Origin of the sequence: Nocardia flavorosea, from assembly GCF_015477805.1 — a bacterium.
Taxonomy (GTDB): Bacteria; Actinomycetota; Actinomycetes; order Mycobacteriales; family Mycobacteriaceae; genus Nocardia; species Nocardia flavorosea_A.
Map to the genome: position 1 here is coordinate 803,019 of NZ_JADLQL010000001.1, position 115,343 is coordinate 918,361.

At 69.4% G+C, this 115,343-nt stretch carries 92 protein-coding genes and 1 tRNA gene (2 of these 93 cut by a window edge); 57 read left to right on the forward strand and 36 right to left on the reverse strand.

What is annotated here, in order from left to right; all coding sequences use genetic code 11:
- From IU448_RS03665 to IU448_RS03675, 3 genes are all read left to right on the forward strand, one after another.
- Positions 1 to 766, forward strand: the end of a protein-coding gene (locus tag IU448_RS03665) for a hydroxysqualene dehydroxylase (RefSeq protein WP_195054041.1). 1,028 nt of this gene lie to the left of the window's left edge; 766 of the gene's 1,794 nt are visible here — the last part of the coding sequence; the start codon falls outside the window, past its left edge; its stop codon occupies positions 764 to 766.
- Positions 767 to 1,074: 308 nt separating this feature from the next.
- Positions 1,075 to 1,626: a hypothetical protein gene (locus IU448_RS03670; protein WP_195054042.1), complete on the forward strand. Its 552-nt coding sequence runs from the start codon at positions 1,075 to 1,077 to the stop codon at positions 1,624 to 1,626.
- A gap of 255 nt (positions 1,627 to 1,881) precedes the next feature.
- The gene (locus IU448_RS03675; protein ID WP_195054043.1) at positions 1,882 to 2,865 is read left to right on the forward strand and encodes a hypothetical protein; all 984 of its coding nucleotides are present in this window, start codon (positions 1,882 to 1,884) and stop codon (positions 2,863 to 2,865) included.
- A gap of 19 nt (positions 2,866 to 2,884) precedes the next feature.
- Here the strand turns inward: IU448_RS03675 and IU448_RS03680 are convergent, their stop codons facing one another.
- Complete coding sequence (locus IU448_RS03680) at positions 2,885 to 4,297, reverse strand: MDR family MFS transporter (protein ID WP_195054044.1); 1,413 nt, start codon at positions 4,295 to 4,297, stop codon at positions 2,885 to 2,887.
- Positions 4,298 to 4,521: 224 nt separating this feature from the next.
- On the opposite strand from IU448_RS03680, the gene IU448_RS03685 reads away from it, so the two are divergent.
- Together IU448_RS03685 and IU448_RS03690 are read left to right on the forward strand one after the other, a co-directional pair.
- The gene (locus IU448_RS03685) at positions 4,522 to 5,040 is read left to right on the forward strand and encodes a DUF3558 family protein (RefSeq protein ID WP_195054045.1); all 519 of its coding nucleotides are present in this window, start codon (positions 4,522 to 4,524) and stop codon (positions 5,038 to 5,040) included.
- Between the two features lie 162 nt (positions 5,041 to 5,202).
- Entirely contained in the window at positions 5,203 to 6,420 is a 1,218-nt protein-coding gene (locus IU448_RS03690; RefSeq protein WP_195054046.1) for a PucR family transcriptional regulator, read from the forward strand.
- 2 nt (positions 6,421 to 6,422) lie between these two features.
- On the opposite strand, the gene IU448_RS03695 is transcribed toward IU448_RS03690, so the two are convergent.
- Positions 6,423 to 6,887 carry a hypothetical protein gene (locus tag IU448_RS03695; protein WP_195054047.1) on the reverse strand — a complete coding sequence of 155 codons (465 nt, stop codon included), beginning with the start codon at positions 6,885 to 6,887 and terminating at the stop codon, positions 6,423 to 6,425.
- A gap of 238 nt (positions 6,888 to 7,125) precedes the next feature.
- Between IU448_RS03695 and IU448_RS03700 the strand changes: the two genes are divergently transcribed.
- Positions 7,126 to 7,902, forward strand: coding sequence for a M50 family metallopeptidase (locus IU448_RS03700; RefSeq protein WP_195054048.1), 777 nt, complete (start codon positions 7,126 to 7,128; stop codon positions 7,900 to 7,902).
- Between the two features lie 11 nt (positions 7,903 to 7,913).
- On the opposite strand, the gene IU448_RS03705 is transcribed toward IU448_RS03700, so the two are convergent.
- The gene (locus IU448_RS03705) at positions 7,914 to 8,690 is read right to left on the reverse strand and encodes a siderophore-interacting protein (protein WP_195054049.1); all 777 of its coding nucleotides are present in this window, start codon (positions 8,688 to 8,690) and stop codon (positions 7,914 to 7,916) included.
- A 149-nt stretch (positions 8,691 to 8,839) separates the two neighbouring features.
- On the opposite strand from IU448_RS03705, the gene IU448_RS03710 reads away from it, so the two are divergent.
- A complete protein-coding gene (locus IU448_RS03710; protein WP_195054050.1) occupies positions 8,840 to 10,081 on the forward strand; it encodes a phthiocerol/phthiodiolone dimycocerosyl transferase family protein in 1,242 nt (413 codons plus the stop codon).
- A gap of 28 nt (positions 10,082 to 10,109) precedes the next feature.
- Here the strand turns inward: IU448_RS03710 and IU448_RS03715 are convergent, their stop codons facing one another.
- Both IU448_RS03715 and IU448_RS03720 read right to left on the reverse strand, forming a co-directional pair.
- Positions 10,110 to 11,444: a metallophosphoesterase gene (locus IU448_RS03715; protein WP_195054051.1), complete on the reverse strand. Its 1,335-nt coding sequence runs from the start codon at positions 11,442 to 11,444 to the stop codon at positions 10,110 to 10,112.
- A gap of 233 nt (positions 11,445 to 11,677) precedes the next feature.
- Positions 11,678 to 13,783: an AMP-binding protein gene (locus tag IU448_RS03720; protein WP_195054052.1), complete on the reverse strand. Its 2,106-nt coding sequence runs from the start codon at positions 13,781 to 13,783 to the stop codon at positions 11,678 to 11,680.
- 326 nt (positions 13,784 to 14,109) lie between these two features.
- On the opposite strand from IU448_RS03720, the gene IU448_RS03725 reads away from it, so the two are divergent.
- Positions 14,110 to 14,337 carry a hypothetical protein gene (locus tag IU448_RS03725; protein ID WP_195054053.1) on the forward strand — a complete coding sequence of 76 codons (228 nt, stop codon included), beginning with the start codon at positions 14,110 to 14,112 and terminating at the stop codon, positions 14,335 to 14,337.
- A gap of 70 nt (positions 14,338 to 14,407) precedes the next feature.
- A complete protein-coding gene (locus tag IU448_RS03730; protein ID WP_195054054.1) occupies positions 14,408 to 15,328 on the forward strand; it encodes an LLM class F420-dependent oxidoreductase in 921 nt (306 codons plus the stop codon).
- A 40-nt stretch (positions 15,329 to 15,368) separates the two neighbouring features.
- On the opposite strand, the gene IU448_RS03735 is transcribed toward IU448_RS03730, so the two are convergent.
- From IU448_RS03735 to IU448_RS03745, 3 genes are all read right to left on the reverse strand, one after another.
- Positions 15,369 to 16,871 (reverse strand): three-helix bundle dimerization domain-containing protein, encoded by a 1,503-nt coding sequence (locus IU448_RS03735; RefSeq protein WP_280457010.1) that lies wholly within the window; start codon positions 16,869 to 16,871, stop codon positions 15,369 to 15,371.
- A 76-nt stretch (positions 16,872 to 16,947) separates the two neighbouring features.
- Positions 16,948 to 18,528, reverse strand: coding sequence for a phytoene desaturase family protein (locus IU448_RS03740; RefSeq protein WP_195054055.1), 1,581 nt, complete (start codon positions 18,526 to 18,528; stop codon positions 16,948 to 16,950).
- A gap of 239 nt (positions 18,529 to 18,767) precedes the next feature.
- Entirely contained in the window at positions 18,768 to 20,312 is a 1,545-nt protein-coding gene (locus IU448_RS03745) for an AIM24 family protein (RefSeq protein ID WP_195054056.1), read from the reverse strand.
- A 284-nt stretch (positions 20,313 to 20,596) separates the two neighbouring features.
- Between IU448_RS03745 and IU448_RS03750 the strand changes: the two genes are divergently transcribed.
- Positions 20,597 to 20,947: a hypothetical protein gene (locus tag IU448_RS03750; RefSeq protein ID WP_195054057.1), complete on the forward strand. Its 351-nt coding sequence runs from the start codon at positions 20,597 to 20,599 to the stop codon at positions 20,945 to 20,947.
- Between the two features lie 113 nt (positions 20,948 to 21,060).
- Here IU448_RS03750 and IU448_RS03755 read toward each other — a convergent pair whose 3' ends face one another.
- The 3 genes from IU448_RS03755 to IU448_RS03765 all read right to left on the reverse strand — a co-directional run bounded on the left by IU448_RS03755 (position 21,061) and on the right by IU448_RS03765 (position 23,731).
- The gene (locus IU448_RS03755; RefSeq protein WP_195054058.1) at positions 21,061 to 22,251 is read right to left on the reverse strand and encodes a cation:proton antiporter; all 1,191 of its coding nucleotides are present in this window, start codon (positions 22,249 to 22,251) and stop codon (positions 21,061 to 21,063) included.
- Positions 22,252 to 22,261: 10 nt separating this feature from the next.
- Positions 22,262 to 22,744 (reverse strand): cation:proton antiporter regulatory subunit, encoded by a 483-nt coding sequence (locus tag IU448_RS03760; RefSeq protein WP_195054059.1) that lies wholly within the window; start codon positions 22,742 to 22,744, stop codon positions 22,262 to 22,264.
- A gap of 111 nt (positions 22,745 to 22,855) precedes the next feature.
- A complete protein-coding gene (locus IU448_RS03765) occupies positions 22,856 to 23,731 on the reverse strand; it encodes a bifunctional 5,10-methylenetetrahydrofolate dehydrogenase/5,10-methenyltetrahydrofolate cyclohydrolase (protein WP_195054060.1) in 876 nt (291 codons plus the stop codon).
- 257 nt (positions 23,732 to 23,988) lie between these two features.
- Between IU448_RS03765 and IU448_RS03770 the strand changes: the two genes are divergently transcribed.
- On the forward strand, positions 23,989 to 24,864 hold the full coding sequence (locus IU448_RS03770) for a YdcF family protein (protein ID WP_280457013.1): 876 nt from the start codon (positions 23,989 to 23,991) through the stop codon (positions 24,862 to 24,864).
- On the opposite strand, the gene galT is transcribed toward IU448_RS03770, so the two are convergent.
- Entirely contained in the window at positions 24,865 to 25,986 is a 1,122-nt protein-coding gene (gene galT / locus IU448_RS03775; protein WP_195054062.1) for a galactose-1-phosphate uridylyltransferase, read from the reverse strand.
- A gap of 146 nt (positions 25,987 to 26,132) precedes the next feature.
- Here galT and IU448_RS03780 point away from each other — a divergent pair, with 146 nt between their 5' ends.
- Positions 26,133 to 26,762 carry an NUDIX domain-containing protein gene (locus IU448_RS03780; RefSeq protein ID WP_195054063.1) on the forward strand — a complete coding sequence of 210 codons (630 nt, stop codon included), beginning with the start codon at positions 26,133 to 26,135 and terminating at the stop codon, positions 26,760 to 26,762.
- Positions 26,763 to 26,956: 194 nt separating this feature from the next.
- On the opposite strand, the gene IU448_RS03785 is transcribed toward IU448_RS03780, so the two are convergent.
- A complete protein-coding gene (locus IU448_RS03785; protein ID WP_280457015.1) occupies positions 26,957 to 27,778 on the reverse strand; it encodes an SDR family NAD(P)-dependent oxidoreductase in 822 nt (273 codons plus the stop codon).
- 118 nt (positions 27,779 to 27,896) lie between these two features.
- Here IU448_RS03785 and IU448_RS03790 point away from each other — a divergent pair, with 118 nt between their 5' ends.
- Together IU448_RS03790 and IU448_RS03795 are read left to right on the forward strand one after the other, a co-directional pair.
- On the forward strand, positions 27,897 to 28,496 hold the full coding sequence (locus IU448_RS03790) for a TetR/AcrR family transcriptional regulator (protein ID WP_195054065.1): 600 nt from the start codon (positions 27,897 to 27,899) through the stop codon (positions 28,494 to 28,496).
- Positions 28,497 to 28,570: 74 nt separating this feature from the next.
- Entirely contained in the window at positions 28,571 to 29,386 is an 816-nt protein-coding gene (locus IU448_RS03795; RefSeq protein WP_195054066.1) for a putative protein N(5)-glutamine methyltransferase, read from the forward strand.
- On the opposite strand, the gene IU448_RS03800 is transcribed toward IU448_RS03795, so the two are convergent.
- Positions 29,370 to 30,197 carry an SDR family oxidoreductase gene (locus IU448_RS03800; protein ID WP_195054067.1) on the reverse strand — a complete coding sequence of 276 codons (828 nt, stop codon included), beginning with the start codon at positions 30,195 to 30,197 and terminating at the stop codon, positions 29,370 to 29,372. The two genes, IU448_RS03795 and IU448_RS03800, sit on opposite strands and share 17 nt — an antisense overlap.
- A gap of 60 nt (positions 30,198 to 30,257) precedes the next feature.
- Positions 30,258 to 31,829 carry a succinic semialdehyde dehydrogenase gene (locus IU448_RS03805; protein ID WP_195054068.1) on the reverse strand — a complete coding sequence of 524 codons (1,572 nt, stop codon included), beginning with the start codon at positions 31,827 to 31,829 and terminating at the stop codon, positions 30,258 to 30,260.
- A 181-nt stretch (positions 31,830 to 32,010) separates the two neighbouring features.
- Between IU448_RS03805 and IU448_RS03810 the strand changes: the two genes are divergently transcribed.
- Positions 32,011 to 32,793, forward strand: coding sequence for a TetR/AcrR family transcriptional regulator (locus IU448_RS03810; protein ID WP_195054069.1), 783 nt, complete (start codon positions 32,011 to 32,013; stop codon positions 32,791 to 32,793).
- Here IU448_RS03810 and recD read toward each other — a convergent pair.
- From recD to recC, 3 genes are read right to left on the reverse strand one after another with little or no spacing between them, the layout of a single operon-like run.
- Entirely contained in the window at positions 32,781 to 34,697 is a 1,917-nt protein-coding gene (recD, locus tag IU448_RS03815) for an exodeoxyribonuclease V subunit alpha (protein WP_195054070.1), read from the reverse strand. The two genes, IU448_RS03810 and recD, sit on opposite strands and share 13 nt — an antisense overlap.
- Entirely contained in the window at positions 34,694 to 38,053 is a 3,360-nt protein-coding gene (locus IU448_RS03820) for a UvrD-helicase domain-containing protein (protein ID WP_195055012.1), read from the reverse strand. The genes recD and IU448_RS03820 overlap by 4 nt, the downstream gene beginning before the upstream one ends.
- A 32-nt stretch (positions 38,054 to 38,085) precedes the next feature.
- Entirely contained in the window at positions 38,086 to 41,583 is a 3,498-nt protein-coding gene (gene recC / locus IU448_RS03825; protein ID WP_195054071.1) for an exodeoxyribonuclease V subunit gamma, read from the reverse strand.
- 326 nt (positions 41,584 to 41,909) lie between these two features.
- On the opposite strand from recC, the gene IU448_RS03830 reads away from it, so the two are divergent.
- Both IU448_RS03830 and IU448_RS03835 read left to right on the forward strand, forming a co-directional pair.
- The gene (locus IU448_RS03830; protein WP_195054072.1) at positions 41,910 to 42,122 is read left to right on the forward strand and encodes a hypothetical protein; all 213 of its coding nucleotides are present in this window, start codon (positions 41,910 to 41,912) and stop codon (positions 42,120 to 42,122) included.
- 51 nt (positions 42,123 to 42,173) lie between these two features.
- On the forward strand, positions 42,174 to 43,052 hold the full coding sequence (locus tag IU448_RS03835) for a serine hydrolase (protein ID WP_280457020.1): 879 nt from the start codon (positions 42,174 to 42,176) through the stop codon (positions 43,050 to 43,052).
- 84 nt (positions 43,053 to 43,136) lie between these two features.
- Here IU448_RS03835 and IU448_RS03840 read toward each other — a convergent pair whose 3' ends face one another.
- Positions 43,137 to 44,621: a cytochrome P450 gene (locus tag IU448_RS03840; RefSeq protein WP_195054073.1), complete on the reverse strand. Its 1,485-nt coding sequence runs from the start codon at positions 44,619 to 44,621 to the stop codon at positions 43,137 to 43,139.
- 250 nt (positions 44,622 to 44,871) lie between these two features.
- Here IU448_RS03840 and IU448_RS03845 point away from each other — a divergent pair, with 250 nt between their 5' ends.
- From IU448_RS03845 to IU448_RS03865, 5 genes are all read left to right on the forward strand, one after another.
- The gene (locus IU448_RS03845) at positions 44,872 to 46,341 is read left to right on the forward strand and encodes an NAD(P)/FAD-dependent oxidoreductase (protein WP_195054074.1); all 1,470 of its coding nucleotides are present in this window, start codon (positions 44,872 to 44,874) and stop codon (positions 46,339 to 46,341) included.
- 76 nt (positions 46,342 to 46,417) lie between these two features.
- Complete coding sequence (locus IU448_RS03850; protein ID WP_195054075.1) at positions 46,418 to 47,779, forward strand: hypothetical protein; 1,362 nt, start codon at positions 46,418 to 46,420, stop codon at positions 47,777 to 47,779.
- Between the two features lie 214 nt (positions 47,780 to 47,993).
- Entirely contained in the window at positions 47,994 to 48,866 is an 873-nt protein-coding gene (locus tag IU448_RS03855; protein ID WP_195054076.1) for a DUF456 domain-containing protein, read from the forward strand.
- 426 nt (positions 48,867 to 49,292) lie between these two features.
- Entirely contained in the window at positions 49,293 to 50,399 is a 1,107-nt protein-coding gene (locus IU448_RS03860; RefSeq protein WP_324188499.1) for a lycopene cyclase family protein, read from the forward strand.
- Entirely contained in the window at positions 50,399 to 51,325 is a 927-nt protein-coding gene (locus tag IU448_RS03865; protein WP_195054077.1) for a Ku protein, read from the forward strand. Before IU448_RS03860 ends, IU448_RS03865 begins: the two co-directional genes overlap by 1 nt.
- 6 nt (positions 51,326 to 51,331) lie before the next feature.
- Here IU448_RS03865 and IU448_RS03870 read toward each other — a convergent pair whose 3' ends face one another.
- Positions 51,332 to 51,829, reverse strand: coding sequence for a GNAT family N-acetyltransferase (locus IU448_RS03870; protein WP_280457025.1), 498 nt, complete (start codon positions 51,827 to 51,829; stop codon positions 51,332 to 51,334).
- 175 nt (positions 51,830 to 52,004) lie between these two features.
- Between IU448_RS03870 and IU448_RS03875 the strand changes: the two genes are divergently transcribed.
- Positions 52,005 to 52,910, forward strand: a complete 906-nt coding sequence (locus IU448_RS03875) for a universal stress protein (protein ID WP_195054078.1) — start codon at positions 52,005 to 52,007, stop codon at positions 52,908 to 52,910.
- 22 nt (positions 52,911 to 52,932) lie between these two features.
- Here IU448_RS03875 and IU448_RS03880 read toward each other — a convergent pair whose 3' ends face one another.
- Positions 52,933 to 53,844, reverse strand: a complete 912-nt coding sequence (locus IU448_RS03880; RefSeq protein WP_195054079.1) for an LLM class F420-dependent oxidoreductase — start codon at positions 53,842 to 53,844, stop codon at positions 52,933 to 52,935.
- A gap of 188 nt (positions 53,845 to 54,032) precedes the next feature.
- Between IU448_RS03880 and IU448_RS03885 the strand changes: the two genes are divergently transcribed.
- The 7 genes from IU448_RS03885 (at position 54,033) to IU448_RS03915 (ending at position 59,391) form a co-directional block, all read left to right on the forward strand.
- On the forward strand, positions 54,033 to 54,923 hold the full coding sequence (locus IU448_RS03885) for an alpha/beta fold hydrolase (protein ID WP_195054080.1): 891 nt from the start codon (positions 54,033 to 54,035) through the stop codon (positions 54,921 to 54,923).
- A gap of 466 nt (positions 54,924 to 55,389) precedes the next feature.
- A complete protein-coding gene (locus tag IU448_RS03890) occupies positions 55,390 to 55,725 on the forward strand; it encodes a histone-like nucleoid-structuring protein Lsr2 (protein WP_195054081.1) in 336 nt (111 codons plus the stop codon).
- 239 nt (positions 55,726 to 55,964) lie between these two features.
- A complete protein-coding gene (locus IU448_RS03895; RefSeq protein WP_195054082.1) occupies positions 55,965 to 57,032 on the forward strand; it encodes an alpha/beta hydrolase in 1,068 nt (355 codons plus the stop codon).
- A 93-nt stretch (positions 57,033 to 57,125) separates the two neighbouring features.
- Positions 57,126 to 58,181, forward strand: a complete 1,056-nt coding sequence (locus IU448_RS03900) for a fused (3R)-hydroxyacyl-ACP dehydratase subunits HadA/HadB (RefSeq protein WP_195054083.1) — start codon at positions 57,126 to 57,128, stop codon at positions 58,179 to 58,181.
- Between the two features lie 75 nt (positions 58,182 to 58,256).
- A complete protein-coding gene (locus IU448_RS03905; RefSeq protein ID WP_195054084.1) occupies positions 58,257 to 58,706 on the forward strand; it encodes an SgcJ/EcaC family oxidoreductase in 450 nt (149 codons plus the stop codon).
- Between the two features lie 63 nt (positions 58,707 to 58,769).
- Positions 58,770 to 59,072, forward strand: a complete 303-nt coding sequence (locus IU448_RS03910) for a hypothetical protein (RefSeq protein WP_195054085.1) — start codon at positions 58,770 to 58,772, stop codon at positions 59,070 to 59,072.
- The gene (locus IU448_RS03915; protein WP_195054086.1) at positions 59,062 to 59,391 is read left to right on the forward strand and encodes a hypothetical protein; all 330 of its coding nucleotides are present in this window, start codon (positions 59,062 to 59,064) and stop codon (positions 59,389 to 59,391) included. The genes IU448_RS03910 and IU448_RS03915 overlap by 11 nt, the downstream gene beginning before the upstream one ends.
- Positions 59,392 to 59,594: 203 nt before the next feature.
- On the opposite strand, the gene IU448_RS03920 is transcribed toward IU448_RS03915, so the two are convergent.
- Entirely contained in the window at positions 59,595 to 60,011 is a 417-nt protein-coding gene (locus IU448_RS03920) for a hypothetical protein (RefSeq protein ID WP_195055144.1), read from the reverse strand.
- 347 nt (positions 60,012 to 60,358) lie between these two features.
- Here IU448_RS03920 and IU448_RS03925 point away from each other — a divergent pair, with 347 nt between their 5' ends.
- Positions 60,359 to 62,140 carry a thiamine pyrophosphate-requiring protein gene (locus IU448_RS03925; protein WP_195054087.1) on the forward strand — a complete coding sequence of 594 codons (1,782 nt, stop codon included), beginning with the start codon at positions 60,359 to 60,361 and terminating at the stop codon, positions 62,138 to 62,140.
- A 107-nt stretch (positions 62,141 to 62,247) separates the two neighbouring features.
- Here the strand turns inward: IU448_RS03925 and IU448_RS03930 are convergent, their stop codons facing one another.
- Positions 62,248 to 63,354 (reverse strand): hypothetical protein, encoded by a 1,107-nt coding sequence (locus tag IU448_RS03930; protein ID WP_195054088.1) that lies wholly within the window; start codon positions 63,352 to 63,354, stop codon positions 62,248 to 62,250.
- A 248-nt stretch (positions 63,355 to 63,602) separates the two neighbouring features.
- Between IU448_RS03930 and IU448_RS03935 the strand changes: the two genes are divergently transcribed.
- Both IU448_RS03935 and IU448_RS03940 read left to right on the forward strand, forming a co-directional pair.
- The gene (locus IU448_RS03935) at positions 63,603 to 64,442 is read left to right on the forward strand and encodes a glucose 1-dehydrogenase (protein ID WP_195054089.1); all 840 of its coding nucleotides are present in this window, start codon (positions 63,603 to 63,605) and stop codon (positions 64,440 to 64,442) included.
- 381 nt (positions 64,443 to 64,823) lie between these two features.
- Positions 64,824 to 66,182, forward strand: coding sequence for a cytochrome P450 (locus tag IU448_RS03940; protein ID WP_195054090.1), 1,359 nt, complete (start codon positions 64,824 to 64,826; stop codon positions 66,180 to 66,182).
- A 346-nt stretch (positions 66,183 to 66,528) separates the two neighbouring features.
- Here IU448_RS03940 and IU448_RS03945 read toward each other — a convergent pair whose 3' ends face one another.
- The 5 genes from IU448_RS03945 to IU448_RS03965 all read right to left on the reverse strand — a co-directional run bounded on the left by IU448_RS03945 (position 66,529) and on the right by IU448_RS03965 (position 72,742).
- Positions 66,529 to 68,061 (reverse strand): FAD-dependent oxidoreductase, encoded by a 1,533-nt coding sequence (locus IU448_RS03945; protein ID WP_195054091.1) that lies wholly within the window; start codon positions 68,059 to 68,061, stop codon positions 66,529 to 66,531.
- 64 nt (positions 68,062 to 68,125) lie between these two features.
- Positions 68,126 to 69,022 (reverse strand): glycosyltransferase family 2 protein, encoded by an 897-nt coding sequence (locus tag IU448_RS03950; RefSeq protein ID WP_195054092.1) that lies wholly within the window; start codon positions 69,020 to 69,022, stop codon positions 68,126 to 68,128.
- Positions 69,023 to 69,026: 4 nt separating this feature from the next.
- Positions 69,027 to 70,001 carry a glycosyltransferase family 2 protein gene (locus tag IU448_RS03955; RefSeq protein WP_195054093.1) on the reverse strand — a complete coding sequence of 325 codons (975 nt, stop codon included), beginning with the start codon at positions 69,999 to 70,001 and terminating at the stop codon, positions 69,027 to 69,029.
- Entirely contained in the window at positions 69,998 to 70,885 is an 888-nt protein-coding gene (locus IU448_RS03960) for a polysaccharide pyruvyl transferase family protein (RefSeq protein WP_195054094.1), read from the reverse strand. The genes IU448_RS03955 and IU448_RS03960 overlap by 4 nt, the downstream gene beginning before the upstream one ends.
- Positions 70,886 to 71,350: 465 nt before the next feature.
- Positions 71,351 to 72,742 (reverse strand): aldehyde dehydrogenase family protein, encoded by a 1,392-nt coding sequence (locus IU448_RS03965; RefSeq protein ID WP_195054095.1) that lies wholly within the window; start codon positions 72,740 to 72,742, stop codon positions 71,351 to 71,353.
- A gap of 117 nt (positions 72,743 to 72,859) precedes the next feature.
- Here IU448_RS03965 and IU448_RS03970 point away from each other — a divergent pair, with 117 nt between their 5' ends.
- The 11 genes from IU448_RS03970 (at position 72,860) to IU448_RS04020 (ending at position 85,531) form a co-directional block, all read left to right on the forward strand.
- The gene (locus tag IU448_RS03970; RefSeq protein WP_195054096.1) at positions 72,860 to 73,831 is read left to right on the forward strand and encodes a glycosyltransferase; all 972 of its coding nucleotides are present in this window, start codon (positions 72,860 to 72,862) and stop codon (positions 73,829 to 73,831) included.
- A 44-nt stretch (positions 73,832 to 73,875) separates the two neighbouring features.
- Entirely contained in the window at positions 73,876 to 75,096 is a 1,221-nt protein-coding gene (locus IU448_RS03975) for a glycosyltransferase (protein WP_195054097.1), read from the forward strand.
- Positions 75,097 to 75,181: 85 nt separating this feature from the next.
- Positions 75,182 to 76,174, forward strand: a complete 993-nt coding sequence (locus IU448_RS03980) for a UDP-glucuronic acid decarboxylase family protein (protein ID WP_195054098.1) — start codon at positions 75,182 to 75,184, stop codon at positions 76,172 to 76,174.
- Between the two features lie 171 nt (positions 76,175 to 76,345).
- Positions 76,346 to 77,968, forward strand: coding sequence for a carbamoyltransferase (locus IU448_RS03985; protein WP_195054099.1), 1,623 nt, complete (start codon positions 76,346 to 76,348; stop codon positions 77,966 to 77,968).
- Positions 77,965 to 79,464 (forward strand): HAD-IIIA family hydrolase, encoded by a 1,500-nt coding sequence (locus IU448_RS29515; protein ID WP_195054100.1) that lies wholly within the window; start codon positions 77,965 to 77,967, stop codon positions 79,462 to 79,464. Before IU448_RS03985 ends, IU448_RS29515 begins: the two co-directional genes overlap by 4 nt.
- A 130-nt stretch (positions 79,465 to 79,594) precedes the next feature.
- Entirely contained in the window at positions 79,595 to 80,638 is a 1,044-nt protein-coding gene (locus tag IU448_RS03995; RefSeq protein ID WP_195054101.1) for a glycosyltransferase family 9 protein, read from the forward strand.
- On the forward strand, positions 80,635 to 81,198 hold the full coding sequence (locus IU448_RS04000) for a D-sedoheptulose-7-phosphate isomerase (RefSeq protein WP_195054102.1): 564 nt from the start codon (positions 80,635 to 80,637) through the stop codon (positions 81,196 to 81,198). The genes IU448_RS03995 and IU448_RS04000 overlap by 4 nt, the downstream gene beginning before the upstream one ends.
- The gene (gene rfaE2 / locus IU448_RS04005) at positions 81,195 to 82,571 is read left to right on the forward strand and encodes a D-glycero-beta-D-manno-heptose 1-phosphate adenylyltransferase (RefSeq protein ID WP_195054103.1); all 1,377 of its coding nucleotides are present in this window, start codon (positions 81,195 to 81,197) and stop codon (positions 82,569 to 82,571) included. Before IU448_RS04000 ends, rfaE2 begins: the two co-directional genes overlap by 4 nt.
- 20 nt (positions 82,572 to 82,591) lie before the next feature.
- Positions 82,592 to 83,281, forward strand: coding sequence for an SDR family oxidoreductase (locus IU448_RS04010; RefSeq protein WP_195054104.1), 690 nt, complete (start codon positions 82,592 to 82,594; stop codon positions 83,279 to 83,281).
- The gene (locus IU448_RS04015) at positions 83,272 to 84,222 is read left to right on the forward strand and encodes a glycosyltransferase family 9 protein (protein WP_195054105.1); all 951 of its coding nucleotides are present in this window, start codon (positions 83,272 to 83,274) and stop codon (positions 84,220 to 84,222) included. The genes IU448_RS04010 and IU448_RS04015 overlap by 10 nt, the downstream gene beginning before the upstream one ends.
- Positions 84,215 to 85,531, forward strand: coding sequence for a UDP-glucose dehydrogenase family protein (locus tag IU448_RS04020; protein WP_195054106.1), 1,317 nt, complete (start codon positions 84,215 to 84,217; stop codon positions 85,529 to 85,531). The genes IU448_RS04015 and IU448_RS04020 overlap by 8 nt, the downstream gene beginning before the upstream one ends.
- A gap of 549 nt (positions 85,532 to 86,080) precedes the next feature.
- Here the strand turns inward: IU448_RS04020 and IU448_RS04025 are convergent.
- Positions 86,081 to 88,120 carry a catalase gene (locus IU448_RS04025; protein ID WP_228812225.1) on the reverse strand — a complete coding sequence of 680 codons (2,040 nt, stop codon included), beginning with the start codon at positions 88,118 to 88,120 and terminating at the stop codon, positions 86,081 to 86,083.
- Between the two features lie 258 nt (positions 88,121 to 88,378).
- On the opposite strand from IU448_RS04025, the gene IU448_RS04030 reads away from it, so the two are divergent.
- From IU448_RS04030 to IU448_RS04040, 3 genes are all read left to right on the forward strand, one after another.
- Positions 88,379 to 88,540, forward strand: a complete 162-nt coding sequence (locus IU448_RS04030) for a hypothetical protein (protein ID WP_195054108.1) — start codon at positions 88,379 to 88,381, stop codon at positions 88,538 to 88,540.
- Positions 88,541 to 88,630: 90 nt separating this feature from the next.
- Complete coding sequence (locus tag IU448_RS04035) at positions 88,631 to 89,350, forward strand: PAS and ANTAR domain-containing protein (RefSeq protein WP_195054109.1); 720 nt, start codon at positions 88,631 to 88,633, stop codon at positions 89,348 to 89,350.
- Positions 89,351 to 89,391: 41 nt separating this feature from the next.
- Positions 89,392 to 91,380, forward strand: coding sequence for an erythromycin esterase family protein (locus IU448_RS04040; protein WP_195054110.1), 1,989 nt, complete (start codon positions 89,392 to 89,394; stop codon positions 91,378 to 91,380).
- 39 nt (positions 91,381 to 91,419) lie between these two features.
- Here the strand turns inward: IU448_RS04040 and IU448_RS04045 are convergent, their stop codons facing one another.
- From IU448_RS04045 to IU448_RS04055, 3 genes are all read right to left on the reverse strand, one after another.
- Complete coding sequence (locus IU448_RS04045; protein ID WP_195054111.1) at positions 91,420 to 93,465, reverse strand: CocE/NonD family hydrolase; 2,046 nt, start codon at positions 93,463 to 93,465, stop codon at positions 91,420 to 91,422.
- A 2-nt stretch (positions 93,466 to 93,467) separates the two neighbouring features.
- Complete coding sequence (locus IU448_RS29520; protein WP_324188500.1) at positions 93,468 to 94,736, reverse strand: hypothetical protein; 1,269 nt, start codon at positions 94,734 to 94,736, stop codon at positions 93,468 to 93,470.
- Positions 94,737 to 94,882: 146 nt separating this feature from the next.
- Positions 94,883 to 95,068 (reverse strand): DUF2795 domain-containing protein, encoded by a 186-nt coding sequence (locus IU448_RS04055; RefSeq protein ID WP_195054113.1) that lies wholly within the window; start codon positions 95,066 to 95,068, stop codon positions 94,883 to 94,885.
- Positions 95,069 to 95,360: 292 nt separating this feature from the next.
- Here IU448_RS04055 and IU448_RS04060 point away from each other — a divergent pair, with 292 nt between their 5' ends.
- From IU448_RS04060 to IU448_RS04070, 3 genes are all read left to right on the forward strand, one after another.
- The gene (locus IU448_RS04060) at positions 95,361 to 95,900 is read left to right on the forward strand and encodes an STAS domain-containing protein (RefSeq protein WP_195054114.1); all 540 of its coding nucleotides are present in this window, start codon (positions 95,361 to 95,363) and stop codon (positions 95,898 to 95,900) included.
- Positions 95,901 to 96,096: 196 nt separating this feature from the next.
- Positions 96,097 to 98,556, forward strand: coding sequence for an ATP-dependent helicase HrpB (hrpB, locus tag IU448_RS04065; RefSeq protein WP_195054115.1), 2,460 nt, complete (start codon positions 96,097 to 96,099; stop codon positions 98,554 to 98,556).
- Between the two features lie 314 nt (positions 98,557 to 98,870).
- Complete coding sequence (locus IU448_RS04070; RefSeq protein ID WP_195054116.1) at positions 98,871 to 99,818, forward strand: peptidase; 948 nt, start codon at positions 98,871 to 98,873, stop codon at positions 99,816 to 99,818.
- A 230-nt stretch (positions 99,819 to 100,048) separates the two neighbouring features.
- Here the strand turns inward: IU448_RS04070 and IU448_RS04075 are convergent, their stop codons facing one another.
- The 4 genes from IU448_RS04075 to IU448_RS04090 form a co-directional block, all read right to left on the reverse strand.
- Positions 100,049 to 100,681, reverse strand: coding sequence for a hypothetical protein (locus tag IU448_RS04075; RefSeq protein ID WP_228812014.1), 633 nt, complete (start codon positions 100,679 to 100,681; stop codon positions 100,049 to 100,051).
- Between the two features lie 286 nt (positions 100,682 to 100,967).
- The gene (locus IU448_RS04080) at positions 100,968 to 101,345 is read right to left on the reverse strand and encodes a DUF5313 family protein (RefSeq protein ID WP_195054117.1); all 378 of its coding nucleotides are present in this window, start codon (positions 101,343 to 101,345) and stop codon (positions 100,968 to 100,970) included.
- A 59-nt stretch (positions 101,346 to 101,404) separates the two neighbouring features.
- Positions 101,405 to 101,875 (reverse strand): MarR family winged helix-turn-helix transcriptional regulator, encoded by a 471-nt coding sequence (locus tag IU448_RS04085; RefSeq protein WP_195054118.1) that lies wholly within the window; start codon positions 101,873 to 101,875, stop codon positions 101,405 to 101,407.
- Between the two features lie 407 nt (positions 101,876 to 102,282).
- Positions 102,283 to 102,359 (reverse strand) — tRNA-Pro (locus tag IU448_RS04090).
- Between the two features lie 373 nt (positions 102,360 to 102,732).
- Here IU448_RS04090 and IU448_RS04095 point away from each other — a divergent pair.
- The 7 genes in view from IU448_RS04095 to IU448_RS04130 are tightly spaced (at most 17 nt apart) and all read left to right on the forward strand, a layout consistent with a single transcriptional unit that may run on beyond the window.
- Positions 102,733 to 103,017, forward strand: a complete 285-nt coding sequence (locus IU448_RS04095; RefSeq protein WP_195054119.1) for an acyl carrier protein — start codon at positions 102,733 to 102,735, stop codon at positions 103,015 to 103,017.
- Positions 103,014 to 104,144, forward strand: a complete 1,131-nt coding sequence (locus tag IU448_RS04100) for an acyl-CoA dehydrogenase family protein (RefSeq protein ID WP_195054120.1) — start codon at positions 103,014 to 103,016, stop codon at positions 104,142 to 104,144. The genes IU448_RS04095 and IU448_RS04100 overlap by 4 nt, the downstream gene beginning before the upstream one ends.
- Before the next feature lie 11 nt (positions 104,145 to 104,155).
- Positions 104,156 to 105,157: a 3-oxoacyl-ACP synthase gene (locus IU448_RS04105; RefSeq protein ID WP_228812016.1), complete on the forward strand. Its 1,002-nt coding sequence runs from the start codon at positions 104,156 to 104,158 to the stop codon at positions 105,155 to 105,157.
- Positions 105,154 to 108,006 carry an HAD-IIIC family phosphatase gene (locus IU448_RS28740; protein WP_228812017.1) on the forward strand — a complete coding sequence of 951 codons (2,853 nt, stop codon included), beginning with the start codon at positions 105,154 to 105,156 and terminating at the stop codon, positions 108,004 to 108,006. Before IU448_RS04105 ends, IU448_RS28740 begins: the two co-directional genes overlap by 4 nt.
- 17 nt (positions 108,007 to 108,023) lie before the next feature.
- Positions 108,024 to 112,373, forward strand: a complete 4,350-nt coding sequence (locus tag IU448_RS29525; protein ID WP_195054121.1) for a condensation domain-containing protein — start codon at positions 108,024 to 108,026, stop codon at positions 112,371 to 112,373.
- On the forward strand, positions 112,370 to 113,224 hold the full coding sequence (locus IU448_RS29530; protein ID WP_280459307.1) for a 3-hydroxyacyl-CoA dehydrogenase family protein: 855 nt from the start codon (positions 112,370 to 112,372) through the stop codon (positions 113,222 to 113,224). Before IU448_RS29525 ends, IU448_RS29530 begins: the two co-directional genes overlap by 4 nt.
- Positions 113,211 to 115,343, forward strand: partial view of a non-ribosomal peptide synthetase gene (locus IU448_RS04130; protein WP_195054122.1) — the start only. Its footprint extends 2,847 nt past the window's final position; only the first 2,133 of its 4,980 coding nucleotides appear in the window; the start codon lies at positions 113,211 to 113,213; the stop codon falls past the right edge of the window. Before IU448_RS29530 ends, IU448_RS04130 begins: the two co-directional genes overlap by 14 nt.

Sequence of the window (115,343 nt, forward strand, 5' to 3'; positions counted from 1 at the left end):
CGTCTGTGCCATGCCGGTGGAGAAAACGGTGCCGTTGCTGAACAACCGGATCCTCGAGGCCGATCCGCACCTGGCCGGGATGCGGGAACTGCTCACCGATTGGATGGTCGGTATCCAGTTCTATCTGCGCCGCGCCACCGAGATCCCCGAGGGGCATATCGCCGCCCTGGGTTCACCCTGGGCACTCACCGCGCTGCGCCAGGCGCCGATGTGGGTCGGCGATTTCGCCGGTCGGTACGGCGACGGTTCGGTGCGGGAATGCTTCTCGGTGGATATCTCCGATTGGGATACCCCGGGGATCGTGCACCGCCGGCCGGCCAGACAGTGCACCGCGGCGGAGATCGCGGCCGAAGTATGGGCGCAACTGAAAATATGGCTGAATACGGGGACCGGCTGGTTGCGCGACGAGGATATCCACTCCTGGCATCTGGATCCGGGGATCACCTGGTCCGGCGGCGTCACCCACAACGAGACACCCCTGCTGGTCAATACCGTCGGTTCCTACGATCATCGCCCGCACGCGCATTGCGCGATCCCGAATCTGTTCTTCGGCGGTGACCATGTACGCAGCCATATCGACCTCGCGACCATGGAGAGCGCCAACGAATCGGGCCGCAGCGCCGCCAATGCGATCATCGACGCCGCCGGTGATCCTGCCCCGCATGCCCCCGTGTTCCCGTTGGTCGCGCTGCCGGCGTTCGAGGCGGCCAAGCAACTCGACGCCGACCGGTTCCGGGCGGGGCTACCTCATATCCTGGATATCTGACCTCCCGATCGGCGAGCGCACCGGCGGGAACGGGCGCGGCCACAGCACAGCCGGTGTCACGCCGGAGCCGACCTCCACCGCGCGTCGTCCGGGACACGCCGGTATAAGAAAGCGCACGAACGGCAGTGAATACGCACGGTTCGCCCCACGCTCGTGAAACGGCCCCGCATCCGTGCGGCGTGTCGGAGTCAATCGACGCGAAAGCATTGTCTGTCGTAACCGGTTCCTCGAGAATGGGTTTCGGGCCGAGATCCGGCCGTTGGGGACCGCCGGCGTAGCCACGCCGGCAGAACGAGTGGGGAAACACCATGAGAATCAAGCACTTCGCCGCGACCGCGCTGATCTCCATCGCAGCGTTGGGGGCGGCCACGGGCACCGCACACGCCGATCCGCAGACTGCCGAGGTGGCCGTCCGCGGCGCCGAGCATGGGGTGGGCTACGTGGTCGCGCCGAACGAGACGGGTACAGCGGTAGTCGCGACGCTGGACAGCGGCAGTTTCCGGCTCACCGCGGACGGGGCCGCGGTGAGCCTGGCCGACGCGTCGGGGCATACGCTCACCGCCGTGCCGCTCGGGCTCGCCGCCGGCGCAACCACCGCACCACTGGCGGCGGCGATCTCCGCGGACGGCCGGACCCTCACCCTCACCCCGGATGCCGCCTCACCGGCGGGCAAGCATATCGCCCAGCTGGTCGCCGATCCGGAAACCGAAGCCCGCAAGATGCACAACGCCGGAATCGGCGCGCTCATCGGCGGCGGTATCGGCGCGGTACTCGGTTTCTTCCTCGGCGGCGTCGGCGCCTTGATCACCATCCCGATCGGTGCGGGTATCGGTGCGTTGATCGGCTATTCCACTCCGTAACAGCGGGGCTCGGCCGTGCTCCGTCCTCGCGACAGTGCACGGCCGAGCCGGCCCGGCACGAACGTTGCGCCGATTCCGTTGCCGCCGAAGCGATATGGGCACCGCATCCGTTCGTGCACCATCGCGTCGCGGAGCTGTTTCTGTCATACCCCCGCAGTAAAATGGTGCAGGTAGGACACAGTCGGAGAGTAAGCCGCGATCGGCCGACCGATCGCGGCGGATACGCTCCGGCGCAACGGAACCGGGGGTTCTGTGATGAGTGAATTCGGACAACAACCACTGCTGCCGCCGCGTCAGCACGGCACATCGTGGCGTGAATCGGAGTATCGGACCATCGTGTCGCAACTCCGAGCCGGTAAGAATCTGCCCGAGATAGCCGATGAGCTCGGCCGCACCCCGTCCGCGGTGCGGGCCGCGCTGCGCAATTTCATACCCCCGCAGGAAAGAGTCCGCGCCGCCGAACGCGCCGGCTGGATTCGGGATCGGCTGGCCACCGAGCCGGAGTGGGATTGGTGGGCGGTCGTTGTGGACAACCACCGCCACGGCCCGTCCGCGCTGTGGTTCACCGACCACGAGCATCTCGCCCGGCAGGCGTGGCGCGAGCGTACGCCGATGCCGGTTCTGGCCCAGCGGCTCGGCACCGCGGAGATCGAGGTGGCCGGATTCCTGCGGGCCCTGGGGCTGGCCGAAAGCCTGGCCGAGGTGGCCGACCGGCTCGGCGCCACGCCGGGGCAGGCGCTGGCCAAACGAGTGAACGCGGCCCGGGACCAGGATCTCTCCGGCGGCTGGGTACTGGTCGTCGACGGTGCGGCAGGCACCGTGCAGCATCGGAGTGCGCCGATACGGCGGCATGTTTCGGTGCACGAGAGCCGCGCGGCCGCCGAGGACGGTCGCGATCGGGTGCTGCACCGCCACCGCCGGACCGTCGGCGACAGTTCCGCGCCGGTGTGGTGGACCATCGCCCACCGCGGGATCGGCGATGCGGCCGGCCGCACCTACTGCGGGGTGTACAACCCGCAGGCGGCGCCCAGCGGTGTCCGTGCCGATGCTCTCGGAGTCGGCGACCGAATCCGCATCGCCGGATCGGATGGCCGGCCGGTGGACGCGATCGTCGAATCGCTGACCCGGCGCGGCGAGGTGGTACTCGCAGATCTCGGCCCGGTCGGCGACTCCCGGGTTCACCAGGTGATCGAATTCGAGGCCGGGGAACGGGTGGAGGTGCTCGGCCGCGAGGCGTAGCCGCCGCGACGCCGGGCCGCTACCGGCCGGATCCGGAGCGGCCCGGCATGAGGGCGCCCGCACCGACGATGGCCACCGTCATCACCAGCACCGCCACGAATACCAGGTGCACGCCCTCGGCCAGCGCCGCGGGCGTCGGTACGGCCGCGTCACCGACCCGTGAGTTGACCAGTGCCCCGAACACGGCCACGCCGACCGCGCTGCCGATCGACCTGGCGAACATATTCGCCGACGTCACCACGCCGCGTTCGTTCCAGGAGGTGGCGGTCTGCGCGGCGATCAGAGTCGGACTGGCCACCAGGCCCATCCCGAGGCCGATCAGGAAACAGGTGGCCGCGATCTGCCCGATCGACGATCCGGCGTCGATGAACAGCGTGGCGGACGCGCCGATGGTGGCGAGAACACCGCCGAGGACGGCAGTGAAGCGGAAACCGATCCGCAGGTACACCCGGCCGGATTGGGAGGCCGAGATCGGCCATCCCAGAGTGAGCGCGCCCACGGTCAGCCCACCGACCAGGGCACTCGCGCCCAGCACCCCCTGGGTGAAGGTCGGGACGTAGGAAGTCAGGCCGAGCAGAAGCGCGCCGACCAGTAGCGAGATCGCCGAACTCGCCAGCACCACTCGCCGGGTGAAAAGCCACAACGGCAGGATCGGATTCGCGGCCCGGCGCTCCACGAGGACGAACACCACCAGCGCGGCCACGCCGCCGGCGAAGATCCCGATACCGGCCGGCGAACCCCACGCCCACGACCGGCCGCCTTCGAGCAGGCCCAGGATCACCGCTCCCGCGCCGGTGGTCAGCAGGATCGCGCCGGGATAGTCGAGGCGGGTCCGCTGCCGGGGCACGGTTTCGGTGAAATGGCGGGCCAGCATCCAGGCCGCCCAGGCCGATAGCGGCAGATTGATCAGGAATATCCAGCGCCAGCCGAGGTAGTCGGCGAATACCCCGCCGAGCAGGGGCCCGGCCACCGAGGACAGGGCCCAGACTCCGGCGATATATCCCTGGGCTTTCGCGCGTTCGGCGAGGGTGTAGATATCGCCGGCGATGGTCATGGTCATCGGCTGGATGGCGCCCGCGCCGATGCCCTGGATTCCCCGGAAAACGATGAGCCACATCATGTTCCCGGCAAGCCCGCACAGCAGCGAACCGAGCGCGAATACCGCGATACCGAACAGGATCACCGGTTTGCGGCCCACCATATCCGCGACCTTGCCGTAGATGGGCACGGTGACCGCCTGCGCGAGCAGGTAGATGGAGAACAGCCAGGGGAACTGAGCGAAACCGCCGAGGCTCGAGGTGATGGAGAGCACCGCGGTCGCGATGATCGTCGAATCGAGCGCGATCAGCCCGGTGGCAAGCATCAGGGAGCCGAGTATCGCGCCGCGGTCGGAGCGAAGCCCAACGCCGGCCTTTGCGGTATCCGCCACCACCGGCGTACTCCTCTCCTCGGACAACAGACAGGCCAACACGGCCGTCCGGTCACGCTATTCCCGCACCGCCCGGCCCGGCGCCGGGATTTCCACATAGTGGAAGAGTTGCTGCCGCGATACCGGCGGAAACCGGCTTGTGCCGCGACGCAACAGCGTCGCGGCACCCCTGTGAGGGCCCACAGATACCCTGTGCCGCAGCACAACCCGCGGCTAGCATCCGCGGAATGACGAAATCGACAGCCGTCCCGGGCAGCCTCGTTCGCCACCGGCTGCTGTGGTGCGTTCTCGCCGCCGCGCTCGGGACCGGAGCCTGCGGACCGGCGGATGTCACGGATCCGGCCGCGGTATGGGACCCCTGTGACCTGCCCGCCGATCTGATCGCCGAGGCCGGGTTCCCGGCCGGATCGCAACGCCGGGATGTCGCCGCGGAGCCGGGCTGGGCGGGGTGTGGCTGGAGCAGCGGCGAGGCCGTGGTGCGGGTGCTGTTCACCACCGCCGGGTCCCCGGCGGACGTAGGCGGCGCCGGTGCCACCCACACCGAGATCACCGTGGCGGACCGAGCCGGGCAGCGAGTGCAGCCGGCAGCCGCCGATCCCGCGGTGACTTGCACGGTGGTATTGCCCACCGAGGACGGCGGCCTTATCCGGGTCCGGCTGGACAGCGCCGGCCCCGGAACCGGCGGCGAAGTATGCGGCCGGGCCGAGCGGGTGACCAGCGTCCTCGAGCCCGCGCTACCGGCCTGATCAGCGGATTCGACCATAGCCCGAACCACTGTGACCAGTCACAATACGATCGACGCACCCCTTCACGGTCGTCCAGTCCAGTTCGCAAAGCGGTTCCCGGCTCGACAGGCGCTCGTTACTGTGTAGCCGCAGTCTCACCATCCGGGGGTAGAAGGAGTCAGCATGACCGTCGACACGACCAGAACGAAGCTGACGCTGTCGGGACAGCCCATGTCCGCGCCACTACAGGATGTCCGCAAGCTGTCGCGCCGGATGGTGGGTCATTTCGTGGAGAACGTGGTGCCGTGCGGAACCCTGCCCGGCGACGCCATCTACGGCGATGTCACCGCGATCACCCGCACCTGCCTGGAACTCGCCGTCAGCATGCTCGACGGGCAGGACATCCCGGAGAAGACCCGGAGACTGGAGAACGCCGCCGCCGGCTGGGCGCGCGAAGGGGTGCCGATCGACACCATCCACCACGCCGTCCACGAAGGGTTCCGGCTCGGCCTGGACCTGGTCGTATCCCAGGCGACGGTGACCGACTACTCCGCTCTGGTCGACGGGGCCAAACTCGTCGTCGAAATGCTCGACAAGATGACCGTCTGCATCTCGATGGCCTATATGCGAGAACTGCGCTCGGTGGTCAGCGAACACCATACGGCCGTGCATACGCTCACCTCGGCACTACTGGGCGGGCACAGCACCTCCACCATGGCCCGCGAATGCGGTATCGAGATCGCCCCCGCATATGTCGTTCTGGCGGTGGCGATTCCGGCTCATTCCGACGAAACCGTTCCCGCGCTCGACGGCAAAGTGGTGGCGCGGCGCAAACTGCGCCGGGTCCAGGCGGAACTCGCGACCCGCTGCACCGACGCGGCGTTGTCGCTGCTGAGCGTGGACGGTGGCACCGTCCTGTTGCCGGCCGAAACGCTGAGTGCCGAACAGCTCGACGAGTTGATCCCGCACCTGTCGCGGGCGGCGCAGGTGCCGATCAGTGCCGCGATGGTGGAATCGCCTACCGCCGATATCCCCGCCGCCGCGGACCAGGCCCATGAGCTGCTGGATATGGTGCAGCGGCTCGAATGCGTGCCCGGGCTCTACCGGTTCGACGATATGGCATTGGAATACCAGCTCACCCGTCCCGGGCCGGGCCGGGAGTACCTCGGTTCACTGCTCGATCCGCTCGACGATCACCCGGAGTTGCTCGAAACGCTGCAGCGCCATATCTCCAACAACCTCAATCGCCAGCGCACGGCCCGGCTCATGCATATTCACACCAACACCATCGACTACCGGCTCAAACGCGTGGCGCAGCTGACCGGTTTCGACCCGACCCAGCCGTCGGGTCTGTGGTATCTGCGCTCCGCGCTCGTCGCGCGCAGCTACCGGGCGAGGTGATATCAGGCCGGTTCCCGGCCGCTGCGTACCTGTGCCACATAGGCGCGCGATACCGCGGCGGTCAGCGTATCCAGCACATCCACCACGAACGACCCGTCGATGCCGCCGGAGGCCGGGTCGGGTCGTTGCGACAGCGGTGAATCACGGAGGCCCAGTCCGCTTTTGACCCCTTCGTGCAAGGCGTGCTGGATCATCTCGAGCGGCACCTCCTCGCGGGCCCACCGGGCGGCCGCCACCTCCAGCCGGGCCAGCACCTGCCGGCCCGACGGATCGGAATCGTCCAGCAGCGCCAGCGCCAGCCCCAATCCGACCCGGAAGGCCGTCCCGAAATCCGCCGACGGCCGCGACGCGCTCACCACGCCCGTGCCGCGCACAGACCAGATCCGCAGCAATTCGGGGAGCTCCGGCACATCGAAGACTTCGGCGGAGTCCTCCGGTTCGGGGTCGTATTGCCCACTCGTGCACATTCGTGCTCCCTCCGCCAGCGACCGACTACCGATATGGACAAACGTATAGTTATCCATGGTTCTGCGTACGACTCAACGCCCCGAGTTCGGTCCACCTCGGAATACATCCCGCCAAAGATAGTGAAACGTCCCATCAACACATACCTGGGTATCGCGCGACCGCACGACCCGGTCGCGCCGGGGTGGCCGTGTTCCCGGTGACGCGCGCCGTAGCGCCCTCCCCGGATATGGTGCGGCAGTGGATACCGGTGATCTGATAGACCGCAGCAGTTCCATCGCGGAGCGGCTCACGACGACCCAGGCGGCTCCGCCGTCCTGGTTGGTACTGGCGACCGCGATAGCGGCCCTGATCCTCGTCGGGTACGGGCCACTGTGGCGGGTGACCCGCAACGTGGTCACCATCGCACACGAGGGCGGTCACGCTGTGGTCGCCCTGTTGAGCGGTCGCCGGCTCAATGCGATCACCCTGCATTCCGATACCTCCGGGCTCACCGTCTCCAGCGGCAAGCCCTACGGCTTCGGCATGATCCTGACCGCGCTCGCCGGCTATCCGGCGCCACCGCTGGTCGGGTTGGGCTTCGCCGCCCTGCTCGGTGCCGGGCGGATCACCTTGATGCTGTGGATCGCGATCGCCGCCCTGGCCGCCATGCTGGTGATGATCCGCAACGTGTACGGCGTGGTCTCCGTAATGACCACGGGAGCCCTGGTTTTCGTGGTGTCCTGGTTCGGCTCCGATGCGCTGCAGGCCGGTTTCGCCTATCTGGCGACCTGGCTGTTGCTGCTCGCCGGCAGTCGTCCGGTCCTGGAACTGCAGCGCACCCGGTCCCGGATGCGCGACGGCACCACCGATGCCGACCAACTGGCCCGGCTGACCCGGCTACCGGGACTGCTGTGGGTGACGATTTTCCTCGTCGTCGCTCTCGGAGCACTGGTGGCCGGCGCCGGACTCCTGCTCTCGGCGACGGCCGGCCTCTGCCTGCCGGTTCCGGGCGGGGCGGGCTGCCCGGCGAGCTGATCGCGACCCGGCTAGCCGGCGGTCTCGGCCTCGGCGAGTTCCTTCTTCCAGACCCGGAACCCTTCTTCGGTACGGCCGCGCCGCCAATATCCGGAGATCGACGCGAATTCGGCGGTGACCCCGCGTTCCCGGCGAATATAGGAGCGCAAATTGTGCATCACCGCCTGCGCCTCGCCGTGGATGAATACCTGCGCCTGCCCCGGCAACCAGGGTGCGCCGCGCACCGCGGCGATCAGCGGGGCATTGTCGCCGGCCCGGTCGTCGCCGACCTCGTGCGCCGCGCCGCCGCGATGCACCCAGGTGATATCGACCAACGCCTTGGACGGCAGCGCGATCTCGTCGGACTCATCGGCGACCTCGAGGAAGACCTTCGCGGGCGCGCCCTCCGGCAGGGCTTGCACCGCAGCCGAGATCGCGGGCAGCGCGGCTTCGTCGCCGGCCAGCAGATGCCAGTCGGCGTCGGTACGCGGCGCATAGGCCCCGCCCGGACCGAAGAACGTGATCTGCTCCCCGGGCCGCACGGTGGCCGCCCACGGTCCGGCGATCCCCTCGTCACCGTGCACCACGAAATCGATGGCGATCTCCCGCGCCGCGGTATCGACCGAACGGACGGTATAGGTTCGCATCACCTCGCCGTCGGGCCGGTCGAACAGCAGTTTCACATACGCGTCGGTGAATTCGTTCGCGGTGAAATCGTCGAAACCGGGATCGCCCAGATACACGCGGACGAGGTGTGAGCTGAGCCGCTCGGTCCGGGCCACGGTCATGGTCGTGCGTTTCCTGGCCATCCGGCCTCCTCACTTATTAGGTATACCTAAGCAAACGTACCAGCCTCTTCGGGGCAACTGTGTAGCATCCGTCTCGTCCGCGGCGAAATATGAGGCAACGACGCCTTTTTGGGTTAATCTCTCACCAACATCCGGACAGAGGCACCACCATGACCGCGGCTACCGTCATCCGACCGCTGGCTCCCAGTGAGCAGATCTTCGCCTTCAGCGAGGTTTTCGTCGGATACTGCGCGCGCGTATCCGGCCGGCTCGACACCACGGCCCTGGCCGCCGCGTACGAGGCACTGGTCACCGCCCATCCCGTACTCGGTGCCCAGCTCGTACCCAGTGAGCCGTTCGGGCATACGCTGGTCACCTCCGGTCCACCCGCGATCGTGGTCACGGTGGCCGACGGCAACCCGGAATTCCTGCTCACCGGTGCCGAACCGGACCAGCGACGGGCTCTCGGCTCGGTGCATGTGGTGCGATCCGCGACCGGCGCCGCCGTCACCCTGCTCGTCCACCACAGTATCGCCGACGCGACACATGCGCTGCACCTCTACCAACATCTGTGGCAGTGCTATTCGACCGCCGCCGCCGGCCGGGTCCCGGTTCTCCCACCGGCCCGGCAGCCGTTACCGGTCGAAGACCTGCTCGCGGCCCGCGGAATCACCCGCCGCCCTGTTCCCGGCCGGAGCGGGCCGGGCCGCAGCGAACCCCCGCTCCCACCACCCGACGCACTCACCACGAACCACCACGAATACCCGCCGTTGATCACTGCCCGGTGCCGGCTCAGCCGGGAGCACACCGGCGCGCTGGTGTCATTCGGGCACCGCGCCGGGGTGACCGTGCACAGCCTGGTGGCCGCGGCACTGCTGCTCACCGAATCCGAGGCCCGCCGGATACCGGTGACCGGCCTGCAGTGTTCGTACTCGGTGGATCTACGGCACCGGGTCCGACCGCCCATCGGGCCGGCCGAGGGCACCAATGTGCTGGGTTTCGCCGGCTTCCGCCCGGCCCCCGGTGAGCAGTACACGCTCGCCACACTCGCCCGCGGGGTCCTCGACGCCTTACGAGACGGTCTCACCACCGGTTACGTCCAGCAGACTCCACTACAACTGCCCGACACCCTGGCGGCACCACCGGCGAATCCGGTCGACACGGTGATGACCACGAACTGGGGCCGATTACCCGGCTTGTCCGGTTACGGCGTCCGGATCGACGATTTCCGCACCACCATGATCGCCAAATCCGACCCCACCGGCCGCCGCCCCCCGCAGCCGGGCGGCGGGACCAGCATCATCACCACCTACGACGACCGACTCAGTATCGAGATCCACCATCCACCGGAATTCGCACCGGTCCAGCGTCCGCGGATCGAGCGTCTGCGCACGCTGCTCACCCGGCTCTGAAGCGAGTGTCCACGTTCGCGGCCCCGGTTCAGACTCCCCGCAGCGACGCCAGCTCGAGCACGGTGATATCCGAGGGTGCCGCGACCCGAACCGGTGGCCCCCAGGCCCCGGCGCCGCGGGTGACGTACAGCGCCGTCGCCCCGTACAGTTCCAGCCCTGCCACGGTCGGGTTGGCCAACCGTGCCAGCAGGTTGCCCGGCCACAACTGTCCGCCGTGAGTATGGCCGGACAGTTGCAGATCCACGCCGTAACGCACCGAATCGTCGACCACCACCGGCTGATGGGCGAGCAGAACGCAGGCCCGTTCGGGATCCCGGCCGTCCAGCGCCGCCGCGAAATCTGGGCCGCGGCCCACGGTGGCGCCCGCGGGATCGTCGACCCCGGCGAGATCGAAATCGGGCAGGCTCACCCGATCGTTGAGCAGCACCCGCATCCCGAGCTCACCGACCCGGTCCAGCCAGGCGTCGGCGTCGGAGTAGTACTCGTGGTTGCCCGGGACGAAGTAGGTGCCGAGCCGGGCACTGAGCCCGGCCAGCGGTTCGGTTTCGGCCCGCAGATCCGCCACGCCGCCGTCGGCGAGATCGCCTACCAGGGCGATGAGATCGGGGCGGGTCCCGTTCACCGTGCGGACCACCCTTTCACAGAACCCGCGGCCGAGCGCCGGCCCCAGATGCAGATCGCTGACCAGCGCGATCCGCAGGCCGTGCGCCTGGGCGGGAAGTTTGGCCAGCGGTACGGTGACCCGCCGTACCATCGGCCCGTCGAGCACTCCGTACGTACCGGTCCCCACCACCGCGCCCGCCGTGAGTACCGTCGCGCCCGCCGCCATCCGGGAGATGAGCACTCGCCGCGACAGCGGCTCCCGGGACGCCGTGAGTACCGGGGCAGCTGCCGACGGCCGGGGTGGCCCCCCGCTGTCCCCGACCCCTGCACCCACGGGCTCCGGCGCCGCCGCCGGTGGCGCGGCGGGACCCGGCTGCGGTGCGGCGGGAGCCGGCTGCGGTGCGGCGGGAGCCGGCTGCGGTGCGGCGGTGCCGGCGTCGCGGCGCTCCAGTGCACGCAACAGCAGCGGCCGGATGATCTCCCCCGCCAGCACACCGATCAGGAGGTAGACGAACAGCGCGGCCCAGACGAAGCCGGGCCACACCGCCATACGCCAGAAATCCCAGGTCGCACCGGCGAACACCGCACCGAAGGAACCGCCCATCAGCACCACGCCGAGACCGAGCACCCCGGCGCCGACCGGCCGCCATATCGAGCCCGCTCGCGTGGTGTCGCGGACCAGCCGTCGCCACAGGTACCAGTGCAACCCGGCGAGCACCACCACCGCGGCCAGCCCTGCGAGCACGGAAACTACTACCACGGAGGATGCCTCTCCCTGACCGATTGCCTATGCGGATGCTGAATCTACTCGTGTCCGCTCGGCGGTCCGTGGCCCCCGTTCCTCTTGCTCGCCCCGACGGCACCGGCGGGCCGCGAGCCCGCACCCCGGCAACCCCGGATCACACCATGTCACCGCGAATATCTTCGCTACCGGCATCTTCCGGGCATCCGCCCCTGCGCGGTGCGGTGCTCACCGCCGCTACAGCGGCCGGGTCACACCGACCCGCTGACTCCCAGCCCGCCCATACCGGAAGGCGGAAGTTCTCCGTTGTGCCCGCCCGCCAGCAGCCATTTCAAGATCTTTCCGGTTTCCCCGCGCGGCAGGGCCGGGAGGAAGGTGACATCCCGGGGCACCGAGAACCGGCTGAGCCGATGCCGGATATAGGTGCGCACCATATCCGGATCCAGCCCGGACCCTTCGTGTTTCACGACGAAAGCGGCCAGGCGCTGCCCGAATTCCGGATCCGGGACACCCACCACCGCGACCTCGCTCACCTGCGGCAGATGGGCGAGCGCCTCCTCCACCGGGCGCGGGAAAACGTTCTCACCGCCGGAGATGATCATCTCGTCGTCGCGCCCGGCGATGAACAATCGCCTGTTGATGTCGAAATATCCGATGTCACCGGTATCCAGCATGCCGTGGGCCTCGTCCGGCGGCGCGGCGTTGACATAGCCGTCGAACAGCATGTGGTTACCCACGAAGATATGCCCGGTGGCGCCGATGGGCACCGGTTTGTGGTCCGGGCCCAGTACCGCGACCCGGGTGCCGAGCGGCGGCCGGCCGGCCGTGGTGGGCGCGAAACGCAGATCCGCCGGGGTCGCGATGGTCGCCCAGGACACTTCGGTCGATCCGTAGACGTTGTAGAGGATATCGCCGTAGGTGTCCATGAACCGCAGGACCGTGGCCCCGGCCAGCGGTGCTCCGCAACTGATCACGTGCCGCAGACTCGAGGTGTCGTAGCGGGCGCGCACCGCGGGCGGGAGGTCGAGGATACGGTTGACCATGGTCGGCACCACGATCATGGTGGTGATCGCGTGCTCGGCGACCAGGCGCAGGCAATCCTCGGCATCGAAACGCTCCGGCAGGATCACCGTGGAACGCAGCGCGGTACTGAGTTGCAGTCCGGCCAGCCCCCAGGTGTGGAACAGCGGCGCCGGAATGAGCATCGCCGATTCCATTTCGAGCGGGATCCGCGACAGCAGCGCGGCGATGGTCGCGAATCCCTTCGGATGTGGGCGCCGCGCCCCTTTCGGGACCCCGCTCGTTCCGGAGGTGAGAACGATCAACCGGCCGGGATGGGCCGGTATCCGGAAATCCTTCTCCCCCATCTCGATCAGATCGTCCACCGTGTAGCGGTCCGGGAACGGCGGCCGCCGATCGGTGGTGAACCTGGGCAGGTCCGCGTGCAGATACTGCACCAGCGCCTCCAGGTCGCCATCGACGAACAGGGCCGAGAGCCGATGCCGCTGGACGATCTGTTCTATGGTGCGGGCGGCCAGGCCGGCATTCAGCAGTGCCACGTCCACGCCGAGTTTCCCGGCCGCGACCATGGTTTCGACCATGCCGGCATGGTTGCGCGACAGTAGGCCGATGGCATCGCCGGCACCGAGACCGACTGCCGCCATGGCCGCCGCGAGCGAAGTAGTGCGTTCGTCCATTTCGGCGAAGGTCCGCGCGCCCCACTCGTCGATCACGGCGAGCCGGTGCGGCGAATACGCGGCGCCGGCGGCGTATCCGCCGGCCAGATTGAAACCCCATTTGTTCAGTGACAGCAGTTGTTTCACCGCCACCTGGGCGTTGGTGCGCACCACACCGCTGGCAGTCACCTGCCGCATCACTCCGAAGCTGCGGCGTACCGGCGACGCCTCCCCGTTGGCCACGATCGAGGTGCGGGCGCCGGACACGATATCGGCGATCCGGCGCAGACCCTTGACCGCCCAATCCTGCACGGCGGAATTCGACAGACCGGCCACCTGCCGGTGCACCCGGCCGGGGGTGAAGAAGGTGACCGCCACCCGGCTGCGATCGCCCTCTCCGGTCAGCCGCAAGGCGGCGAAGCTGCCGATCTCCGGCGCATGCAGTTCGCAACTTTCATACCAGCGGCCGGTGACCACCCGCACCCGCAGCACCCGGATACCGGTATCCGGTGTGCCGATCCGGAACTCGAAAACCGGCTGTGTCCCCGGCAGGTCGAGCCTGGAGCACGCGCCTATCCCGGTGAACACGCGCGGATAGGTCTGCGGGTCCAGCAGCAGATCCCATACCGCGGCGCGCGCCGCGGGCAGATCCGCGACCACATCGATGACGTCGGTAACCAACTCGTACAACTTCTCGTCGGCCCGCAACGGACAACTGGGTCGGCGGGGAAACCCATCTGTAACGTCGCTCACAATAGCCGGGCGGCCCCGTTATTACCAGCGAGTAGCACCTACTTCGGGAGCGCTCTGTGACAGGTCACGAAATCGAATTGCCGACTGTTCACCCCAGCCCCGGAAAGCCCTCCCACCTCGTGGTTGGAGGTTGCCCAAAGCTTCCGCCGACCGCGGTGTGAGTGATCCCAGCCACGATTCACTCCGGGTACGGAACTGCTGCGCGCGAATTACATTCGGCGCCGAAGCACTCACTGGCGACCCCGGAGGAAACCATGCCCGAGACCCGGCGCCGGGTGGTCCGCAACCACACCGACGAAATTCTCAACTACTTCGGCAAATGCCGATCGTGCGGCTACCCGGCGCGCGCGGAATCCTACCGCCGCGTCTACAACACCGGCGAGGTCGAGACTCTGGTCATCGCCAGCTGTGGTCTCCCGTGCGGCTGGTCCGACCAGGTTCTGCCGACCACGATGACCGGTCCGGCCGCGCGGCTCGGCTGAGATCGGCGGCCCACCGTGGCCGCCGCAGGGCGGCCGGGACCGCCACCCGGCCGTGCGGCACGATAGGCGCATGGAACTGCGTATCTTCACCGAACCGCAGCAGGGCGCTGACTACACGACACTCCTGCGGGTGGCCAGGACCGCGGAAGAACTCGGCTTCGGAGGGTTCTTCCGGTCCGATCACTATCTGCACATGGGATCGGTGGACGGCCTGCCCGGACCGACCGATGCGTGGATCACCCTGGCCGGCCTGGCCCGGGAGACCAGCCGGATCCGGCTCGGCACATTGGTCACCGCCGCCACTTTCCGGCTACCCGGCCCGCTGGCGATCCAGGTCGCGCAGGTGGACCAGATGTCGGGCGGCCGCGTGGAGCTCGGTCTGGGCACCGGCTGGTTCGCCGAGGAACACACCGCCTACGGTATTCCGTTCCCGGACAACAAATTCGACCGATTCGAAGAACAACTCGCGGTGATCACCGGACTCTGGGAGACCGCGCTCGGCGAAACCTTCGACTTCACCGGGAAGTACTACGAACTGCGCGACTCACCGGCGCTGCCCAAACCGGTTCAGCAGCCCGTTCCGGTGATCGTCGGCGGGCAGGGCCCGAAGCGGACGCCCCGGCTGGCCGCGCAGTACGCGAGCGAGTTCAATATTCCGTTCCTCTCCGCCGCCGACAGCGCCGCCCAGTTCGACCGCGTCCGCGCGGCGGTCGCGGCACACGGCCGGGCGGCCGACAGCATGGTGTACTCCAATGCACTCGTCGCCTGTATCGGTACGAGCGAGGCCGAGATCGCCCGCCGGGCCGCCGCCATCGGGCGCGAGGTGGACGAATTGCGTACCAACGGGCTGGCCGGGTCCCCCGCCGAGGTCGTCGACAAGATCGGCCGCTACCGCGAGATCGGTGCCCAGCGGATCTATCTGCAGATCCTCGACCTCACCGATCTCGAACACCTGACGCTGATCGCCAACGAGGTCGCGACCCAACTGTGAGGTTCCCGGCGGGGAGCCGGACGGTTCCCCGCCGGAGCGGTCAATAGGCGCCGGCGACCCCGTCGAGCAGATGTTCGAGTGTTTCGTAGGCGGGTACGTCCACCACATCGACGAGATCCCGGCCGACCGGCACATCGTGCTCGGTCACCACCTCGTCGAACCGGGCCGCGTCGCCGGTGCGGAACCCGTATTCGGCCGCCAGCGCCTGCAGATCGGCGTCGTTGTGCAGCAGCGCACCGACCGCCTCCCCTTCCGGGGTGAGCGGAACCAGGGTGTGCCGGGACAGCACTGTCGGCGACGGATACAGCAGCACCATATCGTCGCGCAGACGGCCCGCAACGGCCGCTGCGACGTACTGCGCCTCGTAGATCCAGGTCATCGGTGTCGCACCCATCCCCGCGGTGAGGTACTCCTCGAACGGCCCCGTACTCGAGTCCTCGGTATAGCCCTGCGCCAGGAACAGCCGCTGCAAGGTAGGCAGAACATGCTGTTCGGCCCTCGCGCCGCGTACCACGGCATGATCGTTGACCACATAGCCGGCCACCGCGAGATACATCGCCGCCGAATTCGAGGTACGGATATCGGTGGTGCTGATCAGAATGTTCTTCGCCACGGGATAGGCCCGGTTCCCGGCCAGTTCGTCCCACTGCACACCACGCTGGACCAGATCGATATAGGCGGAGAAGTCGAGCGCCGGGACGGGCCCGTCGTACTTCACCGCCCCGGCCGCGTCGAGCAGTTCCACGATGGGCGCGAAGGTGGCGATTGCCATCGGCGAATAGAAGGGCGTGAACTGGGTCCGCACCCCCACCTCGCGCTTCAGTTTCTCGGCCGCGGGCAGGCTGGACGGGAAGGCGAATGCCTGCCCGGCGAGATCGATCGAGGTGGCGATCTCCCGCGACCCGGCCGCTTTCACCCCGACCTCGAAACCGTGTGCGGCAAAGATTTCCGCGACCCGCGCATCGCCGAAGAACGCGGTCTTCTCGGATCCGACGATCCCGGTGACGGTTGTCAGCGGGGCGCCCGCGACGGGCGCCGCCGCATGTGTCGTCTCGGAATCCGGCCTGGTCACCGCCCAGGCGGCCGCGCCCGCCGCCACCACACCGGCCCCGGCCAGCACGAACAGACCGCGCCGGTCGGTGGCCCGGGGACGGCCGGGCGCCGACGGATCGGTCCCGGCGTAACCCGTTGTGTCCTCACCGGCCGGCGCTGTCACGTCGTCTGCCGCGATGGACGTGGTATCGGGCTCCGGTACCGGCGCCAGTTCACGGCGCACCGCGCGTTCCACCAGGATCGGCACGAAATCGCGGACCGCGCTGCCGGAGAACCGGTCGTGCGTCGTCCGCACCGCGACACCCACCTCCGCCGCCGTACGGTCCGGCGAATAGGCCGCGGCCAGCCGGCTCTCCAGTGCGCGGATCGCTTTCAGCTCACGCGCGGCTTTGTCGTCGGGGGCCCCACCCTCGGGTGCGGTATCGAGTGCCACGTCCATCTCCTCGGCGCCGGACAGCGAAAACGAAACGACCCGCCGGGGCCGATCCACAGCCGACAACCCTACCGCCACAAAGTATTCGGACACTCCCACGAGCGGGCACGACAGCCGATTCTCCGACCAGAATTCACCGCGCATTTCCCGGCCGATGGGCGGTGGTTTCCGCAAGGACGGCCATAGCGGCATTGTGCCCGCCGATACCGCTCACCCCACCACCGCGAACGGTTCCGGCACCGCAGCGCAGGATATTGCGATACGCGGTATCGACCCCCCAGCGCTGTGCCGGTGTCTCGGCGGGATCGGTGCGATAGGGAAACGACAGGTCACCGTGGAAGATATGCCCGCCGGGCAGGCGCAGGGTCCGCTGCAGATCGACCGGTGTGGCCGCATCCAGACAGGGGGCGCCGTGGGCGTCGCGGGCCAGGCAGTCCTGGACCGGTTCGGCCAGTACCGTATTCAGTTGCGCCAGGGTGGCGGCGACGGCCGTTTCCTTCGCCGACTGCGGGTCGGCCGCGAAAAGATGTGCGGGTGTGTGCAATCCGAAGAGGGTGAGCGTATGCCGGGTGCCCGGCTCGCCCGGACCGGCGATACTCGGATCGGTGAGCGTATGGCAATAGATCTCCGACGGCGGTGCCGCGGGCAGCCGGCCACCGGCCGCCTCGCGGTAGGCACGATCCAGCTGTTCGTAGGATTCGGCGATATGGAAGGTCCCCGCGAAGGCCGTCCGCGGATCGGTTCCGGTATCGCGCAGGCGAGGCAGCCGGTCCAGCACCATATTGATCTTCAACTGTGCGCCTTCGGCTTCCGTCTCCACCGATTCGCCGAGTAATCGTGCCAGCTCGGCGGGTGCCGCGTTCACCAGGACGTACCGAGCGTCGACGGCGGCCGGCGCCGCTTCATCGGTCACGAAACGAACGTGCGCCGTCTTCCCGTCGGTCGCCACCTCGACTACCTCGGCACCGGTCACCACTTCCGTTCCGGCCGACCGAGCACAGGCGAGCAGGGCATCGGTCAGCGCGCCCATTCCGCCCACCGGCACATCCCAGTCGCCGGTTCCCCCGCCGATCACGTGATAGAGAAAACAACGGTTCTGGGCCAGTGCGGGATCGTGGGCGTGGGTGAACGTACCGATCAGCGCATCGGTGAACACCACACCGCGGACAACATCATCGGCGAAATACGCCTCGATCGTCTCACCCAGGGGCTGCTCGAACAGGGCCGCCCAGTGCCGCGCACCCACCCGCCGCCGGAGTTCGTCCCGGGTGGGGAGCGGGTCGGTGAGGGTCGGGAACACCGCCCGGGCGACCGCGCCGGTCATCGCATAGAACCGCTGCCAGGAAGCGAATTCCCGGTCCGACCCGGTCACGCGGGCGAAACTCTCCCGGGTCGCCGCCGGTGAGCCGTTGTCCACCAGCAGGCCGGTGCCCCCGGCCGGGGTGTAGGACGAGATCCGTCGCTTCCGTGTGCGGAACCGTAAACCCAGATCCCGCACGATCCGATCCGGCAACAGGCTGACCAGGTACGAGTAGCGCGAAACCCGGATATCGATCCCCGCGAACAGTTGCGCGGAAACGGCCGCGCCCCCGGCGGCTCCCGCCTGTTCCAGTACGAGTACCGAATACCCCGCCCGGCCCAGATAGGCGGCTGCCACCAGCCCGTTGTGCCCGCCGCCCACGATCACCACGTCGTACCGTGCGCTCATCACCATGGATTGTCGATACCACACTCCCGCAGGAGTCGGTACCGACGACGTCCACGACGGGGCCGGTGCAGCCCGTGACCTGCCCAGCGACCCCTGGGCAGGTTGGGCGGTCGCCGGTGAGGTAGTCGCCGAGGGGGCGGTGGCTCCAGGGCCGTCCAGGAGATGGTCAGCGGATTTCTCCGATACCCCGGCGCCTTCGAGCCGGCATGGACCGCATGTCCAGAGCAGACCGCACGGGCCGAATCCTAGCCGAGCAGGCCGCCCAGCAGCCCACCGCTCTGCCCCGCCTCCTGTCCACCGCCGGTACCACCGAGCAGGCCGCCGGGCGGGAGTTCGGAGGGTTGCACGATGACGAACCCCCGGCCGGAGAACGACAGCGTGATCCCCTCGCCGGTGCTGCGGCCGATGAGGCGGCCCAGACCGAAGGAATCGTTGCGTTTCACGCCGGTCTGCAGGCTCGACGACCAGGCGATCGCCGCCTGCGGATCGGCGTAGGTCGGCTGGTCGACGTTCAGGACGACCGGCGTGCCGTGGCTGGTGATGGCGATCCGGCCGCGACCGGAGAAGACACAGTTGAACAATCCGGCGTTGCTGGCGACCCCGGCCGCGCCCTGCACCATCCGGATGTCGTAGCCGAGGGTGGGATCGAAGGCCAGAACGTTCGACCCGTTGATGGTGAGCCCGTCGGTCCCGTCCAGATCGATGATATGCACCTCGGCGGCACCGTTGGCGACGAAGAGATCACCGCGGCCGGAGACCTTCATCAGCGGCACTCCTTCACCGGTGAGCCGCTGCTGGATGGCACGACCGATACCGCCGGAGCCCAGCGCCTGGAAATGCAGGTCGCCCTGGTAGGCGACCATGGAACCGGAGCGGACCAGCGTTTCGCCGTTCACCCCGACCTTGATCATTTTGCCGCCCTGTTTCTGGATGCCCATACCAGAGACTTCGGCATGACGCGGATCGAACAGCTCGCTGTGCATCGGCTGAGCTCCTTGCTGAGGAAAGTGTGCGGGATCGTGCTGCGCTGCCGCCGGGTACGGGGCGGCGGGCGGATAGGGCGGCTGCGGCGGGTAACCGGGCGCCGACTGATATCCCGAGGGGTAGGGTGCCGGGTGCGCCGGTGGCACGGACGGATAGGGAGCCGCGGCCGGTGGATAGCCCGGCGCGGGCGGCATATTCGGTGCCGGCGGGGGCGAATACTGTGGCGTCGCCACGGGATTGGCAACCATGGTCGGGTCGGTGCGGGAGGCCGGTGGCTGTCCCGGCGGCACGGACGACGGCGGAACGGGGTCGTCATCCACATTGACCCCGAAATCGGTGGCGATACCGGCCAGGCCGTTGTCGTAGCCCTGGCCCACCGCGCGCACCTTCCAGGCGCCCGCTCGGCGGTAGATCTCCACGCACACCACCGCGGTTTCGGTGCTCAACCCGGAAACCGGGAACGTGAGCGTGCCCTGCGGGCCGGCGATCGTCGCCGTCAGCGATCCCACCGAACCGAAGGCCGGCGGTCCGCTTCCGTCCAGGCTCGCGGTGACCACCACCTTGTCGATATCGGCCGGTAGCGCCGGCATCTGTACATCGACCGCGTCCCCGGCGCCCCGGCCGTGCCGGTAGGTGACGCCGGGGCCGACGGGTTGATTGAAGAAGACGAAGTCCCCGTCCGACCGGACTTTGCCGTTCCCGGCGAGCAGCAGTGCCGAGACATCCACCGCCGCCGAACATGTCACTGTGACGGTCAATCGGTCGCCCGGTGCGGGCCGATTCTCCCCCGGAGCGAGTGCGGTCACCTCATATCACCTCGGCCCGACGCGTACTGGCACCTGCCGGTACGCCGAGTTCCCCGGCACCGGGCCGGGCACTCGTTCGATTTCTGTTCCACACCGACGAGTCTGACCGATACCGCCCACGCCGCGCCACCGCGGGCGCCGGGCGGCCTGCCCCGGCCATCGCCACCTGCGGTGACCGGGGAAACAGCGAACCTGAGAACATTCACAGCAGCAGCACAGCCAACCGACAGATCCCGGCGGCATTCTGGTAACAGACGAGCGGAACTCGGCCCCGGGAGGAACCCATGGTGGATATCGAGATCACCGGCACCACCGTCACTGTTCAGGTCCGCGGCGCGCACCGGGTGCTGTCGCTGCGCGACCGGATCACCTTCGATCTGGCGAATATCGCGGCGGTCGCCCCCGCCGAAATCGATCTGCGCCCGCCCTGGGTCCGCGCGCCCGGCGCTTTCTTCCCCGGTGCGATCGCCGCCGGAACGTTCCGGGGCAAGGGCCGGAAGGAATTCTGGGACACCCTGTTCGGTGGTAAGGCCGTCCGTATCGATCTGCGCGGCACCGATTACACCCGGGTCGTCGTCGATGTCGAGGACCCGGCGACCGTGCTGCGATCCCTGTATTCGGCCGCCGCCGCCTGACCGGCGGGCCTCCGGTTCGCCGATCGGCCTCCTTCGCCGCGGAGGCCGATCGGCGGATCTCCGGCGCAGGCTATCCGGTCGACGGCGGCTACACCGCCTGTGGCCGGGGCCGGTTATTCGTCCGCCGTATCCGGCTCCGGTTTCGGCTGGCGGGTGACGAACCGCAGTACCGGTTCCACCACGCGCGCCGCGATCGGGCCGACTACCGCCATCAGCAGGACATAGGTTGTGGCCAGGGCAGCGAATCCGTCGGGTACGGCGCCCGCCGCCACGGCCAGGCCCGCGATGACTATCGAGAACTCGCCGCGGGCCACGAGCGCGGCACCGGCCCGGGCTCGACCGAGCCGGGAAGCTCCGGCATGCGCGGCGGCCCACCAGCCGGTCACGACCTTCGTCACCGTGGTGATCACCGCCAGCAGTACCGCCCAGCCCAGTACGGGCGGGATACTGCGCGGATCGGTGGTCAACCCGAACAGGACGAAGAACATGGCCGCGAACAGGTCACGCAGCGGTTCGAGGATTTTCGTCGCATTGTGCGCGGTGGTATCGGAGATGGCGATACCCAGCAGGAAGGCGCCGACCGCGGCCGATACCTGCAGCGCGGAGGCCACCCCGGCCACCAGTAGCGCCGAACCGAGCAGTTTCAGCAGGAAGATCTCGCGGTCCTCGCTGGATACGATCGCCGAAACGTACTTGCCGTAGCGCAGCGCCACCACGAGGACGACTGTGACCGCCGCCAGGGCGATACCGAGCGATTGCAGGCCGGCCACGAAACCCAGACCGGCCAGGACGGCTGTCAATACCGGGAGGTAGGCGGCCATCGCCAGATCCTCGAAGACCAGAATGGACAGGATCACCGGCGTTTCCCGGTTACCGAGCCGGCCCAGATCGTTGAGGACCTTGGCGATGATCCCGGACGACGAGATGTAGGTGACACCTGCCATGGCCAGGGCCCCGGTGGGCCCGAGCCCCAGCAGCAGCGCCACGATCACACCCGGTGTCGTATTGAGCACGAGATCGAGCAGGCCGGCCATCCAGGACCGGCGCATACCCGTGAACAGTTCAGCCGCACTGTATTCCAGGCCGAGCAGCAGCAACAGGAGCACCACGCCGATTTCACTGGCGAGATGGATGAACTCGTCGGCTTCGTGGAGTTCGAAGAAACCTCCTTCCCCGAATACCAGTCCACCGATCAGATACAGGGGTATCGGGGACATGCCGATCCGGGCCGCGATGCGTCCGAGCACGCCGAGCCCGAAGAACACCGCCCCCAGCTGGATCATCGCCAGCGTGGTTGCATTCATCGCCGGTGGGTCAGCCGTCTTTCAGGATGTCCGCGGCGTCGTCGAGACCTTCCGAAGTCCCCACCACGATCAGCACATCGTTGCCGGTGAACACGAAATCGGGTCCCGGCGCCGGCAAAGCCTGGCCCGCGCGCATCACCGCCACGATGGAAGCCTTGGTGCGGGTCCGCATCCGCGTCTCGCCCAGCGTCCGCCCGTCGTAGGGAGAGTTCTCCCCCACCGGGAGCTGGCGGGTGTTCACGCCGTCCATATCGCGGTGTTCGTTGCGCAGCTGGCCCACCAGTTGTGGCGCCCCCAGCAGATTGGCGAGTGTTCCGGCCTCGGCCTCGGTCATCGGGATCTGTGTGGTGGCGTCGGGATCGCCGATCTTGGTGAAGATCAGGTCGATGGTCCCGTCCTTGTGGTCGACTACCCCGATCCGCCGGCGCACGGTGGTGAGTGGAAAGTCCTTGCGTACGCCTATTCCCGGCAAGGGTGTCACTTCGACGTTCACGATGTCACCTTAGCTCGACTGTAGGTAGGGTCCGATGGACCGTACTCTCTAGCGCTACCCGTACCCAGCCGGTCGCGAAACACGCAGGCCACAACCCGGCGCGGGGCACACTCAGGCGAGCGCGGTATCGGCGGTCCGCCCGGCCTGTTCGGCGGCGATCACCACATGCCGCATGAGCAGCGCCGTGGTCACCGGCCCGACCCCGCCCGGGACCGGACTGAGCCCCGCCGCCGTGCCGCGGACCGATTCCGGGTCCACATCGCCGACGATCGAACCGTCGGCCGATTCGTTGGTGCCCACATCGATCACCACCGCGCCGGGACGCAGATTCGCACCGGTGACCAGCCCGATCCGGCCGGCGGCGGCGACCACGATATCGGCGGCCGAGGTCACCGCGGGGAGATCGGTGGTGCGGGAATGGCAGACGGTGACCGTGGCGTTCTCGGCCAGCAGCAGCTGGGCCAATGGTTTGCCGACCACATTGGAACGTCCGACGACCGCGACGTGGCGGCCTTCGAGCGCGACCCCGTGGTATTTCAGCAACTCGACCACGGCCTCGGCCGTGGCGGGCGCGAATCCGGCCGAGCCGGCGGTGAGCAGCCCCAGCGACAGCGGGCTCACTCCGTCCACATCCTTGGTGGCCGCGATCGCCGGGGATACATCGTCGAGAGTCACCCCGGCGGGCAGCGGGGTTTGCAGCATGATGGCGTCGGTGCCCGGGTCGGCGCTGCGCACCGACAGTTCGGTCCGCAGCGTATCGGCCGAGGCGTCGGCGCCCAGATCCACGGTGTCGCATTCGATACCGCGGTTGGCGGCCGATTTCTTCAGCGAGTTGACGTACCAGGCGCTGGCCGGATCATCGTTGGCGACGATCAACGCCAGGCGTGGCGCCCGGCCGGTCTGCTCGGTGAGCGCCTGCGCCCGCGCGGTCGTCTCCGCGTTGAGAGCGGCGGCGAGGTCTTTCCCGGTCAGCGATGCGGTATCCACGAGCATCCACCCTAGCGCCGCGGGCGATCGCGGCCCGCGAGGGCATCACACGACACGGCGCAGCGGCGGGAAGGATACCGCCGGATTCGCGGTATCCGGCGGCTGCCGGGTTTGAGACATGTCACGAGTCGGACAGGCGCAAATCCGCGGTCCCGGCCCTGCCCGGCTCTATGGTGAGTTGCCACGTACCGCAAATCTGTCAGTTCCGACCCGATCCCCTACGAGAACCAACTCCCCCGTGGAAAGGTGTCGCCGTAGTGCACAATCGCAGAGGTCTGCAATATCTGGTGGCGATCGCCGCCGCCGCAAGCGTGTCACTCGCTGGTCTCCTCGGCGCGCCCGCTCAGGCCAGCCCCGAAACGGACGCACTCTACAACTCCGCCCAGCGGCATTTCACCGAAGGTGATTCCGATGCCGGCCGCGCCGACCTGCGCGAACTGATCGGCCGGGATCCGGCCGATGCCGAGGCCCTTTCGCTGCAGGCGATCTGGTCGCATTACGCCGGTGATATCCCGGCCCTGCACGACGCCATGGGGCGGCTGCGGGCCGTCGACCCGGAAATGGCCGCGGGTACCGACCGCGTCCTGCACGGGATCGGGGCGGGGATCGCCACCCTCCCCAATCCGCTGCCCGCCCTGGTCGGACCGCAAACCGGCATCGTGGTCTTCGGTTACGGACTCCTGCCCGACGGCACGCCCCGGCCCGAACTGGCCGGCCGGCTGCAGGCCGCCTGGTTACAGGCCATCGCCTCACCGTTCTCCCCCATCGTGGTGAGCGGTTACAACCCCAGCAACGGGATCACCGAGGCCGAGGCGATGCGTAACTGGCTGGTGGGCCGCGGGATTCCGGCGAACCGGATCCACGTGGAGGACCGGGCCGGTTCCACCGTGCAGAACGCACTGTTCAGCGCGGAAATCCTGCACGGTCTCGGTGTCCATTCCGCGGTGGCGGTCACCTCGCCGAACCATATCCGGCGGGCCGTGGCCGATCTCTACGTCGCGGGGATCCCGGTGGTGGGTGCGACGACCTCGCTGAACCAGCTGGTGTCGCAATTACCGCCGCCGAGCAAACAGGCGCAGTACAGCATCTACCTCGATGCCACGCGCACATTCCAGCTCAGCACCAGCCGCTGATCAACCGGTGGCGACGGCCGCCCGGATCCGGGCGGCCGCATCCTCCGGGACGATATCGGCGACGAAGGCGCCCATCGCCGCCTCGGAACCGGCCAGGTATTTGATCTTGTCCACTCCGCGCCGGATCGAGGTCAGCTGCAGATGCAGCCGGACCGTATCGCGCCCGGTGTGCACGGGAGCCTGGTGCCAGGCCGCGATATAGGGCGTCGGGTCCTCGTACAGGGCGTCGATACCGCGCAGCAACCGCAGGTAGAGCGTTACCAGTTCGTCCCGCTCGACCTCGTTCGCCGCCGCGAGATCGGGAATATGCCGATGCGGCAGCAGATGCACCTCGATCGGCCAGCGCGCCGCGAACGGTACGAACGCCGTCCAGTACTCGCCCGCCAGTACCACCCGGTCGCCCGCGCGTTCGGTATCCAGGATGCGCTGGAACATATCGGGTCCGAGCCGTTGTGCGGATTCGAGCACCCGGGTGGTCCGCGGCGTCACATAGGGGTAGGCGTAGATCTGGCCGTGCGGATGCGGCAGCGTGACACCGATCGCCTTCCCGCGATTCTCGAAGACGAAAACCTGCTCGACTCCCGGCAGCGCCGACAGGACCGCGGTGCGGTCGGCCCAGGCTTCGATCACGGTGCGGGCACGGCTCGGGGTGAGATCACCGAAGGAGCCTTCGTGTTCGGGACTGAAACACACCACCTCGCACCGTCCGACCGCCACGCGTTCCCGGCCGAATCCGAGGTCGGTGATATCGGTGAGGCCGCCCGGCGCCGCGCCCTGCCCCGTGCCGTCACCGGGCAGGGCGGGGCCGAAGGACGGCGAACGATTCTCGAAGACGGCCACATCGTAGAGATCCGGAATCTCCGACGGGTTGTCCGGTGTCTGCGGGGCCAGCGGATCGCGGTCGGCCGGGGGAAGCACCACCCGGCTCTGCCGGGCGGCGGCGATCGAGATCCACTCCCCGGTGAGCACATCCTGGCGCATGACCGCCGTCGGCGGCCGGGGTTCCAGGCAGCGGGTGTCGATCCGGCGTTCGGGGCCGAGCCGGGTATCGGCGTCGTCGTAGTAGATGAGCTCCCGGCCGTCGGCCAAGGTCGCAGTGCGCTTCACGATACGGTTCGGCACGCCTTCACGATAACCAGCCCGACCGGCCCCGGCCCCGTCTCGGCGACCGGCGGGTCCCCGGCGGTGGCGTGCTCACGACACCGCGGCGGGCACGTCGCGGGCACCGGATTCCCGGGGGCCGGGCCCCGATGCGGCAGGATGGGGTCGTGGACCACTCGGCGGTATCGGTGGATGTCGTGGCGTTGCGGTTCTGGACCGCGGACGCCGCGGTCACATTCGGCGTCGCGACCCGCGGACACGAACCGTTCCCGGGCCGGCTCGCGCTCCCGGGGGTGCTGCTCGGTCGGGGAGAACGCCTGGCAGATGCCGCGGCGCGGGCGGTGCACGCCGAACTCGGGGTTCCGCCCGCCGCCCTCGGTCCGGTCGGGCAGCTCGTCACCTTCGACGAGCCGAATCGAGATCCACGCGGGCCCACCCTGTCCATCGTCATGTGGGCGGTGACCGAACCGCACGAAGGGCCCGCGCGTTGGGTTTCGTTCGACGAGCCACCGGCCTTGGCCTTCGACCACAACACCATCGCCGCCGCCGCGCGCGGCCTGCTGGCGGGACTGCTGTGGCGGGACCTCCCGCTGACCCGCGCCCTGCTGGGCGCACAGTTCCCGGCCACCCGTGCCGTCGACCTGGCCGCCTCGCTCCTGGGCGCCCGGCCCGATGCCGCCAACCTCAATCGCACGCTGGCCGGAATTCCCGGGCTGGTGAAAACCGAGGAACGGCGCCGCACCAGAGCCACCGGCCGGCCGGCCGCGGTCTGGGCGTTCCGCGACCCGCAGCCGTAACGGGTCGCGCCGGGCTCGACCCGGCTGCGGCGCACCGCGCTCGCCGGACGCGGCAACGCCCGTGCCACACACCGGCTGAGCACGGCCAGAACCGGCACCGGCCGGCGGTCCGTAGTGAACAGCATCGGCTGCCCCGGAGTACCGATCTGCTGAGCTCACAACAGGTGCCCCGCTCGGGGCCGGTCCCCGTCCGATCAGCCCGGAGCGGAGCGGCTGAGCTGCTCCCATTCCCGACGCGTCCGGGCCCGGTCCTGATCCATTTCTTGAACCAGATCGTAGGAATGGCTGCCGACGACGAGCGCACGGGGCGGATCCGGCACGTCCACCAACCGCATGATGGTTGCCGCTGCGGTGGCCGGATCGGGTCCGGCATCGTCTCCCCACATCGCGGCCATCTCTTCCCGGAGCGCCGCATACTCCGGGAGCGGATCGGTCGCGGTGGTGCCGGCGGTGAACAGCCCGGTGTCGTAACCACCCATTTGCAGGCTGGTGACCTGGATTCCGAATGCCGCCACCTCCATCGCCAGCGCTTGGCCGAACGAGTCCAGGGCGGCCTTTCCCGCTCCGTAGAACCCGACCGATGCCATTCCTCCCCCAGTGCCCATCGAGCTCACCTGCAGGATCCGGCCGCCGCCCTGGGCCCGAAGCCGGGGCACCACCGCTTGCGAAACCCATACGGCGCCGAAGAAATTCACCTCGAAGTGGGCGCGGATCTGTTCCTCGGTGGCTTCCTCCGCCATGCCGTACAGCATCCCGCCCGCATTGTTGACCACGATATCGATGCGGCCGAACGCGGCGAAGGCCCGCTCCACCCCCGCGAATACGGCACCACGATCGGAAACGTCCAGCGAGAACCGGGCCAGGGCACCGGGATAGGTGGCGCTCAGGTCGTCCAGCGGTTCGATGTTGCGGGCCACCGCGACAACCTGATCGCCCGCGGCGAGTGCCGCTTCCGTGAACGCACGGCCCAGCCCTCGCGTAGCACCGGTGATGAACCAGGTTCGTGGAGTAGTCACGATATTCAACCCTTTCCTCGCGAGACGGACCGTCTCGGTTCGTGTTTCGAGTATGCAAGGTGTGAGCATGAAAGTCAAACGAACCGTTTCGTCTCGTTGGGTTGCTACCCTGGTCCGCATGACTACCGACCGCACCCCGGACCGTTCCCGCCGCAGCGAACGGTCCCGGCAGGCCATCCTCGCCGCGACCCGGGAGCTGATCGCCGAAACGGGGTACGCGAAGGTGTCCATCGAGGCCATCGCGGCACGCGCCGGCGTCGGGAAACAGACGATCTATCGGTGGTGGCGGTCGAAGGGGGCGGTGATCTTCGATTCCTTCCTGACGCTCAGCGAAACCGCCGAGGGCACCGGGATCGAACTACCGGACACCGGTGATCTCGCCGCCGATCTGAAACTCGTTCTGCGCGCCACCGCCGCCGAATTCGCCGACCCCGATTTCGAACGGCCCATCAGGGCACTCAATGCCGAGCTCATCCACGATGCCGAACTCGCCGAACGGTACCGTGAAACGCTGGCCCGCCCGGTCGACGAAGCCAAGAAAGCGCGGCTGCGCAGCGCCCAGGCGGCAGGCCAGCTCCACGCCGGCGCCGATCTCGACCTCGTGCTGGAGATGCTCTACGCACCGCTGTTCCAGCGGTGGCTGCTGCGCACCGGCCCGCTCACCGACGAGTACGCCGACGCCTTGGTCGAGCACACCCTGCGCGCCTTCCGCCCTTGATACCCCGCCCCGGCGTCTCCTGCGGCGCGCGATAATCCGGTGCGCCGGGCCGGTGAACCCGACAGACTGTGTTCATGCCCGCGTTCGATATCGAGGCCGTCACCCGGGAGCTCCGCGCCGTGGGTTGCGTTTTCGCCGAGGACGAGGCGCGCTTGCTGGTGCACAGCGCCCGCTCCACCGGCGAACTGACCGACCTGGTGGCGCGGCGGGTTGCCGGTAATCCGCTGGAGTACGTCCTCGGCTGGGCCGAATTCATGGGGCTACGAGTAGGAGTGCGGGCCGGTGTGTTCGTACCGCGCAGACGCTCGGCGCTGCTGGTGGACGAGGCACTCGCCCTGGCCCGGGTCGATTCGCCACGGACGGTGGTGGACCTGTGCTGCGGTTCGGGGGCCTTGGGATTGGCGCTGATCACCGGTCTTTCCGGCCACCCGGATCCACCACCGGACCTGTACGCCGCCGATATCGACCCGGTGGCGACCGATTGCGCCCGCAGCAACCTCACGCGTATCGGCGGGCGGGTGTACCAGGGTGATCTTTTCGACGCACTGCCCACACAGCTCCGCGGGCGAATCGATATCGTGCTCGCGAATACTCCGTACGTACCGTCGGAGTTCCTCGCACAGATGCCGCCGGAAGCCCGCGATCACGAACCGGCGACCGCACTCGACGGCGGCCCGGACGGCCTGCACCTCGCCCGCCGCACCGCCGCGGCCGCCCTCGGCTGGCTGGCGCCGGGCGGCAGCCTGCTGATCGAGATCGGCACCGATCAGATCCCCGCCGCCACCGCACTACTGGCCGCAAACGGTTTCGCGGTGCGGATCGCCCGGTCGGCCGAACTCGGCGCCACCGTGGCGATCGGTCTGCGAGCGACCGCTACTTCCGGCCGGTGAACTCGTCCATCGAGTGATACACCCCGACGGTGTTCAGGAACAGATCACGCAGTTTCAACGGCAGCACCCCCGAGAGCACCTTGTTGAGACGAGAGGTCCACGGCATGATCACCACGGGAGTGCCCTTCTTCATCTCCGCCCACGCGGTCGCCACCACCTTGTGCTGGTCGAGGATCGGCGTGAACCAGAAACCCGTGGCGCCCTCGAACATTCCCGTGTCGATGTAGGTAGGGCAGACGGTGGTGACCTTGACATGGTCGTGGCCGGCCTGACCGAGTTCGATCCGTACCGAATCCGACCAGCCGAGCGCCGCCCATTTCGACGCCGCGTAGACGCTCATCCGCGGGTTGTGCACCAGCCCGGCCGAGGAAGCGATGGTGAGTACGCGGGCCTCGGTGTTCCTCGCGACCATGGCCGGCAGGAATTCCAGGGTCACATACATCGGCGCCATGGCGTTGATGGCCATGGTGCGATCGATATCGTCACGGTCCTTCATTTCCCAGAAGTAGGTGTTCCCGCGCACGATCCCGGCATTGTTCACCAGCACGTCGATATCGCCCACCTCCGCCCGCACCGATTCGGCGGCGACCGCAACAGCATCCCGATCGGAGATATCGACGGTGTGAGTGTGGACCGCGCCCCCGGCCGCGGTGAGTTCGGCCGCGGTCGCGTGCAGGGCGGTCTCGTTGACATCCCAGAGGACCACCGCGGCGGCGCCTTCGCGTACCGCCTGTTCGGCGAACAGTTTGCCCAGCCCCATGGCGGCACCGGTGATCAGCACCTTCTTACCGGCCACCGTATCCAGTTTCATCGATTCCGATCCTTTGTCATCGCAGAGAAATGCGGGGTTACGGCCTGATCCCGGCCGGGCCTATTTCTGGCGCAGAGTTTTCATGACCCGGAAATACAGTGTCATGGTTTTCGCCCACATCGCCTCCGACATCCCCGGCAGCGGCGCGATCGGCAGCAGCCGCTGGACCGCGATCGTCTGGGTGTCGACATACTTCAGCAGGCCCTCGGGCCCGTGCCGGCGGCCGGTTCCCGAAATACCCATACCGCCGGACGGCGCGTCCGCACTTCCCCAGGCCGCGATGAAACCCTCGTTCACATTCACCGAGCCGGCGTTGATACGTGCCGCGAACTCGCGGCCCCGGGCGGCGCTACGCGACCACACGCTGGCGTTCAGACCGTACGGGGTGTCGTTGGCCTGGGCCACCGCCTCGTCGTCGGTGGCGACCTTGTACACCGAGACGACAGGGCCGAAGGTCTCCTCCCGGTACACCGTCATCTCGGCGGTGACATCGGTGAGGACGGTGGGTTCGTAGAAGTACGGTCCGAGATCGGGCCGGTGCACGCCACCCGCCAGCACGGTGGCGCCCTTGGCCACCGCGTCGTCGACGTGGGCGCGGACGGTGTCGAGCTGGCGCGGGAAGGTCAGCGAACCCATATCGGTGGAGTAGTCCAGCGGGGCGCCGAGCCGTAAATCCTTGACCGCCGGCACGAATTCGGCGATGAACCGGTCGTAGACCGATTCGTGGACATAGATGCGTTCCATCGATTCGCACAGCTGGCCGGCCGAAGCGAAACTCGCCCGCACGGCGGTTCGGGCGGCGGCGACCGGATCGGCGTCGGAGAGCACGAGCAGCGGGTTCTTCCCACCCAGTTCGAGTGAACAGCCGATCAGCCGCTCCCCTGCCTGCCGCCCGATGGTCCGGCCGGTGGCGCTGGAACCGGTGTAGTCGACATAGTCGGCGCGGTCGATGATCTCACCGCCGATCACCGACCCGCGGCCGAGCACGACCTGCCACAGGCCCTCGGGCAGGCCGGCCCGGACCGCCGCGTCGACAGCCCACAGCGCGGTGAGCGCGGTCTGGTTGTCCGGGCGGCCCACCACCGCGTTACCGGCAACCAGGGCCGGCAGTGCGTCCGACACCGCCAGCGCCAGCGGGTAGTTCCACGGAGAGATCACCGCGACCACGCCCTTGGGCCGCTGCCGCACCTGCACATCGGTGAGCACCGGCAGCACTCCGCGCGGAGTGCGACGGGCCAGCAGTTTGGGTGCGGTGGCGGCGTAGTACCGGGAATTCACCGCGACATCGCCGACCTCGTCGAAGGCGTGCACCCGGGATTTACCGGTTTCGGTCTGCACGATATCGAGAACGGTGTCCTGTTCGGCCAGCACCAGATCGTGGAAGCGGCGCAGCACCGCGGCCCGCTCCCGGACCGGCACCTGCGCCCACTGCCGCTGCGCCGCCCGGGCCCGCTCGAAGGCGGCGTCGATATCGGCGACCGACGACTGCGGCAGTTCCGCGACCGGTTCGCCGGTGACCGGGGCGTGGACCCCGACGGCGGGCGCACCCCCGGCGGCAGCCCTGGCGAGCAGCCGTTCGACCAGGTCCGGGGTGAGTGCGCCGGTGGCGGCGGGACGCTGGGCGGTGGTCATCGTCGGCATTCTCCTGGGAGCGAGGACGCGCCGCGATCGGCGATTCGCGGCACAGTGATTAATTGAACAGTGGTGTTAATCTAATGCTCGTGTGGTGTGGAGTGTCAAGGGGCCCGGTGTGGACAACAGCCGGATACCAGGGCCGGCTGTGGGATCTCACAGCCGGCCGGGACGGCGCCGAATGAGCAGCCCGCAGCCGGCCGGGGACGGCGCCGCCGCGGCGGGCGCCACCGAAGCACTACGACGGCCGGGCACTTCCCCACCACCGCGGCGTGGCCGGCCGCCGCAGACTCCGGCCCAGGCCGAACAGGTCCGTGCCCGGATCGTCGGCGCCACCGCCGAGGTCTTCACCGATACCGGCTCCCGCGGACTGAGCGTGGCCCAGATCATCGACCGGGCCGGCCTCTCCAGGCCCACGTTCTACCGCTACTTCGCCAACGCCACCGAACCGCTACATGTGCTGCTGGAGGTATCGAACGCGGAACTGGTCGGCGCGATAGCGGCCGCGCTGGAGGCGACGGGCGAAGGCGTGGAGCTTGGTATCCGGCTCATCGACGCCTACCTGGACTGGGCCCGGGGGCACGGCGCGATGCTACGGCCACTGTTCGCCGAACTCCACGATCCGGCCTCCCCGGTCTCGGCCTACCGCAACGCGGCGCTCGACGGAATCCGCGAGAGCGTACGCGCCAAGTTCACGGAACTGGGTCGCGCGGTACCCGGACCGCTGGATCTCGACGCCGCCCTGCACGTCTGCGAATACGTGGTGTACCGGATCTCGGCCGCCGCCGAACCCGGACGCGAACCCGATCCGGCCACGGTCGCCGACGCCCGGCTCACGATGATCCGCGTGGTTCTGGCAACACTCGGCAATACCGCCGATTTCCGGTATGCCATGGGGCTGCCGGGACTGTTCCCCGCCGCACCGGACGATATCGCCGGAGCCGCCGCGGGTCAGCGGAGTTGATCGGCCTGCTCGCGACTGAGTCCGCTGGCACGCAGGACATGCCGGTCGATCGCGGCTCGGATGGCCTCCTCGGTTCCGAGGATACGCACGTGCCGGCGGGCGCGAGTAATAGCGGTGTACAGGAGTTCCCGGGTCAGCAGGCTCGACCCGGGCTCCGGTAGAACGATGGTCACCGCATCGTATTGACTGCCCTGACTACGATGGATCGTCATCGCGAAAACCGTGACCACGGCGGGGAACCGGGTGGGGTGGATCAGCAACGGCTCCTCGCCCCGCTGCAGTGCCACTCGCAGCGACCCGTCCGGGCGGCGGACGACCACACCGGTATCGCCGTTGTAGATCCGTGCCTCGTGATCGTTGGCCGTCACCAGCAGCGGCTGCCCCGGATACCAGGTGCCGCTCCGGTGCTCGGGCCCTGCGCCCGCGGCGGCGGCCCATTCGGCTGCCGTCCGATCCCAGTGCTCCACCCCGTACGGGCCGCGCCGATGGGCGCAGAGCAGGCGATGGGATTCGAACGCGGCCAGCGCCGCCGCCGCATCCCCGGTCTCCGCGGCGGTGGTGACCTGTTGCGCGGTGCCGACGATATCGGCCCGGACCGCGGCGATATCGTCGGCGCCCCGCAGTTCGAGCGTATCCCCGCCGGACCGCAGCAGTTCCAGCGCGGCCTCGGTGTCCCCAGCGCGGACCGCCACCGCCAGATCGGCGATCCGCCCGCCGAACCGGCGCCCACGGCTGAGCCGGACGATCCCGCCGCGCAGCCGTTCTCGCTCGGATTCGGTCAGCGCCTCGGGGCCTTCCGCCGGCGCGGACGCACCGGCGAATCCGGGGTCGGCGGCGAGAATCGTCTCGAAGGCCGGATCCGCCTCGCCCGGGAACGGCGCGGCCACCAGATCCGCCAGTACTGCCCCCGCGTCCACCGAGGCGAGCTGATCCGGGTCCCCGGCCAGGACGAGCCGGGTATCGGGGCGTAGCGCGGCGAGCAACCGGCTCATCATGGTCAGCGAGACCATCGATGTCTCGTCCACGACGACCACGTCGTAGGGCAGGCGATTGTGTTCGTGATATCGGAACCGGGTACTGCGACCGCGCTGCCAGCCCAGCAGGCGGTGCAAGGTCGCCGCGGACAGTTCCGGCAGGCCCAACGCCCCGGCCTGATCGCGGACGGCCTCCTGCAACCGGGCCGCCGCCTTACCGGTGGGGGCGGCCAGCGCAATACGCAGCGGCGCACCGTCGCCCCCGGATTCGGCGGCACGGTGCGCGACCAGCAAGGCCAGGATCCGGGCGATGGTATGTGTTTTCCCGGTGCCCGGTCCGCCGGCGACGACGGTGGTCCAGCGGGTGGCGGCCAGGGCCGCGGCGAGCCGCTGCCGGTCGGGAGTATCGCCCGCCGGGCCGAAGAGCCGATCGAGTTCACGGCACACCACGGCCGGGTCGGCGTCCGGATGACCGGCCGCCCGCGCGGTCAGCACCCGGCGGATGGTCTGCTCCTGCCGGTAGTACCGGTCCAGGTAGAGCAGCGGGCCGGCGCCCGGCCGGGCCGGTTCGGTGAGCCGCAGCGGCCGCAGCGGTCCGGCCGGACCGCCGCGCACGAGCGGGCTGTCGCGAACCGCGTCGATCACCGACTGTTCGTCGGGCCAGGGCAATTCGGCGAGGTCGAACTGGTCCGGACGCTCGTCGTCGGTATCCACACCGATATCCCGCATCCTGGTCAGATCCAGGCAGACCGACCCCGACCGCACCGCGCGCACGGCCAGCGCCGCCGCGAACAGCACGGGTTCGCGGTCCTCCCCCGCGAGCCGTCCCAGCCGGGTGGCCACATGCACATCCGCAGCCGACAGCACCCCCGCCTCGTTGAATTCCCGCAGTATCCCGCGTCCGCGCTGAGCCACCCGGATCGGTATCACGCCGCACCTCCGGCCAGCAGCTCGGACAGTTCGGTGATCAGATCGGGCGGCGGCGTCCAGTCGAACACCCCGGCGCCGTCGGGGGTCTGCGGCCCGATCATGCCGCGGACGAACAGGTAGCGGATCCCACCGAGATGTACCGCGAGGTCGTAGCCGGGCAGCCGCCAGCGCAGGTACCGGTGCAATGCCACCGAATACAGCAGAGCTTGCAGCGGGTAGTGCGAGCGGATCATCTCGGCGGCCATCCGGTCGCGGGAGTAGTGGGCGACGGTCAGATCACCGGTGCCCAGCCTGTTCGTCTTGTAGTCGACCACGACGAAACGGCCGTCGGATGTGCGTAGCACCGCATCGATGCTGCCGGTGAGGTAGCCCCGCAACGGGGTGTCGTCGAGGGTGTCCAGTTCATCGGCGTAGGTGTGGAATACATCCCCGGGGTCCAGCCGGGACCGCACCAGCGCGGCGATCCGGTGCAGTGTGGCCGAAACGGCGGCAGGCGCGTCCCCACCGGCGAGCGGTAGCTCGAATTCGAGTTCGCACAACCGGTCCCGATCGGGAATATCGGCGAGCGACCCGAACCCGATCGGGGTGCGCAGAACGGCCAGCAGTGCCTCCGCCAGCACATCCGGGTCGGCCGCGGACAGCATCTCGCCGACCGCTTCGGCGCAGCGGGCCCGTACCTCGGCGACCGGATCGGCGCTATCGGTGCTCACCCGCTCCAGCACCGCATGCACCAGAGTGCCGAATTCCGCACCGTAGGGCAGCGTGTTCATCAATGAGGCGGCACCCGGTTCCGGCTCGGCCGCAGGCGCCGGCGCATCCGGTTCGTCGTCCGGACCGAGCACGTCCTCCGGTTCGGTATCGGGCACCGTACTGTGCGCCGCTGCGGTGAGCGCCGAGTACGACGTCCGCCGCCACAGCTGGTCCGGATCCCGGTCGAAGGTGGCCACCGCGAGCGCCTGCTCGGCGGTATCGGCCGGCGGGTGATACACCGGCATCTGCGGGCCCGGGTCCGCCGCCGTAACCGAAATGGTCTCCGCCGCGTCCGCGGCCCAGGCGCGGATCCGGTCCACCACCGCCGCGTCCTCGTCGACCGGCGCGCGCGGTTTCGGCTGCGCCGACTCCGGCGTCCGGCCGAACAGCAACCGGTGCAGCGGAGCCACCGCGGTCCCGAACGACGGTGCCCACCAGGCGATCACCTGACAGCACGCGCGGGTGAGCGCCACGTAACACAGCCGCAGTTCCTCACCGGCCGATTCACTGTCCGCGATGTCCTTCCGGGCGTTGTAACCCGGCGCGTCGGGGCCGCCGATATCGAGCACCCGGGCCCCGTTCTCGTGCATCAACAGGGTGGCCGGTTTGGGATCGGCCGAACTGTCCCAGGCGAACGGCAGGTACACGATCGGGAATTCGAGCCCCTTGCTGGCATGCACGGTAGCCAGTTGCACCGCGGCCAGATCCCGGTCCAGCCGCCGGCTGCGCCCGGCCACCGACCCCGAACCGGGCTCCCGGATACGGTCGGCGAGCCATCGGGTCAGCGCGGTGAGCCCGAACCCCTCGGTGGCCGACACCTCGTCGAGCAGTTGGGCGAGCTGGCGGATATCGGTGAGCCGGCGCTCGCCGTGCTCGACGGCCAGCAATCGCGGCACCAGGCGGGTCGCGGCGGCGAGTTCCTCGAAAACGGCCGCGAACCCGGCCCGGGCGAACAGGCGGGCAGCATCGCGTAATTCGGCGCTGACCCGCCCCACCAGATCCGCTCCGCCGGTATCCAGTTCGGTGCTCGGATACCCGAATATCGGGGTGAGTGCGGCCAGCCGCACCCGGTCCGCGCGATGCGGCTGTTCGAGCGCAGACAGCACCCACAACCAGTCGGTGGCGCTCGGAGTCGCGAAAACACTGCTGCCGCTGGTCAGTACGACGGGCACACCCGCCCGTTCGAGCGCCTCCCGAACCACCTCCAACTGGGTGTGCGTACGCACGAGCACCGCGATATCGCCGGGCCCCAGTGGACGCTCGGCCGCCGCCGGTTTTCCACCGGAAGCGCCGTTGTGCGCCGCCGGGCGCCGGCCGGTGGCCGCGGTGAGCACCGTGCCCGACCCGAGCAGTGCGACGATATCGCCCGCCAGATCCGCGGCGACCCGCGCCCGCTGCCGGTGGATATTCGGAAAGCCCGACAGCCCCCGCGGCCCGGCGCCGGTGCGCGGCAGGCAGCGCAACCGCAGCGGCGTGATCAGCTCGGCCGGTCCGCGCAACCGAGACCACGGCTGGGTCGCGGTCACCGTGGGCACGACGATCTCGTCGTGCCCGAGCGCCGCGCCGCCGAACAGGTGGTCGAGCGCCCGCAGCAGACCGGCATCGCTGCGGCGATTGGTGGTGAGTTCGCGCCGGGCGGTCGCATGCCCCACCGCGTCGAGATAACTGAGCACTTCGGCACCACGGAACGCATAGATCGCCTGTTTGGGATCGCCCACCAGCACGAGTGTGTTGTGACCGTGGAACGCGCGGTACAGGATCTCCCATTGCAGCGGGTCGGTGTCCTGGAATTCGTCCACCAGCACCACCGGGTACCGGTCGCGGATCCGGCGGCACGCACCGGGACCGCGCACCGGATCGGTCAGGATGTCGCGCAGCAGCACCAGCAGATCGTCGAAATCCCGGATATTCGAAAGCCGTTTCCGTCGCTCGGTTTCCGCGCGCACCGCCGCGGCGAAAGCTACCCGTTGCGCCGAAACGTCGTCGGTGTCCGGGGTGAGTACCGCCTGCCGGTCGCGCACGGCGGCGGCCGCGAACCGGTGGGCCTGTTTCACCGTGAAAGGCGCGGCGGTGCGGGCGTAGCGGCTCAGATACAGATCGTCGATCACCGCGCGGGTGAGATCGTCGGCCTCCTCCACCAGCCGCACACCGGGGTCGAGATCGCCCGCGACACCCAGTTCGGCCAGCATTCGCCGGCAGAAACTGTGCGTGGTGGCGATCACCCCGGCGTCGAAATCGGAGAGTGCGGTGAGCAACCGGGCCCGGCGGGCCGCCACCTCACCCGGGTCGGCGGCCGCGAGGTGGCGCACCAACTCGTCGGCTGCCGACCGTGCGGACACCGGATCGGCGAGCGCCGCGGCGACGGTGACGAACCGGTCGCGGGTGCGTTCACGCAACTCCTGGGTCGCGGCGCGGCTGAAGGTCACCAGCAGCAGCCGCGATATCGGGATCGCGGCCTCGGCGACATAGCGGACGGCGAGGCCGACGATCGCATAGGTTTTCCCGGTGCCCGCGCTGGCTTCCAGCACGGTGGTACCGGCCGGCAGTGCCTCGCCGAGCCCGAAGGTGCCGCTTGCCGCGGACGGCGTGGCAGCGGTGGTCGTCATGGGAGCCGACCGGTATTCACTGCGCACGGTGCTCATGGCGCCCCCTGCTGTTCGGCCCGAAGCAGGGGCACCCAGAGGCGGCGGGCGATGGAACCGAACCGGGTGGTTTCCACCGGTTCACCGGACGGAGCCGGGGCCGCGGTGAGGCGGCTCAGGTCCGGGGCCGGCCCCCATACATATCGCAGATTGCGGTCGGTGCGCTCAGCGAAATCGCGTTTCTTGTCACCACCGCCGAATTCGCGATCCGCGGCGATCAATGCCTCCTCCGCGGGCAGGCGCCGAAACCGTGCCTCGGCATAGGCGGCGGTCGTCGCGGTCGGGATCGGCAGGGGTTCGGCCAGCCCGGCATCACGCAACGCGACCAGCGTCCGCAGAATTCCGCTCGCCTCGTCCGCGCCGGGCGCGGTGAGCTCGGCGCGCCAGGCGGGAGTCGGGAACCGGCCGCGCCCGGTGACCGCGGCCCGCCACGCCCGGTCCTCGGTCGCCGCCAGGGCCAGAACCGAGACCCATGCCGCGAGCCGGTGTTTCGGCGCGATCCGCGAATACGTGGTGCGTACCAGCAGCTCCCCGCGAACCTCGGGGACAGTGCCCGTCAGGCGGCGGCCGCCACCGAGATCGACGGCGATATCGATATCGCGGGGCGGTTGCGCGTAATCCGGCGCGGCGGCGCGGAACAATGTATCGACCGTCCGCTCCACCTCGTCCAGCACTGCACGGCCCAATTCGGCCGGCGGCAGGGTGCCGCGGCGCCACTCCGCCGCGCGCAGCTCGGCGGGATCGGCCCCGGCCAGCCGGGCCGCGAGCATCCGTTCCCCGAGCGACCAGGTATCCAGGCCGCCGAATTCGATCGGCAGCCGATCGGTGATCTCCTCCTCCTGATCGGGGATACGCAAACCCAGCCGCTGCCAGAGGAATCCGCGCACGGGATGTTCCAGGAAGGCGATCAGCTCGGCCAGGCCGATTTCGGTGATCTCGGCGGCGGGCAGGGACCGGGCGAACGGGCCGGACGCGGGATCCGCGGTACGCAGCGTCGCCCGGGCGCCGGCGTAGGCGGCGGCATCGAAGGAAAACGGTGCCGCCGCGGCGAAATTACGCCGGTCGTGCGGTTGCAGTGGGTGGCGGGTGAGGACCGCGGGCATACCCGCCGATCCGACATGGGCCCGGACAGTATCGAGTAGCTCCGCGACCGGTACCGCGGGCGGACGGTAGGCACCGGTCACCGGGTCCGCGCCGGTGTGCAACACCACCAGGGTGTCGCGGGCGGCCATGATCGCGTCCAGCAGCAGCTGCCGATCCTCCGACCGCGGATCGCGTTCCCCCAGCAACGGATCCCGCGCGGGGATATCGTCGCCGTCGAGACCGGCGCCCCGGGGGAAGACCTCGTCGTCCACCCCGAGGAGTACCACCACCCGGTGCGGTACCGAGCGCATCGGGGTCATCGTGCATACGGTGAGCTCGCCGGTGCGGAAGTTCGCACGAGTGGGACTCGCCGCCAACCGGCTCAGCAGCAGTTCGGTGATATCGGCGAGCCGCAGCACGGTATCGCCCGCATACTCCGTCGCGGCCGCCAGTTCCCGGCGCGCCTCGGTCCGTATCCATTCCTGCGACGGAGGGACATCGGTGAGCAGTTCGAGGGCACGACCCAGGATCGCCGACCATTCCGCGGCCGGTGCGGGCCCCTGCAGATCGCGCAGGATCGAGGCGAGCCGATCGATGAATTCGGCGAACCGGCCCGCCAGGTCGATATCGTTGCTGTCCACATCGTCGAGCGGCAGCACCCGATCGAGCCAGTCCTGCGAACTCTCGTCCGCGGTCACGCCCAGCAGAATCCGGTCCAGCGCGGCGTTGAGGGTGTTCTGTTCGAACTCGCCGAGGCCGAACGCATGCCGCTGGCGGCGGCCGATCCCCCAGCGGGCGCCGGCCTCGACGGACCATTCCCGCATCCGCTCGATATCGTCGTCGTCGAAACCGCAGGCCCGGCGTACGGGTTCGCAGGCGGCCAGATCGAGTACCTCGGTGACGGTGACCCGCCCCCGCGCCAGTTCCAGCAGCAGCGACACCAGACCCAGCAGCGGATTGGTCGCCCCGCGCCCGCGATCGGCGAGCCGTACACGTAAGCGGTGACCGGGATGCGCCGGCGTATCGGGTGTTTCCGCACCGACGGGTACCGGTTGCCCGAACGCCGCCCGCACCAGCGGTGCGAAAGATTCGACCTCGGGACACATGATCACGACATCGCGCGGTTCCAGGGTGGGATCGGCAGCGAACAGTCCGAGCAGGCATTCGCGTAGCACCTCCACCTGCCGCACCGGGCCGTGACAGGCGTGGATCTGCACGCTGCCGTCGCCGGTGTGCCGCCCCTCGGCCGGCGGCCAGTCGTCGTCGCGGAGGTGCGCCTGCAGCGCCTGCAACAGGGTCGCCGGGCCGGTGTGACCATCACCGTCGTCGGCGAACACCGCCGCACCGGGTTCTGTGCCTCCGGGCATACCCGGTACCACGGTCTCGTCGCGCCCGTTGTCCGGCGCCGCCGGGTAGCGGATATCGCTTCCGGCCTGCGGCAACCGCAGCTGCAGTTCCCGGATATCGCGGCTCAGTCCCGTCAGCAGCGGATGCCGCACCAGGGTGGCCGAATCATCTCGGGCCCGCGCGACGGGCCGGAGGCCCCCGGCTGCGCAGGCCGGACCCCCCGGGGTCCGCCGGTGCCGGTCCAGCGAGTTCCACATCGCCGGGCTCGGATGCGTCAGCCAGAGATGCAGGTCCCGGTGTTCGGCCAGAGCGGTCAGTACCGCCAGGTGTCCCGCAGGCAATCTGGTCGCCCCGAACAGCGACAGCCGGTCGGGCAGTGTGACAGCATCCGGTTCCGCCTGCAGGCGCGCACACGCGGTGTGCAAACGCTCCGCCGGACCGGGCGCACCGACGGCCGTGCGCAACCGTCGCCACAGGGCGGGCTGCCACAGCAGGTCTTCGGGGAGCGGCCGGCCGGCGCCGTCGGTATCGGCTCCGCTCGCCCATTCGGTGATCAGGTCGGGACGCTGGGCGGCATACCCGTCGAACAGTGTGGCCAGACGTGCCGCCGTGGCATATCGCCGCCCGAGCCGGTGTTCCCCGGCGGCCGGCTCGCAACCCGTTCCGGCCTCGGCGGCACCGGCCGCACCCAGCCCGAGATGATGCGCCAGGACCGCGCACCACGGCTCGTGCACCGCGGCGTCGATCACCTGCAGCAGCGTCCAGACCACCCGATCGTGCGCCCACGGGTCCGTCTGCGTGCCCACGCCGGTGGCTTCGGCCAGCACTTCCTCCACCAGCGCGGCCGGAGCGGGAAAGCGAATATTGGCCGCGATCCCGTCGCGTATGCCGGGCGTGGCACCGAGAACGCCCGAGAGTTGTTGCGCCAGCCAGCGCTCCACCCCTTTGGCGGGTACCGCGACGACTTCGGTGGCGAAGGGATCGGGCAGCGGATCGGCGAGCACCGCCGCGAGCGCGCCGGCGAGTGCGTCCGCGCGTTCGGCACGGTGGATGTGCAGCGCCATCTCCGCCCTTCCGCTCGGTCCGATCACCCGTGTTCGCCGCATCCGCACAGCTCGGGCGGCTCTGTCGTCCACCCGTTTATACGCTCCGCCACCGACAGCGCCGGGTCGCCCCCCACGACGGCAGAGGACAACCTGCGGACAGATGATCATCAGCCGAATGTCCCTAGCGCCGAACGCTTCTACCCGATATTCAGCCGCTCCGCACAGTGATTTATCGCACACGAGTCGCCGACACGCGGCCGGATGGCCGGGATCCGACGGAGGCGCTGTGTCACAGTGCAACCCCGGGAGGAACGGGTTACCGCACGAAAGGCTGGTTCGCGTCGATGAAAGCGCTGGTTGTTCCCCTGATACCGCGAGACGGTTTCACCGTCCGCCGCTGCGGGGACAGATGGGAACTGGTCAATTCCCGCCATTACGGTCGGACCGTCGTTCTGCATTCGTGGCCGCGTGACCAGCACACCGAGGCGTTCGAGCATTGTTACCGCCTCAACGGCCGCCCGGTGGCCGATCTGAAGGCCGCGGCCCGGGTGCACTAGCCGTTCCCGAAAACGTGCGCGCCGAGCGCCGATGTGACAAGGTGTTTCCTCGTGCGTTACCCCCTGATCACCGGTGCTGCGCCCCGCGTGGCCGCACCCGCCACCGTCCTGGCCGCCGCCGCGATCATGTTCGCCGGTGTGCCCGCCGGCCTGCCCGCGGCCGATGCAGTTCCGCTCGCGCACACCCAGGGTTGCGCGCACGGCTTCGACTGCGATCTCGCCGGCCGTATCGAAACCGTCAACTCGTATCTCGATTCCCGACCCGGCGTCACCGGGTATGTGATTCGTGATCGCAACACCGGCGCCGTCTATGCCAGCCCGCACGCCGAGGATATGGTCTGGAGCGCGTCGACGATCAAACTCGCCATCGCGCAGGATCTGCTCAACCGGGCTCGCGTCGGCGCCATCACCCTGCCGCCGGAGGATCGCGGGCTCATCGAGCAGATGATGTCGACATCCAACGACCAGGCCACCGATATTCTCTGGAACAAGTACGCGGGCCTGGACCGGATGGCGTTCAACAACGCCTTCCGCGCCAACGGTATGACGAGCCTGGCGCCGCAGCCCTCGCCCAATCCGGGGCCGCACTGGGCATTCCAGAAGACCACCGCCGCCGATCTCGACCGGCTCATGTCCAATGTCCTGGACCGGATGCATCCCGACGACCGCGCCTACCTGCTGGATCTCATGCGTCGCGTCGATTCGAATCAGCACTGGGGCGTCTGGGGCGCCGGCGCGGCGATGCGGCCGGGCCTGAAGAACGGCTGGTCCGACGAACAGGGCGGCTGGGTGGTGAACTCGGTCGGTTTCGCCGGTCCGGGCGAGCGCTACACCCTGGCGATCATGACCGCGATGAACGGGGAGGGCGGCTACCGGGAAGGCGCCGAAACCGATACCACCGTCGCCGAATACCTGCTGTCCGGCCGCTGAACCTCCGCACCGGATCCGTTCCCGCAGCGCCCGGCCCCGGTTTCCCGTTCGACCACGGGAACCGGGGCCGGGCGCTGCGATGTCTCAGGTGAGACGCCGCAGCCGCATCGGGGCGTCGTCGCGCGGGAACGGAATGGTGGTGAAACCCCAGGGCATACGGTAGTTCTCGGGGAAGCTCCACTCGTAGTCGCGCACCAGGGCGGAGATGATCGTCTTCACTTCGAAGGTGCCGAAATGCATGCCGATGCACTTGTGCGAACCGGCACCGAAAGGCATCCACGCGAGCCGATGCGATTTGTCCTCCCGGCGCGCGTCGGAGAACCGCAGCGGATCGAAAACCTCGGGATCGGTCCACAATTCGGTGAGCAGATGGTTGACCTGGTACCCGAGGTCCACCGGAGTTCCGGCCGGGATGTAGTGCCCGCATATCTCGGTATCGCGTACGGCGCGGCGCACCATACCGGGTACCGGCGGCATCAGCCGCAGGCTCTCCTTCACCACCAGGTCGAGGTTGCGCAGCGTGTCCAGATCGGCGATGGCCGGCGAATCGTTCGCCAGATCCAGCGCCAGCACCTCTTCGCGCACCTTCTGCTGCCAATCCGGGTGTTTGCCCAGGTAGTAGGCGACGGCGGTGGCGGTGGTGGTCGTGGTGTCGTGCGCAGCCATGATCAGGAAGATCATATGGTTCACCACGTCGTCGTCGCTGAACACCGAACCGTCCTCGGCGCGAGCGTGGCAGAGCCCGGAAAAAAAATCCGGGGCGTCGCTGCGCCGCTTCTGCGGCAGCATCGCGCGGAAGTACGCTTCGAGAACCTTGCGGCCGCGTAATCCGGCGCGCCATTTGCTGCCGGGCACATCGTGGCGGACCAGTGCGAGCCCGGCGTGCGTGCAGGCCACGAACGCATCGGTGAGTTCCGTGCGCTCCTCCCCCACCTCGAGTGCCATGAAGGTTTCGCCGGCGATATCCAACGCCAGCTCCTTGATGGCCGGGAACAGCTGCACAGTCCGGCTCGCCCCCGCACCCGCGGGTACCCAGCGACCGATCGTCGACCGGACGACCGGTGTCAGTTCGGCCAGATGCGCTTCCAGCCGTTCCCGGGTGAAGGCCTGCTGCATGATGCGCCGGTGGAACATGTGTTCGTCGAATTCGAGCAGTAGCAGACCACGCCGGAAGAACGGGCCGATGAAGTAGTCCCAGCCCTGCCCGAAATCGCGGCGGCGCCGGCCGACCACCTCGTCGATCGCCTCCGGGCCCGCGGCGAACACCCGGTCCATCCCCATCGAACTGTTGAGGGTGACCGGACCGAACCGGCGGTACCGGTCCATCATCTCGGCCGGACCCCAGCGCATGTAGTGAAAGGTGCGCCCCAGATAGGGCAGGCCCCCGTCACCGCGTACCGCGACCGTATCGTTCGCGTTCGGCGGGGTGGCCAGGGTGCGCGGTCGCTCGGGGATCTTCAGCAGCAGTCGGTCGAGTACCCGGCGCCGTGGTATTTCGATGAGCGCGGAATTCTCGGTATCGGTGCGCGCCCGCGATCCTCGCGTGGCGACACGGTCGACGGTGACCATGACGGAACCTCCTGAGAGATAGCACTCATCCTATTCTCTTTGTTGCACAGACTCGGCGGTTTCGCCCGAATCGGTACCTGCTCGCATCCCCCGAGACCGGCGCGCGATCGCTATCGTGGTGAGTTGCCACACCACCACGAGTGAACAACGGGCGTCGGACTGTGTCCGCGACGGGTACTGCTACTACCGTGTGCGTTGTCGGACATGATCATCACCGGGCAGCACCGCCCACCGCTGGCGAGGAGCGACCATGAGCACGCAACCTGTTGGGAACGGCCGGCACCGCGTCGTGGTGATCGGGTCCGGATTCGGCGGCCTGTTCGGGACCAAACACCTCAAGCGGGCCGACGTCGAGGTCACCCTCATCTCCAAGAGCACGACCCACCTGTTCCAGCCCCTGCTCTACCAGGTGGCCACCGGCATCCTGTCGGTCGGCGAGATCGCGCCCGCGACCCGGCTGGTACTCCGGAAACAGAAGAATGCCCAGGTACTACTGGGCGAGGTCACCGATATCGATCCGGTGCAGCGCACGGTGACCTCGGTACTGCTCGGCGAATCGACCGTAACCCCCTACGACAGCCTGATCGTCGCCACCGGCGCGCAACAGTCGTACTTCGGCAACGACCAGTTCGCCACCTTTGCCCCCGGCATGAAAACCATCGACGATGCCCTCGAACTACGCGGCCGCATCCTCGGCTCCTTCGAACAGGCCGAGGTCGCGCGGACGCAGGAGGAACGCGACCGGCTGCTCACCTTCGTGGTCGTCGGCGCCGGTCCCACCGGGGTCGAGCTGGCGGGCCAGATCGCCGAACTGTCCGACCGCACACTCGAGGGCACCTTCCACAACATCGACCCGCGCGACGCCCGGGTGATCCTGGTCGAAGGCGCCGGTGCGGTACTCGGCCCCATGGGGCCGAAGCTCGGCGGCAAGGCGCAGCGCCGGCTCGAATCCATGGGCGTGGAGATCCAGCTGAACGCCCTGGTCACCGATGTCGACGCGCACGGCGTCACGGTGCGGGACAAGGACGGCACCACCCGGCGGATCGAATCGGCCTGCAAGGTCTGGTCCGCCGGAGTGCAGGCCAGCCCGCTGGGCAAGATGCTGGCCGACCGTTCGGCGGGTACCGAAGTGGACCGCGCGGGCCGGGTCGTGGTGGAACCGGACCTCACCGTCAAAGGCCATCCCAACGTCTTCGTCGTCGGCGACCTGATGTCGGTGCCCGGCGTTCCCGGACAGGCCCAGGGAGCGATCCAGGGCGCCACCTACGCCGCGAAGCAGATCAAGGCCGAGGTGGCCGGTAAACAGACCGTGGCAGACCGGCGGCCGTTCAAGTACTTCAACAAAGGCAGTATGGCGACGATCTCGCGGTTCAGCGCGGTCTGCCAGGTGGGGAAGCTGGAATTCGGCGGGTTCATCGCCTGGCTGGCGTGGCTGGCCCTGCACCTCTACTACCTCGTCGGCTACCGGAGCCGGATCGTCACGATCATCCAGTGGTTCGTGACCTTCCTCGGCCGCGGCCGCGGCCAGATGGCGGCCACCGAACAGTGGATCTTCGCGCGGCTCGCACTGGAGGCGGTATACGGCGACAGCGAGGAGAGCGAGGAGATCGTGCGCGGGGCCGCGGGCCGCCGCCCGCCCGGCTCCTCGCAGGCGAACCCGACAGGTAACGGGGTAGCCGCCACGGGTGGCAAATCGGAGGGGGATCGGAAGGTCGGCTGACCGGCCGACATCCCAGGCACCGACGCCTTCCGGAGCTAATATCGGGCAAACCGATAATTTCCGGAGAAAGGCGACCATGGGTAAGCACAGAGCTCCCGGTGTCACCCGGCGCGCTACCGGATCGGTCGTCGCGGCGGGCGCGGTTCCGCTCATCGCGACACTGATCGGCGCCGGTACAGCCAATGCCGATGCACTCCCCGCGCCACCCGCGTTCCCAGCGCCACCCGCGTTCCCGGCCCTGCCCGCACTTCCGGCGGGACTCCTCCCACCGGCTCCCACGCCGGCCGTGGACACCACAGCAACCCCTACCGCGTCCACCCCGGCCACGGTCACCTCGTCCGCCGCCCCTGCGCCCGCCGCGCCGGTCGGGAATCTTTTCACCACCCCCGCCGCAGCGATGCCGGCCCCACCGGAAGCGCCCGTCCTCCCCGCACCGATCGCCAACCTGTTCGCGGAACCGGCAGCTCCGCCCCCGGGCCCCAGCCGCGCGCACACCGACCCGGCCCCTGCCGCACACGCCACGTCTGCCGACCCGGCCCGGACTCCGCCGGCGGCCTCGGCGCTCCCCGCACCGATCGCAAACCTGTTCGGCGCACCGGCAAGCCCGGCGCCACCGGGCGACCATCCCGGTACGCCGGCTGCCCCGATCCCCGGTCCGCCCACCACCTCCGCCCACCCAGCACCCGCTCCACTCGCCGCACTCGGCGCCTTGGTCCCGGCTTCGCCGGCCGCACAACCGAGTGCCGCCGATGCACCGTCTCCTGCTGCTCGGCCGAGGATCGCGCCGGATCCGGTCACGGCGGCGACCACCGCGGTGCAGGACGCTGTCCGGTCGGTGACCGAGACGATCGGCGCGGCTGCGGCACCGCTGACCCGGCCCGTTCCCGCAATCGCCCCGCCGGCCGGGCTCGCCGGCCCGGGCACTGGACTGCTGTCCGCACCTGCTTATCGCACCCCGCAGGGTTCGCTTCCCGCGGCGCAGCCGGTCGCTCCCGGTACGCCGATCGACATACCACCGGGCACACTACGGATCGGCAACTTCGTGGTCGCCGTACCGTTCGACGCCGGCCCGGTCAACCGGGGCGCCGCGCAGGCCGAGGAGCAGGTGTCGGCCTACCTCGATTCGATGGGTGTGGAGTCGGGCAGGTCTGATCGGCTCGCCGCCCAAACACTGGGTAACGCCGTCATCGGCGCGGCCATCGGCAACGCCGTCGCCGCACCGGTCGCCATTCCGTTCGGAATGCTCGGCGCCGCGCTGGGGTTCGTGGCGGGAATACCGTTCCTGCCGACCGGGCTCGTCGTCGGCCCCGTGCTCGGCGCCGCGGTCGGGTACGGCGTCGTCGCAGTGCCGGCCATGATCGCCGGTGCCGCACTCGGCGCGGCGTACGGTGTCACCGACGGTTTCACTGCACCACTACTCGGCGCGGCGCAGCCGTGAAACCGGTGTCCGGTCGATTTCCGCGGCCGGCCGCACGACCACGGGTGCCGGCACGCTCTCCGGGCCCCGCAAACAAACCGTTATCGGTATCTCACGCAGGCCCGCTACCGGTTCGTGAACGAATTGCCCAGCGATCTGAACAGGACGATCCCATCCGCCGGACGCTCCGGTCCGAATGTCGGGCAAACCGACAATTTCCCGGAGAAAGGCGACCATGGGTAAGCACAGAGCTACCGGTCCGGCTCGGCGGGCTGCGGGATCGGTGGTCGCGGCGGGCGCGGTTCCGCTCATCGCGACACTGATCGGCGCCGGTACGGCCAACGCCGAAGCACTTCCGGCTCCACCCGCGTCACCCCTGATTCCCGCACTGCCGGCGAATCCGCTCCAACCTGCGTCCGCCGCACCCGACCCTGTTCGCGAGATCACCACGGCCGTACACGACGCAACCCGGGTGGCTGTACGGTCGGCCACCGATACGTTCGGGGTGGCGGCGGCGCCGTTCCTTCCCGCGCCGCCGGCCCCCGCACCCGCGGGGGTCGCCGAACCGGCCCCGGGCCAGGCCCCGGCGACCAGGCCGCTGCCGCAGCACGCCTACCTGGCTCCACAGGGCGATTTGCACGCGCCCGTGCCGGTGGCACCGGTGGCGCCGATCGAGGCGCCGCCCGGCAAACTCCGGATCGGCAACATCATCATGGACGCGCCGCCGTTCGATGTGCGGGAGATCAATACCGGCGCCGCGCAGGCGGAAGCCCAGGTGGCGACCTTCTATGATTCGGTGGGTGTGGAGCGCAGCCGGTCGGACCGGATGGCCGCACAGACTGTGGGGTCCGCGGCCATCGGGGCATCGGTCGCCAATACGCTGGCGTCCCCGATCGCGACCACCTCCGCGATGGTCGGCGCGGTCGCCGGGCTGATCTCCGGCGTTCCGTTCCTGCCGATCGGCCTCGTCGTCGGCCCGGTACTCGGCGCGGCCATCGGCTACGCGGTGATCGCGGCGCCCGCGATGGCGGTCGGTGCGGCTGTGGGCGGGGCGATCGGCGCGGCCGAGGGGTACACGGCCGCGCCCTACGGCGCGCCACCTCAGTGAGACCGGGGTGTCCGGCGGTACACCCCGCCGGACACCTCGTCATTCCGAGTTGCGTGCCGCCGTCGGCAGTATCGGTGTGGGACGCGGGCACCGTGCCGCGGACCGCCGGCTACGAGCACCGGGCATGCAGGGATTGCTCCGTCGATATTCCGGCGTGACGGCAGGGCCGTCGATGGGATGGCTCAGGTCTGATCCCGCCCGCCGGGACCGTGCGCACCCGCCCTCGAAGTCCCCAGGGGCCGGCACCGCCCGAACGCCCAGCGCACAGGCGGAGCCCGACGCCCCCGGCAAGTGCAGCAGCCCTCCGGATTCGGTCGGCGAGGGCGTCGGGCACGGTCGTCCGGTCAGCAGAGCCGCACAGCCGGGTCAGCGCGATTCCGGCACCCCGGCGACACCGTATGGTCCCGGCCGTGCTTCGATCCTCCCGTGCGCGCCGATATCGCGATCTGCGGTCTGGGCCCGGCCGGCCGGGCGCTCGCCCACCGGTGCCTGGCCCGCGGTATGTCGGTTGTCGCAATCGATCCGAATCCACAACGGCGCTGGCAGGCGACCTATGCCGCCTGGACCGACGAACTCCCGCCCTGGCTGGACGCCGCCGCCGTCGCGGCGGTGATCGCCCGGCCGCATGCCCACGGCCTGCGCGCGCATACGATCCCCCGGTCGTACACGGTGCTGGACACCGCCCGCCTGCAACACAGTCTCGACCTCACCGGAGCGACCGTCCTGGCCGGGCGGGCCGCCGCCCTCGGCAGACACACCGTCACTCTGGACACCGGCCGAACACTGCGGGCCGGGCGCGTGATCGACGCGCGCGGCCTACGGCGCCGGCCCGGCCGCGCCGAACAAACCGCCTTCGGGCTCGTCCTCGACGATCCGGGCCGGGCCGAGCCGGCACTGTTCATGGATTGGCGGGCCGACAACGGCGCCGATAACGGCTCGCCGCGGTCGTTTCTGTACACGATCCCCGTCGGCGGTGGCCGCGTGCTGTTCGAGGAGACCTGTCTGGTGGGCGCACCACCGATCGGCCTCGGTGAACTCGCCCGCCGGTTGCGCTGCCGGTTGCTGGCGCGCGGTATTCCGGTGCACGGGCAGGAGCCGGTCGAGCGGGTCCGCTTCCCGGTCGTGGGCGGTGCCCCGCGGGCCGGCCGGTTCGGCGCCGCCGGCGGGTACCTGCATCCGGCCACCGGATACAGCGTAGGGGCGGCGTTGGCGGCGGCCGGCGATATCGCGGCCGGCCACCCGGAGGTCTCGAATACCGCCCGGGCCGTGTATCGCCTGCGCCGCGCCGGGCTCCGCGCCTTGCTCGCATTACCGCCGGGTGAACTTCCCCGCTTTTTCGACGCGTTCTTCGATCTCGATATCGGCTTGCAACGCGCCTATCTGTCCGGTCACGCCGATCTTCCCGGCACGGTCGCCGCCATGACCCGGCTGTTCGGGGCCGTACCCGCCGATATCCGTGCGCGGCTCGCCGCGGCGACACTCCATTTGCCGCCTCTCTCGCACCGGGGGTCCGGTTCGGTCATCATGGAGTGATGCGGTCAATCTGGAAAGGCTCGATCGCGTTCGGGCTGGTGAACGTCCCCGTGAAGGTCTACACCGCCACCGAGGACCACGACATCCGGTTCCACCAGGTCCACGCCAAGGACGGGGGCCGGATCAAATACGACCGCGTCTGCACCGTCTGTGGGCAATCGGTGAAATTCGCCGATATAGACAAACAATACGAATCACCGGAAGGCGAGAAGGTCGTGCTCACCGACGACGATTTCGCCAGATTACCGGTGGCCGAGAAACACGAGATCCCGGTTCTGCAATTCGTCCCGTCGGAGCAGATCGATCCGATCCTCTACGACAAGACCTATTATCTGGAACCGGATTCGACCACGCCGAAGGCCTATGTTCTGCTGGCCGCCACCCTCGAACGTATCGACCGGACCGCCCTGGTCCATTTCACGCTCCGGCAGAAGACCCGGCTGGCCGCGATGCGGGTACGGGACGGGATGCTGGTGCTGCAGACACTGCTGTGGCCCGATGAAGTGCGCTCGGTCTCGTTCGAATCGCTGGAGGAGGCGAAGGCGCCCCGGCCACAGGAAATCAAAATGGCCGAAACTCTCGTCGAATCGATGTCCGACGATTTCGATCCCGATCAATTCACCGACGAGTACCAGGTCGAACTGCAGCGGCTACTGGAGGAGGCGATCGCCCGCGGTGACGGCAAGGTTCCCGAACGAGCCGAGGAACCGGCCGAGGAAACCGATGCCGAGGTGGTCGATCTGGTTGCTGCGCTGCAGCGCAGCCTGGAGGCCGGCGGCACCCGCGGCGGCGGGAAAGCCGGTGCCCGCGGTGACAGCAAGCCGGGCGAGACGAAATCGGGCGGTGCGAAGAGTTCCGGCGCCGCGAAAGCCCGGAAGACGACTCAGCGTAAAACCGCGCAGAAACGCACACGCAAAGGCGCGTGATTGCGATCACAGGGATTGGATGAACCAGTCCAGGCGGCCCTGCGGGCCGGTGCTGCTGCGGTGGTAATGGAAACCTAGCTGATGGGCCAGCGCGATCGCCGACTTGTTCTCCGTATCGATGCGCAGCACGGCCTCATCCGCCAGATCGTTGCGGGCCAGGTACCGGCAGGCCAGGACGACCGCCCGGCCGGGCACACCGCTGCCGCGCCACGGCGCATGGATTCCGTAACCGATATCGGCCTGCCGCTTCGCCAGGAACTCCGGTTCGAGGATCACATCCAGCGTCCCGGCCAGCGCATGCGACGACAGGTCCACCACGGCGAAAGTTCTCCGCGGCCCCTCGTCGGCCCATTCCGCAGCGCACCGCTCGAATTCGGCCACCGTATTCGGGGTGCCCGGCCCGGCTGTCCGGCGCACCGACTCCCGATCCTGGGCGGCCATATGCGCGGCGGCGTCGGCGACCTCGATCGGCCGTAGCCCGATCACCCCATCCGATATCAGCACGTGATCATGATCTGCATATTCCACGGCGTTCGACAAGCCCCATGGACGGCGTGCCGCCGACGAGCATTCCCGGCCGTCCGGCAAATACCGGCGAGCAACCACTCCGCGACATCCCGTCGTGCAGACACGCCCGCAGGACATGACCGGCGCGGTTTGCCGGGTGGATACTCGGGCTATGACCGATAACCCGCAGGATCCGCATCGGCTCGTATCCGCTGCCGTGGTGGTGGGCGTGGATGGCACCCCCGCTGCCCATTCGGCCATCCGCTGGGGCGCCATGGTGGCCGCCCGCCGAGGGCGGCGGCTCGTCCTGGCCTACGGAATGAACTCCACCCCGGCCAAATCGTGGCTGGTCGCCTATCAGCCGATGGTCGACGAGGCCGTGCAGACCCTGCGCACGCACGGCGAACAGGCATTGGCCACCGGCGTGCAGGTCGTCCGCGAAGCCGCGCCGGACCTGGCTCCCGACACCCTGCTCTCCGAGCACAGCCCCGCAAAAATGCTGATCGAATTGTCCAAATCAGCGCATATGGTGGTGCTCGGGTCGCGCCGCGGCGGTGCCATCGCACATCTGGGGTCGACCATTCTGGCGGTTGCCGCGCACGGGCAGGGCACCATCGTCGCGGTCCGCGAGGACGCCGAGGACATCACCAGCGGCCCGGTCGTGGTCGGCGTCGACGGCAGCCCGGTCAGCGATACCGCCGTCGCCGCCGCGTTCGCCGAGGCATCCGAACGCGGAGCCGAACTGGTCGCCGTGCACACCTGGAGCGACCTCACCTTCACCGAATTCGCCAGTACCGGATTCATCGAGATACCGGCCGAAGATCTGCAGACCGCCGAGCAAGCCGTGCTCGCCGAGCGGCTGGCCGGATGGCAGCAACGTTATCCCGAGGTCACCGTCCGGCGTGAGGTCTATCCCTCGACCCCGGCGCTGCATCTGCGCGAATGGTCCGAAAATGCCCAGTTGGTCGTGGTGGGCAGCCGCGGCCGGGGCGGATTCCGTGGGCTGCTGCTCGGCTCGACCAGTCAGTCGCTGATCCAGCGGGCCGCCTGCCCGGTCATGATCACCCGGCCGGGCTGAGCGCGGCGGGGGGGCCGCCCGGTCAGCCGAGCAGACCGGCCAGCAGTGCCCGCGTACGCTGCGCCTGCGCACCGCCGGCGAAGATGGAGGCGACGAATTCGGTGGCGCCGGCGTCGAATACCTCGCGCACCCGGGCGGCGACCTGTTCCTCGGTACCGATGATCGCCAGATCCGCCGGGCCGGCCGCGCCCTCACGGTCCATCATCGCCCGGTAGGACGGCAGGGTGTCGTAGGCGGCGAAGGTGCGCGCCGCCCGTTCGCGCGCGGCATCGGCATCATCGGTCACCAGCACCGGCAGCGCGCATACGATCCGGGCTGCGGGCCGGCCGGCCTCCGTGGCCGCCGCAGTGATGGTCGGGGCGATATGTTCCCGGATCGTGGCCGGACCGGTCATCCACAGCACCGTGCCGTCGGCGCGGCGCGCGGCCAGCTGCAGCATCCGGGTGCCCATGGCGGCGAGCAGGACCGGAATACGGCCCTCGTCCGGGATCGTGAGCTCCAGGTTCCCGGTCAGCGTTTCGCCGGTGTAGGCCACCGGTTCGCGCTGCAGCAGGGGGCCGAGTATCGAGAGGTATTCACGCATATGGCGGGCGGGCCGCTCGAATCCGTAGCCGAACATATTCTCGATGACGACGCGATGCGATAACCCGATCCCCAGGGACAGACGGCCCGGGCCCACCGCCAGCGCGGTCGTGCGAGCCTGCTGTGCCAGGGCACCCGGATGCCGCGGGTAGGTGGGTACCACCGCCGTCCCGAGCTCGATATCGGGTACCTGGCTGCCCGCCACCGCCAGCGCGGTGAGGGCGTCGACGCCGAAGATATGTGACATCCACGCCGAGACGAATCCTTCGTCGGCGGTCCGGCGCAGGTCATCGGTGAGCAGACGCAGGGCATCGCTTCCCGATCGTTCACTGAGCAGAATGCCGATCCGCACGGCGGGCCTCCTGGACGGCTCGTTGGGATGGATCTCGATGGGTTGCGGCCCAGACACTAACGGACGCGGTGCGGCGGAGCACGGCGACCGACCGTATGCACCCGCACTGCCGCGGTACCGGTATCCGTGCTGCCCGACGCGCCCGGAACCTCCTCGACCCGGAGGCCGCGGCGGGGCATGCTGTGGGCATGGACGAGTTTGCGAGCTGGCGGTCGAACGGGCAGCGTTTCACCCATCGCGGACACCAGATCTTCTGGCGGACCGGCGGAACCGGTTCCGCGGGGACACTATTGTGCCTGCACGGATTTCCCACCGCGTCCTGGGATTGGCATCGGATCTGGCCGGAGTTGTGCGAGCAGTTCGCCCACGTCCTGGCTCCGGATCTGATCGGCTTCGGCTGGTCGGCCAAACCGCAACGCTACGACTACACGATCGCCGATCAGGCCGATCTGTGTGAACAGCTGCTGCGTGAGCAGCGTGTCGACCGCTTCCACATCCTCGCCCACGACTACGGCGATACCGTCGCCCAGGAACTGCTGGCCCGCGCCGAAGGGCGCCGGGCCGGCGGCGATACCTCGCTGGTCATCGAATCGGTCTGCCTGCTCAACGGCGGGCTCTTCCCGGAGGCCCACCGGCCACGACCGATCCAGCGCCTCCTGGCCGGCCCGCTCGGCCCGCTGGTCGGCCGGTTCGGTACCGAGAGCACCTTCGCGCACAGCCTGGCCGCGGTTTTCGGCCCCGACAGCAAACCCGATGCCGGCGAAATGCATCGTTTCTGGCTGCTGTGGTGCAGTAAGCACGGAAAACGCAACGGACACAAGTTGATGGGCTATATGGCCGAACGGCGGATCCACCGGGAACGCTGGGTCGGGGCCCTCGTCCGGCCGCACGTACCGGTCCGGTTGATCGACGGGCTACGCGATCCGGTGTCCGGCGAACGGATGGTGCGCCGCTATCGCCGCCTCGTCGCGGAACCCGATGTGGTGGAACTGCCCGCTGTCGGCCACTACCCGCAGCTGGAAGCTCCGCAGGAGACGCTGCGCGCATTCCACGAGTTCCACACGACCAGAGTCGGGTAACCGGTCCCTCGGCTCCGTGCGGCCCCGGGTCCGCCGACCCTGTCGCCAGGGTTCCCCGATAGCTCCACCAGTGGGAGAACGGCTGTCCGGCCACGGCTCCAGCAGCAGCTTCGACGAGAACCGTTCACCGTCATATCGGGCGCACGCGCCGGCGTCGGGATGAAAATGCGGGTCCGAGCCGCCGCCGATGCCGAGCACGCACAGCGCGGCCGGTGCCCGCGGACGGCATGTTCTCGCGCACAATTCGAGCCATTACCCTCCGTTCACCGATCCCGGGGTCGGTGAACGAGGAGATCCGCCGCGTCATGGCACCGTGAAAACAGCGCGGCGGAAACGGCAGGGACCGGCTCGGTGCGGCAGGCCGCCGACCGGCCGAGCCGGCTCCGCTGCCACAGCGCCGGTTCCGGTGCGCCGTAAGGTTATCGCTACGATTGCCGGGACATTATGCCCACTTTCGGAGGAACGCATGGCGCGCAAGGTCATCGTCGAGATGGTCGACGACTACGACGGAACTTCCCCGGCGGAGGAGACCGTCACCTTGGCTCTGGACGGTGTCACCTACGAGATCGATCTCTCGGCACGTAACGCCGGCAAGCTGCGCGATATCGTCGGAGGGTGGGCTGCGCACGCACGCCGGACCGGCGGCCGGGCCACCAAGAGCAAACGTCCCGCCCAGGCCGCGACCGATACACGGCAGACCCAGGCCATCCGCGAATGGGCCCGCGCCAACGGTATGGAGGTCTCGAACCGCGGCCGGATCGCGGCCGAGGTGATCGAGGCGTACAAGAAAGCGCACAAGTAGCGGGGAGGGGATTGCGGCGGCCACCCCGGGCGACCGGAACCGGTCATAGGCGGACCGGCTCTGTCGCGTGACACATCACAAAAAGGTAACGGAACGCTTTCCGGGAACGACACAGCTACCGGTATGCCGATGCCGTGGCGGGGCCACGCGTTGTTCGGCACCGGTCGGGAAGCGTCCGGACGGCGGAAGCCGGCCGGACGCACGATGTGCTCACACCGGACGAAAGGCCCTGTTCCCTCATGCGATTGTCACCGGCGACCCTCGCCCTCCGCAGCCGCCGTAGATTCTGGCTGGCCACCGCCGCGCTCGCCGTGATGATCCAGGCAATATCACTGGTCAGTGGCGGGGCTCCCGCCGCACGGGCCGCCTTCGATCCCGCGGGTACCGATTTCTGGGTCGACTCCGCCATGGGCCCCATCAAATCCCGCGTATTCCGTGCCGCCGACGGCAATACCTCCCGGGTGGTGTACGCGCTCGACGGGATGCGCGCCCGGGAGGATCTCAGCGGCTGGGAGATCGATACCGATATCGCCCGGGAATTCACCAAGTGGAATATCAATGTGGTGATGCCGGTCGGCGGGCAGTCCAGCTTCTACACCGATTGGAACGCTCCCAGCACCTTCCTCGGCCTTCCGCCGGGAACCGGGTCCGGGAACGGGTCGTCGTCGGGTTCGGCGTCCGGATCCGGCGGGCTGCAGGTGCTGGCGGAGGGCCCCGGGAAGTCCTACACCTATAAGTGGGAGACCTTCCTGACCCGCGATCTGCCCAACGCCCTGCGCGACCGACTGGGTTTCGCGAGCCACCGCAACGGCGTGTTCGGCCTGTCGATGGGAGGTAGCGCCGCACTCACCCTTGCCGCGCACTACCCGGGCCAGTTCAGCTTCGCCGGCTCCTATTCCGGCTACCTGAACATCTCGGCGCCCGGTATGCGGGAGGCGATCCGGGTGGCGATGATCGACGCCGGCGGTTACAACGTGGATTCGATGGCTGCGCCGTGGGATCCGAAATGGCTGCATATCGACCCGTTCGTCGCCGCACCCCACCTGGTCGCCAACAACACACGCCTGTGGGTTTCGGCCGCGAGCGGGCTGCCCACCGCGACCGACGGCCCGAGTATCGGCACCGTCAACGGCATGGGTCTGGAGGCGCTGGCGCTGGTGAACACCCGGGCATTCCAGGTCCGGATGGCGACCCTGGGGGCACAGAACGTGCACTACGACTTCCCCTCCCACGGTATCCACGCTTGGAACAACTGGGCCGATCAGGCTCTTCGGATGCTGCCTGACCTCTCGGCGAATATCGGGTGACGTCTGCCGCCTCGGCCCCGGACGGCTATGCCCGGCCCGGGTGCAATGCAGTCGCTCAGCAGTATCGGTATCGACTGGGTAAGGTTCGGGTTCATGGCGCATGAGGATGTAATCGATTCCCCCGGCAACACTTTCGTCGCCGGTGAGCTCCCGGTGGGGTTGCGTTACCGCGCCCGCGACCATTATGTGGTCGGCCGGGAGAAGATCCGCGAGTTCGCCCGCGCCGTGCAGGATCACCATCCGGTGCACTGGTCCGAGGGCGCCGGTATCGACTACGGATACGACGGCCTGATCGCCCCGGCGACGTTCTTCTCGGTGCCCGGGTTCCTCGCGCAGACCGAAATGTTCGAATCCGTGATGACCGGCTACGACCTGAGCCAGGTCATGCAGACCGATCAGGTGATCCGTTATCACCAGCCGATTCGGCCGGGTGACGCCTTATCATTCGAGGTCCATCTCGAATCGGTACGCCATGCGTTCGGCGGCGATCTCATGTCGTTCGAAACCGTGGTCACCGATCAGAATGGTGCGCTGGTTCTGGTGTCGCGGACCGATGTGGTCGGGCGTAGCGGCGCCGGCCCGGATCTCGGCGAACTGGGTGCCGGCGTCCTCATGCACGGTTTCCGGCCCGGCGGCGATCGCACCGTCCCGGTCCGGCGGGCGGGTTCGGCCGTGCGCCCACCGGCTCTGCGGCCCGCCCGGCCCGCCGCCGAGCCGCCGGCCGGCCCGTCCGTCCGCGATTTCGATACGGTCCGGGCCGGCGACGAACTGCCCGCCCGGACGGTGCGGTTCACGATCGGCGATCTGGTGAATTACGCCGGGGTCTCCGGGGATCCGAACCCGATTCACTGGAGTGCCGAGGTCGCCGGCCGCGTGGACCTCGAGGCCCCGGTGGCGCACGGGATGCTGACGATCGGCACGGCCGCCGGCTTCGTCACCTCCTGGCTCGGCGATCCGGGTGCGCTCCGGGAGTACGCGGTCCGTCTCACCAGTCCGGTCTTCGTCACCCGCGAGGGCGCCGACATCGAATTCACCGGCCGGGTGAAGGCAACCGATCCCGCCACGCGTACCGCGACCGTCGCGCTCACCGCCCGGCACCAGGGCCGCCGGGTATTCGGCCGCGCGACAGCCGTGGTCCGGTTGCGCTGACCGGCTGCAGCCCGTGATCGGTACCACACTCAGCAGCCTTGACCGCAACCTTGGTCGAGGTTGCAAGCTGTCGTCATGAGCGCGACAGCCTTCGAACGCCCCGTGGTCGCCGACCACACGGCCGACCACGCCGCCGATATCGCCGCGATCCGGCAGCTGGTCACCGATGTCGAAACCGGATACAACACCAACGACGCGGAGTTGATGGTCAGCGGATTCACCGCCGATGCCGCGGCCGGCAATGCGGTGGGCGCGATCGTCTCCGGGTACGACGCCCTCCTGGATGCCGCCCGGTACGGTCTCGCCGGTTTCCTCGCCGACGAATACGTACGGTACGAGGTGACCGATATCGTGTTCCTCCGCCCGGATATCGCCATCGCCCACAAGGCCGCCCGCGCGGTCACCGCGCAGGGTGAACCCATCGACCGCGATCCCGCGATGGTCGCGCTGTACGTGCTGGTCCAGGAAGATGGGCGCTGGTGGGTCGCGGCACGGCAGAACACCCCGGTACCCGCATCCGCCTGACCGTGTCCGCCGGGGCCGGCTCTGGGCCGCGCGGGTAATACCGGGGTATTATCGTGGGTGCCCGTGGATCACGGGCAATACGAATGGTGGGCCGGAGCGTACGACCTGCTCCACCGCAGCGGAATCGAGCCCTGGGAAGTATTGGAGGTGCTGTATTCACCGCGGCGGTGGCCCCGGGCGGCGACGAGCCGCGAGGGACTACCCACCGCGACCGTCTGGGGTCGTACCGACGACGGCCGCGCCCTGATCGTGCTGCTGCGGTGGCTCCGCGCCGACGCCCGCTGGCAGATTCTGCTGGCGAGCCCGATGCGGCCCCACCAGCTCGCCGAATACACCGCATGGGAGGCGACCCGAGATGACCGATAACGAACCCGGCCCCGGCTACCCCCGGACTCCCGAGGCGGCCGAGGACTTCCTGAACTCGCTCGCCTACGACGACGCGGCCGCTCTGCCACCGCTACCGCCGACCACGGACCGGATCGAACAGGGTATGGTCGCCACCTCGTTCAAATGGACGCCCGAGATGCGCGACCGGGTCCGGCGCAAGGCCGCCGAACACGGTGTGACACCGTCCATCCTGATCCGCCAGTACATCGAGATGGGCCTGCTCGCCGAGCAGTCCGAACGGATGATCCCGCTGGCCGACGCGGTCCGCGCGCTCACCAGCCTGCCGCATTCGGCTTGACCCGGTAGCGCGTACCCGGCCCGGACGCGTCGACTCGCGAAAACCGCCCCGTCCGTCGGACGGCCGGTGCCGGCCATGCTGCTTCCCGCGGCGCGCTCGCCAGAGTTGCCCGGAATCGGCTGCGTATACCGCGGTCCGGACGAACCTGCGCCTGTTCCGCCGCGGACCTGCGCGGCGTTTGCCGGTGACCGTCGATCAGCAGATCACGGTGCAGGCGGCGCGCCGGTTTCCGTACAGAACGGGTGGCACGATCCGGGCGTCGGGGTCACCCGTGCGGGTTGATCGCCGAAGTCCGCCGAGCTCACCAGCACCATCACCACCAGCGCTACACCGATGACCAGCCCGAAGATCAAGAGCGTGGGCCACAGCCAGGTTCGCATCGGCTTCTCCCGGGCCACCGGAACCCGCGGCGTCATGGAATCGGCCGGGTCGACCGGACTCATCGAGTCCCCCGGGTTCATCGGAACCGTCGCGTTTTCCGAGTCCACGCGATCGACCGGGTCCGCCGAGCTCATCGGGTCGGCGGGGCTCATCGGATCGGCCATCTGCAAAGGATCGGCCGGATTCGCCGGGTCGAGCGACCACGCAGTATCGCGTTCGAGGCCACCGTTATCGTTCATGCCAACCACCTCCAGGGTTCTCCGGCACCGGTTACCCGAATACGGCAGCCGATCACATTCGGGCATCGCTGCGGCTGCGGCGGCAACGGTCGGGTATCCATCCGCCGCCGCAACGGCAATGGCCACGCGACGAGAGCCGCCTGCCGCCTGATCGCCGGCGCCGCGGGCACCGGCCGTGAAATCGTCCGGTGGTCACCGGACCAGCTGTTGCAGGAACGAGCTGCCGCAACGTTCGACCCGACCGGGGCGGCACCAGCCCGCACCGTCGCCGGGCGCCGTGGTTGAACAGGCGCCGAACGGGTAGGCCGCCCGCGACGCCGCGCCATCCACCACACCCAGGAGGACTCATGTCGCTGCAGGTGGGCGATTACGTACTGCAACGTCTCCGCGAATGGGGTGTCGACCAGGTCTTCGGCTACCCGGGCGACGGGATCAACGGGCTCGTGGCCGCCTTCGGCCGCGCCGACAACCGGCCCCGGTTCGTCCAGTCACGCCACGAGGAGATGTCGGCATTCCAGGCGACCGGTTTCGCCAAGTTCAGCGGGAAGGTCGGGGTGTGCACCGCGACCTCGGGCCCCGGTGCGATCCATCTGCTCAACGGCCTCTACGACGCCAAGCTCGACCACGTCCCGGTGGTCGCGATCGTCGGCCAGACGGCGCGCAGCGCGATGGGCGGTAACTACCAGCAGGAAGTCGACCTGCAATCGCTGTTCAAGGATGTCGCCTCGGACTATCTCGTCGAGGTGAACGTCGCGAGCCAGCTCCCCAACGCGCTGGACCGCGCCTTCCGCACCGCAATGTCGCGGCGCGCGCCGACGGTGGTGATACTGCCCGCCGACCTGCAGGAAGAGCAGTACGAGCCACCGGAGCACGCGTTCAAACAGGTGCCGTCGAGCCCGCCCAGCAGCCAGCACACCACGCTCACCCCGCCGACGGCGGAACTCGAGCGGGCGGCCGAGGTGATCGACCAGGGCACACGGGTCGCGATGCTCATCGGGCAGGGCGCGCGGGCCGCCGCCGCGGAGGTGCTCGAGGTCGCCGAACTCACCGGTGCGGGGATCGCCAAGGCGCTGCTCGGCAAAGATGTACTGTCCGACGAGCTGCCGTTCGTCACCGGGTCCATCGGGCTGCTCGGTACCCGGCCCAGCTATGAACTGATGCGGGACTGCGACACCTTGCTCATCGTGGGTTCCAATTTCCCGTACAGCCAGTTCCTGCCGGACTTCGATCAGGCCCGTGCGGTGCAGATCGATATCGACGGCGCGCTGATCGGCATGCGCTACCCCACCGAGGTCAATCTCGTCGGGGACGCGAAATCGACTCTGCGGCAGTTGCTTCCCTTGCTGGAGCGCAAAACGGACCGCACGTGGCGGGATACCGTCGAGAAGAATGTGACCCGCTGGTGGGAGACGATCGCGCAGCAGGCGGCGGTGGAAGCGAAACCGATCAACCCGATGCGAGTGGTCACCGAACTCTCCGAGCGGATTCCCGAGAACGCCGTCGTCACTGCCGATTCCGGGTCGTCCACCAACTGGTATGCCCGCTGTCTGCGCTTCCGCGGCGATATGCGTGGCTCGCTCTCGGGCACGCTGGCCACCATGGGGCCCGGTGTGCCGTATGCGATCGGCGCGAAATTCGCGCACCCCGACCGGCCGGTGATCGCCCTGGTCGGCGACGGAGCCATGCAGATGAACGGCCTCGGCGAACTCATGACCATCGCGCGCTACCAGCACCTCTGGCAGGATCGGCGGCTGATCGTCTGTGTCTTCCACAACAACGACCTCAACCAGGTCACCTGGGAGCTGCGCGCCATGGGCGGGGCGCCGAAATTCGAAGAATCCCAGAATCTTCCCGATGTACCCTACGCCGATCTGGCACACGAGATGGGACTGGAGGGTATCGCCATCGACCGTCCCGGCGATATCGGGGATATGTGGGAGCGGGCCCTGGCCACCGACAGCCCCACGGTGCTCGACGTGCGCTGCGATCCGGATGTTCCACCCATTCCGCCGCACGCCTCCTACGAACAGATCAAGGATCTGGGTAAATCGTTGTTACGCGGGGACCCGGACGCCTTCCATCTCATGGTGCAGGGGGCCAAGACCAAGGCTCAGGAGCTGCGGGTCTGAGCCGTCTGGTCTCCCGCCCGGTGTCCGGGGCTCGCCGGCGATGACACCGCAATCACCGGGCGAGTTTTCGCACTTGCCCGGGCCCGGCCGGGGTCGGCGGCGCCGGTTCAGGAGGTCTCTCGATCGCGCTGCCGATCGACCCGGCTACGGCGTTCCCGGTCGCGATAGCCGTAGGTGGCCTTGCGGACCGTGAGATCGTCCTCCAGCCCCGACCCGACCGCGCCGGCCACGGTGCCCAGCGCGCTCGCCATCGCGGCAATGGTGAGGTAATCGCCGGGGCCGACCGGGCCACCGAGTACGGTCGCCAGGTAGGTCGGCGGGATGACGAGAGCTACTGCCGCACAAGTGCAGAGGAAGAGCACCGCGTAGAAGACCACCGCGCCGATGGCCACCGTGAGCACCGTTCCGGTATTCCGCAACCGGAGATCACGCGCCCGGAGTGAGCCCTGGAAAGTTTGCGACTCCCACAGACCGTGGCCGACCACGATCCACACCGAGAGCGCGGTGACCGCCACGAGCACCACTCCGGTGAGCCGGAACCCGCCCAGCGCGGTCGCCAGCTGCCAGATACTCGAATAGAGGATCCCGAACGCGGTACCGGCCAGCGACCCGGCCAGGGCCGAGGACAATCCGATGAACAACCGCCACGGCCGGTTCGCGCGCACCATACCGGCGAGCAGACCCGCGAGCCGCGCCGGACCGCCCCGCTCCACGAGTACCGCGTCGGCACCGTCGTCGACGATCCGCACGGCCCGGAACGGTGCCCGGACCGCCGCCTCGTACCCGGGACGCGCGGTCGTCGCCGCGCCGGTGCGCAGTGCCTCGACGAGCCCGGCCGCCAGCTCCCGGAGCCGGCGCCGCAAGTGGAGGCCACCGAGCGCGGGTAACGGAACCAGGGCGACCCGATGCCGCAGATCCAGCGATGCCAGTACGACCCGGCCGTCACTGCGCATCGGCAGGTCGGTCAGGCACAGGGCGAGGTCCCAGGAGGTGTTGCGAACATGACGCGCGGCCTTGTCGATGACGTATTCGATATCCGGATACATCGCTTCGAACGGGTCGTCGAGAACTTCCACCCGCCACTCGATCCGGTCGTCCTCGCGGGCGAGCGCCGCGGGCAGGGATCGCGCCAGGTCCTGGGCGAGGCGCGCGGGCAGGTCGGGATCGGCCACCACACCGATGACCACAGTGCCGGGATCCGGCGTTTCGGTCACAAACATCCTCCTGCTCACAAGGGGTCCGCGGCCCACACAGACCGCGCCTCGAGGGAGGCGCTTCCCGCTCGGGGCGCGCCCAAACCCGCGGCCCGGGTGGCCGCGCCCGAGAACTCGCGGGCGACGGCACCTCGCGCCGACGGCCGGATCGCCCCGGCCGGTTTCGATCACGGCACCGCGGCAACCCGGTGCTCGACCGGTACGGCATCGATACGGCGGTTCTCGTTCGCCACGGAAGGAGCACAACAATGGGGTTCCCGGAACAACAGCAAGAGGTGCCCGGTGTCCAGTCGCGGATGACACCGGTTCCGGATTGCGGCGAGCAGAGCTACCGGGGCAGTGGGAAGCTGACCGGTAGAACGGCGGTGATCACCGGCGGTGACAGCGGAATCGGCCGGGCCGTCGCCATCGCCTTCGCCCGCGAGGGCGCCGATATCCTGATCTCCTACCTCGACGAACACGACGACGCCGCCGAAGTGGGTGCGCTGATCGAGGAGGCGGGCCGCCGGGCCGTACTGGTCCCCGGCGACCTGTCCGATCCGGCGCACTGCCGGGCCGTGATCGACCGGGCAGTAGAGGCATTCGGCCGGATCGACGTCCTGGTCAGCAATGCGGCCTACCAGATGACCCACAACACCCTCGAAGAGATCAGCGACGAAGAATTCGACTACACGTTCAAAGTGAATATCCAGGCCTATTTCCACCTGGTGAAGGCCGCCCTGCCGCATATGCCCGCGGGTGGCTCGATCATCGGTAGTTCCTCGGTGAACTCCGATACTCCCTCCCCCACGCTGGCACCGTACGCCGCCACCAAGGCCGCCATCGCCAACTTCTCCGCCAGTCTGGCGCAACTGCTCGGCGACAAGGGAATCCGGGTCAACAGCGTGGCACCAGGGCCCATCTGGACCCCGCTGATCCCGTCCACCATGCCCAACGAGAAGGTCAGCGCGTTCGGCGACGATACCCCCCTCGGCCGCGCCGGTCAGCCGGCCGAACTCGCGCCCGCCTACGTGCTACTCGCCTCCGACGAAGGCAGCTATATCTCCGGCGCACGGGTCGCGGTGACCGGCGGGCGGCCGATTCTGTAGGGCTCACGGCCGCACCCGGGAGGAGGACCCGGCCGAGTGACGGGTGAAAGTTCTCGGCGCCCCCGGTTGGAACGGGGCGATACCGCCCAGACCGACCCCCTGTTACCGACCCCCTGTTTCGGCAGGAGCGGCTGGGGTACGCGAGCCCGGTCGGCGGTCGGCGGTCGGCGGTCGGCGGTCGGCGGTCGGCGGTCGGCGGTCGGCGGTCGGCGGTCGGCAGTCGGCAGTCAGCGGTCGGCAGTCAGCGGTCGGCAGTCAGGCACGCGACGACCCGCAGTCACGCACTCGACGACCGGCAGTCGGGCACTCAGGAGGCGCGCAGTCGGCGCTCGCGCACTCGACGGTGGGCAGCCGGCGACGAAAACGGCGGAAGGAGACGGGATGGCCGATGTGCACGCGCACCGACTCACTGGGATTCGGGCGGCCACAACCCTGGTGGAGCTGGGCTTTCCGGCGATCAGCGCCGGTGTGATCGCGCGCCGCCGGCCGGTGCTCGCACTACTCGAACGGATCCAGGCCGACGAACGCGCAGCGCGCCGCTGGGAAAGGTTGCGGACGGAGTTCGGCCGGGGGCCGGTGGAGCTGGTCGTACCCGGGCGCCGGGTGATCGTGATACTCGACCCCGGCGATATCGGCCGGGTGCTGGCCGGAGCGCCTGCCCCCTTCGATCCGGCGAACCGGGAGAAGCGGGCCGCGCTGGAGCAGTTCCAGCCGCACGGAGTGCTGATATCGCAGGGACCCATCCGCGAAAGGCGCCGGTCCGTGAACGAGACGGCACTCGATACCGGTGCGCCCCTGCATCGTCTGGCCGAACCGTTCGCGGCAAAAGTGGCCGGCGAAGCCGAGGTCCTGATCGAACAGGCCGGGCGGCGCGGTGCGGTGGACGCAGCGGATTTCACGGCCGCGTGGTGGCGGTTGGTGCGCCGGGTGGTGCTGGGCGAGCAGGCCCGCACCGACGACGCGATCACCGATGAGCTGTGGCGGCTGCGCGGCGCGGCGAACTGGTCGTTTGCGGCACCACCGCTGCGGAAACGGCGAGAGCGGTTCCTCGCCCGGTTGTACGGCTATGTCGAAACGGCCGAACCCGGCAGTCTGGCCGGGGCGCTGGCCGATATCCCCGCCGGCGGGGCAATCGACCCGGTGGGACAGATGCCGCAGTGGCTGTTCGCCTTCGACGCGGCGGGTATCGCGCTGTCCCGGGCGCTGGCCCTGCTCACCGAACACCCGGAGCAGCGCGCTCGCGCCCGGGCCGACGCCGAAGCGCCGGAACGGGCGCGGCTGCGGCCGTACCTGCGGGCGTGTGTTCTCGAATCGATCCGATTGTGGCCCACCACCCCGGTGATCCTGCGCGATACCACCGAATGGACCCGATGGCGCACGGGTTCCGAACAGTTCGCGCTCGAGCCCGGCGCAGCGTTGCTGATCCTGGCCCCGGCGTTCCACCGCGACCGGCGGCTGCCGTTCGCCGACAGCTTCGACCCGGAGATATGGCTGGACGGCCGCGCGGAACAGTATCCGCAACTGGTGCCCTTCAGTGCCGGTCCGGCCGAATGTCCCGGCCGGAACCTGGTCCTGTTCGTCACCAGCGCGCTGCTCGCCCATCTGCTGTCCGGACCGGAACTGCGGTTACGCTCGCACGATCTCACCCCGGGCATCCCGCTGCCCGCGACCCTCGACAACTACAGGCTGGAATTCACGGTCGAACCGGCGGGGTTACGGAGTGTGGCGCCACCACATTGAGCCGGATTCCGCCCTCGTTGTGTTCATCGCGCCACCTTTCGTCGGCACGGGATCCGGGCATTCGGCCGGGACCGGGCAAGGTGAGCAAGGCGACAGCGTCGAGCAAAATAGTCGCGTCCCGATTCGATTGCCTCCGCACGAGCGCGCAACTCGGTCCCGGACCATTTCGAACGCCGAAGTCGCAGCGGGCCCGCAGTTGCCCCGCGACAGCAATCGGCGGGCCAGGGTGCGGCAGTCGCCGCACCGGACTTTGCGGAGTACGGATTCCGCCGGTGGTCGGCAAAGCCGGATCGTGGGGTGCCACTTCGGCGGTGCGGCACCGAGTTCGGTTGCGCGATGAGTGGCGTCAGTCTTCGTCCGGATCGATTCGTTCCAGGGCGGTCGTGGCCGGCCCCTCGAGGACATTGCCGTCGATATCGAAACGCGACCCGTGACAGGGGCAGTCCCAGCTGGTTTCGGCGTCGTTGAACGCGACCACACAGCCGAGGTGGGTGCATACCGCCGATACGGCGTGCAGCCGGCCGTCGTGGTCCCGGTACACCGCGCTGCGCCGGCCGGACCGGCGCATCACCGCCCCGCTGCCCGGGGCGAGATCAGCGGCGGAATCGACGAAGGTACTCGGGGCGAGACGGTCGCCGATCAGGTGGCGGCCCACCTCGAGGCCGGATTTCAGCAGGGTGCCGGTTTCGACGCGGGGGTGCAGCCGGCGCGGGTCGTAGATCCGGGCCCACGGGAGTGGATCACCGGCCAGTTCGGCCGCGAGCAGCCGGCCGCCCATGATTGCGTGCGTCATTCCCCATCCGCCGAATCCGGTGCTCACATAGACGTGGCGGGCTCCGGGGTGGAAGCGGCCGATATAGGGCAAGCCGTCGGAGGTGGTGTTGTCCTGGGCGCCCCAGTGGAAGTCCAGGGAGTCCACCGGGAAATGTGTCCGCGCCCAGCCGGCCAGCCGATCGACGGCGGCGGCAGTCGACCCCACGCCGGGCCGCATATGTTCGCCGGTGACGATGAGCAGCCTGCGGCCGTCACCGTAGGGGGCGGTGCGGACCGAGCGCGTGTTCTCCTCGGGGGTGATGTACATACCGTGCGGATCGGCGCCGGGGTCCAGCGGGCCGGCTACGGCCAGTTCCCGCCGCGGCTGCAATCGCGTGAACAGCAGTGCCCGATCGAAGATCGGATAGTGCGTCGCGACCACCACATCACGGGCCCGCACCGTCGCGCCCTGTTCCGTGGTCACACGGCAGGGATCGCCCTCATCCAGTCCCACCACCCGGGTCCGTTCGTAGATCGTGCCCCCGGCGCGGAGCAGGTTCTCGGCCAGCCCGAGCAGGTAGCGCCGCGGATGGAACTGGACCTGATCGTCCACGCGGATCGCGGCGGCCACCGGAAACGGCAGCCCGGTCTCGGTCACCAGCGATGCCGGTAGCCCGGCCTCGGCCGCGGCAGCGGCCTCCGCGCGCACGGTTGCGGTTTCGCCCGCGGAGGTGACATAGGTGTAGGCCGGCGCCCGTTCGAGTTCGCAGTCGATACCCAGATCGGCGGCGGTACGCACCAGATGTTCCACGGCATCCTGTTGGGAGCGGGCGTACAAGCGCGCGGTACCGGCGCCGAACGACGACCGCAGCGCGTCGTACACCAGCGTGTGCTGGGCGCTGACCTTCGCGGTGGTGTAGCCCGTTGTTCCGCTGACGATCCGGTCGGCCTCGAGCACCGTGACCGACCGGCCGGTACCCGCGATCTCCCAGGCACAGCACAGCCCGGCGATACCGCCGCCGATCACGGCCACCTCGGTGTCGATATCCTGGTCGAGCCGCGGGTACGTGGTCGGCCCGGTCGAATGAATCCAGTACGACTCGGCCATTCCGGTCGGTGCGTTCATGCGCGGCGGATACCCGGAGCCCGCAATTCGACACGTCGCAGCGAACAGGTCCGGCGCGGGCGGCTCAGCCCACGTAACGCCGGGCCGGGGAGCGCGCCTGCGATTCCTCCAGCAGCACGAGACCGGCCTCCACCTCGGCCGGCACCACATCACGTTCGCGCACCACCCACGGGGCCCCGCGCAGGGCTGCCAGGACGGCGCGCGCTGTCGCCGCATCGGCCGGCGCGGACCGCAGCACCGCGACGGTCCGGCGGGCCGCACTGCGTAGCGGCCGGCGTAACCACAATGTCCACAGGGTGTTACGGATACCGAGGCCGCGGCGCCCGGTCGAATCCCGGATCACCGAGGGGGCGTGCTGGATCACCATGTCCTCGATCCAGCACATCCACCAGCCGTGCGCTGCCAGATCGAGCGCCAACAGCTCCTCCTCACCACCGAACCACAACCGCCGGGAAAAACCGCCGACCTCCCGGAAAGCGCTGACCCGGAAGGCGGACAGGGCCGCCATCACGCCGAGCAGGGCCGGACCCGGCAGCCAGTCGGGGCCGGGCACGGGTGAATCGCGCAGTTCCGGCGTGATCGGATCCTCGCGCAGATCCGGGGCGACCAGGCAACGCCCGGTGACCGAACCGAGGCCGGGATACCTGTCGAGCAGATCGGCGGCGCGGGTGAGCGCACCCGGCTGCCATTGGGTGTCGTCGTCGCAGAACGCCACATAGGGTGTGCGCACCCGTTCGACCGCGAGATTTCGGGCGAGCGCGCCCAGGTTCTCGCGGGCCCGGATCACCTCCACCGAGGGGAACGCCGCGGAGACCGCGTCGGCCGTTCCGTCGGTGGAGGCGTTGTCGACGAGAACGATCGGCGCCGCGTCGGGCAGCGTGGTCATCTCGGCGAGCGTGTCCAGCAGTTGCGCCCGGCGGTCACGGGTCATGATCACCACCGTGATGCGGTCGGTGCCCATCCGATCACTTCCTCTCCTCGGCGAGTTCCAGCGTTCCCGCACACCGCTCGACCTCCGCCGGCAACCGGCGCCGCTGCGCCAGCGCCCGCGGCAGCCGGCCCAGGACTCCCGCCACCACCGGCACCGTCCGCGGGTCCCGCACCGCCCGGCCGAGCAGCCGGGCTGTTTCCGCCACGCACCTGCGCAGCGGGCGGCGCATCCAGGTGATCAACGCGTTGTTGCGCTGTTCGGCGCGCCGCCGCCACCCCGGTGGTGGCCGCTGTGCCGACGGATGATGGTGGGCGCGGATACCGGCCACGTAGCAGAGCTGCCAGCCGGCCGCGGCCAGGTCGAGCGCCAGCAATTTTTCCTCGGCGCCGAAATGCAACAGCGGGCTGAACCCGCCTGCCCCCAGGTATGCCTCCCGGCGCACGATCGACGCGCAGGCGAGAAAACCGAGAACCGAGGGGCCCGGCAGATCGGCGGAATGCCCCAGTGGGCTGGTCGCCATCAGTTCGTTGACCGGATCGTCCCGGTCGCCGGCCCCGACCAAGGTGCGGCCCGCGACGAGACCGAGCCGCGGACAGGCGTCGAACAGCCGTTCTGCGCGGGGCAGTGCGTCACCGGCCCACCACGAGTCGTCGTCGCTGAATGCGACGTACGGCGTACGGGCCCGCGCGACGCCGAGATTGCGGGCCGCCGCCCCGAGATTGCGCGGCAACCGGATCACCGTCACCCCGGCGAAAGTTCCGGCCACGGCGGCGGTGTCGTCCTCGGAGGCATTGTCCAGCACCACGATCTCCGGGCGCGGCCGCAGCGCCCGCAACTCGGTCAGGGTGCGGGCCAGTTCCGGTGCACGGTTACGGGTAGCGATCACCACGGTGGTCCGCGCTCCCGTACCGGCAGCACGGCGTGCCGCACCGGCCGCGGTCAATTCTGCGGCTCCGGCCGACCGGCGTGGTGGGTGGCCGGTGGCGAGCGAGTCCTCGGCCGGGCTCATGCGCAAGCTCCCGGGAGCAGTTCGTCGAGGAGGGCGCTCGCCAGGGAATCGGCGGCCGGGAATTCGTTTCGGCGGGCATGGTCACGCCCCTCCGCCGACAGGCACCACCGCCACCATCGGTCGACCACGGTGCTGTCGAGAGCCGCTTCGGCGGGGATCAGCGCGGGCCAGCCCAGCGCGGCCGCCTGCGCGGTCACCTTCCCACCGCCCGCCACCGGGTCCACCGCCAGCACGGGCACGCCCGCACGCAGGGCGAAGACAAGGCCGTGGAGCCGGGTGGTGACGACCGCGTCGAGCCGCGCGAAAACCGAGGCGAGCTGATCGGGCGTGCGGCACTGGCGCCAGTCGTCGCCGGCGAGCCGGGTGTCCAGCGGCAACCGGGCGCAGTCGAGCCCGCCCAGCCAGCGCTCCAGTGCGTCGTGCACCGAATCGTGTCGCCGCGCCGAACCGTATTCGGCCTGCCCCGGGGCAAATACCACGCCGATCACCGGAACAGTGCTGGTGCCGGCCGATACCGACATATCGGGACGGGCGGTGCTCGGATCGTCGCGCGCCAGCACGCGATGGAATCCGGTGACCGCCGCGTCGGCCGGGTCGAGCACCGAGACGCCGACGGCGATGCGCCGGCAGCTCGCATAGCGTTCGTGCAAGGTGCGCACCTGTTCACCGTGCGCCGGGCCGCAGACGAATACGAGATGTGTGTAGCGGCCCGAATCGGCGTCGTCGAGATGCAGCGCCTGCGGCCGGAACCGGGGACTCCACGCCGTCTCGTACGCGATCCCGGCCCCGGCCAAGGTCTCGCCGACCCGGCGCATACTCAGCACGTCCCCGGCCGTCGCTTCCCCGTGCACAAAGCTGGACCATCCCGTCACCAGTACGCGCATGGTGCGCGCTTACCCGGTTCGCACCGCGCCAATCGACCGGATCCGACAGCAATCCGCCGGGCGACATCCAGCCGCACGTCCTGCAACACACCCTTTCGCGGGCACCGCTGGCACCGGCACCGCGACACTGCCCCGGTTGTCCCGCCAGGTGGTATCCGCCACCGTATGCGCATTCGACCCCACTGTGGCCGACAGAGCGGGGCAACCCCGGCCGAACCGGGCGCGACGCTCGGCCTCCGGCGAGCGGCATGCCCACCGAGCCGACTCACCGGCCGGGACATCCCTGTGCATCGGCGCTTCGGGCATCCGAGCGGGTACCGGCCGGACAGCACCTCGCCGACCGACGCCCTCGGCCGGTCCAGCATTGCCGGCCGAATGAGACAATCCGGGCGCGATCGCGTGCGTGGGCTGGTCGGCCGGACAACGTCACCCGGCCGGTTCGGCCTCGGTCGGCTCGCCGATCGGTTACCGGGGCGGCGGCTGCATATGCACGACTTTCGTCCGGGTCATCTCGTCGAGCAGTTCGGGGCCGTAGCCGTAACCGCTTCCGCTGGCGCCGCGGGGGTGGGCGGCCCCGCCCGGTGCGCCACCGAACACCGCATTGATCTTCACCGTGCCGACGGGCAGCTGCCGCCAGGCGGTCTGGGCGTTGGCCATCGACGAGGTGAGTACGGTCGCGGCGAGTCCGTAGTCGTCCTGCGCGGCTTCGGCGAGTCCCTGGTCGAATGTCGGCACCACCCGCACGGGTGCGACCGGGCCGAAGGTTTCTTCGCGCAGAATCCGCATCGCCGGGGTGCAGCCGGCCAGCACGGTCGCCGGGTAGTGGGCACCGGGACCGTCCGGGACGATCCCGCCGGTCAGCGGTTCGGCGCCGTCGGCCACCGCGTCGCGTACCTGCGCGTGCACCTGCTCGCGATGACGGCGGTCGACCAGCGGCGCCGGCGACCAGGAGCGGGCGGCGGTGGCCAGGGCTGCCAGGAAGGGCTCCGCGATCGCCTCGTGGACGAATATTCGTTCCACGGCGACACAGATCTGCCCGGAGTTGGCGAAGGCGCCGAGCGCGGCCTGTTCCGCGGCCCATTCCGGGTCGACATCGGCGTCCACGACCAGCGCATCGTTACCGCCGTTCTCCAGCAGCACATGCGCGCCGGTCACGGCCGCGCTCCGGGCGATCGCCCGGCCCGCGGCGGTACTGCCGACGTGCGCGATGAGATCGACCCCGGGGTGCTCGGCCAATGCCGCGCCGACGGTCCCGTCGCCCTGCAGTGTCTGCAGTACGCCCTCCGGTAGCACCTCCGCGAGGAGTTCGCCGAGCAGAGCGCCGGTATGCGGGGCACGTTCGCTCGGTTTGTACAGCACGGTGTTTCCGGTGACCAGGGCGGCGCCGAGCAGGCCGCACGATACGGCGACGGGATCGTTCCACGGGGTCAGCGCGACCACGACACCGCGGGGTTCCCACACCATCAGGTCGGTGGCGCCGCTATCGCCCTGCAGGCTTCTGCCCCGGTGTACCGGGCCGAGTTCGGCGTACTGTTCCAGGGTCGCCGCCCCGGCCGCTACTCCTTCGGCGCCTTCGCTGCGCGGGCGTCCGGTTTCGGATTCGGCGAGCGCGGCGATCTCTCCGGTGCGGGCCCGGAGCCGGGCGGCACCCGCGCGTACCGCCGCGGCGCGTTCGGCCGCGGGAGTGCACGCCCAGTGCGATCGGGCCCGCCGGGCGGTGGCGACCCGCTGGTTCACCTCCGCGATTCCGGTCATGGCCACCGTGCCGACGGCGCCGCCGGTGGCCGGGTCGATGATCTCGATCGTGTCGGTTACCGGGTACCGGATGGGTTCTGTGACAGTGCTCGGTCCGCTCATACGCTCCGGCTTTGCCTGGAACGGCCGGTTCAAACACCGGTGACCGGCTGCGCGGGGCGCATCTTCCGCTGAACAGCGGCATGTTTGAACCGGCGGGAAAGGGCAAGAGCTACCGACATGGTCGAGACGAGGCAGCTCAGGGTTCTGCTCTGGCACGTCCACGGCTCGTGGACCACGTCGTTCGTCCGAGGCCGGCACCGGTATCTGCTCCCGGTGGTCGCCGGCGGCGGACCGTGGGGCCGGGGCCGGTGCGGCCGTGACTGGCCGGCTGCCGAGGAGGTACCCGCCGACGCGCTGCGCCGTGCCGAACCCGATGTGGTCGTCTTGCAGCGGCCGGAGGAAATCGAACTCACCGAGCGCTGGCTGGGCCGCCGCCCGGGCGCCGATATCCCCGCGATCTACGTCGAGCACAACGCGCCCCGCGACGGCGCGGCCACCAGCCGGCATCCGCTGGCCGAACGCACCGATATCCCACTGGCGCACGTCACCCATTTCAACGACCTGATGTGGGACAGCGGGCGGGCGCCGACCAGGGTGGTGCCGCACGGCATCGTGGATCCGGGGCCGCTCTACACCGGTGAGTTACCGCACGGCGTCGCGCTCATCAACGAGGCGACGCGCCGCGCCCGGGTGACCGGTAGCGATCTGCTGGCCGATTTCGCCCGCGCCGGGCCGATCGATCTGTTCGGGATCGGCGCGGGCGAATTCGTCCCGGCCGGGCCGGCTGCGCATCCGGTGCGCGGGATCGGCGATTTCGCCCAGGCCGAGCTGCACGCCGAGATGGCGCGCCGCCGGGTCTATCTGCACACCGCGCGGTGGACCTCGCTGGGCCTGTCCCTGTTGGAGGCGATGCATCTGGGCATGCCGGTGGTCGCCCTCGCGACCACCGAAGCGGTCGCCGCGGTACCGCCGGAGGCCGGTGCGATCGGCACCGATATCGCGGCCCTCACCGCGAAATTCGACGAATTCCTGCACGAACCGGATCTGGCGGTCCTGGCGGGCAAGTCGGGCAGGCAGTTCGCTTTGGAGCACTACGGGCTCGGCGCCTTTCTGCGCCGGTGGGATGTCCTGCTCGCCGAAGTCACCTAGCCGCATATATCCAGGCCTCGAGCCGGGTCGGAAAGGGCGTAACGATGAAGATCGCGATGGTATCCGAACACGCCAGCCCCCTCGCCGCACTGGGCGGTGTCGACGCCGGGGGGCAGAACGTCCACGTCGCCGAACTGGCCGCGGGTCTTTCCCGGCGCGGGTACGAGGTCACCGTCTACACCCGGCACGAACAGGCGGATGCGCCGCGTACTGTGACGACCGAACAGGGATACCGGGTGACCCGGGTCCCGGCCGGGCCGCCGCACCCGCTGCCGAAGGACGAACTCCTGCCCCATATGGACGAATTCGGCGCGTATCTGCGCGCCGAATGGCAGCGCCGGCCACCCGATGTGGCGCATGCGCATTTCTGGATGTCCGGTCTCGCCACGCTGGCGGCCAGCCGGCCCCTGGGCATCCCGATGTTGCAGACATTCCATGCGCTGGGGGTGGTGAAGCGTCGCTACCAGGGCCCGAAGGACACCAGCCCGCCCGGACGGGTGGATCTGGAACGGCGTATCGCCGAACAGGCCGACCGGGTGATCGCGACCTGCACCGACGAGGTGTTCGAACTGGCCCGGCTGGGCCTGCCGCGCACCCGGACCTCGGTGATTCCCTGCGGTGTCGACCTGGAGCGGTTCATGCCCGAAGGACCGCGCGCGCCGCGGTCGGGGCGGCACCGGATCGTCAGTGTGGGCCGGTTGGTGCCGCGCAAGGGGTTCGATATCGCGATCACCGCGCTCACCGGGTTGCACGATACCGAGTTGTTCCTCGTCGGCGGGCCGGACGACGGCAACCTCGCCGAGGATCCGGAGGCGGTCCGGCTGCTGGCGCTGGCGGCGGAACTCGGTGTCGGCGAGCGGGTGCGGCTGCTCGGTCAGGTGCCGCGACAGGAGATGGCGCCGCTGCTGCGCTCGGCGGATGTGGCCGTCTGCACTCCGTGGTACGAACCGTTCGGCATCACTCCGCTCGAGGCCATGGCCTGCGGGGTGCCCGTGGTGGCGGCGGCGGTGGGCGGCCTGACCGATACGGTGGTCGACGGTGTCACCGGCACGCTGGTCACCCCGCAGGCGCCCGACGAGCTGGCCGATGCGGTCCGCGAACTGCTGGATTCGCCGTCGACCAGGCAGCGGTTCGGCCGGGCCGGACGTGATCGGGTCCGGACCCGCTATTCCTGGGACCGGATCACCGTGGAGACGCTGCGTGCCTACCATCGGGTGGCCGCCGCGAACGCTACCGCCGGAACACGCCGGGAACAGGCCCAATGATGATCTGATCTGCACATCTGCGTGACGAGTCAGGGCAGCCGAGCCGGCGCCGGGCGATCGGCGGGCTGCCCGGGTAGGAGTGGATATGGCCCGAGCCCGTGAACGTGCGCTGGTGACCGGGGGTGCCGGTTTCGTCGGCTCCCATCTGTGCGCGCAGCTGCTCGACGCCGGCGCGGCCGTGCTCGCGCTGGACAATTTCGCGACCTCGGCGCCGGACAATATCGCCGCCCTGCTGGACCGGCCCGGTTTCGAGTTCGTCCGCCACGATGTCACCGAGCCGTTTCCCGCGATCGGCTCGGTCGATATCGTCTTCCATCTCGCGTCCGCCGCGTCCCCGCCGGATTACCTCCGGCTGCCCCTCGAGACGCTGCGGGCGGGTTCGCTGGGCACAGCCAACGCGCTCGACCTCGCCGAACGCCACGGTGCCCGTTTCGTCCTGGCCTCGACGAGCGAGGTGTACGGCGATCCGGGCATCCACCCACAACCCGAGAGCTATTGGGGCCATGTCAATCCGGTGGGCCCGCGCAGTGTCTACGACGAGGCGAAACGGTACGCCGAGGCGCTGACCACGGCCTATCGCCGCGAGCGCGGGCTGAACACCGCAATCGCCCGGATATTCAATACCTATGGGCCCAGGATGCGGGCCGACGACGGCCGGATGGTGCCCACCTTCATCGCCCAGGCGCTGGCGGGCGCACCGCTGACCATCGCCGGGACCGGCGAGCAGACCCGGTCGCTCTGTTATGTCGAGGACACGGTGCGCGGGTTGCGCGCGCTGGCGGGCTCCGGGCATCCCGGACCGGTGAACATCGGCAATCCGCACGAAATCTCCGTGCGGGGGCTGGCCGAGGAGATCCGCGTGGCGATCGGCAGCGGGTCCACGCTGGAGTACATCGACGCAGCGATCGACGATCCGCAACGCCGGTGCCCCGATATCACGCTGGCCCGGCGCGAGCTGGGATGGCAGCCGCTGGTGGACCGCGCCGAGGGCCTGCGCCGCACGATCGACTGGTTCGCCGGCCGCACCGTACCGCCGGCGCCTGCGCCGATCCCGGTGGCCGGGCGTTCCCCGCAGTGAACTTCCGGCGCTGCCGCGGGGTCGCATACCGGTGTGATCGGCGCGCTGAGCGATCCGCCTAGTCGCCGCCGGGTAACGAAGCGGAGCGCTCTTGTTTGGCGCTCACTGTGCCGGGTAGCGCCTAGAACGAATCGGCGGGCCGAGCCCGCGTTCCGAGTGGAAAGGCAGCCGGTGCGCATATTAGGTGTGAACGCAGTGTTCCACGATCCCGCGGCCGCAGTGATCGTGGACGGCGAAATCGTCGCCGCCGCGGAAGAAGAACGATTCAGCCGTCGTAAGCACGGTAAGCGGCCCGTGCCGTTCTCGGCGTGGGAGATGCCCGAACAGGCCGCTGCCTGGTGCCTGGAACGGGCCGGCCTGCGGCCCGACCAGCTCGATGCGGTCGGCTACTCCTACGACCCGGGCCTGGTCGATCATTCGCTGGGCGGTCTGGACGCCGGGAGTGAGGAGACCCGCACCGATTACGCGCGGCGGGCGCCGGCCTTCCTGCGGGCCGCGCTGCCCGGTCTCGACCCGGCGATCGTGCGTTTCGTCCGCCACCATGTCGCGCATGCGGCCTCGGCCGCGCTCGCCGCGCCGTTCGGCGATTCGGCTGTGCTGGTGGCCGACGGTCGCGGCGAGAGCCAGTCCTATCTCGCCGGGGAGTACCGGGACGGCAAATTCGTCGAACTCGCCTCCCAGCAGCTCCCGCATTCGCTGGGTCTGCTGTACGAGGACCTCACCGAACACCTGGGTTTCGCCCGCTCCAGCGACGAGTACAAGGTGATGGCGCTGGCGTCCTACGGCACACCGCGGTTCCTCGAACGTTTCCGGGAACTCGTCTACCCCACCGCCGACGGCGGTTTCCGTACCGAACCGGTGCGCTGGGAGGAGTTCGCGCCCGCTGTCACCGGTGGGGAGCTCGGCCGCGACCACGCCGATCTGACGGCGAGTGTGCAGCAACGGCTCGAGGAAGTGCTGCTCGAGCTCACCTCGTGGCTGCACCGGCAGACCGGGCAGCCGAATCTGACGCTGGCCGGCGGTATCGCGCTCAACTGTGTGGCGAATACCCGGCTGCACGCCGAAGGTCCCTACGACCGGATCTGGGTACAGCCCGCGGCGGGTGACGCGGGCACCGCGCTGGGCGCGGCACTGCAGTTGGCCGCCGAATTCGGGGAACGAGCCGCCCCGATGCGCGGAGCCGATCTCGGACGCGAATGGCCGGATGCCGAGCTCGAAGCGGTGCTGCGAACGGCACAGGTCCGCTACACCCGGCCCACGGACATCGCCGGCGAGGTGGCCGAAGCGCTCGCGGCGGATCAGGTGGTGGCCTGGTTCCAGGGCCGCGCCGAATTCGGCCCGCGCGCGCTCGGGCACCGGTCCCTGCTGGCGCATCCCGGCCGGGCGGCCAATCTGGAGCGTCTCAACGAGGTGAAGGGCCGCGAACAGTTCCGGCCCGTCGCGCCGATGGTGCTCGCCGAACGGGCCGCCGAGATCTTCCACCGCGGCCCGTTGCCCAGCCCGTACATGTTGTTCGTCCACGATGTGGACCCGGTCTGGCGCGACCGTATTCCGGCCGTGACGCATGTGGACCACACGGCCCGGGTCCAGACCGTCGATACCGCGGACAGTCCGCTGACGGCGCGAATGCTCACGGAATTCGAGCGGCGCACGGGACTGCCCGTCGTGGTCAACACCAGCCTCAACACGGCCGGTCGGCCGATGGTCGATTCACCGCGCGACGCCCTCGAATGTTTCGGTTCCGCGCCGATCGATCTGCTGGCTCTCGGCCCGTTCCTGGTGCGTCGCCGATGAAGGGCCCGCAGCTGGATTACAGCATCGTCATCCCGACCATGGGCCGGGACAGCCTGTGGCTGCTGCTGTCGGCGCTCGCCACCGCGACCGGACCCGCGCCCCGGGAAATCGTCGTGGTGGACGATCGGCGCGCCGGCGCGGAACTCGCCCTGCCACCGGGACTTCCACCGGTGCAGGTGATCCGCTCCGGCGGCCGCGGCCCGGCCGCGGCACGCAATGCGGGATGGCGGCATGCCACGGGCACGTGGATCGCTTTCCTCGACGACGATGTGCTGGTCGCCCCCGATTGGCCGGCCCGGCTGGCCGGTGATCTCCTCGGCCTGGCGGACACCACGGGCGCGTCCACGGCCCGTATCGAGGTCCCGCTGCCGCGCGATCGCCGGCCCACCGACGACGAACGCGGCACTGCGGGCCTGGCGACCGCGCGCTGGATCACCGCGGATATGGCCTACCGCCGGTCGGTCCTCGACGCGGTGGGCGGTTTCGACGAACGATTCCCGCGCGCGTACCGGGAGGACGCCGATCTGGCGATCCGGGTCTGCCTGGCCGGCTATGCCATCGCGGCGGGCGAGCGGGTCACGGTTCACCCGGCACGGAACTCGGGTCCGCTGGCCAGTCTCCGCGCGCAGCGCGGGAACGCCGACAACGCGCTGATGCGGCGCAAGTACGGCGCCCACTGGCGCCGGCGCATCGGCGAAGGCCCCGGCCTGCTCCCCCGGCACGTCCTCACCACGGCGCTCGGTGCGGCGGCCGTGGCGGCCGGTATCGCCGGGAGACGCCGCCCCGCATCGGTTTTCGCGGCCGCATGGACGGTGCTGACCGGTCGGTTCGCGGTACGTCGGATCCTGCCCGGACCGCGCACGCCCGGCGAGATCACCCGGATGACGGTGACCAGTGCGCTCATCCCCCCGGCCGCGTGCTGGCACCGGTTACGCGGCGAGCTACGGCACCGCCACGCCACCCACCCCGCCCCGCATGCGCTGCTGTTCGACCGGGACGACACGCTGATCGTCGATATCCCCTACCTCGCCGACCCGGCCGGTGTCCGGCCGGTACCCGGCGCCGCCGACGCACTGCAGATGTTGCGCGCGGCCGGTGTCCAGCTGGGCGTCGTGAGCAACCAGTCCGGTGTCGCCAAAGGCCTGATCACCCCGGGCCAGCTGGCGGCGGTGAACCGGCGCGTCGAGGAACTACTCGGCCCGTTCGCGACCTGGCAGGTCTGCGTGCACGGCGAGGACGACGGCTGTGCCTGCCGTAAACCGGCGCCCGCCATGGTGCGGCGCGCCGCCGCCGATCTCGGCGTCGAGGTGGGCCGATGCGTTCTCATCGGGGACACCGGCGCCGATATCGCGGCGGCGCTATCGGCCGGGGCGCGGGCCATACTCGTCCCCACTGCACGCACCCGGCCCGAAGAGGTGCATCGGGCGCGGGCCGAGGCGCAGGTCGCGCACGATCTCACCGAAGCGGTCCGATTGGCGTTGGCGGGTGCGTCATGACGGGCCGGGCGCGGACGGCACGCAATGTCATCGAGTACCGACGACCCATGCGCAGCGACGCCATAACCAGCCGGGTCCGGGCGGCACGCAATGTCATCGAGTACCGACGACCCATGCGGGGAGCGGCGTCATGACAGGCCGGGTGCTGGTGGCGCGGATGGACAACGTCGGCGATGTGCTGCTCGCGGGACCGTGTCTGCGCGCGGTGGCCGCCGGCGCCGCCGAGGTCACGTTGCTGGCCGGCCCTCGCGGCCGGGCCGGCGCCGAACTACTGCCCGGAGTCGACCGGATTCTCACCTGGTGCGCGCCGTGGATCGATCCGGAACCGGCGCCGGTATCCCCCGCCGATACCGCTGCTTTCGTCGATCGGTTGCGCGATCTCGAACTGGACCGCGCGCTGATCCTCACGTCTTTCCACCAGTCGCCGCTACCGCTGGCGTTGCTGCTCAGAATGGCGGGAGTCCCGTGGATCGGCGCGATCTCCGAGGACTATCCCGGTTCGCTGCTGGATCTGCGGCACCGGGTCGACGGTGATCCGCCCGAGGCCGAGCGTGCGCTTTCCCTGGCGACCGCGGCCGGGTTCCGGTTACCGCCCGGTGACGACGGGAAACTCGCCGTCCGGGAGCCGCTGCCGGATACCCGCGCGCTCACCGGCGGGCCGGGCTATGTGGTGGTGCATCCGGCCGCATCCGTGCCGGCCCGGCAACCCTCGGCGTTGCGGTCGGCGGCGATCGTCACCGCGCTCATCCGGGCCGGCCACCGGGTGATCGTGACCGGGGGCCCCGCCGACCGGCCGCTCACCGCCGCGGTCGCCGGCAACCATGCCGTCGATCTCGGTGGCCGGACCGGACTGCCCGAACTCGCCGCGGTGCTCCGGGACGCGATCGTGGTGGTGGCGCCGAATACCGGTCCCGCGCATCTCGCCGCGGCCGTCGGTACACCGGTGGTCTCACTGTTCGCGCCGGTGGTGCCTGCCGCGCGGTGGGCGCCCTACGGCGTACCGGTGATCGTCCTCGGCGACCAGGCGGCACCGTGCCGGGACAGCCGGGCCCGCGAATGCCCGATCGCGGGGCATCCGTGCCTGGAGTCCATCGCCCCGGACCGGGTGGTGCAGGCGGCGGAAGAACTCAGCGCGGACCGGGGTGGGGGTCTGCAGACAGGAGGTGTGTCGTGATCGAGGAACATTTCGCGGCGCTGTGCACGGCGCTGCAACGCACCAGTTCCTTCGCTCCGAAGATCAGCGGATGGGGTCGCGAGCTGGCCGCCGTGCTCGACAACGGTGGCCGGTTACTCGCCTGCGGTAACGGCGGCAGCGCCGCCGAAGCCCAGCATCTGACCGGGGAACTGGTCGGCCGATTCCACCACGAGCGACAACCGTTGTCGGCGATCGCCCTGCACGCCGATACGTCGGCGGGCACCGCGATCGTGAACGACTACGGCGGGCACGAGCTGTTCGCCCGCCAGGTCCGCGCGCACGGGCGGCCCGGTGACGTCCTGGTCCTGTTGTCCACCAGCGGTACCAGCCAGAACGTGGTCGCCGCCGCGAAAACCGCCCAGGAGCTGGGCGTGAGCACCTGGGCGATGACCGGGCCGATGCCCAATCCGCTCGCGGCGCTGTGTGACGACGCGATCGCGGTGGACGCCGCGACCACCGCGACGGTGCAGGAAGTACATCTGGCATTGGTGCACGCACTGTGTGCGGCGCTCGACGAGGCATTGGGAATTCCGGCGTGAAACCGCTGGTCGTCCTCGGCGATACCTTGCTCGACGTCGATATCGAAGGCGCCGCCAACCGGCTGTGCCCGGAAGCGCCGGTGCCCGTGGTGGATGTGGAACGCCGCTGGCTGCGCCCCGGCGGCGCCGGGCTGGCGGCGCTGCTGGCCGCCCGGTCGGTGGCCGAGGTCGCGTTGATCACGGCCACCACCGAGGACGACGGCGGGCGCAGCCTGTTGCGGTTGCTCGGCGAAGAGGTCGACCTCGTGCCGATGGTGCTGCGCGGCGAGACGGTGCGTAAGACGCGGGTGCGGGCAGGAGGTCAGTCGCTCGTGCGGCTGGACACCGGTGACGGCACCGCCGATGCCGAGCCGGTGAGTTCCGCGGTGGTGCGGACGTTGCGGTCGGCCGGGGCGATCCTGGTCGCCGATTACGGGCGCGGTGTGGCCGCGCACCCACGTATCCGGCGTCTGCTCACCGAACTCGCCCGGGTCGTACCGGTGGTGTGGGACCCCCATCCGCGCGGGCCGGCGCCCACACCGGGCGCCTCGCTGATCTCACCGAATCTGAACGAGGCGCGGCAGTTCGCGCCCGGCTACGCCGAACCCGACGAATTGGCGAAAGTGTTGCGCGACGAATGGTCCGCCGACTCGGTCGCGGTGACGCTCGGATCGTCCGGTGCGGTACTGGCCAACGGTAAACGGCTGGCGACAGTGCCCGTCCCCGCGGCGATCCGCAGCGCCGACCGGATCGCGCCCGATACCTGCGGCGCCGGCGACCGGTTCGCCTCGGCTGCCGCCGCGGCCCTGCTGGACGGTTCGACGGTGGCCGATGCCGTGACCCATGCCGTGGACACGGCCGCCAGATTCGTCGCGACCGGTGCCGCGGCCACGCTGTCGACCTGTGACGGTCCCGCCGCGGCCACCACCGACGAGGCGGATATCGCCGGGTCGGCCTTCGATGTGGCGGCCGCCGTCCGGCACCGGGGTGGCCGGCTCGTCGCCACCGGCGGCTGTTTCGATCTGCTGCATCCGGGCCACGTCAGCCTGCTCCGCCAGGCGCGGGCCATGGGTGACGCGCTGGTCGTCTGCCTGAACTCCGACGATTCGGTACGCCGGTTGAAGGGGCCGAGCCGGCCCATCGTCGCCGCCCGCGACCGCGCCCGGCTGCTGCTGGAGCTGTCCTCGGTCGATGCCGTCGCGATATTCGACGAATCCGCACCGAGCGCGCTGCTGGATCGGCTGCGGCCCGATATCTGGGTCAAGGGCGGCGATTACTCGGAGGCGGAACTGCCCGAAGCCGAGGTGGTGCGCCGGCACGGCGGCGAGATAGCGCTGATCCCCACGGTCCGCGGTTATTCGACGACTCAGCTGGTCAGCCGGTCCCGCGGCTGACCCGACCACGAAGGAGTGCGATGCGAACACTCGGCAACATCCTGATCACCGGCGGCGCTTCCGGACTCGGTGCGGCGGTGACGGCGGCGGTCCTCGAACGCGGGGGCCGCCCGCTGGTCATCGACCGCGACCAGCCGGATACCACCGTCGATTTCGTGCGGGCCGATCTCGCCGATACCGCGGCCGCGGAGAACGCGGTACAGGAACTGGCCGACCGCGTGGACGGCCGGATCGACGGTGTGTTCACCGCGGCGGGCACCGATGCCTGCGGACGTCTCGACGAGGTGCCGGCCAAGGATTGGGAACGGGTGGTCCAGGTGAACCTGCTGGGCACGGTGGCCGTGGTCCGGGCCGCCCTGCCGGCGCTGCGGGCAACCGGGGGCACGATTGTGACCTGCGCGTCCACCCTGGGGATCAAGGCCGTGAGCGATGCCACCGCCTACTGTGCCTCGAAGTTCGGGATCGTCGGCTTCACCCGCGCGCTGGCCGCCGAAACCGCCGGTGAAGTCGGGGTGACCTTGCTGATTCCCGGCGGCATGCATACAGCGTTCTTCGACGGGCGCGCCGAACAGTACAAACCCCCACCGGACGCGAAACTCAACCAGCCCGCCGATGTCGCGCAATCGGTGTTGTTCGCGTTGAGCCAGCCGCCGGGCTGTGAGGTCCGCGAACTAGTCGTCTGCACCTCGGAAGAGGGGTCGTGGCCCTGAGCGGATCGGTACTCGTCCTGCGGGCACTCGGGCTCGGCGATCTGCTGACCGCGGTGCCCGCACTCCGTGGGCTGCGCGCGGCCTACCCGGGCGACCGGCTGATCCTCGCGGCGCCCGAACAGCTACGCGGGCTAGTGGAGTCGATCGACGCGGTCGACGAACTGCTGCCTACCCCCGGGCTGGGAGCGCTGCGGTGGGCGGGGGCACCGCCCAGGCTGGCGGTCAACCTGCACGGCAGGGGGCCGGAGAGTATCCGTGATCTGCGGACGGCCGAGCCGCAATCGCTGCTGACCCACCGCCATCCGGACTTCCCGGAACTGGCCGGCCCGGACTGGCGGGCGGACCTGCACGAGGTCGATCGCTGGTGCCGGCTGCTCGAGTACCGCGGGATAGCAAGCGATCGCGACGCGCTACGGCTGCCGGCTCCGCCGGTACCGGCACCGGTATCGCGGGCGGTCGTGATCCACCCCGGTGCCGCCTATCCTGCGCGGCGCTGGCCGTCCGAACGTTTCGCACGGGTGGCACGGGCCCTGCGCGCCGACGGCCGGCCGGTCGTGGTCACCGGATCGCGCGCGGAGGTTCCGCTGGCGAATTCCGTTGCCGCGCAGGCCGGCCTGCCACCCTCGGCGGTGTACGCGGGCCGCACCGAACTGCTGGAACTCGCCGCGCTGGTGGCCGAGGCGGAGCTGGTGATCTGCGGCGATACCGGGGTGGGACATCTCGCCACCGCCTTCGGCACCCCGTCGGTACTACTGTTCGGCCCCACCCCGCCGCATACCTGGGGCCCACCGGTCACCGCGCGGCACCATATCGCCTTGTGGGCGGGCAGAACCGGCGACCCCCACGCCGATCGCCCGGATTCCGGGCTGCTCATGGTGCGTCCGGAACGGGTGCTCACCGCCGCGGCCGAAGTACTCGGAAAGGGGGCGCATCATGGGTAGTCGCGTCGGCGTCGTCGGCGCCGGATATGTGGGGCTCACCAGCGCCGCATGCCTGGCCCATCTGGGGCATCACGTGATCTGCGTGGACAACGACGAGGCCAAGGTCGAGCAGCTGCGGGCGGGTACGGTATCGATCGTCGAACCGGGGCTGGCCGAACTCGTCGACGAGGGCCTGGCCGAGGAGCGGCTCGCCTTCACCACCGATCCGGGTTCGCTGACCGAGGCCGAAGTGGTGCTGCTGTGCCTGCCGACCCCCATGGGTGACGGTGGTGCGGCCGACCTGGAAGTACTCGACCACGCCCTCGGCACCCTGGCCACTGTGCTGCGCCCGGACTGCACCCTGGTCACCAAATCCACCGTTCCTGTCGGCACGGCGGCTCGTCTCACCGTCTCCCCCGGCGTCGCCGGCCGGGCGGTGGTCAGCAATCCCGAATTCCTCCGGGAAGGCCATGCGGTTCACGATTTCCTGCACCCGGACCGCATCCTCATCGGCGCCGGCGACGAACACGCCGAGGCCGCCGACCGGGTCGCCGGACTGTACGCGGGCACAGGCTGTCCGGTCGTCCGCTGCGATACGGCCAGTGCGGAACTCGCGAAATACGCCAGCAACGCCTTCCTGGCCGTGAAGCTGTCCTTCGTGAACACGATGGCAGACCTGTGCGAACGCGTCGGCGCCGATATCGGCCGGGTCACCGACACGATGGGCATGGACGACCGGATCGGCCCCGATTTCCTCACCCCCGGCCCCGGCTGGGGCGGCTCCTGCCTGCCCAAGGACACCCACGCGTTGCTACGCGCCGCGGCGGCCGAGGGCGTGGATTTCGCGCTCGTCCGCGATGCGGTCCGAGCCAACGAGCGCCAGCAGGCGATGGTGGTGCGCAAGATCCGGTACGCGGTCACCGGTGCGGTGGACGGCGATCTCGCGGACACCCGGGTCGGTGTGCTCGGACTCGCGTTCAAAGCCGGGACCGGCGATCTCCGCGACTCCCCTGCGGTGGCGGTCGCGCGGCAGCTCTGCCGCCACGGGGTCACCGTTGTCGCATACGATCCGTGCGTACCCGCGGGGACCCCGGGCCTGGAACCCGTGCAGGTCGTCGACGACCCCTATCTGGTGGCAAAGGACGCCGCTGCACTGGTCGTCCTCACCGAATGGCCCGAGTTCCGGTCCCTGGACTGGGCGCGACTGGAAGCCGGGACCGCCCGAGCGGTTATCGTCGACACCCGCAACCTGCTCGACGAAAAAACATTGGACCACACCGGTTTCCGAGTCCTGGGCATCGGCACCGGCGAGCAGAATCGCCGCGGCTGAAACCGCCTCCACCGCGTACGCCCACGTCGGAGCCCACGGTGCCGCGAGCACAGCCGGCCCACTCGCGTCCCCCCGGTACCACTGCGAGTGCGGAGGCGAGTTCGGCATACAACGGCGAACAGGTGGCTACGCGGGGCACGCGCAACCCAACCGACCTGCCCAGAACTCCGTTCATAGCCGGCGAACTGTTCACCCGGGTTCTACGCACAGCCGGCAGCCCAGGGCGGCAGCTGCGGGCCCCGCGCTCTGGCAGCGCACGACCGACGTCGCCACCGCCTCGTAACGTCGGCGGGCGGCACGGTCGCGCTGACACCGGTATACGGCCGGTGCCGATCGTTTCACCAGCGTGCGGGTCCGCGGCAGCCGCACCACCGTACGGCCGCGTGGCGAAATCTCCACCGCGCGCCGTCGCGGTAGCAGGCCCGCCGCCGATCTACCTCGGATCCACCGAACCTGGCTCCGGTTGTTCGGCCACAGCGCACTCGGCCCGGCCGGTGCATGGACTCGCACCGGCCGGGCTGCCTCTCCGTATGGGCGAAGTCCGGGCTGTCAGGCGGGTATCGCCGTGGCGTCGCGCTCCCAGACGCGGTGCCCCGAGAGCACCGTGGCGAAGGATTCCACGAAACCGTCGGACACCGTTTCGCCGGCCTGGATCACTCCGTCGACCGGGGTGTCCGGCTCCGGCGGGACGGCGATACCACCGGCCCGCAGTACCTCGGCACCCGCGCCGAGCACCGCCACCGGTTTGAAGTGCTTGTATGCCTCGGTCACGAAGTGCACGGCGGGGCCCGCGGCGGCGACGGTGCGGGCGGAGGTTTCGCCACCGGCCACGATTACCGCGTCGTAGAGCACCGATGCCATCGTCGCCAGGGTTTTGTCCACGGTCAGGCTGCCGTCGCCGGCACCGCGCAGTTCGCCGCCGTGTTCGGCCAGCACCTCGATTTCGGCGCCGCGTTCACGCAACGCAGTGCGCAGCCGTTCGACGCCCGCCACATCGACCCCGTCGGCCGCGAGAACGGCGATCTTGCGGGTGGCGATGGTGGGCGGTGGATCCTTCACCTGCGACAGCGCCGGCGATACCGGCACCTCCTCCACCGGACCGCCCTCGGGAGTGGGTAGCCCGAGTTGCTCGGCGACCCGGCTTGCCAGGTCCGGGTCGATCCGCACCAGTTGTTCGAGCGCATGCGAGCGAATCTCCACCCGCTTGCATTTGCCCAGTTCGAAGGCGAACGCGGAAACGATGTGCTCGGCTTCGGTCGCGGTCATACTGCGCCAGAACATGCGGGGCTGCCGATAGTGATCCTTGAAGCTCTCGCTGCGGGCCCGGATCGTTTCGCCCTCCACCCGCCGGGTGTAGTGCCGGAACACATCCTCGTCGGCCAGTGCCGGGCATCCGCCGCCGATGGTGTTCTTGGTGTAGAACGCCTGGCCGTGCGGGATATCGTGGCGGCTGTATCCGTCCTGCTGATGGGTGCGGACATCGGCCAGCGGACGGTTCACCGGAAGATGGGCGAAATTTGGTCCGCCGAGGCGGATGAGCTGGGTGTCCAGATAGGAGAAATTCCGTAACTGCAGCAGCGGATCGTTGGTGAAATCGATACCGGGCACCACATTCGCCGTATGGAAGGCGACCTGTTCGGTTTCGGCGAAGAAATTGTCCGGGTTGCGGTCGAGCACCATCTCACCGACCGGGCGCACCGGCACCTGTTCCTCCGGGATAATCTTGGTGGAATCGAGCAGGTCGAAATCGAAATCGAATTCCTGCTCCTCCGGTACGAGCTGTACGCCCAGCTCCCAGCGCGGGAAATCACCGGCCTCGATACTGTCCCACAGATCGCGCCGGTTGTAGTCCGGGTCGCGCCCGGCGACCTGCTGGCATTCGTCCCATACCAGCGAATGCACGCCCAGGGCCGGCTTCCAGTGGAACTTCACGAATGTTCCGCGGCCCTCCGCATCGACGAACCGGAACGTGTGGACACCGAATCCCTGCATCATCCGGTAACTGCGCGGCAAGGCGCGATCCGACATCAGCCACATGATGGCGTGCAGCGTTTCCGGCTGCTCGGCCACGAAATCCCAGAGCGTATCGTGCGCGGACTGCGCCTGCGGAATCTCGTTGTGCGGTTCGGGTTTCACCGCGTGCACGAAATCGGGGAATTTGATGCCGTCTTGGATGAAGAACACCGGGAAGTTGTTACCGACCAGATCGTAGTTTCCCTGTTCGGTGTAGAACTTCGTGGCGAAACCGCGCACGTCGCGGACCGTATCGGCCGAACCGCGCGAACCGGCGACGGTGGAGAACCGGACGAAAACCGGCGTCCGGACGCCGGGGTCGGTCAGGAATTTCGCGGCCGTATATTCCGCCAGCGAATCGTCGTAGGGCCGGAAATAGCCGTAGGCGCCGGCGCCGCGCGCATGGACGACACGTTCCGGTATCCGTTCGTGGTCGAAATGGGTGATCTTCTCGCGCGCATGGAAATCCTCGAGCAGCGTGGGACCCCGTGCGCCGACGGTCAGTGCATCGTCGGTGTGGTCCACCCGGACGCCCTGCTGCGTGGTGAGGTAGCCGCTCTCGCGGTCCTGCCGCAGCGGATCGAGCTGTCGTTGTTTGGGGTCGGTATCGCCCCGGCCTTCGCCGAGCGGGCGTTGTGCCGCCTCGGACGCGGCGGGTGTCGCGGATCCCTGCTCCGGTGTTCGGTCCACGAGTTGTCCTCCTCGATGGCGTGCCCGGCAGTGCCCGGCCCGTGAACGTGGTCGGTCGGCGGCTTCCCGGATCCCCGGCCGGTAAACACAGAGGAGGCGATCGGCTCCTGTGTCACCGAGCGCCGGCGGGGTAACCGCCCGCCTATGACCACACCGGACCCCGGTGCCGAGGACCCGGCCGATCGGGACGAACCCGATTTCGCCGAGGAGCACGCCCGGCCCACCCACGCCGACGAGCATCCCATCGATGCAGAGATCGAAACCGACGAGTCGACGCCGAAGGGACACAGCGGTATGGACCCGTGACCGGCGGTTCCCGGTTCTCACCGGACCGCCGGCTGCCCGGGCCGTCGGCCGGACGCCCTCGTGCCGGCGATGCGGGGAATAATCACAGCCATGAACGCACGGGACGAGCTGCCGGAGTCCGAAGTCGAACTCGTCGAACGGGTGGTCGGCGCCGGCGATCCCCTGCAGGTGGGCCGGTTCCGGTACCACTTCGCGACCCGGAGCTGGGAATGGTCGGCAGAAGCCGCCCGGATCCACGGTCATCCTCCGGAGGTCCGGCCCACCACCGAGCTGCTGCTCTCGCATAAACATCCCGACGACCGCGACCGGCTCGAGGCGATGATCCTGTCGGTGGAGGACGGGGGCCCGTTCTCCAGCCGGCACCGCATCATCGATACGGCGGGCCGTGTGCGCGAGGTGCTGGTCGTCTCCGAGCCCATGGTCGACGAGCACAGCGGCGAGGTGATCGGCACCCAGGGTTTCTACATCGATCTGTCCGCCACTGCCGCGGAATACCGGCGGGAAGCTCTCGACGATGCCCTGCCGCAGGTTCTGGATGCCCGGATCGTCATCGAACAGGCCAAAGGCGCGCTCATGCTCGCCTATGGGATCAACGCGGAACAAGCATTCCATGTGCTGCGCTGGCGGTCGCAGGAAACCAATATCAAGTTGCGCCGCGTCGCCGAGCGTATGGTCGCCGCCCTGCCGGGTATCGCCGACGAGGAAGTCCGGCTGCGCACCCGCCTCGACCATGTGCTGCTGACCCTGCACCACGATATCGACAACAGCACCGACGGCGATCCGACCGCGGCGACGACCCGTTCCTCCTGAACCGCCTGTTTGCCCTGGTCCGCACCGGGTAGCGCACCCCTATGGCGACAAGCGCTTTCCGTGACCGTCGCGAGGCCGGCCGGACGCTCGCGACGCTACTGGACCGGTTCCGCTCGCCGGATACCGTCGTTCTGGGCCTGCCCCGGGGCGGTGTGCCCGTGGCCTACGAGGTGGCGCAGGCGCTGGAAGCGCCGCTGGATGTGCTGGTCGTCCGCAGACTCGGTTCCCCGGGTAACCCGGAACTGGCGCTGGGCGCGATCGCCAGCGGCGGTGTCCTGGTCACCAACGGCGATGTGCTGGCCGCGGAACAGGTCGGCCCGGACGTCCTGGAACGGATCGCCCGCGCGGAGGGCCGCGAACTGCGCCGCCGGGAGCAAGCGTTCCGGGGCGAGCGGCCGCTGCTCGATGTCACGGGCCGGACGGTGATCCTGGTGGACGACGGCCTCGCCACCGGTGCGACGATGGACGCTGCCGTCCGCACGGTGTACCGGATGCATCCGGCCCGGGTGGTCGTCGCGGTGCCCGTCGCGCTCGAGGCCACCTGCGCCGGTCTGCGCGAACGCGTGGACGAGATGGTCTGCGCGCGTGTTCCCGCCGGTTTCTCCGGCGTGGGCGCGGAGTACCTCGACTTCACCGAGGCCTCCGACGAAGAGATCCGCGATCTGCTCGACCGGGCCGCGCGGGTCCCGGTAGGCGGACCGCATGCGGCCGCCACCGGCCCGGAGGTGACCGTCCGGACCGCCGCTACCCCGTTGCCCGACGGGGTACCCACCGACGAGGATCTCCTGGATCTGGTGGGCGACGCCCGGTTCGTGCTGATCGGCGAGGCCACCCACGGCACCTCGGAGTTCTACGCTGCCCGGGCGCGGATGACACGCACCCTCATCGAACGGGCGGGGTTCGACGCGGTGGCCGTGGAGGCCGACTGGCCCGATGCCCACCGCGCGAACCGCTATATCCGCGGCCGCGGCGACGACGGCGACGCCGCGCAGGCATTGTCCGGTTTCCAGCGCTTCCCGATGTGGATGTGGCGCAATACCGTCGTCCGCGATTTCGTGGAATGGCTCCGCGAGTACAACCGGCGCGCTGCGGCGCATACCGTCGACTTCTACGGGCTCGACCTCTACAGCATGCGCCGCTCCGCCGCGGAGGTGGTCGGCTACCTCGAACGTGTCGACCCGGCCGCCGCGCGGCGGGCCCGCGACCGGTACTCCTGCTTCGACCAGCACACCGACGAACAACACTACGGTTACGCCGCCGCATTCGGCGCCGGTGAAGACTGTGCGGACGCAGTCGTCGCGCAGCTGGCGGATATACAGCGGATGAGCACCCGAGACCTGCGCACCGACGGGCAGGGCGATCCCGACGAACAGTTCTACGCCGAACAGAACGCCCGCCTGGTCGCCGCCGCCGAACAGTACTACCGGGCGATGTTCGGTTCGCGGGTGTCGTCGTGGAATCTGCGCGACGAGCATATGTTCGCCACCCTGACGGCATTACGCGGGCATCTGCGGCAGCGTACCGGCAGCGCGGCGAAAATCGTGGTGTGGGCGCATAATTCACATCTCGGCGACGCCCGGGCCACCGAACTCGGGGCGGCGGGGGAATTGAACCTGGGCCAACTGGTCCGGCAGAACTGCCCGGGCGAATCCCGGATCCTCGGCTTCACCACCCACACCGGCACCGTACTGGCCGCCGACGAATGGGACGGCCCGCCCCGCGTAAAACGGGTACGCCCGTCGCTTCCCGGCAGCGTGGAGAACCTGCTGCACCGCACCGGAGTCGAGCGGTTCCTGCTGCGTTTCGACCGCGAACCTATCCCCGCACTGGACGCGCCCCAGCTCGAACGTGCGATCGGAGTGGTCTACCGTCCGGACAACGAACGGCGCAGCCATTACTTCCACGCCCGGCCCGCGCACCGGTTCGACGCCCTGCTGCATATCGACGAGACCAGCGCCCTGACCCCACTCGACCTCGTGACCCACCGCGGACCCGACGAGCCGGGGGACACCTACCCCCACGCCCTCTGACCCGCCGGATCGTGGCGCCGGCCGCCCCGCCGGATCGCGCTAGACCAGATCGCGGGGTATCCGGCGATGCCAGTTCTGCGAGTACACCCGCTTCTGTGCCGTACGCGGGTCGGCGGCCGGATCGTCCAGTTCGTAGGCGTCCAGTTCGGCGTCGAGAATGAACTCGCCCGCCGTGCAACGCAGTGTGGTGTGCGTGGTGACCTCGGTCCGCCAGTCCGCGCGCTCGAACCGGCGCACGGTGCGGGTCTCGCCCCAGACCGATTGCGGGTCGTTGCCGCGGAAGCTGAACCATTCGGTGGTTGCCCGGCGCACGACGGTATCGGTGTCGTCGAGCCGGATCGTGCCCTGGTCGTTCTCGATCTCCAGGGTCGAAACCCCGGTGGCCAGATCGCGTTCGACCTTCCAGTGGTGCCGGCCCGGCTCCAGATGCGTCGACGGCGCCTCGGGCGCGGCCTCGGCGTCTTCGAACGGCCGCAACCGGCGGTCTTCGGCGCGCGGCGGCCGGTGCGGCAGGGTCAGTGCGCTCTGCCCGGTGGTTATCGTGAGCATCGCCGCTTCCGGTGAGGGCCACGCCAGCGGCCAGTACGACGACGAGATCGACAACCGGATCCGGTGTCCGGGCGGGAAGGAATGCGCCATCCCGTTCAACGGGACCCGCACCCGGTAGCCGCGGCCCGGTTCCAGCGCCTTCGGCGCCGCACTGCCGTCCCGGTGGGTGAGGTTCAGCAGCCCGTAGGTCACCCGCGTGGCTTCGCCGTTGGGTGCGACATCGGACAGGCGGGCCGCCACCATCGCGTTGGGCCGGTCGGCCGAGACGGTCAGGTCCAGAGCGGGGACGCCCAGTACTTCGAACGTTTCGCCCAGCGGCTCGGTTTCGAACACCAGCGAGCCGCCGTCCTCTTCCCGCTGGTCGGCGGGCAGGTCGGGAGTGGCCGCATAGGAGGCCCATTTACCGGCGAACATGCCGACGCTCAGCGGCGACTGCACATCCATCCGGCGGTGCTCGGTATGATCCGCGTCCTCGGTGAGGGCATACCGGGTGAGCGTGAAGCGGCGCGGGGTCAGATTCGGCGACGGCCAGCCGGGTTCGCCCACCCAGCGGCCGGGCCGGTCGGCGTAGGACGGCTGCGGCGAGACACTGTCCTGCATCCACGCCCGCAGCATCGGCTCCTCCAGCACTCCGGAATCGCGGCCCTTGAGCCAGTGATCCCACCAGCGCACCGCCTCCTGCAGGAACCCGATCGCCGGGCCCGGCACGCCCAGATGCGGATATTTGTGGCCCCACGGGCCGATCAGTCCGCGCCGGGGCACCTCGAGATGCTCCAGCAACCGGAAGATGGCATTGGTGTACCCGTCGGCCCACCCACCGACGGCCAGCACCGGGCACTGCACCGCGCGGTAGTCCTCGTTCACCGAGGCGCGTTTCCAGTAGTCGTCGCGGTGCTGGTGTTCCAGCCAGCGCTCGAGCCACAGCCCACTGCCCGCCAGGCGTTCGTGCCACAACTCGCGCCAGCGGTCCCCGACGATCGCGGGGTCGGGCGGCAAGCTGTTGAAAGCGAACATCACCGTCGCCTCGGACAAATTGTCCGACAGCAGGCAGCCGCCCATGTAATGCATATTGTCGACGTAGAGGTCTTCGGTCGCCGACGCGCTGATGATCGCCTTCAGCGCCGGCGGCCGGCGCGCGGCCACCTGCAGGCTGTTGAAACCGCCCCAGGAGATCCCCATCATGCCGACATTGCCGTCGCACCACGGCTGCGCGGCCAGCCATTCGATCACATCGCAGGCGTCCTCGTGTTCGACCGACAGGTATTCGTCGGTCAGCACACCGTCGGAATCACCGCTGCCGCGCAGGTCCACCCGCACACTCACATAGCCGTGCCCGGCCAGGTACGGATGGTTCAGGGCATCCCGGGCACGAGTGAGGTCCCGCTTCCGGTAGGGGATGTACTCCAGTACCGCGGGCATCGGCTCGTCGGTGTCCGGCCGCCAGATGCGGGCGGCGAGGCGGGCGCCGTCGCGCATCGGGATGAAAACGTTCTCGGTCTCGTGCACCCGGTAGGGGAAAGTCTCGACGGTGTGCAAGCTCAGCGGACCTCCTCGAATTCGAACGGCAGCGCCGCGATGGCGTCGTGGTAGCGCTGCTCGAGCCGGTCGGCGTCGGGAGCGCCGATGTAGAGGGTGGCCAGTTTGTAGCGGTAGGCGTCCTGGTTCGGCATTTCCGAGAGCTTCTCCCCGACCTGCACATCGATCTTCACCACGGTGCCGGGGAAACGGCTGCGCAATGCGGCGATCTCGTCCTCGCTCGGGACCTTGGTGACGATCCCGTCCTCGTAGCGTGGCACCAGGCACTGGGCGGCCACGGCGAACTCGCCTTTGCGGTGCGGCATCCGGGGCGGGATACCCAGCGCCACATCGATGGCGACGCGATGGTTGGAGCTGCCGTCCACCTTGGCGAACAGATCGCTGTGCGACTGTGAGATCCGCGTGTTCACCTCGATCAGCCACAACTTTCCGGTCTCGGCGTCCCACATGAACTCGGAATTGAAGCAGCCGTTGTCGAAGCCGGTGTGGCGCAGGTAGCGCTCGGTCACGTCGATCATCCGCTGCTGGACATCGGGCGGCACCGTGCGCGCCGGATAGTCCAGATGGGTGAAACTTCGTTCCTCGGCGTCCTTGCGCATATCGAACACCCCGTGCACGTGATAGTCGCCGCGGAACATCGATCCCTCCGGCGCGGCCTGGGTGCCGGTGACGATCTGCTCGGCCAGGCAGGTACGCCCACCGGCCATCCGGATATCGCCGGGGACCTCCACCCGCGCCAGCGCCTGGTCGAACGGGTCGGCGATCCGGCCGATCTCCTCCCGGATCTGCTGTACCGCGTCCGCGAAGACGTCCGCATCGGGCACCTCGAAACCGAGCTGCGAAGAATGCGATTTGATCGGCTTCACCCAGAACGGGAACGGGATATCTATACGGTCGAGCGCATCGTCGTCGAACGGGTCGAATGCACAGAATTTCGGAACACATTCGGGAACTACTTCGCGTTGCAGTACTCGACTCCAGTACTTGTGCTCGTTCTTCAGCACGCTTTCCAGAGTGGGTGCGGGCAAACCCAATTCATGCGCGAGAATGGGCACGATCACGCTGGTGGGGAAATCCCAGTGTGCGATCACGGCGTCCACCGGGCCGTCGAAGGAACGTAATTCCGTGCGCGCCCGATCCAATAATTCGTCGAAATCCAGTTCCTCGGCGGATATCAACGATTCGTAATCGAGCAGTCCGTGTACGGATATTCCCCCCGGGATATCGACGGTTCCTATTTCGCCGCGCTGGGTCTCGGTGAGAGCCGGCACGAAAATATTCTTCTTCACCCGCGCCGGATATCCCGGATGGCCGAGGCCAAACGTCCGGACGGGGCTGGTCCGGCGGGACCGCGACAGCGACCGGGTGGGGCCCACCGTGCCGGTGCGGCCCCACCCGGACAACCGCTGTGCGCGGCTCAGAAAATGGCCTGGCTGACCGCGTTGGGTCCGTCGAACGTCCGGTCCGGCAGCGCTTCGAGGGCGTGCAGTACCTCCGCGTCGGCTCCGTTGTTCTCCGCTGCGGCGACCAAGCCGTCCCGGTCGCAGGGGTAGTCGATACCGGAGAGATACTTCTGGACCTGAATGGGGCTGAGCTGGCTCATGACGAACTCCCTTCTCGAAGGTGGGGGACACACAGTGCGACGAAGGGCCGGCTCGGCCGGGCCCGGCTGCTGCCGGTACCGGCCGGCGACGGCGCGCTGCCGTCAGCGGGCGGCCTACCCGGCGGGCAACGGGGCAAACGCGTATCCGTGCACGGTCGCCGGGATCACATCCGACCCCGCCCGTAACGGCCTGTTGGGCTAGGGTGGAACACAGTCACGGGTTCACCTTGAGACACGCAGGGTCGGCGTGACCGCGATGCGCGAACGCATCCTGAGCCGAATCGGGTGGAATATGAATACCGATACCAGCTCCTCGTCCTTCGCTTCGGCCCATGCCGCGTCGGCTACGCGCTCGCCCGAGCAGCAACTGCTTTTCCGGGTCCGGCGCCGCGGCGAGATCGTCGTCCTGTCGGTCCGCGGCCAGGCCGACGCCTACACCCTGGCGCTGTGGCGGCAGCAAGTCGGGAATGCCGTCGAAACGGCGGCGACCGGCCGCGGGGCACTGATCGTCGACACCACCAGACTCGACTTCCTGTCGCTGCGCACGCTCGCCGCGCTGGCCGAGGACGCGGAGCGTCATCGGCGCGACGGGGTGGAGATATGCCTGGTCACCCCGAACCCGCGGATCGCCCGCCTCGCCGGCGCCGATCCGCGGATCGCCCGCCTCTCGGTCCACTCGACCGTGGTCGGCGCCCTGACCGCGCTGCAACTTCGCCGGCAATCCGAACACCGGCCGGCCCGCCCGCGCCCGTACCGGGCCCCGCAGATCACCCGCGAAGAACCGGACACCGAGCACGACCGCCTGCTGCGCGAGCTGGCGCGGCGGAACTGACCCCGGCACCGGGCAGCGGCAGCCGGGTCACCGGCCGGCGCACGCGGTGCCGAAGGCAGTGATGGCGCGCGGTGCCGAAGGCAGTGATGGCGCGCGGTGCCGAAGGCAGTGATGGCGCGCGGCGCCGAAGGCACTGGAGGAGATAAGCCCTACCGAGCGGTGGATGGCGGGCACCCAGGCATCACACTGATCGGTGATGAAACTGCCCGAGCTTCCCGATCTACCGATCCGTGCTGTTCTCGATCGCATTGTCGAGACGCTGGCCGACCATGAGGCCGCTGTACTGGTCGCGCCACCCGGAACCGGCAAGACCACGCTCGTTCCGTTGGCGTTGGCCGCGGGCGGCACGGGGCGCGTGCTCGTCGCCGAGCCCCGGCGGCTGGCGGCGCGGGCGGCGGCCGGGCGGATGGCCGCGCTGCTGGGCGAGCGGGTGGGCGAAACCGTCGGCTACTCCGTCCGGGGAGATCGCCGGACCGGGCCGCGCACCCGGATCGAAGTCGTGACCTCCGGCCTGCTGGTACGGCGGTTACAGGACGATCCCGAAATGGCCGGTGCCGACACCGTCGTTCTCGACGAGTGTCACGAGCGGCACCTCGACGCCGACCTGCTGCTGGCGTTGCTCCTGGATGCCCGGGCCGGGTTGCGACCGGACCTGCGGGTGCTCGCCACCTCGGCGACCGTCGCGGCGGACCGCCTGGCGACGCTGCTCGGCGGTGACCGTCCCGCGCCGGTGATCCAGGTCGAGGGCCGGACCCATCCCGTGGACACGACATATGTTCCGCCGCTGCCACGGGAGGACAAGCAAGCGCAGGTCGCTCGCGCCACCCGGGCCGCGCTCGCCGCTACCGGGGGTGACGTCCTCGTCTTCCTCCCGGGCGCGGCCGAGATCCGGAAGACGGCGGCACTGCTGGCCGACCTCGGCGATATCGATATCGTCGCGCTGCACGGAAGGTTGCCGGCGGCGCGGCAGGACACGGCGTTGCAGCCCGGCCCCCGGCGGCGCGTGGTGTTGTCGACCGCGGTGGCGGAGTCCAGCCTGACCGTGCCGGGCGTGCGGGCCGTGGTGGATTCGGGTCTCGCCCGGGTGCCGCGAATCGACCGGTCGCGGGGTCTGTCCGGGCTGGTGACGGTCCGGGTTTCGGCGGCGGTGGCCGGCCAGCGTGCGGGCCGCGCCGGTCGCGAAGCCCCGGGCCGGGTGTGGCGCTGCTGGCCGGAATACGAGCACGCCACCCTCCCGGCCTATCCGGAGCCCGAGATCCGCACCGCCGACCTGACCCGGTTGGCGTTGGAGCTCGCCTGCTGGGGCACCGCCGACGGGCACGGCCTCGCCTGGTGGGACGCACCGCCGCCCGGCGGGCTGGCAGCCGGGCGCGAGGTACTGCGGGTGCTGGGGGCCGTGCACGAAAGCGGTGAGATCACCGACCGGGGGCGGCGGATGGCCCGGATCGGATTACATCCCCGGCTGGCGCGCGCATTGCTCGACGGCGCGGCCGTGGTCGGGGCGCGCGCGGCCGCGGAAGTGGTCACCGTCCTCGACGACGACTCCTACACCTCCGGGGTCGATCTGGCGGCCGGCCTGCGGGCGCTGCGGCGCGAGCAACCGGCGCGCTGGCGGCGCGAGGTCGAGCGGCTGAGCCGCTCGGTCGAGGGCCCGGACGGGGTCGACGATCCCGCCTACGTGGTCGCGCTGGCCCATCCCGAACGGCTGGCTCGCCGCCGCGGCCCGGATTCGGCGAGCTACCTCATGGCCGGCGGTACCGCCGTGACCCTGCCCGCCGGCGCCGGGACGGGCGACGCGGAATGGCTGGCGGTCGGTGTCGCGACACGTGATCCCGGGCGGTCCGAGGGGTATATCCGGCTGGCGGCGGCCGCCGATGAACAGCTCGCGCGCCGCGCCGCGGCGAACCTGGTCACGACGTCCGACGAAATCGCGTGGGCCGACGGCGATGTGGTCGCGCGGCGGATCGAACGGCTGGGTGCGATCACCTTGTCCGAGCGCCGGCTCCGCGACCCCGATCGCCGGCTGCTCGCGGCAGCGGTGCGGAGCGGACTGAACACGACCGGCGTCGGCGTGCTGTCGTGGGATGCGACGGCCGTCGCCCTGCGGCAACGTCTCGACTTTCTGCACCGCACCCTCGGCGCCCCGTGGCCACCGGTCGACGACGAATCACTGCTGGCCGCCGCCGATACCTGGCTGGGTCCCGAGCTCGCCACCGCCCGCCGCCGCACCGACCTCGAACGTATCGACACCGGACAGGCGCTCCATCGCCTGCTGCCCTGGCCGGACGCCGCCCGGATGGACGAGCTGGCACCGGAACGCCTCGAGGTTCCCTCCGGCAGCCGCCTCCGCCTCGACTACTCGGCCGACCCGCCGGTGCTGGCGGTCAAGGTGCAGGAGGTTTTCGGCTGGACCGAGACCCCGAGCCTGGCCCAGGGCAGGGTCGCGATAGTGCTGCATCTGCTCTCCCCCGCCCAGCGCCCGGTCGCGGTCACCGCGGATCTGCGGTCCTTCTGGCAGACCGGCTGGCCACAGGTCCGCGCCGAACTCCGCGGCCGCTACCCCAAACATGCCTGGCCGGAAGATCCCAGCACGACACCTGCCCACCGCGGTACTGCGCGCAACGCGGGACGTGACCGGCCCGCGGCGCCACGCTGAGCTGTCACCCCAGGCGGCCGCCCGACGCCCGCATTCCGCCCCAGGGCTACTGCGGTGGCGGATCTCGGCCGTGAGCGGCTGGGGCGCCTCTCGATGTGGTTCCTGGATGTGATCGCGCCCCATCACATCCGTTGCGCGCCGGACGGTTGCCTCCTCGGGCCGGCCAGTCCACGCCGTTGCCGCCTGCGTCCCGCACCGCATCACGTGGGCACCCCGGGACCGGCCGACATTCTCCGGTATTTGCACCGAGGTTGCCGGTGCGCGCAAACTCGAAGCGGGCAACGTCCTGCTCAGCTCGCACCGGGAGGTCACGAGTGACGGTCTATCGCACGCTCACCCTTGTCGCAGCCGCATTGCTCGCCATAGCGGGTTGCAGCGACGACCCGGACGCCGGCACCGCCCGTTCACCGGTGATCCCTGCCCCACCACCACAATTCTGGTCGACCCCCGCCGACACACCGCAACAGCAAGCCGCCGTCGCCCAGGCGACCCGCCAGATCGACGTCTGCGCCCTGCTCCCCCGCGATACCCTCGACGACCTGGGTCTCGGCGAAATCCAGGACATTACTATCGGCCTGGATTCGTGCCGCGCCCTCCTCGGCGACCCGGCTGCCACCCTCACCTGGCATTCGACCTTGCTACCTCCGTTGGAGCCGAGACTCGGTACCAGCAAACAGATCGGGGATGTGAGCGTCCTGCTGGTTCCCGACCGCGAGCCCGGCGGCCGCGCCTGCGGCGCCACCGCCCGCTTTCCCTCGGGCGCCGCCTTCTACCTCGGCCTGACCGTCCCGAACAAGGATTCGTGCGCGGTCGCTGATGGTTTGCTGGCAGGTATGATCGATCACTGGCGGCAGTCGCCCGCCCAGGGCACCTCCCCCGATACCGTCAGCACGGTCCTGCTCGGCGCCGACCCGTGCGCCGTCCGCGCGAAACTGGACGGCACCGCCGATACCGGCGAGTGGCGGCTGACCCAATGCCTGTTCCGGTACCGCGGCGAAACCGTCACGGTCGCCTACGACTACCGCGTCACCGACCAGGTGCACGCCCGCGCCACCGAGGAGAAGATCGGCGACCGCACCGTGTTCCGCACGACCTCGCTCTACGACAGCAGCATCCCGATCTACACCGCCGTCGTCGGTCCCGAATTGCCCCTGGACAGCACAGCGTCCGTCCCCCGCGTTCCGGCCGTCGAAGTCACCTCGGCCACCGACAACGTCGCCCGCGAGGTGATGGCGCAGGTTCTCACACTTTTCCCGCAGTGAACGTCGGTCCCGATCCCGGCCATCGACTCCACGGTTTACCGCGGGCGCCACGGCGGACCGCGCCCGCGCGGCGGTCGCGGACGGCCTAGCCGTCCTTATCGCCGGCCGACTGGCCGGTAGCGAATGCTCGGCCGCGGGGTGGGCGCAGTTTCACAGTTTGTGCGTTCAGCGCACAGCACGCCGATCCCGATCCGGGCCGGCCGGATCGGGACCATATCGCGTAGCCGGTGTCACGCCGGCCCACCGTGCAGAGTCGGCCCGCCGGAGAAGCCGGGCCTGCCTACCCGTGGATCGGTGGCAGCCGCGACGGGAGCGGGCGCGTCCGCGGCCCGGCGTCGTTCGGCCGCGTCGACTTCACGCCGGCCGAAGGCGATATCGCGGACACTGCGCACCGACAGCCGCCCGAGCGAGGTCGCGGCGAAGAACAGGATCAGCGCGCCGAGCCCGTAGAAGAACGTCAGCCGCACCAGGGCCTGCTTCCACTCGGAACCCGCGACGGGTGCACCGATATCGCCGAGGCCCAGCGGACCCGCCAGCAACGGCCCGATCACGAACCACGCACCGGCCACCGTGGCCAGCCACGCTCCCGTACTCGCCACGATCCGGTTCCGGCTCAGCAGCATGAGCAGCCCACCGATTATCGCCACCACCCCCGGCAGAACCTGCAGCCAGCCGCGTGCCGCCGACCACACCCACGGCTCGTCGGGAGTGTAGGAAAAATTGAAGTACGGCCCGATGAACGGGATGAGCGCGCCCCAGATGCCCAGCAGCAATACGGCCAGACCGCCCAGGGCACCGCGACTACGCGGAATATGCAGACGCCCCCCGCGCCCACCGGAAACATTTTCGTCGACGTCTCTCATGACGCCTCCAATCATCGACAGCAATGCCGACCTCGCATTACCCGAATCGCGCAGATCCACGCAGGTTCCGGCACCGGAACGATTGTGAAGACCGGTTCGCCGCGGGAGCGCACCGAGATCCTGCACCCACCCGACACGCGGCGGTGCCGACCCCACCGAATCCTTCGTTGTTACGGGTCGTCCGCTCAGCGGCGCATCCCCTCGCGGGCCACGCGTCCCACTCCCGGCTCGTCCGCTCCTGGACACCGATCACGAGCAAATGGTTTCCGATGCCGGAACTCCGGCCTCAGCCGCGGTTGTAGCGCCTTTCATAGCTCGCGCGGACCTCGGCGGCGCGGCGTTGCCGGTCCGGGTCGGCCAGCACCGGATCGAGACCGTGCTTGACCAGGACATGACGCCGGTGCACATACACCAGGGCGACCGCGAAGAAGGCAAGCGGCAGGAACACCAGGGCGGCCATCGAAACGCCCATCCACCACGGGCCGGGAACCAGCGCGAACAGGCACAGGAACGGGATCGGAGGCACCAGGAACCGTTGCAGGTACCGGCGGGTGGCGCCCGGCCCGGTCTGGTCGTGAAGAACCCACTGCTGCATCGAGGCCGGCAAGGGTTCGCCGAAGATGTAGCGGATGCGCTGAATCGGTGTGGGAGTCCGGTCGGTCACGGGGCCCTCCTGCCTACGGTCCGGAACCGGCGCTTCGCCGCGGCGGTTCCCGAATGCGTTCACGATTTGTTCTCCGGATGCACGAGCGCCGCCCGGCGGGCCGCCTCGTTGACCCGGCCGAGCACTGTGCGCAATTCCTCGAGGTCATCCAGTCCCACCCCCAGCCGGTCGACAACAGCGGGCGGAATCCCTTCGGCCTCGCGACGTAGCGCACGCCCCGCATCGGTGAGGTCGACCACCAGGGTCCGCTCGTCACCGGGGTCGCGTCGCCGGCTGACGAGTCCGGCGCCTTCCAACCGCTTGAGCAGCGGCGACAAGGTGGGCGAATCGAGCTGAATCGCCTCGGCAATGGCCTTGACGGACATCGGCGCCTCTCCCCACAACGCCAACATGACGAGATACTGCGGATGCGTCAATCCGAGCGGCTCCAGCAGCGGCCGATAGACCGCGAGCACCGAACGGTTCGCCACGGCGAGCGCAAAACACACCTGCCGTTCCAGCCGCAGCGGGTCATCGATCTCCGCGGTCATGGCACTCCGTTCTCTCTACCTACTTCAAGATAGCTCACGAATAGTTAATACCCGAACTATTCGCCGTAACCCTAACCCACGGTTGTAACCTTCTGACACTCGCCTCCATGCGAGCTACCGGCGACGGTCGACTGCGCGATCGAACGATCGCGCCTGGTCGCCGGCGCCGGCGTACGGTTGCATCGGTCGCAGCGAGTCGCTGAACACACCGGCCCACGAACCGCTGAGAGTGCGCTCTCGTCCGTTATGCCGACAGTCGGACCACAGAGCGCTACCTACCCCGGATCAACAGCGATCACCGGGTCCTGGGCAAGCTCTCGAAGCATCCTCGGTCCCGCTCTGGTACCCGCCCTGGGGGAGGTTGAACGACAAAAACCCCTCCTGCGCTGGTCAGGAAGGGTTTTCTATGGTCGGGCTGACAGGATTTGAACCTGCGACCACTTGACCCCCAGTCAAGTGCGCTACCAAACTGCGCCACAGCCCGTCACACCCCGTCGGGGTGCTCGATGAGATTACCTCAGAGTCGTTTGTGACTACTAATCGGCAGGTCAGAGGGGTGTCGATGGGCTGCGCCGGGCGGCGGCGAGCGGAACGCGCTCCCACTGCCACGGAGCATTGTGGTGCCGGTTCGGCTCACCCGGGTCGCCTGCTGCCTCAGGTGCCTGCCCTCACGAAAACCGACCGCGTTCGGCTCCGAATACCGTGTTGACCGGCCTGTGTCAGGGGCAGCGCGCGCGGTGGAACTCATCCCGGAGTTCCGGCGGCAAAGGAATTGGGGGCAAGTGCGACTGGCCGCCCGCTGATAGCTTTCCGCCTGGATATCCGGCGGGTGATATCCAGGCGAGGACGGGCTGTAAATGAGCGACGAAGGCACCCCACCGCATCCGGATCTGGTGGAGCGACTGGTGCGGTATTTAGGTGTGGTCACGGACACACGGCTGGGAGCGGACGACGACTACTTCGGTATGGGTCTGGTGAATTCGCTCCGAGCACTGGAAATCGTCGCCTATCTCGAGCGTACTTTCGACATCGAGATCGATATCGACGATCTGGATCTGGACAATTTCCGGACGGCGCGGCGGACGGCCGTCTTCGTCACCCGCAAATGTGGTCCCACCACAGGTCTCGGTGCGGGCAGGTGAGCCGGTTGGAGTCTCTACTGTGCCGCGCCGCCGAGGGTGCGGCCGAATGGGACCGCACGGGGATGCCGCGTGAAATAATCGGCGCCGCAGCAGAAGCGGGCGTGCTCGGGATGGATCGGGCGGTGCGTTACGGCGGTCGCGGCGCGGATGCGTCGGCAACCGGCCGCACGGCCGCCGAATTGGGCGCGGTGTGCACGTCGCTGCGTTCGTTGTTCACGGTGCAGGGCCTGGTCGCTGCGGCGATCGACCGCTGGGGCACCCCCGAGCAGCGTTCGCACTGGTTGCCCAGGTTGACGCATGGTGAGCTGGTCGCGGCTCTCGCGGCGACGGAAGCCGGGGCCGGCAGCGACCTTTCGGGAATCACCACCCGCTTCACGGGTACCGGGCCCGAGCGACGTGTGTCCGGCCGCAAACTATGGGTCACTTTCGGGGCGCTGGCCGATGTGGTGCTGGTGGTGGGGCGATCCGACCACGGCCCGGTTGCCGCGCTGGTGGAAAGGGATCAACCCGGCGTGCAGGTGGAACCGGTGATCGATCAGCTGGGTATGCGGGGCGCTCGCCTCGCACATTTGACCTTCGATGCGGCGCGGGTGCCCGCCGCGAACATCCTCGGCCGAGCGGGTTTCGGCTTGTCGCATGTGCTGGGAACCGCACTCGACCACGGCAGGTACACGATCGCGTGGGGCTGCACCGGGATGGCGCGGGCGTGCCTGGGCGATGCCGCGGCGCATGCGCACGACCGGGTCCAGGGCGATATCCGGCTCGCCGACCACCAATCGGTGCGTGCCGTGCTCGGACGCAGCTGGGTGGACGTGGCGGGTGCGGAGGCGCTGTGCCTGCGCGCGGCCGGTGACCGCGATGGCCGTGAGCCGACCGCGTACCTCACCACCATCGCCGCGAAATACGCGGCAGCCCGGGCAGCGTGCGCGGCGAGCGAGCGCGCGGTGCAGATGCTGGGCGCCGCGGGCTGTGCCCCCGGGAACCGGGCCGGCCGCTTCTACCGCGACGCCAAGGTCATGCAGATCATCGAGGGCGCGCGCGAAATCGCCGAACAGGATCTCGGCGATTTCGTGCTGCGGTCCGTCGGGGAATCGCGCGCCGCGGCGGCTCTGGTGGCGGAGAGCTGACGGCGAAATTCATGATCTCTCTAGGACCGGTTTCGACCGCTTTCCCCGAATCCACCGTCGCGATAGCCGATCTCGCCGAGCTTTCGGAACTACCGCCCGCTCGCCGCGCACACGCGCTGTCGCTCGGCATCACCTCCGTGCATTGCGCCGGGGATACCGCGGAACACGATCTCGCCGCCGAGGCGGCCCGCGGGGCACTCGACCGCGCGGGGCTGGCGGCGAGCGAACTCGACGCACTGCTGGTAGTCGGTGGGCGTGCACCGCGTTATCTGCTCGCCTCCGAAGCCACGCGCCTGCAGCAGCGCCTCGGCGCGGATCGCGCGTTCGTCGCGGGGATCGGCGAGCTCGGATGCGTGTCGATCTCGGCCGCGTTCACCCTCGGGGCGGCGTTGCTGCGCGGGAACCCCCGATGCCGCACCGTACTCGTCGTCGCCGCGGCGACCGCCCCGACCCGGTTCCGCTATCGCGCGCCGATGACGATCCTCGGTGACGGAGCCGCCGCCGTTGTGCTCGCTACCGGCCCCAAGGGCCTGTACCAGCTGGTCGACCACGAGGTGCGCAGTGACGGCCGCTACGCGGACCTGTTCCGGATCGACTACCGCGACCTACCGTCGGATCAGTGGCGCGAGACCTGCGCCGACGAGGCCACCTACAGCTTCCGGCTCGCGGTCGAAAGCCGCAACCGGTTCACCGCGATGAACGACGAGATCATGTCCCGCAACGGATTACGTATGGACGATCTGGGTTCGGTACTGATGCAGAACCTGTCGGCCGGTGCGTTCGCCTTCTGGGAGGAGGCGCTCGGCGTCGGCATCGATCCGGCCTGCCACCGCAATCTCGCCGGGTTCGGCCATCTCGGCTCGGCCGATGTGCTGGTCAATCTGGACCTCGCGGCGCGGACGCGCGCGCCGGGGGATCACCTGCTGCTGCTGAACAGCAGCCCGGTCGCGGCGTGGAGCACCAGCCTGCTGCGTCGCCTGCCGGACGGCGACACGGGAGGGACGGCTTCATGAACTCGATCGTGAAATGCCTGGTGTGGGATCTGGACGACACACTGTGGGACGGCGTGGTGCTGGAAGGCGACGCCCGCGCACCGCGTCCGGAAGCGCGCCGGGCGCTGCGCCTGCTGGACGAGCGTGGCATCGTGCACGCGGTCGCGAGCCGCGGCGAACCCGCTCCGGCGCTCGCGCATCTGGCGGCGCACGGGGTCGAGGAGATGTTCTGCGCGACGCAGATCGGCTGGGAACCGAAATCGGCGGCGGTGCGCCGGATCGCGGAGTCGCTGAACATCGGCCTGGATACCGTCGCCTTCGTCGACAACGATCCGGTCGAACGCGCCGAGGTGGCGACCGCGCTGCCGCAGGTGCGGTGCTATGGCGCCGAGGACGTCGCGGATCTACCGGATCTCGCGGAATTCAGCCCGGCGATCGTCACCCGCGACGCACGCGAGCGCAGGCAGCGCTACCGCGCCGAAGCGCGCAGGCGGACCAGCGAGCAGTCCTTCGCCGGTTCGGATGCCGAATTCCTGCGCGGGCTCGGGCTGGTGATGACCGTGCGCCGGGCGCGTGCGGCGGACCTGGACCGTGCGCACGAACTCACGGTACGCACCCACCAGCTCAACACGACCGGCCGCACCTTCGATATCGGGCAGCTGCGGGAGCTGAGTGCGGATCCCGCGCACGAGGTGCTGATCGCGACCCTGCGCGACCGGTTCGGCGAGTACGGCGCGATCGGGCTCGCGGTCACCGAGATGCGCGGCACGGATTCGGTACTGCTGCTGATGCTCATGTCCTGCCGGGTGATGTCGCGCGGGGTCGGTGCCGCGCTGCTGGCGCACCTGGTCGAGCGGGCGAGTGCGCGCGGGCAGCGCTGTGTCGCGGAGTTCGTGCCGACCGAGGTGAACCGGGTCATGCTCGTCACGCTGCGCTTCGCCGGATTCGTGGTGCTGGAACAAGGCCCGGAACGGGTGCTGCTCGGTCACGACGGACGCACCGTGGCGTCCCACAGCGCGCACGTGCTCGTGCGGTCGGCCGATGCGCCGACGCCGCCCGGCGATCTGATCGGCGGTCTGCTGCGGCGGGCCGCCGAGTTCCCGGATCGGTGCGCGCTGATCTCGGGCGGGAAAACTCTCACCTATCGCGAACTCGTCGACCGCACCGCCGCTCTCGCCGGGCGTCTGGTCGGTGCGGGTGTGCGTCCCGGCGATGTGGTGCTGTGCCTGCTACGGCAGGACATGTGGACGGTGGTGGCGATGCTGGCCGCACTACGCGCGGGGGCGGCGTGGTGTCTGGTCGAGCCCGGGCGGGCCGCCGCGCAGGTGCGTGCACTGGTCGACGATTTGCCGTGTACCGCTGTGATATTCGACGAGCACGCGCCCCCTACACCGCACGGGGAAGTGGAGGCACTGCTCGCCCCCGCGTCGGCCCGGCCCGCCCTGGTACCGCTGGGCGCGACCTCACCGGCCGGTCCGCTGCCGACGTCGCCGCCCGCGTCGGCGCCCGCCTACGTCATCACCACCTCGGGATCCACCGGCGCACCCAAAGCAGTCGTGGTCAGCCGCGGCAATCTGGCCGCGATGATCTCCGGACGCGACTATCCGTGCGAGGACGGCGCACCGGTCACGCTGTCGACCTGCCCGCTCACCGCCGATGCCGCACTGCTCTTCGGTCCGTGGGCCCTCACCCGGGGCGGGACTGTGGTGGTGCCGACCCACCGTGAGCTGCCCGACGCCGCGGCGGTCGGTGCGCTCGTGGCCGGGTCGCGGGTGAGTCACCTCGTCGCCACGCCGTCGTACTACCGGTTGCTGCTGCCGATTCTGGCCGAGGCGGCGGCCGCGCCGACGGTGGTCGCGCTGGCGGGCGAGACGTTGTCCTCGTCGCTGGCCGCCCGGCATCGCGAACTGCTGCCCGGCGTCGTCCTGATGAACGAGTACGGCCCCACCGAGGCGACCGTGACCTGCGTGTGGCACGTTGTCACCGATACCGGGAGGGTGCCCATCGGCCGGCCGCTACCGGGCAATTCCGCGCGCGTGCTCGGGCCGGAGTTGACGGTGACTACCGACGGAGATATCGGCGAGCTGTATATCGGCGGAGACCAGATCACCATGGGCTACGCCGGTCGTCCCGGCACGACCGCGACCCGTTTCGTCGCCGACCCGTTCGCCGGCGAGCCCGGCGCGCGGATGTATCGGACCGGCGATCTCGCGCGGCTCACCGGCGCGGGCGATATCGACTATCTCGGCCGCGCCGACGGCCAGGTACAGATACGCGGCGCGCGGGTGGAACGAGACGCCGTGGAGGCGGTGCTGGAGACCCATCCGGGGGTTGCGCACGCGGTGACCGTGGTGCGCGCCGGCCGCGATGAGATCGACGACCTCATCGCGTTCATCGTGCCCGCCGCCGATACCGCGCCGCCCGGTCGCCGGGAACTGGCCCGGCACTGCGCCGAACGGCTCACTCCGCTGGAGGTGCCGAGCCGGTTCGTGCCGATCGATACGATCCCGATCGCCGCGGCGGGCAAACTCGACACGGCCGCTCTGCTGGCCAGGGCCGACGACCCCGCGCTGCCCGGGCCCTCGCGCGCCGATTGGACTCCCGGGCAACGCGAGATCGCGGAACTGTGGTCCGCTGCGCTCGAACACGACGACTTCGATCTCGACGATTCGTTCTTCGAGATCGGCGGCAACTCACACCGGGTAGTCGTGCTGCATCTGCTGCTCGAACAATATCGGCCGGGCGCGGTACGCGTCGGTCAGCTGTTCGATCTGCGCACGATCCGCGACCAGACCGATGCGCTCGCGGCCACCGCCGCCGTGCCGGTCGAGCCCTCGGTACCCGCTTCCACTCGAGCTTTCGAGCTGTGACCCCTCAGGAGCACACTGTGCCGGATCCCGGCAGCCACGCCACCGCCCACGCACGTGATACCGATATCGCCATCGTCGGTATCGGTGCGCGCTTCCCCGACGCTGCCGACCTCGCGGAATTCCGGGCCAACCTGGCCGCGGGGCGCGATTCGGTGGGGCCGATGCCGCCCGAACGGATCACCGCCACGGGCCTGGACGACACCGTCACGTACCTGCCGATGGGGCACCTCACGGAGATCGATAGGTTCGACTACCGCTTTTTCGGGATGTCCCGCCGGGAGGCGTGTGTCACCGATCCGCAGCAGCGGCTCGCCCTGCTGCTGGCCCAGCGCGCGATCGAGGACGCCGGGTACACCACGCAGCGGCTGGCCCGGGCGGTCACCGCCGTGACGCTGAGTGCGGCGCAGTCGAGTTACCATTCCGCCGCGGTGGACCCGGGTCCGTTGAGCCTGCTCGGAAACGCCACCTTCGCGGGCCCGGCGCGTATCGCGCACCGGTTCGGATTCACCGGCGCGTGTTTCGGGGTCGACAGCGGATGCAACAGCGCGCTGGTGGCGGTGCATCACGCCTGCCGCGAATTACGTTCCGGGGACGCAGATTACGCACTCGCGGGTGGTGTTGTCGTGCGTGTGCACGGTACTCCGTCCTGGGGTGGGGGAAGCTTTTCCGAGATCATGTCGCCCACCGGCGTCTGCCGCGCATTCGATGCCGACGCCGACGGCACTGTCAACGGCGAGGGTGGTGCGATCCTGCTGCTCACCACGGTGGCCCGGGCACTGGCCGACGGTGCTCCGATCCACGCGGTGGTCCGCGGCAGCGCGACCCGGCACAACGGCGCGGCCGCCGCCACCATCAGCACGCCGAGCGCCGCCGCCCAGAGCGCCGTCATCACCAAGGCATGGGAGGCTGCCGGACTCGATCCGCACGCGGCCGGTTACCTCGAGACCCACGGGTCCGGGACGCGGCTCGGTGACGCGGTGGAACTGGAAGCGATCAGCGCGGTCTTCGGTGGCGGCCCCGGCCTGCCCATCGGCTCGGTGAAGACGAATATCGGTCACCTCGACCATGCCTCCGGTATCGCCGGCCTGGTCAAAGCGGTGCTGAGCGTATCGGAGGCGCAGCTGTTCCCCTCGCTGCACTTCACCCGGCCGACCGGCGATTTCGACCTGGCGGCCGCCGGTATCGACGTGGTGACCGAGGGGCGGCCGTGGAGCGGCGACGCGGTGCGCGCCGCCGGCGTCAGCTCCTTCAGCCTGGGCGGCAGTATCGCGCACTGCGTGGTGTCGCAGGCTCCGCCGGTACCCGCCACCCCACGGTCGCGCCGCGCCCACTTGATCGGCGTTTCCGCGCGTACGCCCGAGGCATTGACCGAGCTGTGCGTCCGGCTCGCCGACGCAGTGCGCAGCACCGATGCCGAGCTGGAAGAAGTGGCCGCGACTCTCACCGTCGGTCGTGACCAGTACGAGCACCGGGTCGCCGTGACCGCCTCGGATACGGCGGAACTCGCCGAGGCGCTGGATAAGGCCGCGGTGCGCGCGCGCCGCGTGCCGACCGCGCCGCGCGTGGTGCTGCTGCTGTCTCCCGACGCCGTTCCGGTCCCACCGGGCCCGGCCGGCACCGTCGCGGCGCAGCCACCCACACTGCCCCCTGAACTACCCGCCACCGGAACGACGGCGTCGGTGCTGGCCGGGCAGATCGCGGTGCACGAACGGCTCACCGCGTGCGGGCTCCGGCTCGCGGCACTGCTGAGTGCCGGATCGTCACGCTTCGCCGCGCGGTACCTGCTCGGCTCCCGCGACGCAGTCGAACCGGCCGAACTCGCCGGCGCGGCCCCCACCATCGACGGCGACCGGCTCCTCGACGCGGTGCGCACCCTCATGGCCGCGGGACCGGTGGTTTTCGTGGAGCCCGGCCGGGACGGCAGGCTCGCCGAGCTCATCACCGACGCCGTGCCGGAAGCCGAGATCGTCTCCGCAGCCGCCGATACCGCCGATCTGGACGAACTCCTGGGCCGGTTGTACGAATACGGTGTCGACCTCGACTGGTCGGCCGTCGCGCCCGGCCACGTCCGCCGGATGCGGCTGCCCGGCCACCCGATGCGCGAATCCGGCTGCTGGGTCGACATGCCCCGCGCCGCGGCGGCCGCCACCGTACCGCCCGCCCTGTCCGCCACGCCGCACAACCACTCCGATCCGGTGCGCTGGCTGCGTCGTACCCTCGCCGAACTGCTGTACACCGACGACGAGATCGACGAAAACGCCGACTATTTCGCCCTCGGCGGCAATTCGCTGATCGCGGTACAACTGGTGGACCGGATCGAGGAGACCTACGGCTTCCGGCCGAAACTGCTCGACGTCTACGAGCGTCCCCGGCTGGCCGATTTCGCCGAGCTTCTCGCGACCGGGCGCGCCGCCGGCACCACGCGCGCACCGATCCCGGCCCTGGTCGCGCACGACGAACCGGTCATGTCCTCGGGACAGGAAAGGATGTGGTTCCACCACCAGTTCGATCCGCGGACGACGCTGTACAACTACCCTGTGGTCCAGCTGTTGCGCGGGCCGATCGATCCGGACGCGCTGCAGGGTACCTTCGACGACCTCGTCGAGCGACACGAGCCCCTGCGGTACAACTTCGCCGAGGTGGACGGCGTCGCGGTGTTGCGCATCCGTGACCGGCTGGACGACTACGTCCGCCGCGTCGACGTCTCCGCGGAACCCGATCCGCACGCCGCGGCCCGCGACCTCGTGCACGCTTCCGCGACCGAGCCGTTCGACCTCGCTGTGGACGCTTTGTTGCGGGTACTGCTCATCACCGTGGGGCCGGATACCCATGTACTGCAGTTGACCTGCCATCATGCCGTCACCGACGGCGCGACGCCGACAATTCTCGCCCGCGAGCTGCCGGAGCTCTACGCCGCGCGCCGGGAGGGCCGGCCGCACCGTCTGGCACCACTGCCGATCCGGTACCGCGACTACGCCGCCTGGCATCGCGCACTGCTGGCGAGTTCGGCGCTCGACCACGAACTCGACTACTGGCGCGAGACGCTGGCCGGCGCGCCGGTGTTACGGCTACCCACAGATTTTCCCCGACCCGACCGCAAGACCTATGCCGGCGATCTGCATCCGTTCACCCTCCCCGCGCAACTGCTCACCGACCTGCGTGCGCTGGCGAGCCGTTCATCGGTCTCGCTGTTCGTGGTCCTGCTCAGCGCCTTCTATCTGACTCTCGCGCGGCACAGTGGCCAGCGCGATATCGTCGTCGGCACCCCGACCACCGGACGCGGACGAAGCGAATTCCAAGATCTGATCGGCTATTTCAACAGTACGGTTGCCTTGCGCACGGATTTCACCGCCGACACCACGTTGCCGGACATGCTGACCCGGGTGCGCTCGGTCGTATTCGATGCGCTCGAACATCAGGAGATCCCGTTCGACCGGGTGGTCAATGCTGTGGCGCCGCAGCGCGACCTGTCGCGCACACCGCTGTTCGATGTGCTCTACATCCACCAGGTGACGCCACGAATGGAGCGAATCGACGAGGCGAGCGCGGAACTGTTCGATCTCGACCACACCGCAGGAAACGAATTCGGCGGACTACCCACCGGAACTGCGAAATTCGACCTGACGCTGGTTACTTTCGAATACGCCGACAGCGTCCCCCGCGATATCGGCGCGTGCCTGGAGTTCAGCACCGAACTGTTCACCACGCAGACGGTGGCCGCGCTCGGCGACGCATTCCTGGAGATCCTGAGGGCGATGGTGGCGGATCCCGGCACGCCGCCGATCGAGGCGCTGATCACCGGACTCCGCCGGGACTCGGACGTAACGGTATCGATCCCCACCGATCGACCACGCGCCTCGAACACCCTGGAATACGACGTGGTCGCCCGTGCGGTAGAGCTGGATCCTGCCGAACTCGAACCCTTCGAGACCACGCTGTTCGACGCATATACGGTCCTGCTCGCCTGGTACAGCGGCGGTGACCGGTTGCGCATCGGCCTGCCCGACGGGCCCGAGGGTGCGCGAGACGTCATCGTGACCGTCCGTCCGGACACGACCTGGCGGACGTTGCGCGCCGGCCCGCCGGAATCGGTCGCGAGTACCGGCGCGACACCCCTGCGGTACCTCGGCCACGCGCAGGTCGTGCCGGCGGCCGCCGCGACCGAACTCGCGCTCGCCTGGGTGCCCGGCTCCGCCGAGTTGCGGGTGCACTACGCGACCGCACTGTTCGACCGAGCCTCCGCCGAGGCCATCGCCGGCGAACTGGTCGCGCTGGCGCGGGCCGCAATCGACAAACCGGACGAACCGGTGCACGACACCGTGCTCGGCATCGAAGCCTTCCAGGACGAACAGGAGATCCACCAGTGACCGCACAGCACCGGGTCGGGGTGGTCGGCGCGGGCACGATGGGCGCGGGTATCGCCCAGTGCGTGGCCGCAGCGGGCCTACCCGTCACCGTGGTCGATCCCGATCCCGCTGCTGCCGAACGTGCCCGGCGCGATATCCGCGCGGCGCTGCGTTCGAGCGTGCTGCTGGGCCGCGGTCCGCGCCCCGGTGAGCTCGCCGAGATCACCGGACGCATCGGGTGGTCGCAGCATGTCGAGGAGCTGTGCGAAGCCACCTTCGTCATCGAATCCGTCACGGAACGAGTCGCACTCAAGTACCGCGTATTCGCCGAACTCGACCGTGTGTGTGCGCCGTCGGCCGTCTTCGCCTCCGGGACCTCGGCCATCCCCATCACCGACCTGGCCGCCCACACCACCCGGCCGGAGCGGATGCTCGGACTGCATTTCATGAACCCCGCGCCGCTGACCGAGGCGGTGGAGGTGATCACCACCGCGCAGACCGCGCCCGCCACCCTGGCCACCGCGCTCGACTTCCTGAATGCACTCGGCAAACGCGGCATCGTGGTCGGTGACGGTCCGGGCTTCGTCATCAACCGGGTGCTCATGCTCGCCATCGCGGAAGCCGCCGCTGTCACCGGATCCGGAACCGACGCGGCCACGGTCGACGCCTTGTTCGAGGGTTGCCTCGGGCATCGGATGGGGCCACTGCGCACCGCGGATCTGATCGGCCTCGACAATGTGGCCGACACACTCGCGGTTCTGCGCGATACCACCGGCGACGGCCGCTATCGCGTACCGGACGTGCTGGCCACGCTGGTCGAAAACGGGCATCTGGGCCGCAAATCGGGAAGGGGATTCCATGCCTACCCCTGAGGCGAGCACACTCGACCACCCGCTCGAACAGACGCCGGGGCTGGGGCCGCTGGCCCGGCGCAGCGGTGGAGGGACAGCGGCGGTCGTCCTGGCCGCGCTCGCGGTGTACACGCATCGCCGGACCGGCGCGGACCGGGTGATCGTCGGCTATCGATCCGGTACCACCGCGTTCGAGATCGGCGTGACACTGGCGGCGCGTGACAGTTTCCGCAGCGTCGCCACCCAGGTCGGGGCGCTGCTGCGGCAGCGCGCGACCGGTCCTGCCGGGCCGGAATGTCCGACCGTTGTGCACGATAACGACGGGTGGCAAGTCGGGGTGCCCGAGGCCGAGTTACCTGTGTTCGAAGGGCTTTTCGCGAAACTAGTAGCCGCTCCGGGAACGCCGGTCGCCCGAGTCGATCTCATCACCGAGGAAGAACGCGCGCGCATTCTGCGCCGCGGCGGCCCGGTGCGCGCCCGAGACCTGCACGCTACGGCTCTGACCGGTTTCGAATCGATCGCACGCCGGTCACCCGAGTCGATCGCACTGGTGTACGGCGCGGAATCGCTCAGCTACGGCGAACTGGAGGCCCGCGCGAATCGACTGGCACGCACTCTGGTTCGGCGTGGCATCGGACCGGAGTGCGTTGTCGGCGTGGCGATGGCCCGTTCGATCGAAGCGGTCGTCGCGGTGTACGCGGTGCTGAAGGCGGGCGGGGTGTACCTGCCGCTGGAACCGGGACATCCGGCCGAACGGCTGAATCGAATCCTGGCAGTGGCCGAGCCGGTACTGGTGCTGAGCACGCGCGGTGACGGCTTCGCCACCGACGCCGTGCCCGTCCACTACCTCGACGAGCCGCATGACGTGGACGAGGACGGCACACCGCTGCACGATGCCGACCGGCACGCACCTCTGCATTCCGGCAATTTGGCCTACCTCATGTTCACTTCCGGCTCGACCGGCGTGCCCAAGGGTGTCGCGGTCTCGCATGCGGCGGTGGTGGACCATCTGCGGTGGATGAGTGAGCATATCGGCCTGGACGAGACCGATATCGTCCTGCAGAAGACGCCGGTCACCTTCGACGTCTCGATCTGGGAACTGTTCTGGGCCGCGAGTACCGGAGCGACCCTTGCCATCGCACCGCCGTCGGCGCATACCGATCCGGCCGAACTGACCCGGTTGATCGCCGCGCACGCGGTGACGACCCTCCAGTTCGTGCCCTCGACACTGAGCAACCACCTCACTGTGGTGTCCGGCTTTCCGGCCTGCGTCCGCCGCGTGCTCACCATCGGGGAGACGCTCTCCCCCGCCCTCGCTCAGCGCTTCGGTGCGGCGACACCCGCGCGGCTGCACAACCTCTACGGGCCGACGGAAACGACCGGCGCTGTCACGGGATATCCGGTGAACGGGCCGGATTCGGCGTCGATACCCATCGGTTCGGCCGCGACTGATACGCGGGCGTACGTTCTCGACGCGCGACTGCGTCCGGTGCCCGACGGGCTGCCCGGTGAGCTGTATCTCGGCGGCGCACAGCTGGCGCGGTGCTATCAGGGCGAGCCCGCGCGTACGGCCGAGCGTTTCGTCGCGGACCCTTTCGAGCCCGGTGCCCGGCTGTACCGCACCGGCGATATCGTCCGGTGGAATGCGGCGACCGAGTTGCTGGAGTACCGGAGCCGAGCCGATCTTCAGGTCAAACGCCACGGTGTACGCATCGAACTGGGCGAGGTGGAGGCCGCACTCTCGGCGTGCGCGACGGTCGCGCAGGCGGTGGCGACGCTGCGTCCCGACGGAAGGCTCCTCGGCTATGTCGTGCCGGTAGCGGGCGCGGTCTGCGCGCCGGACGCCCTCCGCACGGAATTGTCCCGCGTCCTGCCGGCCGCCATGATGCCCGACGATATCGTTGTACTGGAAGCGTTCCCCGCCACCACCGCGGGCAAGGTGGACCGGGCGGCACTGCCCGAACCGGCGCCACGGGACCTTCCGTATCGTGCCCCGTCGACGCCGGTGGAGCAGACGTTGGCCGAGGTATTCGGGCAGGTGCTCGGCCGGGATCGGATCGGCGTCGACGAATCCTTCTTCGCCTCGGGCGGCGACAGCGTGATGTCGATTCTGCTGGTCTCCCGGGCGAAATCGCGGGGC

What these genes read in the sequence shown, in the direction of transcription:
- IU448_RS03670 (WP_195054042.1), top strand. Translation starts at nt 1,075, where the DNA reads ATGAGAATCAAGCACTTCGCCGCGACCGCGCTGATCTCCATCGCAGCG.
- IU448_RS03675 (WP_195054043.1), top strand. Translation starts at nt 1,882, where the DNA reads ATGAGTGAATTCGGACAACAACCACTGCTGCCGCCGCGTCAGCACGGC.
- IU448_RS03685 (WP_195054045.1), top strand. Translation starts at nt 4,522, where the DNA reads ATGACGAAATCGACAGCCGTCCCGGGCAGCCTCGTTCGCCACCGGCTG.
- IU448_RS03690 (WP_195054046.1), top strand. Translation starts at nt 5,203, where the DNA reads ATGACCGTCGACACGACCAGAACGAAGCTGACGCTGTCGGGACAGCCC.
- IU448_RS03695 (WP_195054047.1), bottom strand. Translation starts at nt 6,887, where the DNA reads ATGTGCACGAGTGGGCAATACGACCCCGAACCGGAGGACTCCGCCGAA.
- IU448_RS03705 (WP_195054049.1), bottom strand. Translation starts at nt 8,690, where the DNA reads ATGGCCAGGAAACGCACGACCATGACCGTGGCCCGGACCGAGCGGCTC.
- IU448_RS03710 (WP_195054050.1), top strand. Translation starts at nt 8,840, where the DNA reads ATGACCGCGGCTACCGTCATCCGACCGCTGGCTCCCAGTGAGCAGATC.
- IU448_RS03725 (WP_195054053.1), top strand. Translation starts at nt 14,110, where the DNA reads ATGCCCGAGACCCGGCGCCGGGTGGTCCGCAACCACACCGACGAAATT.
- IU448_RS03730 (WP_195054054.1), top strand. Translation starts at nt 14,408, where the DNA reads ATGGAACTGCGTATCTTCACCGAACCGCAGCAGGGCGCTGACTACACG.
- IU448_RS03740 (WP_195054055.1), bottom strand. Translation starts at nt 18,528, where the DNA reads ATGGTGATGAGCGCACGGTACGACGTGGTGATCGTGGGCGGCGGGCAC.
- IU448_RS03750 (WP_195054057.1), top strand. Translation starts at nt 20,597, where the DNA reads ATGGTGGATATCGAGATCACCGGCACCACCGTCACTGTTCAGGTCCGC.
- IU448_RS03755 (WP_195054058.1), bottom strand. Translation starts at nt 22,251, where the DNA reads ATGAATGCAACCACGCTGGCGATGATCCAGCTGGGGGCGGTGTTCTTC.
- IU448_RS03790 (WP_195054065.1), top strand. Translation starts at nt 27,897, where the DNA reads ATGACTACCGACCGCACCCCGGACCGTTCCCGCCGCAGCGAACGGTCC.
- IU448_RS03795 (WP_195054066.1), top strand. Translation starts at nt 28,571, where the DNA reads ATGCCCGCGTTCGATATCGAGGCCGTCACCCGGGAGCTCCGCGCCGTG.
- IU448_RS03800 (WP_195054067.1), bottom strand. Translation starts at nt 30,197, where the DNA reads ATGAAACTGGATACGGTGGCCGGTAAGAAGGTGCTGATCACCGGTGCC.
- IU448_RS03805 (WP_195054068.1), bottom strand. Translation starts at nt 31,829, where the DNA reads ATGACCACCGCCCAGCGTCCCGCCGCCACCGGCGCACTCACCCCGGAC.
- IU448_RS03810 (WP_195054069.1), top strand. Translation starts at nt 32,011, where the DNA reads ATGAGCAGCCCGCAGCCGGCCGGGGACGGCGCCGCCGCGGCGGGCGCC.
- IU448_RS03820 (WP_195055012.1), bottom strand. Translation starts at nt 38,053, where the DNA reads ATGACGACCACCGCTGCCACGCCGTCCGCGGCAAGCGGCACCTTCGGG.
- recC (WP_195054071.1), bottom strand. Translation starts at nt 41,583, where the DNA reads ATGGCGCTGCACATCCACCGTGCCGAACGCGCGGACGCACTCGCCGGC.
- IU448_RS03830 (WP_195054072.1), top strand. Translation starts at nt 41,910, where the DNA reads ATGAAAGCGCTGGTTGTTCCCCTGATACCGCGAGACGGTTTCACCGTC.
- IU448_RS03840 (WP_195054073.1), bottom strand. Translation starts at nt 44,621, where the DNA reads ATGGTCACCGTCGACCGTGTCGCCACGCGAGGATCGCGGGCGCGCACC.
- IU448_RS03845 (WP_195054074.1), top strand. Translation starts at nt 44,872, where the DNA reads ATGAGCACGCAACCTGTTGGGAACGGCCGGCACCGCGTCGTGGTGATC.
- IU448_RS03850 (WP_195054075.1), top strand. Translation starts at nt 46,418, where the DNA reads ATGGGTAAGCACAGAGCTCCCGGTGTCACCCGGCGCGCTACCGGATCG.
- IU448_RS03855 (WP_195054076.1), top strand. Translation starts at nt 47,994, where the DNA reads ATGGGTAAGCACAGAGCTACCGGTCCGGCTCGGCGGGCTGCGGGATCG.
- IU448_RS03865 (WP_195054077.1), top strand. Translation starts at nt 50,399, where the DNA reads ATGCGGTCAATCTGGAAAGGCTCGATCGCGTTCGGGCTGGTGAACGTC.
- IU448_RS03875 (WP_195054078.1), top strand. Translation starts at nt 52,005, where the DNA reads ATGACCGATAACCCGCAGGATCCGCATCGGCTCGTATCCGCTGCCGTG.
- IU448_RS03885 (WP_195054080.1), top strand. Translation starts at nt 54,033, where the DNA reads ATGGACGAGTTTGCGAGCTGGCGGTCGAACGGGCAGCGTTTCACCCAT.
- IU448_RS03890 (WP_195054081.1), top strand. Translation starts at nt 55,390, where the DNA reads ATGGCGCGCAAGGTCATCGTCGAGATGGTCGACGACTACGACGGAACT.
- IU448_RS03895 (WP_195054082.1), top strand. Translation starts at nt 55,965, where the DNA reads ATGCGATTGTCACCGGCGACCCTCGCCCTCCGCAGCCGCCGTAGATTC.
- IU448_RS03900 (WP_195054083.1), top strand. Translation starts at nt 57,126, where the DNA reads ATGGCGCATGAGGATGTAATCGATTCCCCCGGCAACACTTTCGTCGCC.
- IU448_RS03905 (WP_195054084.1), top strand. Translation starts at nt 58,257, where the DNA reads ATGAGCGCGACAGCCTTCGAACGCCCCGTGGTCGCCGACCACACGGCC.
- IU448_RS03915 (WP_195054086.1), top strand. Translation starts at nt 59,062, where the DNA reads ATGACCGATAACGAACCCGGCCCCGGCTACCCCCGGACTCCCGAGGCG.
- IU448_RS03920 (WP_195055144.1), bottom strand. Translation starts at nt 60,011, where the DNA reads ATGAACGATAACGGTGGCCTCGAACGCGATACTGCGTGGTCGCTCGAC.
- IU448_RS03925 (WP_195054087.1), top strand. Translation starts at nt 60,359, where the DNA reads ATGTCGCTGCAGGTGGGCGATTACGTACTGCAACGTCTCCGCGAATGG.
- IU448_RS03935 (WP_195054089.1), top strand. Translation starts at nt 63,603, where the DNA reads ATGGGGTTCCCGGAACAACAGCAAGAGGTGCCCGGTGTCCAGTCGCGG.
- IU448_RS03940 (WP_195054090.1), top strand. Translation starts at nt 64,824, where the DNA reads ATGGCCGATGTGCACGCGCACCGACTCACTGGGATTCGGGCGGCCACA.
- IU448_RS03945 (WP_195054091.1), bottom strand. Translation starts at nt 68,061, where the DNA reads ATGAACGCACCGACCGGAATGGCCGAGTCGTACTGGATTCATTCGACC.
- IU448_RS03950 (WP_195054092.1), bottom strand. Translation starts at nt 69,022, where the DNA reads ATGGGCACCGACCGCATCACGGTGGTGATCATGACCCGTGACCGCCGG.
- IU448_RS03955 (WP_195054093.1), bottom strand. Translation starts at nt 70,001, where the DNA reads ATGAGCCCGGCCGAGGACTCGCTCGCCACCGGCCACCCACCACGCCGG.
- IU448_RS03960 (WP_195054094.1), bottom strand. Translation starts at nt 70,885, where the DNA reads ATGCGCGTACTGGTGACGGGATGGTCCAGCTTTGTGCACGGGGAAGCG.
- IU448_RS03965 (WP_195054095.1), bottom strand. Translation starts at nt 72,742, where the DNA reads ATGAGCGGACCGAGCACTGTCACAGAACCCATCCGGTACCCGGTAACC.
- IU448_RS03970 (WP_195054096.1), top strand. Translation starts at nt 72,860, where the DNA reads ATGGTCGAGACGAGGCAGCTCAGGGTTCTGCTCTGGCACGTCCACGGC.
- IU448_RS03975 (WP_195054097.1), top strand. Translation starts at nt 73,876, where the DNA reads ATGAAGATCGCGATGGTATCCGAACACGCCAGCCCCCTCGCCGCACTG.
- IU448_RS03980 (WP_195054098.1), top strand. Translation starts at nt 75,182, where the DNA reads ATGGCCCGAGCCCGTGAACGTGCGCTGGTGACCGGGGGTGCCGGTTTC.
- IU448_RS29515 (WP_195054100.1), top strand. Translation starts at nt 77,965, where the DNA reads ATGAAGGGCCCGCAGCTGGATTACAGCATCGTCATCCCGACCATGGGC.
- IU448_RS03995 (WP_195054101.1), top strand. Translation starts at nt 79,595, where the DNA reads ATGACAGGCCGGGTGCTGGTGGCGCGGATGGACAACGTCGGCGATGTG.
- IU448_RS04010 (WP_195054104.1), top strand. Translation starts at nt 82,592, where the DNA reads ATGCGAACACTCGGCAACATCCTGATCACCGGCGGCGCTTCCGGACTC.
- IU448_RS04020 (WP_195054106.1), top strand. Translation starts at nt 84,215, where the DNA reads ATGGGTAGTCGCGTCGGCGTCGTCGGCGCCGGATATGTGGGGCTCACC.
- IU448_RS04030 (WP_195054108.1), top strand. Translation starts at nt 88,379, where the DNA reads ATGACCACACCGGACCCCGGTGCCGAGGACCCGGCCGATCGGGACGAA.
- IU448_RS04035 (WP_195054109.1), top strand. Translation starts at nt 88,631, where the DNA reads ATGAACGCACGGGACGAGCTGCCGGAGTCCGAAGTCGAACTCGTCGAA.
- IU448_RS04040 (WP_195054110.1), top strand. Translation starts at nt 89,392, where the DNA reads ATGGCGACAAGCGCTTTCCGTGACCGTCGCGAGGCCGGCCGGACGCTC.
- IU448_RS04055 (WP_195054113.1), bottom strand. Translation starts at nt 95,068, where the DNA reads ATGAGCCAGCTCAGCCCCATTCAGGTCCAGAAGTATCTCTCCGGTATC.
- IU448_RS04060 (WP_195054114.1), top strand. Translation starts at nt 95,361, where the DNA reads ATGAATACCGATACCAGCTCCTCGTCCTTCGCTTCGGCCCATGCCGCG.
- hrpB (WP_195054115.1), top strand. Translation starts at nt 96,097, where the DNA reads ATGAAACTGCCCGAGCTTCCCGATCTACCGATCCGTGCTGTTCTCGAT.
- IU448_RS04075 (WP_228812014.1), bottom strand. Translation starts at nt 100,681, where the DNA reads ATGAGAGACGTCGACGAAAATGTTTCCGGTGGGCGCGGGGGGCGTCTG.
- IU448_RS04085 (WP_195054118.1), bottom strand. Translation starts at nt 101,875, where the DNA reads ATGACCGCGGAGATCGATGACCCGCTGCGGCTGGAACGGCAGGTGTGT.
- IU448_RS04095 (WP_195054119.1), top strand. Translation starts at nt 102,733, where the DNA reads ATGAGCGACGAAGGCACCCCACCGCATCCGGATCTGGTGGAGCGACTG.
- IU448_RS04105 (WP_228812016.1), top strand. Translation starts at nt 104,156, where the DNA reads ATGATCTCTCTAGGACCGGTTTCGACCGCTTTCCCCGAATCCACCGTC.
- IU448_RS28740 (WP_228812017.1), top strand. Translation starts at nt 105,154, where the DNA reads ATGAACTCGATCGTGAAATGCCTGGTGTGGGATCTGGACGACACACTG.